84 protein-coding genes, 3 tRNA genes and 1 pseudogene (1 of these 88 cut by a window edge) are annotated in these 97289 nt (G+C 70.6%); 36 read left to right on the top strand and 52 right to left on the bottom strand.

Annotation, left to right across the window (positions count from 1 at the left end; translation table 11 throughout):
- Positions 1 to 45 precede the first annotated feature (45 nt).
- Genes ACN6LD_RS07815 through pdhA (ACN6LD_RS07805) form a run of 3 tightly spaced genes read right to left on the bottom strand, consistent with a single transcriptional unit; the run spans position 46 to position 3764 of the window.
- Positions 46 to 1536, bottom strand: coding sequence for a dihydrolipoamide acetyltransferase family protein (locus ACN6LD_RS07815; RefSeq protein WP_445042765.1), 1491 nt, complete (start codon positions 1534 to 1536; stop codon positions 46 to 48).
- Positions 1537 to 1546: 10 nt separating this feature from the next.
- Positions 1547 to 2539 carry an alpha-ketoacid dehydrogenase subunit beta gene (locus ACN6LD_RS07810; protein WP_057578047.1) on the bottom strand — a complete coding sequence of 331 codons (993 nt, stop codon included), beginning with the start codon at positions 2537 to 2539 and terminating at the stop codon, positions 1547 to 1549.
- A gap of 1 nt (position 2540) precedes the next feature.
- Entirely contained in the window at positions 2541 to 3764 is a 1224-nt protein-coding gene (pdhA, locus tag ACN6LD_RS07805) for a pyruvate dehydrogenase (acetyl-transferring) E1 component subunit alpha (protein WP_319186743.1), read from the bottom strand.
- Positions 3765 to 4323: 559 nt separating this feature from the next.
- Between pdhA (ACN6LD_RS07805) and ACN6LD_RS07800 the strand changes: the two genes are divergently transcribed.
- Positions 4324 to 5370 (top strand): phosphotransferase, encoded by a 1047-nt coding sequence (locus ACN6LD_RS07800; RefSeq protein ID WP_445042764.1) that lies wholly within the window; start codon positions 4324 to 4326, stop codon positions 5368 to 5370.
- Positions 5371 to 5449: 79 nt separating this feature from the next.
- Here ACN6LD_RS07800 and ACN6LD_RS07795 read toward each other — a convergent pair whose 3' ends face one another.
- Positions 5450 to 6976 carry a protein kinase domain-containing protein gene (locus tag ACN6LD_RS07795; protein WP_445042763.1) on the bottom strand — a complete coding sequence of 509 codons (1527 nt, stop codon included), beginning with the start codon at positions 6974 to 6976 and terminating at the stop codon, positions 5450 to 5452.
- 412 nt (positions 6977 to 7388) lie between these two features.
- Here ACN6LD_RS07795 and ACN6LD_RS07790 point away from each other — a divergent pair, with 412 nt between their 5' ends.
- Entirely contained in the window at positions 7389 to 9014 is a 1626-nt protein-coding gene (locus ACN6LD_RS07790; RefSeq protein WP_445042762.1) for a protein kinase domain-containing protein, read from the top strand.
- Positions 9015 to 9106: 92 nt separating this feature from the next.
- Here ACN6LD_RS07790 and ACN6LD_RS07785 read toward each other — a convergent pair whose 3' ends face one another.
- On the bottom strand, positions 9107 to 9652 hold the full coding sequence (locus ACN6LD_RS07785; protein WP_319186746.1) for a bacterial proteasome activator family protein: 546 nt from the start codon (positions 9650 to 9652) through the stop codon (positions 9107 to 9109).
- A gap of 239 nt (positions 9653 to 9891) precedes the next feature.
- On the opposite strand from ACN6LD_RS07785, the gene ACN6LD_RS07780 reads away from it, so the two are divergent.
- A complete protein-coding gene (locus tag ACN6LD_RS07780; protein WP_445042761.1) occupies positions 9892 to 10431 on the top strand; it encodes a hypothetical protein in 540 nt (179 codons plus the stop codon).
- Positions 10432 to 10482: 51 nt separating this feature from the next.
- Here ACN6LD_RS07780 and ACN6LD_RS07775 read toward each other — a convergent pair whose 3' ends face one another.
- Complete coding sequence (locus tag ACN6LD_RS07775) at positions 10483 to 11463, bottom strand: NAD(P)H-quinone oxidoreductase (RefSeq protein WP_319186748.1); 981 nt, start codon at positions 11461 to 11463, stop codon at positions 10483 to 10485.
- A 198-nt stretch (positions 11464 to 11661) separates the two neighbouring features.
- On the opposite strand from ACN6LD_RS07775, the gene ACN6LD_RS07770 reads away from it, so the two are divergent.
- Positions 11662 to 12678, top strand: coding sequence for an ATP-binding cassette domain-containing protein (locus ACN6LD_RS07770; protein WP_445042760.1), 1017 nt, complete (start codon positions 11662 to 11664; stop codon positions 12676 to 12678).
- Positions 12675 to 13523, top strand: coding sequence for an ABC transporter permease (locus tag ACN6LD_RS07765; protein ID WP_319186750.1), 849 nt, complete (start codon positions 12675 to 12677; stop codon positions 13521 to 13523). The genes ACN6LD_RS07770 and ACN6LD_RS07765 overlap by 4 nt, the downstream gene beginning before the upstream one ends.
- 196 nt (positions 13524 to 13719) lie before the next feature.
- Here the strand turns inward: ACN6LD_RS07765 and ACN6LD_RS07760 are convergent.
- Positions 13720 to 14418: pseudogene (locus tag ACN6LD_RS07760) on the bottom strand (potassium channel family protein); the annotation flags it as partial.
- A gap of 120 nt (positions 14419 to 14538) precedes the next feature.
- Here ACN6LD_RS07760 and ACN6LD_RS07755 point away from each other — a divergent pair.
- Entirely contained in the window at positions 14539 to 15669 is a 1131-nt protein-coding gene (locus ACN6LD_RS07755; RefSeq protein ID WP_319186751.1) for a potassium channel family protein, read from the top strand.
- 129 nt (positions 15670 to 15798) lie between these two features.
- Here ACN6LD_RS07755 and ACN6LD_RS07750 read toward each other — a convergent pair whose 3' ends face one another.
- From ACN6LD_RS07750 to pdhA (ACN6LD_RS07730), 5 genes are all read right to left on the bottom strand, one after another.
- Positions 15799 to 17199, bottom strand: coding sequence for a molybdopterin molybdotransferase MoeA (locus ACN6LD_RS07750; RefSeq protein WP_445042759.1), 1401 nt, complete (start codon positions 17197 to 17199; stop codon positions 15799 to 15801).
- Complete coding sequence (locus ACN6LD_RS07745; protein ID WP_445042758.1) at positions 17196 to 18137, bottom strand: NTP transferase domain-containing protein; 942 nt, start codon at positions 18135 to 18137, stop codon at positions 17196 to 17198. Before ACN6LD_RS07745 ends, ACN6LD_RS07750 begins: the two co-directional genes overlap by 4 nt.
- Positions 18138 to 18209: 72 nt before the next feature.
- Entirely contained in the window at positions 18210 to 19655 is a 1446-nt protein-coding gene (locus ACN6LD_RS07740) for a dihydrolipoamide acetyltransferase family protein (protein ID WP_445042757.1), read from the bottom strand.
- Entirely contained in the window at positions 19655 to 20659 is a 1005-nt protein-coding gene (locus tag ACN6LD_RS07735) for an alpha-ketoacid dehydrogenase subunit beta (protein WP_319186755.1), read from the bottom strand. The genes ACN6LD_RS07740 and ACN6LD_RS07735 overlap by 1 nt, the downstream gene beginning before the upstream one ends.
- Positions 20659 to 21792, bottom strand: coding sequence for a pyruvate dehydrogenase (acetyl-transferring) E1 component subunit alpha (gene pdhA, locus ACN6LD_RS07730; RefSeq protein WP_319186756.1), 1134 nt, complete (start codon positions 21790 to 21792; stop codon positions 20659 to 20661). Before pdhA (ACN6LD_RS07730) ends, ACN6LD_RS07735 begins: the two co-directional genes overlap by 1 nt.
- 367 nt (positions 21793 to 22159) lie before the next feature.
- On the opposite strand from pdhA (ACN6LD_RS07730), the gene ACN6LD_RS07725 reads away from it, so the two are divergent.
- The gene (locus tag ACN6LD_RS07725; RefSeq protein ID WP_057578187.1) at positions 22160 to 22615 is read left to right on the top strand and encodes an Lrp/AsnC family transcriptional regulator; all 456 of its coding nucleotides are present in this window, start codon (positions 22160 to 22162) and stop codon (positions 22613 to 22615) included.
- A 3-nt stretch (positions 22616 to 22618) separates the two neighbouring features.
- Here ACN6LD_RS07725 and ACN6LD_RS07720 read toward each other — a convergent pair whose 3' ends face one another.
- A complete protein-coding gene (locus ACN6LD_RS07720; RefSeq protein ID WP_319186757.1) occupies positions 22619 to 23209 on the bottom strand; it encodes a TetR/AcrR family transcriptional regulator in 591 nt (196 codons plus the stop codon).
- Positions 23206 to 24720 (bottom strand): 3-hydroxyacyl-CoA dehydrogenase, encoded by a 1515-nt coding sequence (locus ACN6LD_RS07715; protein ID WP_445042756.1) that lies wholly within the window; start codon positions 24718 to 24720, stop codon positions 23206 to 23208. The genes ACN6LD_RS07720 and ACN6LD_RS07715 overlap by 4 nt, the downstream gene beginning before the upstream one ends.
- 159 nt (positions 24721 to 24879) lie before the next feature.
- On the opposite strand from ACN6LD_RS07715, the gene paaN reads away from it, so the two are divergent.
- Entirely contained in the window at positions 24880 to 26574 is a 1695-nt protein-coding gene (gene paaN, locus ACN6LD_RS07710; protein ID WP_319186759.1) for a phenylacetic acid degradation protein PaaN, read from the top strand.
- A gap of 81 nt (positions 26575 to 26655) precedes the next feature.
- Here paaN and ACN6LD_RS07705 read toward each other — a convergent pair whose 3' ends face one another.
- The 3 genes from ACN6LD_RS07705 to ACN6LD_RS07695 form a co-directional block, all read right to left on the bottom strand.
- On the bottom strand, positions 26656 to 27447 hold the full coding sequence (locus tag ACN6LD_RS07705; RefSeq protein WP_319186760.1) for a TrmH family RNA methyltransferase: 792 nt from the start codon (positions 27445 to 27447) through the stop codon (positions 26656 to 26658).
- Between the two features lie 205 nt (positions 27448 to 27652).
- Positions 27653 to 28927, bottom strand: coding sequence for an HTTM domain-containing protein (locus ACN6LD_RS07700; RefSeq protein WP_445042755.1), 1275 nt, complete (start codon positions 28925 to 28927; stop codon positions 27653 to 27655).
- On the bottom strand, positions 28924 to 29790 hold the full coding sequence (locus tag ACN6LD_RS07695; RefSeq protein ID WP_445042754.1) for a DUF5819 family protein: 867 nt from the start codon (positions 29788 to 29790) through the stop codon (positions 28924 to 28926). The genes ACN6LD_RS07700 and ACN6LD_RS07695 overlap by 4 nt, the downstream gene beginning before the upstream one ends.
- Positions 29791 to 30395: 605 nt before the next feature.
- Between ACN6LD_RS07695 and paaA the strand changes: the two genes are divergently transcribed.
- The 6 genes from paaA (at position 30396) to ACN6LD_RS07665 (ending at position 35380) form a co-directional block, all read left to right on the top strand.
- Positions 30396 to 31424: a 1,2-phenylacetyl-CoA epoxidase subunit PaaA gene (paaA, locus tag ACN6LD_RS07690; RefSeq protein ID WP_445042753.1), complete on the top strand. Its 1029-nt coding sequence runs from the start codon at positions 30396 to 30398 to the stop codon at positions 31422 to 31424.
- Positions 31421 to 31708, top strand: a complete 288-nt coding sequence (gene paaB, locus ACN6LD_RS07685; protein WP_319186762.1) for a 1,2-phenylacetyl-CoA epoxidase subunit PaaB — start codon at positions 31421 to 31423, stop codon at positions 31706 to 31708. Before paaA ends, paaB begins: the two co-directional genes overlap by 4 nt.
- Positions 31705 to 32493, top strand: coding sequence for a 1,2-phenylacetyl-CoA epoxidase subunit PaaC (paaC, locus tag ACN6LD_RS07680; RefSeq protein ID WP_445042752.1), 789 nt, complete (start codon positions 31705 to 31707; stop codon positions 32491 to 32493). Before paaB ends, paaC begins: the two co-directional genes overlap by 4 nt.
- Complete coding sequence (gene paaD, locus ACN6LD_RS07675; protein WP_445042751.1) at positions 32490 to 33029, top strand: 1,2-phenylacetyl-CoA epoxidase subunit PaaD; 540 nt, start codon at positions 32490 to 32492, stop codon at positions 33027 to 33029. The genes paaC and paaD overlap by 4 nt, the downstream gene beginning before the upstream one ends.
- The gene (locus tag ACN6LD_RS07670; RefSeq protein ID WP_319186765.1) at positions 33029 to 34090 is read left to right on the top strand and encodes a 2Fe-2S iron-sulfur cluster-binding protein; all 1062 of its coding nucleotides are present in this window, start codon (positions 33029 to 33031) and stop codon (positions 34088 to 34090) included. The genes paaD and ACN6LD_RS07670 overlap by 1 nt, the downstream gene beginning before the upstream one ends.
- Before the next feature lie 117 nt (positions 34091 to 34207).
- Positions 34208 to 35380: an acyl-CoA dehydrogenase family protein gene (locus ACN6LD_RS07665; protein ID WP_445042750.1), complete on the top strand. Its 1173-nt coding sequence runs from the start codon at positions 34208 to 34210 to the stop codon at positions 35378 to 35380.
- Positions 35381 to 35466: 86 nt separating this feature from the next.
- On the opposite strand, the gene ACN6LD_RS07660 is transcribed toward ACN6LD_RS07665, so the two are convergent.
- The 5 genes from ACN6LD_RS07660 to ACN6LD_RS07640 form a co-directional block, all read right to left on the bottom strand.
- Positions 35467 to 35796 carry a rhodanese-like domain-containing protein gene (locus tag ACN6LD_RS07660; RefSeq protein WP_057578074.1) on the bottom strand — a complete coding sequence of 110 codons (330 nt, stop codon included), beginning with the start codon at positions 35794 to 35796 and terminating at the stop codon, positions 35467 to 35469.
- A gap of 43 nt (positions 35797 to 35839) precedes the next feature.
- Positions 35840 to 36637, bottom strand: a complete 798-nt coding sequence (locus ACN6LD_RS07655; RefSeq protein WP_319186767.1) for a J domain-containing protein — start codon at positions 36635 to 36637, stop codon at positions 35840 to 35842.
- Positions 36638 to 36765: 128 nt separating this feature from the next.
- A complete protein-coding gene (locus ACN6LD_RS07650; protein ID WP_319193529.1) occupies positions 36766 to 37242 on the bottom strand; it encodes a hypothetical protein in 477 nt (158 codons plus the stop codon).
- A gap of 214 nt (positions 37243 to 37456) precedes the next feature.
- On the bottom strand, positions 37457 to 38938 hold the full coding sequence (locus tag ACN6LD_RS07645; protein ID WP_445042749.1) for a DUF2252 domain-containing protein: 1482 nt from the start codon (positions 38936 to 38938) through the stop codon (positions 37457 to 37459).
- A 562-nt stretch (positions 38939 to 39500) separates the two neighbouring features.
- Positions 39501 to 39587, bottom strand: a tRNA-Leu gene (locus ACN6LD_RS07640).
- A 448-nt stretch (positions 39588 to 40035) separates the two neighbouring features.
- Between ACN6LD_RS07640 and ACN6LD_RS07635 the strand changes: the two genes are divergently transcribed.
- The 7 genes from ACN6LD_RS07635 (at position 40036) to ACN6LD_RS07605 (ending at position 48863) form a co-directional block, all read left to right on the top strand.
- The gene (locus ACN6LD_RS07635) at positions 40036 to 40923 is read left to right on the top strand and encodes an FhaA domain-containing protein (RefSeq protein ID WP_445042748.1); all 888 of its coding nucleotides are present in this window, start codon (positions 40036 to 40038) and stop codon (positions 40921 to 40923) included.
- Between the two features lie 10 nt (positions 40924 to 40933).
- A complete protein-coding gene (locus tag ACN6LD_RS07630; RefSeq protein WP_057576678.1) occupies positions 40934 to 41452 on the top strand; it encodes an FHA domain-containing protein FhaB/FipA in 519 nt (172 codons plus the stop codon).
- Positions 41453 to 41592: 140 nt separating this feature from the next.
- Positions 41593 to 43164 carry a Stp1/IreP family PP2C-type Ser/Thr phosphatase gene (locus tag ACN6LD_RS07625; protein ID WP_319193544.1) on the top strand — a complete coding sequence of 524 codons (1572 nt, stop codon included), beginning with the start codon at positions 41593 to 41595 and terminating at the stop codon, positions 43162 to 43164.
- 27 nt (positions 43165 to 43191) lie between these two features.
- Positions 43192 to 44643: an FtsW/RodA/SpoVE family cell cycle protein gene (locus ACN6LD_RS07620; protein ID WP_319193531.1), complete on the top strand. Its 1452-nt coding sequence runs from the start codon at positions 43192 to 43194 to the stop codon at positions 44641 to 44643.
- Positions 44640 to 46109, top strand: coding sequence for a peptidoglycan D,D-transpeptidase FtsI family protein (locus ACN6LD_RS07615; RefSeq protein ID WP_445042747.1), 1470 nt, complete (start codon positions 44640 to 44642; stop codon positions 46107 to 46109). The genes ACN6LD_RS07620 and ACN6LD_RS07615 overlap by 4 nt, the downstream gene beginning before the upstream one ends.
- Before the next feature lie 169 nt (positions 46110 to 46278).
- Positions 46279 to 48276: a Stk1 family PASTA domain-containing Ser/Thr kinase gene (gene pknB / locus ACN6LD_RS07610; protein WP_319193533.1), complete on the top strand. Its 1998-nt coding sequence runs from the start codon at positions 46279 to 46281 to the stop codon at positions 48274 to 48276.
- A gap of 197 nt (positions 48277 to 48473) precedes the next feature.
- Positions 48474 to 48863 carry a hypothetical protein gene (locus ACN6LD_RS07605; protein WP_057576671.1) on the top strand — a complete coding sequence of 130 codons (390 nt, stop codon included), beginning with the start codon at positions 48474 to 48476 and terminating at the stop codon, positions 48861 to 48863.
- Between the two features lie 121 nt (positions 48864 to 48984).
- Here ACN6LD_RS07605 and ACN6LD_RS07600 read toward each other — a convergent pair whose 3' ends face one another.
- From ACN6LD_RS07600 to ACN6LD_RS07575, 6 genes are read right to left on the bottom strand one after another with little or no spacing between them, the layout of a single operon-like run.
- Positions 48985 to 49758, bottom strand: a complete 774-nt coding sequence (locus tag ACN6LD_RS07600; RefSeq protein ID WP_445042746.1) for a class E sortase — start codon at positions 49756 to 49758, stop codon at positions 48985 to 48987.
- Between the two features lie 52 nt (positions 49759 to 49810).
- Positions 49811 to 50884, bottom strand: coding sequence for a class E sortase (locus tag ACN6LD_RS07595; RefSeq protein WP_445042745.1), 1074 nt, complete (start codon positions 50882 to 50884; stop codon positions 49811 to 49813).
- Positions 50881 to 51519 carry an aminodeoxychorismate/anthranilate synthase component II gene (locus tag ACN6LD_RS07590; RefSeq protein ID WP_319193536.1) on the bottom strand — a complete coding sequence of 213 codons (639 nt, stop codon included), beginning with the start codon at positions 51517 to 51519 and terminating at the stop codon, positions 50881 to 50883. The genes ACN6LD_RS07595 and ACN6LD_RS07590 overlap by 4 nt, the downstream gene beginning before the upstream one ends.
- Positions 51516 to 51713, bottom strand: coding sequence for a hypothetical protein (locus tag ACN6LD_RS07585; RefSeq protein ID WP_319193537.1), 198 nt, complete (start codon positions 51711 to 51713; stop codon positions 51516 to 51518). Before ACN6LD_RS07585 ends, ACN6LD_RS07590 begins: the two co-directional genes overlap by 4 nt.
- Positions 51714 to 51729: 16 nt before the next feature.
- The gene (locus tag ACN6LD_RS07580; protein ID WP_319193545.1) at positions 51730 to 52413 is read right to left on the bottom strand and encodes a class E sortase; all 684 of its coding nucleotides are present in this window, start codon (positions 52411 to 52413) and stop codon (positions 51730 to 51732) included.
- Between the two features lie 32 nt (positions 52414 to 52445).
- The gene (locus tag ACN6LD_RS07575) at positions 52446 to 53333 is read right to left on the bottom strand and encodes a DUF881 domain-containing protein (RefSeq protein ID WP_445042744.1); all 888 of its coding nucleotides are present in this window, start codon (positions 53331 to 53333) and stop codon (positions 52446 to 52448) included.
- 140 nt (positions 53334 to 53473) lie between these two features.
- Here ACN6LD_RS07575 and crgA point away from each other — a divergent pair, with 140 nt between their 5' ends.
- A complete protein-coding gene (gene crgA / locus ACN6LD_RS07570) occupies positions 53474 to 53728 on the top strand; it encodes a cell division protein CrgA (protein WP_057576664.1) in 255 nt (84 codons plus the stop codon).
- Between the two features lie 266 nt (positions 53729 to 53994).
- On the opposite strand, the gene ACN6LD_RS07565 is transcribed toward crgA, so the two are convergent.
- Both ACN6LD_RS07565 and ACN6LD_RS07560 read right to left on the bottom strand, forming a co-directional pair.
- Positions 53995 to 54894 (bottom strand): rhomboid family intramembrane serine protease, encoded by a 900-nt coding sequence (locus tag ACN6LD_RS07565; protein WP_445042743.1) that lies wholly within the window; start codon positions 54892 to 54894, stop codon positions 53995 to 53997.
- Between the two features lie 113 nt (positions 54895 to 55007).
- Positions 55008 to 55541 (bottom strand): peptidylprolyl isomerase, encoded by a 534-nt coding sequence (locus tag ACN6LD_RS07560; protein ID WP_319193540.1) that lies wholly within the window; start codon positions 55539 to 55541, stop codon positions 55008 to 55010.
- 420 nt (positions 55542 to 55961) lie between these two features.
- On the opposite strand from ACN6LD_RS07560, the gene ACN6LD_RS07555 reads away from it, so the two are divergent.
- Entirely contained in the window at positions 55962 to 56669 is a 708-nt protein-coding gene (locus tag ACN6LD_RS07555; protein ID WP_445042742.1) for a DUF5324 family protein, read from the top strand.
- Between the two features lie 149 nt (positions 56670 to 56818).
- Here ACN6LD_RS07555 and ACN6LD_RS07550 read toward each other — a convergent pair.
- Positions 56819 to 56891, bottom strand: a tRNA-Ala gene (locus tag ACN6LD_RS07550).
- A gap of 182 nt (positions 56892 to 57073) precedes the next feature.
- Here ACN6LD_RS07550 and ACN6LD_RS07545 point away from each other — a divergent pair.
- Both ACN6LD_RS07545 and ACN6LD_RS07540 read left to right on the top strand, forming a co-directional pair.
- A complete protein-coding gene (locus ACN6LD_RS07545) occupies positions 57074 to 57622 on the top strand; it encodes a helix-turn-helix domain-containing protein (protein WP_319193542.1) in 549 nt (182 codons plus the stop codon).
- 265 nt (positions 57623 to 57887) lie between these two features.
- Complete coding sequence (locus ACN6LD_RS07540; RefSeq protein WP_445042741.1) at positions 57888 to 59558, top strand: serine/threonine-protein kinase; 1671 nt, start codon at positions 57888 to 57890, stop codon at positions 59556 to 59558.
- Here the strand turns inward: ACN6LD_RS07540 and ACN6LD_RS07535 are convergent.
- Positions 59522 to 60934, bottom strand: a complete 1413-nt coding sequence (locus ACN6LD_RS07535) for a hypothetical protein (protein WP_445042740.1) — start codon at positions 60932 to 60934, stop codon at positions 59522 to 59524. The genes ACN6LD_RS07540 and ACN6LD_RS07535 overlap by 37 nt on opposite strands.
- 261 nt (positions 60935 to 61195) lie before the next feature.
- Positions 61196 to 61324, bottom strand: coding sequence for a DLW-39 family protein (locus ACN6LD_RS07530; RefSeq protein ID WP_003999697.1), 129 nt, complete (start codon positions 61322 to 61324; stop codon positions 61196 to 61198).
- A 349-nt stretch (positions 61325 to 61673) separates the two neighbouring features.
- Between ACN6LD_RS07530 and ACN6LD_RS07525 the strand changes: the two genes are divergently transcribed.
- Entirely contained in the window at positions 61674 to 62039 is a 366-nt protein-coding gene (locus tag ACN6LD_RS07525) for a DUF6344 domain-containing protein (protein ID WP_445042739.1), read from the top strand.
- A gap of 529 nt (positions 62040 to 62568) precedes the next feature.
- Here the strand turns inward: ACN6LD_RS07525 and ACN6LD_RS07520 are convergent.
- The 9 genes from ACN6LD_RS07520 to dnaA form a co-directional block, all read right to left on the bottom strand.
- A tRNA-Ile gene (locus ACN6LD_RS07520) sits at positions 62569 to 62645 on the bottom strand.
- Between the two features lie 123 nt (positions 62646 to 62768).
- Complete coding sequence (locus ACN6LD_RS07515; RefSeq protein WP_445042738.1) at positions 62769 to 63614, bottom strand: DUF3566 domain-containing protein; 846 nt, start codon at positions 63612 to 63614, stop codon at positions 62769 to 62771.
- 18 nt (positions 63615 to 63632) lie between these two features.
- Positions 63633 to 66227, bottom strand: coding sequence for a DNA gyrase subunit A (gene gyrA, locus ACN6LD_RS07510; protein ID WP_057576644.1), 2595 nt, complete (start codon positions 66225 to 66227; stop codon positions 63633 to 63635).
- Positions 66228 to 66269: 42 nt separating this feature from the next.
- Positions 66270 to 68330: a DNA topoisomerase (ATP-hydrolyzing) subunit B gene (gyrB, locus tag ACN6LD_RS07505; protein WP_319188080.1), complete on the bottom strand. Its 2061-nt coding sequence runs from the start codon at positions 68328 to 68330 to the stop codon at positions 66270 to 66272.
- A gap of 410 nt (positions 68331 to 68740) precedes the next feature.
- Positions 68741 to 69280 (bottom strand): DUF721 domain-containing protein, encoded by a 540-nt coding sequence (locus ACN6LD_RS07500; RefSeq protein WP_445042737.1) that lies wholly within the window; start codon positions 69278 to 69280, stop codon positions 68741 to 68743.
- On the bottom strand, positions 69277 to 70398 hold the full coding sequence (gene recF, locus ACN6LD_RS07495) for a DNA replication/repair protein RecF (RefSeq protein WP_445042736.1): 1122 nt from the start codon (positions 70396 to 70398) through the stop codon (positions 69277 to 69279). Before recF ends, ACN6LD_RS07500 begins: the two co-directional genes overlap by 4 nt.
- Positions 70399 to 70450: 52 nt before the next feature.
- The gene (gene gnd / locus ACN6LD_RS07490; RefSeq protein ID WP_319188075.1) at positions 70451 to 71326 is read right to left on the bottom strand and encodes a phosphogluconate dehydrogenase (NAD(+)-dependent, decarboxylating); all 876 of its coding nucleotides are present in this window, start codon (positions 71324 to 71326) and stop codon (positions 70451 to 70453) included.
- Between the two features lie 203 nt (positions 71327 to 71529).
- Complete coding sequence (dnaN, locus tag ACN6LD_RS07485) at positions 71530 to 72660, bottom strand: DNA polymerase III subunit beta (protein WP_057576638.1); 1131 nt, start codon at positions 72658 to 72660, stop codon at positions 71530 to 71532.
- A gap of 1104 nt (positions 72661 to 73764) precedes the next feature.
- Positions 73765 to 75768: a chromosomal replication initiator protein DnaA gene (gene dnaA / locus ACN6LD_RS07480; protein ID WP_319188073.1), complete on the bottom strand. Its 2004-nt coding sequence runs from the start codon at positions 75766 to 75768 to the stop codon at positions 73765 to 73767.
- Between the two features lie 376 nt (positions 75769 to 76144).
- On the opposite strand from dnaA, the gene rpmH reads away from it, so the two are divergent.
- The 9 genes from rpmH (at position 76145) to ACN6LD_RS07435 (ending at position 83031) form a co-directional block, all read left to right on the top strand.
- On the top strand, positions 76145 to 76282 hold the full coding sequence (gene rpmH / locus ACN6LD_RS07475; protein ID WP_018846094.1) for a 50S ribosomal protein L34: 138 nt from the start codon (positions 76145 to 76147) through the stop codon (positions 76280 to 76282).
- A gap of 21 nt (positions 76283 to 76303) precedes the next feature.
- Entirely contained in the window at positions 76304 to 76675 is a 372-nt protein-coding gene (rnpA, locus tag ACN6LD_RS07470; RefSeq protein WP_079041073.1) for a ribonuclease P protein component, read from the top strand.
- Positions 76672 to 77025, top strand: coding sequence for a membrane protein insertion efficiency factor YidD (yidD, locus tag ACN6LD_RS07465; RefSeq protein ID WP_306950477.1), 354 nt, complete (start codon positions 76672 to 76674; stop codon positions 77023 to 77025). The genes rnpA and yidD overlap by 4 nt, the downstream gene beginning before the upstream one ends.
- Before the next feature lie 3 nt (positions 77026 to 77028).
- On the top strand, positions 77029 to 78306 hold the full coding sequence (gene yidC, locus ACN6LD_RS07460) for a membrane protein insertase YidC (protein WP_319188070.1): 1278 nt from the start codon (positions 77029 to 77031) through the stop codon (positions 78304 to 78306).
- Positions 78307 to 78320: 14 nt separating this feature from the next.
- Positions 78321 to 78833, top strand: coding sequence for a Jag family protein (locus ACN6LD_RS07455; protein ID WP_319188069.1), 513 nt, complete (start codon positions 78321 to 78323; stop codon positions 78831 to 78833).
- A gap of 118 nt (positions 78834 to 78951) precedes the next feature.
- Positions 78952 to 79668 carry a 16S rRNA (guanine(527)-N(7))-methyltransferase RsmG gene (gene rsmG / locus ACN6LD_RS07450; protein ID WP_306950475.1) on the top strand — a complete coding sequence of 239 codons (717 nt, stop codon included), beginning with the start codon at positions 78952 to 78954 and terminating at the stop codon, positions 79666 to 79668.
- Positions 79669 to 79917: 249 nt separating this feature from the next.
- The gene (locus ACN6LD_RS07445; protein ID WP_319188084.1) at positions 79918 to 80991 is read left to right on the top strand and encodes an AAA family ATPase; all 1074 of its coding nucleotides are present in this window, start codon (positions 79918 to 79920) and stop codon (positions 80989 to 80991) included.
- The gene (locus ACN6LD_RS07440) at positions 80988 to 82085 is read left to right on the top strand and encodes a ParB/RepB/Spo0J family partition protein (RefSeq protein ID WP_319188067.1); all 1098 of its coding nucleotides are present in this window, start codon (positions 80988 to 80990) and stop codon (positions 82083 to 82085) included. The genes ACN6LD_RS07445 and ACN6LD_RS07440 overlap by 4 nt, the downstream gene beginning before the upstream one ends.
- 328 nt (positions 82086 to 82413) lie before the next feature.
- Positions 82414 to 83031, top strand: a complete 618-nt coding sequence (locus ACN6LD_RS07435) for a GNAT family N-acetyltransferase (RefSeq protein WP_319188065.1) — start codon at positions 82414 to 82416, stop codon at positions 83029 to 83031.
- A gap of 126 nt (positions 83032 to 83157) precedes the next feature.
- Here ACN6LD_RS07435 and trxA read toward each other — a convergent pair whose 3' ends face one another.
- From trxA to ACN6LD_RS07400, 7 genes are all read right to left on the bottom strand, one after another.
- Positions 83158 to 83490, bottom strand: coding sequence for a thioredoxin (gene trxA, locus ACN6LD_RS07430; RefSeq protein ID WP_057576621.1), 333 nt, complete (start codon positions 83488 to 83490; stop codon positions 83158 to 83160).
- Between the two features lie 43 nt (positions 83491 to 83533).
- A complete protein-coding gene (trxB, locus tag ACN6LD_RS07425; protein WP_319188063.1) occupies positions 83534 to 84502 on the bottom strand; it encodes a thioredoxin-disulfide reductase in 969 nt (322 codons plus the stop codon).
- Between the two features lie 191 nt (positions 84503 to 84693).
- Complete coding sequence (locus ACN6LD_RS07420; RefSeq protein ID WP_445042735.1) at positions 84694 to 85638, bottom strand: anti-sigma factor family protein; 945 nt, start codon at positions 85636 to 85638, stop codon at positions 84694 to 84696.
- Positions 85635 to 86381 (bottom strand): RNA polymerase sigma factor SigM, encoded by a 747-nt coding sequence (sigM, locus tag ACN6LD_RS07415; RefSeq protein WP_319188059.1) that lies wholly within the window; start codon positions 86379 to 86381, stop codon positions 85635 to 85637. Before sigM ends, ACN6LD_RS07420 begins: the two co-directional genes overlap by 4 nt.
- A 26-nt stretch (positions 86382 to 86407) precedes the next feature.
- The gene (locus ACN6LD_RS07410) at positions 86408 to 88123 is read right to left on the bottom strand and encodes a protein kinase family protein (protein WP_319188058.1); all 1716 of its coding nucleotides are present in this window, start codon (positions 88121 to 88123) and stop codon (positions 86408 to 86410) included.
- A 138-nt stretch (positions 88124 to 88261) separates the two neighbouring features.
- Positions 88262 to 90550 carry a murein biosynthesis integral membrane protein MurJ gene (gene murJ / locus ACN6LD_RS07405; RefSeq protein WP_445042734.1) on the bottom strand — a complete coding sequence of 763 codons (2289 nt, stop codon included), beginning with the start codon at positions 90548 to 90550 and terminating at the stop codon, positions 88262 to 88264.
- A 44-nt stretch (positions 90551 to 90594) separates the two neighbouring features.
- Positions 90595 to 93006: a DUF6049 family protein gene (locus ACN6LD_RS07400; protein WP_445042733.1), complete on the bottom strand. Its 2412-nt coding sequence runs from the start codon at positions 93004 to 93006 to the stop codon at positions 90595 to 90597.
- 268 nt (positions 93007 to 93274) lie between these two features.
- On the opposite strand from ACN6LD_RS07400, the gene ACN6LD_RS07395 reads away from it, so the two are divergent.
- Positions 93275 to 94741, top strand: a complete 1467-nt coding sequence (locus tag ACN6LD_RS07395; RefSeq protein WP_319188053.1) for a CCA tRNA nucleotidyltransferase — start codon at positions 93275 to 93277, stop codon at positions 94739 to 94741.
- Between the two features lie 110 nt (positions 94742 to 94851).
- Here ACN6LD_RS07395 and ACN6LD_RS07390 read toward each other — a convergent pair whose 3' ends face one another.
- From ACN6LD_RS07390 to ACN6LD_RS07380, 3 genes are all read right to left on the bottom strand, one after another.
- Positions 94852 to 95352 (bottom strand): LppU/SCO3897 family protein, encoded by a 501-nt coding sequence (locus ACN6LD_RS07390; RefSeq protein ID WP_445042732.1) that lies wholly within the window; start codon positions 95350 to 95352, stop codon positions 94852 to 94854.
- A 109-nt stretch (positions 95353 to 95461) separates the two neighbouring features.
- Complete coding sequence (locus ACN6LD_RS07385; RefSeq protein ID WP_445042731.1) at positions 95462 to 96739, bottom strand: MFS transporter; 1278 nt, start codon at positions 96737 to 96739, stop codon at positions 95462 to 95464.
- Between the two features lie 94 nt (positions 96740 to 96833).
- Positions 96834 to 97289, bottom strand: the 3' end of a protein-coding gene (locus ACN6LD_RS07380; protein ID WP_445042730.1) for an inositol-3-phosphate synthase. The gene runs 627 nt beyond the window's last position; the window shows 456 of its 1083 coding nt (coding positions 628-1083); its start codon lies beyond the right edge, outside the window — the gene reads right to left on this strand; the stop codon is at positions 96834 to 96836.

Raw genomic sequence — 97289 nt, 5'->3', positions numbered from 1 at the left:
CCCCGGATGTCCGGGGCGCGGCTCCCCGCGCAGAGGCCCTGCCGCTCAGCCCCAGGTGATCAGTCTCTTCGGCTGCTCCAGGATCGCCGCCAGGTCGGCCAGCACCTTGGAGCCCAGCTCGCCGTCGACCAGGCGGTGGTCGAAGCTGAGCGCCAGCGTCGTGACCTGGCGGGGCTTCACCTTGCCCTTGTGGACCCACGGCTGGAGCTTGATCGCGCCGACCGCGAGGATCGCGGACTCGCCGGGGTTCAGGATCGGCGTGCCGGTGTCGATGCCGAAGACGCCGACGTTGGTGATGGTCACCGTGCCGCCCTGCATGGCGGCGGGGGAGGTCTTCCCCTCCCGCGCCGTCGACACCAGGTCGCCCAGCGACTCCGCCAGCTCCGGCAGGGTCTTGGCGTGGGCGTCCTTGATGTTGGGGACCAGCAGCCCCCGCGGCGTGGCGGCCGCGATGCCCAGGTTGACGTAGTGCTTGACCACGATCTCCTGCGCCGCCTCGTCCCACGAGGCGTTGATCTCCGGGTTGCGCCTGATGGCGACCAGCAGAGCCTTGGCGATGAGGAGGAGCGGGTTGACCCTGAGACCCTCAAGGTCCTTGTCCTGCTTGAGCTCCTCCACGAGCTTCAGCGTGCGCGTCACGTCGATCGTCACGAACTCCGTGACGTGCGGCGCGGTGAAGGCCGAGCCGACCATCGCCGCCGCCGTCGCCTTGCGGACGCCCTTGACCGGGACCCGGGTCTCGCGAGCCGTGTCGTACGAGGGCGCGGGAGCCGCCGTCGTCGGCGCGGTGGCGGTGACCGGAGCCTGCGTCTGCGGCGACGCGGGCTCGGCCGCCGGTGCGGCCGGGGCCGCGGGAGCCGTCGGGGCTGCCGCCGCGTGGACGTCCTCGCGGGTGATGACGCCGCCCGGGCCGGACGGGACCACCGTGGCGAGGTCGACGCCCAGATCCTTGGCGAGCTTGCGGACCGGCGGCTTGGCCAGCGGCCGCTCCTTCAGGGCGGGCGCCGTGCCGTGGCCGTTGAGCTCGGCCTGGAGCGTGTCCGGGACCCGTGCGACCGTGATCTCCGGGCCCTTGCGCGGACGGCGCTTGGTGGAGGACGCGGCCACGCCGTACCCGACCAGCACCGGCTGACGGCCCGAGCCGACCGGCTTCGACGCCGGCTGCGCCGCGGGCTGCTTCTCCGGGGCGGCCGGCGTCTGCACGGCGGCCTGCGCGGGCACCTCGGCGACCGGGGGGGCGGCCGGGGCGGCGAGCGCTCCGGCGCCGCCGGCCCCGCCCGCCACGTCGACCGCGATGATCGACATGCCCACGTCGACCGTGGCGCCCTCGGGGAAGCGCAGCTCGCGCACCACCCCGTCGTAGGGGATGGGCAGTTCCACGGCGGCCTTGGCCGTCTCGACCTCGCACACCACCTGCCCGTCCGTCACCGTGTCGCCGGGCTGGACGTACCACTTGAGGATCTCGGCCTCGGTGAGCCCCTCGCCCACGTCGGGCATCTTGAACTCGCGTACGGACGCTTCCGTCATCGTCGTCACGACCCTCTCCTCAGTACGCCAGGGCACGGTCGACGGCGTCGAGCACCCGGTCCAGGCCAGGCAGGTACTCCTCCTCCAGGCGCGCCGGCGGGTACGGGGCGTGATAGCCGCCGACCCGCAGGACCGGCGCCTCCAGGTGGTAGAAGCAGCGCTCCGTGATCCGGGCGGCGATCTCCGCGCCCGATCCGAAGAACACCGGCGCCTCGTGGACCACGACCAGGCGGCGGGTCTTCTCCACCGACGTCTGGATCGAGTCGAAGTCCAGCGGGGAGACCGAGCGCAGGTCCAGGACCTCCAGGTTCTTGCCCTCCTCGGCGGCCGCGGCGGCGACCTCCTGGCAGAGCTTCACCATCGGGCCGTAGGCGACCAGCGTCAGGTCCGTGCCCTCGCGGACGACCTGGGCCTTGTGCAGCGGTCCCGGGATCGCCTCGGTGTTGACCTCGCCCTTGTCCCAGTAGCGCCGCTTCGGCTCGAAGAAGATCACCGGGTCGTCGCTCTGGATGGCCTGCTGCATCATCCAGTACGCGTCGGAGGCGTTGGACGGGGAGACGATCTTCAGGCCCGACACGTGCGCGAAGAGCGCCTCGGGGGACTCCGAGTGGTGCTCGACCGCGCCGATGCCGCCGCCGTAGGGGATGCGGACGACGACCGGCATCTTGACCTTGCCCAGCGAGCGCGCGTGCATCTTCGCGAGCTGGGTGACGATCTGGTCGTAGGCCGGGAAGACGAAGCCGTCGAACTGGATCTCCACGACCGGGCGGTAGCCGCGCAGGGCCATGCCGATCGCGGTGCCGACGATGCCCGACTCGGCGAGCGGGGTGTCGATGACGCGGCTCTCGCCGAAGTCCTTCTGCAGGCCGTCCGTGACGCGGAAGACGCCGCCGAGCTTGCCGACGTCCTCGCCCATGACGAGGACCTTGGGGTCCGTCTCGAGGGCGCGGCGCAGCGACTCGTTGATCGCCTTGGCCAGGGCCAGGTTCTTGGTGCTCACGCTGTCCGCCATGTCAGTTTCCCCCCGTACCCGCGGCGAAGCCGCTGTCGGACTCCGTCGCGAACGACTCCTGGTACGCGGCGAACTGCGCGCGCTCCTCGTCGACGAGCGCATGTCCGTCCGCGTACACGTTCTCGAAGATGGCGAAGTGGTCCGGGTCCGGCATGGCGCGGACCGCTTCGCGCACTCGCCTTCCCAACGCCTCGCTCTCGGCCTCGAGTTCCGCGAAGAATCCCTCGTCCGTGTGGTTTGACGCCTCGAGGTGGCGGCGCAGGCGCAGGATCGGGTCCTTCGCCTCCCAGGACTCGCGCTCCTCGTCGGCCCGGTACTTGGTGGGGTCGTCGGAGGTGGTGTGCGCGCCCATGCGGTACGTGTACGCCTCGACGAGGGTGGGGCCCTCGCCGTTGCGGGCGCGCTCCAGCGCCCACCGGGTGACCGCGAGGCAGGCGAGGACGTCGTTGCCGTCGACGCGGACGCCCGGGAAGCCGTAGCCCTGTGCGCGCTGGTAGAGCGGGACGCGGGTCTGCTTCTCGGTGGGCTCGGAGATCGCCCACTGGTTGTTCTGGCAGAAGAACACGACCGGAGCGTTGTAGACGGCGGAGAAGGTGAAGGACTCCGCCACGTCGCCCTGGCTGGAGGCGCCGTCGCCGAAGTAGGCGATCACCGCGCTGTCCGCGCCGTCCATGGCGACGCCCATCGCGTACCCGGTCGCGTGCAGCGTCTGGGAGCCGATGACGATCGTGTAGAGGTGGAAGTTGTTGCCGTTGGGGTCCCAGCCGCCGTTGTTGACGCCACGGAACATGCCGAGCAGGTTGGTCGGGTCGACGCCCCGGCACCATGCGACGCCGTGCTCGCGGTAGGTGGGGAAGACGTAGTCGTCGTCGCGCAGGGCCCGGCCCGAGCCGATCTGGGCGGCCTCCTGGCCGAGCAGCGAGGCCCACAGACCGAGTTCGCCCTGACGCTGCAGGGAGGTGGCCTCGGCGTCGAAGCGACGGGTGAGCACCATGTCGCGGTACAGGCCGCGGAGGTCTTCGGCGGTGACGCCGGCGACGTACTGGTTGAACTCGGCGTTCTTCGCGTTCTTGACCCGCTTGCCCTCCGGCGTCAGCAGCTGCACGAGCTCGGGCTCGGCGCTCTTCCCGGCGCCGGCGCGGGTGGTGCGCCCGGTGCCGGTGCCGCCGGCCTTGCTTCCGGCGCTGCGTCGCGGCTTGCGCGCGGCAGTGCTCTCCACGGTCACGTGTGCTCCTCCGTCGTTCCGGCCCCCGGGGTTGCCGGGTGGCTGGGGGTCCCCCGGCTCTTTGGGAGCCTGGGGGAGCGGCTCACCTGTTTCCGACACCCGTGCACGGGGTGGGTGCCGCTCGGCCGGAACAGGCGTGACAGGTGCCCCGGCGAGCGCCCTGCAGTCATCACGTTACCCAGTGCTCCACATACTTGTGAAACCCCTCCTGACCTGCGTTTTTGCTTGGATTTCCAAGTAAATCGGCAAAGTCGGGAAGGACCCTGGTCACAGCCTTGCAGGAGGCCGGAGCAACGGCACGTTAACCCGGCCACCCAGGCCACGGGAAGAGTCAGTATGTGAGACCGGGTGGGGTAACGGGCTCCGCCGCGCGCCTCCGGGCGCCTTCGAACACCGTTGGACGCCACCTGCGGGCACCCCGCCGCGATCACCGGCGACCGCCTGTGACACGTGTTGACCTCGGGTGACAGCTCGTGACTGTCTGTGACAACGCCCAGTTCACAGCCTCGCTCCGTGCCCTAGCATCGGGCGCGTGCCGCGCTCCTGTGTACCACCGCCCATGCCCCATGCGCCCCTTTTGAGCGCTCTGCTCCGCCGGTACGCCTGCGGTGCCGCGCTGGCCTGCGAACCCGTTGACGAAGGCCTGCTCAACCGCGGATACCGGCTGCGCACCACCCGCGGCCGCTACTTCCTCAAGCACCATTTCGACCCCGACACCGCCGACCCCGTCTGCGTCGCCCGCCAGCACCGGGTCACCGAGCGGCTGGCCGCCCTCGGCGTCCCGGTCGCTCCCCCGCTGCCCGCCCACGACGGGCGCACGGTCTCCGTCGTCGGCGGCCGCGTCTACGCCCTGCACCCCTGGGTCGAGGGCCGGCACCGCCACGGCGCCCAGCTCACCGCAGGCCAGTGCAGCCGGCTGGGGGCGCTGCTGGGGGTGGTGCACGCCAGCCTGGAGCACGTGATGCGCACGGCGCGCGCGCCGGATCGCACTCCCTGCGCGCAGCGCGCTCCGGCGCGCGGCCCCCAGGTGTCCGCCCAGCCGAGCGCGGACCCCGCCGACACCTTCGTCCTCATCGACGACCTCCTCACGCGCGTGCACCGCCGTCGCCCCGCCGACGCCTTCGACGAGCTCGCCCGCCACCGCCTCCTGGAGCGCCGCACGCTGCTGGAACGGCACGCGGACCGGCGACCTCCGCACACCGGGCCGGTCGGCTGGGTGCACGGGGACTTCCACCCCTTCAACCTGCTCTACCGCGGGGACGCCCCCGCCGCCATCGTCGACTGGGACCGGCTCGGCGTGCAGCCCCGCGCGGAGGAGGCCGTCCGCGCCGCCGCGATCTTCTTCGTCCGGCCCGACGGCACGCTCGACCTGCCGAAGGCGAGGGCGTACGCACGCGCGTACCGGCGCGCGACCGGCGCCGCGCCCTGCGAACTCGCGGCGGCCGTGCACCGCGTCTGGTGGGAGCGCCTCAACGACTTCTGGATGCTGCGCTGGCACTACGAGCGCGGGGACACCCGCGCGGACCCGCAGTTCCCGGCGGCCTCCGCGCTGGCCGTCTGGTGGACAAGGGAGTACGACGCGGTCCGCGGCGCGTTCACCGGGTGACCGGGGACCGGGTGACCAGGGACCGGGTGACCGGGACACCGGCGCCGCCCACGGGCCACCGCCGGCCGTCCCGGGTCGTTCAGTTGCCGAGGCCTGCGCCGCCGAGGGTGGTGGTGCCCTGGTCCGCGCCGCCCGTCGGGTCCGGCGAGGCCGGGGGACTCGGATCGGTCTGCGGATCGGACGGCTTGTCCGACGGCTGGGTGTCCGTCTCGTCGTCGGTCGGTTCGTCGCTGACCGACGGGGACGGCGAGGAGGACGCGGTGCGCGACGGCTTGTACGACGGCGAGTAGTTGTGGTTGTCGTTGGATCCCGTGCCGTCGTCCGTGCTGTCGCCCGTGGACGTGTCGGTCTCCTCGTCGCTCGGCTCCGCGCTCGGGGAGTCGTCCGAAGCGGTCGCCGAGACGGACGGCGACGTGCTGCTCCCGCCGCCGCCGGTGCCGTCCCCCTTGTTGTTCAGCGCGAGCGCGACACCCGCGGCGATGGCGATCACCGCGAAGACGGCGAGGATCCACAGCTTGCCGCGGCCGCTGCCCCTGTTGCCGTGGCCCTCGAAACCGCCGTCGTCACCGCCGCCGTAGCCGGTGGGCAGGATCGGCTGCGGGATCTGCGAGGTGTGGGAGCCGTCCGCGCCGTGCGGCAGCACGGTGGTGCTCGCGAAGCCGCCGGAGGACGCGCCACGGCCGTCGGCGACGCCCACGGGTCCGGTGTTCCAGGTGCCGGTGTGCCCGCCCTGGTCGTACAGCATCTGCAGCCCGTACTGGACGAGGCCGCGCATCTCCTCCGCCGTCTGGAAACGGTCGTCGGGGTCCTTCGCCAGCGAGCGCATGACGAGCCCGTCGAGTTCCGGCGGGCACTCGCCCCCCGAGGTGTGCGACGGCGGCACCGGGATGTCCTGGACGTGCTGGTAGACCACCGACAGCGGCGTCTCACCGGTGAAGGGGGGACGCAGCGCGAGCAGTTCGTAGAGCAGACAGCCCGTCGCGTACAGGTCCGAGCGGTGGTCGACGGCCTTGCCGAGAGCCTGCTCCGGGGAGAGGTACTGCGGCGTGCCCATGACCATGCCGGTCTGCGTCATCGTCGTGGACGCGCCGTGCAGGGCGCGCGCGATGCCGAAGTCCATCACCTTGACCGCGCCGTTGTGCGTGATGATCACGTTCGCCGGCTTGATGTCGCGGTGCACGATGCCGTGCTGGTGCGAGTAGGCGAGCGCCTCGAGCACGCCGGAGGTGATGATCAGGGCCTGCTCGGGCCCGGGCGCCTCGGCGTTGAGGAGGAGGTCGCGGATGGTGCGTCCCTCGACGATCTCCATCACGATGTACGGCACGCTCTGGCCGCCCACGAAGTCCTCGCCGGAGTCGTACACGGCGACGATCGAGTGGTGGTTGAGACCGGCCACCGACTGGGCCTCACGCGTGAAGCGGGCCTTGGACACCGGGTCCTCGGCCAGATCGGCGCGCAGCAGCTTGACCGCGACGGTGCGTCCGAGACGCACGTCCTCGGCTGCGAACACCTCGGCCATGCCGCCCCGGCCGAGTCTGCGGGTCAGCCGGTACCGGCCGTCTCCGACGAGCCCTCCGTTGCCCCAGTTCTCCGGCGCATCTGACATACCGCCGCCAGTCGCCTCGGGGTCGGACGGGCCCTGAGCGCGCTGCTGTGCCATCAGTCCTCGCCGTCGTTTCTGCCCGCGGTGCGCGCGGTGTTGTCACGGTCTCCGTCGGCCACGCTACAGCCTCCGCGCAATCCTCCGGTCCGGGACGATCGCCATGATGACGCGCCGGACGGGCCCGGGATCGGGTCCGGGACGGACGCGTCATGCAACCCCCACCCCGTGCCGGCGTGCAAATCCTGTGTACCTGCCGTACGACTGCTGTAACGCTTCCGCGACGCTTCTTTCTCGTAGGGTCACGGAACGGGCACCGAACTTGACGTGTCGGTGCCCTGCGGCAGACTTGGCCGGGAATAGCACTTTGGATCAACGGCAGTCAACGGGTGCCGAAGGCCTACGGGGGACGCAGAAGATGAGCCACGACGGCGGGCAAGGCCGGTACGCGGGGCGGGCGCTCGCCGCCGGCCGCTATCAGCTGCGCGACCTGCTCGGCGAGGGCGGCATGGCCTCGGTGCACCTCGCCTACGACGCCGTGCTCGACCGGCAGGTCGCGGTCAAGACCCTGCACACCGAGCTGGGCCGCGAGCAGGCCTTCCGCGAGCGGTTCCGCCGCGAGGCCCAGGCCGTGGCCAAGCTCACGCACACCAACATCGTCTCCGTCTTCGACACCGGCGAGGACGAGGTCGAGGGGCTGACGACCCCGTACATCGTCATGGAGTACGTCGAGGGGCGCCCACTCGGCTCGGTGCTCGACGAGGACGTGCGGCAGCAGGGCGCGATGCCCGCCGACAAGGCGCTGAAGATCACCGCCGACGTGCTGGCGGCACTGGAGATCAGCCACGAGATGGGGCTGGTCCACCGCGACATCAAGCCCGGCAACGTGATGATGACCAAGCGCGGCGTGGTCAAGGTGATGGACTTCGGCATCGCGCGCGCGATGCAGTCCGGCGTCACCTCGATGACGCAGACCGGCATGGTGGTCGGCACCCCGCAGTACCTCTCGCCCGAACAGGCCCTGGGCCGCGGCGTGGACGCCCGGTCCGACCTCTACTCGGTCGGCATCATGCTGTTCCAGCTGGTCACCGGCCGGCTGCCGTTCGAGGCGGATTCGCCGCTTGCGATCGCGTACGCGCACGTGCAGGAGGAGCCGGTGGCTCCCTCGTCGATCAATCGGGCGCTGCCGCCGGCCGTCGACGCGCTCGTCGCCCGCGCGCTGAAGAAGAACCCGAACGAGCGTTTTCCGACCGCGGTCGCCATGCGCGACGAGTGCCTGCGCGTCGCCGCGTCCTTCCAGCCGGCCCCGCCGAGCATCGTGCCGGGCGCGCACACGGCGAGCGGCGCGGGCGTCGGCTCCGCGGTGTTCCCGCCGGTCGGCCAGGGCACCCCGGCACCGCAGGGAAACGTCCAGACGCCCTACCAGCCCGCGCCGAACCCGAACCCGTACGGCACGACGCCGTCCCCCTCCTACGGCTACCCGCAGCAGGGCGGCTATCAGACGCCGGCGCCGGCGTACAACCACCAGCAGCCGCCCACCCCGCCCGGGTACCACCTGAGCCCGCAGGCCTCGGCAACGGTGGCCCCGGGCGGCAGCCGCCGGCGGAGCAAGGCCGTGTTCATCTGCTCGGCGGTGGTGGCCGTGGTGGCCGTCGGCGGCCTCATCGGCAGCCTCGCCACGAACGGGGACGGCGACGACGCCAAGGGCGGCGGGACCAGCGCCTCGCCCTCGGCGACCAAGGCTGCGGGCTACCGCGCGCCTGACCCCAGCAAGACGATCGATGCGACGGAGTGCTCCGAGCCCCGGGAGTCGTACAACGACCCCGACAAGATCCAGGTCCCGGACTTCAAGTTCAAGTACATCGGCTCGGTCAAGGAGTGCTTCCAGGCCGCAGGCTGGAACATCAAGATCACGAAAATGGACGAGAACACGTACGGCGACGGGGCGATCATGGACCAGTTCCCCTCCGCCGGCACGGACGTCGACCCGAAGGACATGCCCGAGATCGAGCTGAAGGTGTCCACCGGCAACCCGGCGTCCTGACGCACCGGTCGAGGCAGGAGCACGAGAAGAGGGGCCCGGCGTCCAGGACGCCGGGCCCCTCTTCTCGTGCCGTCGGTTCGGGTGGTCGGGTTCTACAGGTACGGTCCGCCGGTGCGGCCGCCCGCGCGCGGGTCGTCGCCGCCCTCGTGGCCGACGCCCGGCGGCAGGGCGCGGCGCATCTGCTCCAGCTGGGCGCGGGCGGCCATCTGCTGCGCGAAGAGGGTGGTCTGAATGCCGTGGAAGAGGCCCTCGAGCCAGCCGACCAACTGGGCCTGCGCGATGCGCAGCTCCGCGTCGCTCGGGGTCGACTCCTCGTTGAACGGCAGGGAGAGCCGCTCCAGTTCCTCGACCAGTTCCGGCGCCAGGCCGTCCTCCAGCTCCTTCACCGAGCTCGAGTGGATCTCCTTCAGCCGGACCCGGCTCGCCTCGTCCAGAGGAGCCGCGCGCACCTCCTCGAGCAGTTGCTTGATCATGCTGCCGATGCGCATCACCTTCGCGGGCTGCTCGACCTGCTCCGTCACCGGGATCTCACGGGAGTCCTCGTCGGCGTCGATGCCGCCCAGCGCCATGCCGTCCTGGCCGACGACCAGGATCTTCTGGGCGTTCTCCGGCGACCTTTCGTTCCTCGACATCTCCATGCCGCCATTCTCGCGCACGCTCCGCCCCGTCATCGTGCCGCCCCCGCGACAGACGCCCGGAGTTCCCGTTCGGCGGATTCCGGAATGCGGCGCGATTTCACGAATGTGAGGCTTGTCGCGTCCTTTCTTGGCGACTAGGTCTCCTCAGGGCGGCCGGGTACTGGGAGGGGGTCACGGACGTGACTCCATGGCAGCGGACGTCGGGCGCGACGCGTACCGGCGATCGAGGGCGCGCGACGGTGCGCGTACGGAAGCGGACGCGGCGCTCGGCCACGCCGATGCGGACCCCGGCGGCGACGGGGGCGTTGGCCCTGGCGGGTGTGTGCCTGCTGCTGCCGGGCGGCGGTGCGTCGTACGCGGCCGCCCCGGCGCACGCCGTCGCGCCGCAAGCCGCTTCCCCGTCCCAGTCCGCCTCCTCCCGTGAACCGGACCGGGCGGGCAGCCGGGCGGGCGAAGGCCGGCAGCGCCCCGGGCGGGCGGCCGAGGAGGCGGACGACGCCTCCGGTGTGGGCGCGCTGCCCGACGACCCGGACGAGGCGAGCGCCGGCGACGTGGAGGCCGGGGACGGCGACACCGGCGACGACGCCGCGTCCGCGTCGCCGGAAGCCGCCGTTCCCGCGACACCGGCCGCGCCGCGGGACGACGTACGGCAGGCGGCCGCCCAGGGGGAGCGGGCCGACGGTCCCGTGCTGCAGATCCTGCCGCTCGGCAGCGGCCTCGTCCTCATCGGCCTCGGCATCGCCCTCGCTCTCGCGGCCCTGCGCCTGCGGCGCGGATAGCCGCGGCCCTGCGGCGCGGACAGCCGCGGCCGCACGGGCTGCGGGCCGCCCTCAGGGGGCGATCAGCAGAACCTTGCCGACATGGCCGCTCTCCTCGACCACGCGGTGGGCGGCGGCGGCCTCACTCATCGGCAGTTCGCAGTCGACGACGGGGCGCACATGGCCGGCCGCGAGCAGCGGCCACACGTGCTCGCGCACGGCCGCCACGATGGCGGCCTTCTCTCCCCGCGGCCGGGCCCGCAGCGACGTCGCGCTGACGGCGGCCCGCTTCCCGAGGAGCATGCCGATGTTCAGCTCCGCCTTGACGCCGCCCTGCATGCCGATGATCGCGAGCCTGCCGTTGACGGCGAGGGCCTGCACGTTGCGGTCGAGGTACTTCGCGCCCATGTTGTCGAGAATGACATCGGCGCCCGCGCCGTCGGTGGCCTTCTTCAGCTCCGCGACGAAGTCCTGCTCGCGGTAGTTGATCAGGATGTCGGCGCCCAGCCCGGCGCACCGGTCCAGCTTCTCGGCGGTGCCCGCGGTGACGGCGACCTTCGCGCCGAAGGCCTTGGCCAGCTGGATCGCCATCGTGCCGATGCCACTGGACCCGCCGTGCACCAGCAGCGTCTCGCCCGGCCGGAGGTGGGCGATCATGAAGACGTTCGACCAGACGGTGCTGGTGACCTCGGGGAGCGCGGCGGCCTGCCGCAGGCCGACGCCCTGCGGCACGGGCAGCAGCTGGCCGGCCGGCACGGCGACCCGCTGTGCGTATCCGCCGCCCGCGAGCAGCGCGCACACCTCGTCGCCGACGTTCCAGCCGGACACCCCCGGGCCGAGCGCGGCGATCCGGCCGGAGCACTCCAGGCCCGGGTGGCGGGAGGCCCCGGGCGGCGGGTCGTAGAAGCCCTGCCGCTGCAGGATGTCGGCGCGGTTGACGGCGCCGGCCACCACCTCGACCAGGACCTCGCCCTCGCCGGGTACGGGATCGGGGACCTCGTCCCAGACCAGCGCCTCTGGACCACCGGGTTCGGGAATCGTGATCGCATACATGGGGGCGACGCTACTCCTCCCCCGTCCGCCGCCTTCGATCATGGTCCGGCCCCCTCCGACCACGGTCCGGCCCCCTCCGGTCATGATCCGCAGCCGGCGACGGGTGGGCCTCCGGCGAAAACCCACGTGCGATCACCGATGAGTTCCGGCGAAGGTAAAGGTCTTCCCATGCGTAGCCGAGTACGCGGAAGGAACCCCATGAGCGATCACACCGCCGGTCCGGCGATCGAGACCGCGGGCCTGGTGAAGACGTTCGGCGGCACCAGGGCGGTGGACGGCGTCGACCTCACCGTGCCCACCGGCACGGTCTACGGCCTCCTCGGCCCGAACGGCGCCGGCAAGACCACCACCGTCAAGATGCTCGCCACCCTGCTGCGGCCCGACGGCGGTGAGGCCCGGATCTTCGGCCACGACGTCGTCAGGGAGGCAGACGAGGTACGCGGCCGGGTCAGCCTCACCGGCCAGTACGCCTCCGTCGACGAGGACCTCACCGGCACCGAGAACCTGGTGCTCCTGGGGCGGCTCCTCGGCCACGGCAAGAAGGCGGCGCGGGAACGGTCCGGCCAGCTCCTGGCCGCGTTCGGGCTCGCGGAAGCCGCCGCGAAACAGGTCAAGCACTACTCGGGCGGCATGCGGCGCCGCATCGACATCGCCGCCTCCATCCTCAGCACGCCCGACCTGCTCTTCCTCGACGAGCCGACCACGGGGCTCGACCCGCGCAGCCGCAACCAGGTCTGGGACATCGTGCGGGCGGTGGTCGCCCAGGGCACCACCGTGCTGCTGACCACCCAGTATCTCGACGAGGCCGACCAGCTGGCGTCCCGGATCGCCGTCATCGACCGGGGCCGGGTCATCGCCGAGGGGACGAAGGGCGAACTGAAGGCGTCCGTCGGCGCCGGGTCCGTCCATCTGCGGCTGCGCGACGCCGGCCAGCGGACGACGGCCGAGCAGGTGCTGCGGCTGACCCTCGACGCAGACGTCCAGCCCGAGCCGGACCCCGTGGCGCTGACCGCCCGGCTGAACGCCGCCGCGCAGGACGGTGCCGCCGAGCAGGCCGCCCGGGCCCTCGGCGAACTCGCCCGGGCCGGCGTCACCGTCGACAACTTCTCCCTGGGCCAGCCCAGCCTGGACGAGGTGTTCCTCGCCCTCACCGGACACGACACACAGGCCGACACGGGCAGCCGGGCGGCCCGGGAAGGCGAGGAGGCGGCATGAGCACCACGACCACCACGGACGTCCAGGACCTCGCGCCCGTCAGCGCCGAGTCGCTGGCCGCCCTCCTCGTCTTGAAGGAGCGTCCGCCGCGGCCGAGCGCGCTGTCCGCCTCCCTGACCTTCGGCTGGCGGGCGATCCTCAAGATCAAGCACGTCCCGGAGCAGCTCTTCGACGTGACCGCCTTCCCGATCATGATGGTGCTGATGTACACGTACCTCTTCGGGGGCGCCCTGGCCGGCTCCCCGGAGAAGTACATCCAGTTCCTGCTGCCGGGCATCCTGGTGATGTCGGTCGTGATGATCACCATGTACACGGGCGTCTCGGTGAACACCGACATCGAGAAGGGCGTCTTCGACCGCTTCCGGTCGCTGCCGATCTGGCGGCCGTCGACGATGGTCGGCTATCTGCTCGGCGACGCCCTGCGCTACGCGATCGCGTCCGTGGTCATGCTGACCGTGGGCCTCGTGCTCGGCTACCGGCCGGACGGCGGGGTCGCGGGAGTCGTCGCCGGCATCGCCCTGCTGATCGTCTTCTCGTTCGCGTTCTCGTGGATCTGGACGATGTTCGGACTGCTGCTGCGCACCGAGAAGTCGGTGATGGGCGTCAGCATGATGGTGATCTTCCCGCTCACCTTCCTGTCCAACGTGTTCGTCGACCCGCACACCATGCCGGGATGGCTGCAGGCGTTCGTCAACAACAGCCCGGTCACCCATCTCGCCTCGGCGGTGCGCGGCCTGATGGCGGGCGACTGGCCGGGGGCCGAGATCGCCTGGACGCTGGGCTGGGCAGGACTGTTCGTGCTGGTCTTCGGGCCGGTGACGATGCGGCTGTACAACCGCAAGTAGCGCCACCGTTGGGCCGGCTGTGGCTTCGGTGCCGGCGCACCCCGTCGCACCGAAGCCCGCCGCGCCGAAGCCCGTGGCCCCGCTGCTCTGCGGCCCTGCGGTACGGCGGCCCCGCGGTACGGCGGCCCCGCGGTACGGCGGCTCTGCGGCCCTGCGGTACTGGGGCCCATGGCCGAGCACGGCACGCGGGCTCGCCTCAGGCCGGCGGGAGCGGCGGGACGCCCGGCATGCCCGGCGTCCCGAGCGAGGCCCGCCCGGGGCCCGGGCCGATCCGCACGATCGCGACCAGCCGGTCCGTCGGCTCCAGCACCCCGATCGCCGGATCGTCGTAGGCGAGCACCCGGTGGCCGCGGACGACGCTCACCACCAGGTCGGCCGTCTCCCGCGGCCCCCGGCCGACCTCGGCCTTGGTGACGGGCCGTTCCACGAGGTCGAGCCCGTCGCCCTGCCGGATGAGGTCCTCCATGACGCTGCCCGCCGCCGGGCTGAGCACGGACAGACCGAGGAGCCGGCCGGCCGCGCCGGCACTGGTGATGACCTCGTCGGCGCCGGACTGCCGGAGCAGCGGCGCGTTCTCCTCCTCGCGGACCGCCGCCACGATCTTCGCCCCGGGATTGAGCTGCCGGGCCGTCAGCACCACCAGCACCGCCGTGTCGTCGCGCTGGGTCGCGATGACGATCCGCCCCGCCCGTTGCACCTCCGCCCGCCGCAGCACGTCGCTGCGCGTGGCATCGCCGACGACGCCCTCGTAGCCCTCGCTCCGGGCCGCGTCGATCACCTTCGCGCTCGGGTCGATCACCACGACCTGTTCCTTGCGCAGCCCGGAGGTACAGGCCGTCCGGATCGCGGACCGCCCCTTCGTTCCGAAGCCGACGACGACAGTGTGGTCGCGCAAGGGGACCTCCGGGATCATGGACATCTGCGGGCTCATGGACACGTGTTGCAGCATGACGGGCACGGGCCCGCCGGGAACCATGGTGCCCACCGTTCGGATCACCATCACAGGGGGCACGGGTTGAAGGACCACGAACGACCGCCGGCACGTCCGGTCAGGCTGTCCCTCTTCAGGTCCCTCTGGTACCGCTCACGCACCGAGGCCCGGGAGGACGCCGAGGCGGGCCGCTCCATCACGATGCCCGTACGGATCGGTGCGCCCCCGCTGTTGCAGGTGCTGCGCCGCCTCAGCGTCGCTCTGCTGGTGCTCGCGATCACCACACTGATCGTCTACGCCGACCACGACGGCTACAACGACAACTCGGACGGCTCCGTGAGCCTCCTGGACGCCGCCTACTACGCCACCGTCACGCTCTCCACCACCGGCTACGGCGACATCACGCCGGTCAGCGACACGGCCCGGCTCATCAACATCCTCGTCATCACCCCGCTGCGCGTCCTGTTCCTGATCATCCTGGTCGGCACCACCCTCGAAGTGCTCACCGAACGCACCCGGCAGCAGGTCCGCATCCACCGCTGGCGGGTCCGCACCAGCGGTCACATCGTGGTCGTCGGCTACGGCACCAAGGGCCGGCACGCGGTGCAGACGCTGGTCGGGAACGGCATCTCCAAGGACCAGATCGTGATCGTGGACGCACAGCGCAAGTCCGCGCTCGCGGCCGGCGACGACGGACTGGTGTCGGTGACGGGGGACGCCACCCGCTCGGAGACCCTGGTGAAGGCCGAGGTCCAGAACGCCTCCCGGGTGATCGTGGCCCCCCAGCGCGACGACACCGCGGCCCTCGTCACCCTGACCGCGCGCCAGCTGAACCGGCGCGCCACGATCGTCGTCGCCGCCCGCGAGGACGAGAACGTGCCTCTGCTCAAACAGAGCGGCGCGGACACCGTCGTCACCAGCTCCAGCTCCGCCGGACGGCTGCTCGGCGTGTCGCTGGTCAGCCCGACCGTGGCCCAGACGCTGGAGAACCTGATGACCCTCGGCAGCGGCCTGGACCTCATCGAGCGCCCGGTCTCCACGGCGGAGGTGGGAGAGGACCCGCGCTCCTGCGGGGACCTGATCGTGGCCGTCGTCCGGGGCAAGCAGCTCCTGGACTACACCGACCCGCGGCTCGCCCGTCTCCAGTCGGGAGACCGTGTGATCACCGTCAGCCGGGCAGCCCCGGTCTCCGACGAACAGGAAAGTTTCACGTGAAACACCGCGTCGTGAAACACCGCGTCGTGAAGGACCACGTCGTGAAGGAACACTCGTGACAGGACCGCGTCGTGAAAGACCGGGTCGTGAAAGACCGCTTCATGACGGCTTCCTGAAAGACCGCCTGTTTCACGTGAAACAGGCGCCGACCCCGGCCGTCGCCCACGGCAGGTCGAGGAGTTCGGCCTCCTGACCTGCCCGCGCACCGCCCGGTGGCACGACGGCGAGGGCGTCGGCCGCCGCGATGCCGCGCAGCATGGCCGGCCCGTTGTAGTGCAGCGCAACGGCGTGGTCGCCTCGTAGGGACACCGGGACGAGCCGTGTGTCGTACGGATGGCCGTGCACCGTGTCCCGCAACGGCAGTGCGTACGGCTCGGGCGCCGGGCGGGCGGCCAGGGCCCGTAGCAGCGGCTCCGCCAGCGTGAGCAGACCGGAGACGGCCGCGAGGGGGTTGCCGGGCAGACCGACGAGGTGCTGGTCGTCCTTGGTGCGGGCCAGCAGCATGGGGTGGCCGGGACGTACCTTCACTCCGTCGACGAGGAGTTCGGCGTCGATACGGCGCAGGACGGGGTGCACATGGTCGACGGGACCCGCGGCGGTGCCCCCGGTGGTGACGATCAGGTCGGCGCCCGAGCCGGTGACCGCCTTGTGCAGGGCCTTCGCGTCGTCGCCGAGCCTGCGCACGGCGATGACGTCGGCGCCCAGCGCCCGCAGCCACGGGGGCAGCATCGGGCCGAGCGCGTCCCGGATGAGTCCGTCGCGCGGGCGGCCCTCGGCCAGCAGTTCGTCGCCGAGGACGAACACCTCGACCCGGGGCCGGGGGACGGCGGTCAGCGTGTCGTATCCGGCGGCCGCCGCGAGACCGAGCACGGCCGGCGTCACCACCGCTCCGGCGAGCAGCAGCTGGTCCCCGCTGCGGCACTCCTGGCCCCGCGGCCGGATGTCCTGGCCGTGCTGCATCTCGCGGGTGGGGTGCAGCCGGCCGTTGTCGTCAGTGCGCCCGTGCTCGCTGCGCAACACCGCGGTGGTGTCCGGGGGGATGCGGGCTCCGGTGGCGATCCGGACGGCCTCGCCGTCGGCGAGGGGCGCAGGAGCCGCGCTTCCGGCCAGCACACCCTCGTCCCGGACGTGCCAGGGGCCCGGGCCGGCGACCGCCCACCCGTCCATCGCCGAGGTGTCGAACGAGGGCAGGTCGGTGAGGGCGGTCAGCGGAGCTGCGAGGACGAGGCCGAGGGCGTCGCCGAGGGTCACGGAGACGGGGGCGCGGCGGGCTGCGCGGGACCGTGCCGCGCGGGCGGCGATCGTGCGGGCCTCGGGCCAGGGGGTCGCCCGGTGGCGGTGCTCCTGTGCGGCGCTCCGATGACCTGCCTCCGGGGTGCGCGACGGCGAGGCGCCCTCGCTCGCACGCCGTCCGGGACCGTGGGCACCGGTCGGGCGGGCGGGGCTGTTGCCGTCCTTCACGAGGGCGAGCGCCTCCTCGACGTCGAGGTCCTCGGCGTCGAGACCCTGTCCCGTGCCGCCGGGGGTCATCCGGCGTCCGGTCCGGAGCGGGTGGGCTCCGTGCCCGTGGTGTGGCTGCCGGTGGTGTCCGTGCCGGTCGCTCCGGCGGCTCGGTCCTGCTCGGCCTCCGCCTCCTGGGCCCAGCGCAGCGCGAGGGCGGTGGCCTTGCGGGCGGCGTCGGCGACGGCCTCGGGTCCTCCCTCGGCCCGCGCGGCCGCGTAGCCGACCAGGAAGGTGGTCAGCGGGGCTGCGGGCCGGGCCACCCCGTGGGCGGCGTCCCGCGCGAGGTCGAGCAGGGCGCCGGTGTCGACGTCGAGGTCGATGCCGAGTTCGTCCTTGACTGCGGAGATCCATTCGTCCAACACGTGGCCATGCTCCCTGATCCGTGCCCTGGCGGAGGCGATGTCGTCCCAGGTGTCGCAGTCGAACGACGCGACGGGGTCGGGGACGCGGGTGAGTTCGAGTCCGGCGGTCAGCCGACGCAGGGGCAGCCCGGCGAGACCGCCCCGGTCCGCGGTGAGCACCGCCAGTTCGCGGCGCAGCGCCGCCGTACGGTACGCGGCGACGAGCGGCTGGTCGCGGCCTTCGCCGTCGGTGAGCAGCACGCCCTCGCCCGTTCCGGCGCGCAGGGCGGTCAGCAGCCGCCGCACGGTGTCCGCGGTGAGGAACGGCAGATCGGCGGAGAGGACGAGGACGTCGTCCGCCGCGGTGTGCCGCAGACCGGCGTCGAGCGCGGCGACGGGACCCGCCCCGGGCGGGTCCTCGCGCGCCCATCGCACCGGCCGGGCGGTGGGGCGGCGCCCGGCGACGACGACGGTGGCGCGCGCGTCGACGCAGGCTCCGAGCACCCGGTCCAGCAGCGCGCGCCCACCCACCCGCACACCCGGTTTGTCGGCGCCGCCCAGCCTGCGGGCGCCGCCGCCGGCCAGCACGACGGCGTCGTAGACGGCGGACTCGTTCGAGGTCACCCCACGAGTATGCGGTCCGCCCGGGGCAGCCGGTCCCCCTGGATCACGGGAAACCCACGGGCCCGGTCGAGCTCACAGCGTGCGCAGCAGCACCGCCGGCTGCTCCACGCAGTCCGCCACGTGGCGCAGGAAACCGCCGGCCGTGCCTCCGTCGCACACCCGGTGGTCGAAGGTGAGCGAGAGCTGGACGACCTGGCGCACGGCCAGTTCGCCCTCGTGCACCCATGGTTTGGGCACGATGCGGCCGACGCCGAGCATGGCCGCCTCGGGGTGGTTCACGATCGGCGTGGATCCGTCGACGCCGAACACGCCGTAGTTGTTCAGCGTGAAGGTGCCGCCGGTCAGGTCGGCCGGGGTGAGGCGTCCGGCACGGCCGGCCTCCGTGAGCCGGGCGAACTCCGCGGTGAGGCTCTCGGCGTCCCGGGCGTGCGCGTCGCGGACGACCGGGACGACGAGTCCGCGCTCGGTCTGCGCGGCGAATCCGAGGTGGACGTGGTCGAACTGGACGATCTCGCGAGCCGCCGTGTCGACGCTGGCGTTGAGCTCGGGGAACCGGACCAGGGCCGCGGTGCAGATCCGGGCGAGCAGCGCGAGGAGCGAGATCTTCGGTCCGCCGGCCGCGTTCATGGCGGCGCGGGCGCGCATCAGCTCCGTCGCGTCGGCGTCCACCCAGCAGGTGGCGTCGGGGATCTCGCGCCGGCTGCGGGAGAGCTTGTCGGCGACGGCGCCCCGGACGCCCTTGAGGGGGATACGGCGCCCGTCGGCGGTGCCCGGCGCGGGCGTCACGACGGTGTCCGGAAGGGACCGCACGGCCTGGGAGCCGACCGGCGCGGCGGGAGCACGCAGGGCGTTCTCCACATCGGCCCGCAGGATCAGCCCCTGGGGTCCGGAGCCGGTGAGCTGCCGCAGATCCAGGCCGTTCTCCCGCGCGAGACGACGCACCAGCGGAGAGATCACGGGGACGGGGCCGTCGGGCGCCCGGTGCGGGGCGCGGACGGCATCGGCGTCCACCGGAACCGCCACGGGAGCCGGAGCGGCGCCGGACGACAGGGCGTGCGGCACCGCCGCCGGAGCCGTCGCAGCCTCGGAGGGGCCGTGCGTCGTCGCCGGGGCGGCCGCCGGCGTCGGCCGGACCGACCGCACCCGCCTGCGCCGTGCCGGCGCCTCGGACGTGCCGTACCCCACCAGCACGTTGCCCGAGCCCTCGGACGCCCCGGCCGGTCCACCCCGTCCGGGCGGGTCGGCGGGCCCGAGCGCGTCGCCGGAAGCAGGGGCGCCGACCGCGACCGTGATCAGCGGGGCGCCGACGGGCAGTTCCGTGCCCTCCTCGCCGAAGCGGGCCGTGACCACGCCGCCGTAGGGGCAGGGCACCTCGACCATCGCCTTGGCCGTCTCGACCTCGACGACCGGCTGGTCGACGGCGACCACGTCGCCGACCTGGACCAGCCAACGGACGATCTCCGCCTCGGTGAGCCCTTCTCCGAGGTCGGGCAGCTTGAACTCCAGCACCTGTGCCATCAGTTCCCGGCCTCCCACTGCAGCCGCGCCACGGCGTCCAGGATGCGGTCGACGCCGGGCAGGTGGTGGCGCTCCAGCATCGGCGGCGGATACGGCAGATCGAACCCGGCGACGCGCAACACCGGCGCCTCCAGGTGGTGGAAGCAGCGCTCGGTGACGCGGGCCGCGATCTCTCCGCCCGGACCGCCGAACGAGCCCGACTCGTGGACGACGACCGCGCGGCCGGTGCGGCGCACCGACGCGGCGACCGTCTCGTCGTCGAAGGGCACCAGGGACCGCAGGTCGACGACCTCGAGGTCCCACCCCTCGGCCCGCGCCGCCTCGGCGGCCTCGAGACAGACCGGCACCGACGGCCCGTACGTGATCAGGGTCGCGCTGCGGCCCGGGCGCCGCACGACCGCGCGGCCGATCGGCTCGACCGACTGCGGTTCCTGCGGGTTCCAGGAGTCCTTGGACCAGTAAAGGCGCTTGGGTTCGAGGAAGACGACCGGGTCGTCGGAGGCGATGGCGGCGCGCAGCAGACCGTAGGCGTCGGCGACCGTGGCGGGCGTGACGACGTGCAGGCCCGGCGTCGCCATGTAGTACGCCTCGGAGGAGTCGCTGTGGTGCTCCACGCCGCCGATGCCGCCGCCGTAGGGCACGCGGACGGTGATCGGCAGGGGCATCCGGCCGCGGGTGCGGTTGCGCATGCGCGCGACATGGCTGATGAGCTGCTCGAACGCCGGATAGGCGAAGGCGTCGAACTGCATCTCCACGACCGGGCGCAGGCCGTACATGGCCATGCCGACGGCGGTGCCGAGGATGCCGGCCTCGGCGAGCGGGGTGTCCGTGCAGCGGTCCTCGCCGAACTCCTTCGCGAGCCCGTCGGTGACCCGGAACACCCCGCCGAGGGCGCCCACGTCCTCGCCCAGGACGTGCACGGCCGGGTCGGCGGCCATCGCGTCACGGAGCGCGCGCGTGAGGGCCTGCGCCATGGTGGCGGGCTTGAGGGCGACCGTCGTCATCAGTGCGCGCCTTCCTGCTCGGCCTCGAGCTCCGCCCGCAGCAGCTCCTGCTGCTCGCGCAGCTGCGGGGTGGGTTCGGCGTACACGTGGGAGAACAGGTCCATGGGGTCGAGGACCGCGTCCTGGTTCATCCGGGCGCGCAGGTCGGCGGCCATCTCCTCGGCGGCCTCCCGCACGGTGCGCCGGGTGTCCTCGTCGAGCAGCCCGCGCGCGGTCAGTTCGTGCTCCAGCAGCTCGATCGGGTCGTGCTCACGCCAGGTCTCCACCTCGGCGTCGGCGCGGTAGCGGGTCGCGTCGTCGGCGTTGGTGTGCGCGTCGATGCGGTACGTCACCGCCTCCACGAGGGTCGGGCCGCCGCCTTCACGCGCGCGGCGCACGGCGTCGGTCAGCACCTCGTGCACGGCGACCGCGTCGTTGCCGTCGACCAGCCGGCCCGGCATGCCGTATCCGACGGCCTTGTGGGCCAGCGACGGGGCCGCCGTCTGCTTGGCGAGCGGCACGGAGATCGCGAAGCCGTTGTTCTGCACGAAGAAGACGACCGGCGCCTGCCAGACGGCGGCGAAGTTCAGCGCCTCGTGGAAGTCGCCCTCGCTGGTGCCGCCGTCGCCGACCATGGCGAGCGCGACCACGTCGTCGCCCTTGAGGCGGGCGGCGTGCGCGAGGCCCACGGCGTGCGGGAGCTGGGTGGCGAGCGGGGTGCACAACGGCGCGACCCGGTGCTCGTAGGGGTCGTAGCCGGTGTGCCAGTCGCCGCGCAGCAGGGTGAGAGCCTCGACGGGGTCCACGCCGCGCGCGACGACGGCGAGGGTGTCGCGGTAGCTGGGGAAGAGCCAGTCCCGCTCCTGCAGAACGAGCGCGGCGGCGACCTCGCAGGCCTCCTGGCCGGTGCTGGACGGGTAGACGGCGAGTCTGCCCTGCTTGGTGAGGGCGGTGGCCTGGACGTTGTACCGGCGACCGCGCACCAGCTGCGCGTGGAGCCTGCGCAGCAGCTCCGGGTCGGCCTGCGCGGCCGCCTCGGTGCCGAGGACGCGGTACGGCTCCGCGTCGGGCAGCAGCGGCGCGGGGTCGGTACGGGGCTGCCAGGCCGGCGGCGGAGTCGGCCGGTACGCGCCCCGCTGCTCCATGACCGTCATGACGGCACCTCCTCGGAGGAGTGGCTACGGGCGGCGCGTCGGTTGTGATGCGCCTCACCTACCGATTGTTCGGTCGTCGGCACATTTTGGCTACAGGGCCCCTCAGGCTGTGGACAAACGGTTCTGCACAGCCTGAGATGGGTGCAGTACGTCCATACGGGAGAGGCGGGGGGACATGGCGCCTGAACAAATGGCCGAAGGGCCACAGAGCGGTGCCGCGCTTCCGTCGGGCAGTCCCGCGCTTCCGACGGGCGGTTCCGCGTCGGGCGGCCCCCAGCCTTCGGGCGGTTCCGCACCGAGCGGTCCGCAGCCGTCGGGAGGCCCGCCGTCCTCCGGGACCGGCCCTTCGCCGTCGGCCGGCACCCCGCTGCCGCCCCCGCGTCCGCTCGACGCCATCGACCAGGACATCCTGCAGATGCTCCAGGCGGACGGCCGCGCCTCCATACGGTCGGTCGCCGAACGGGTCCACGTCTCCCGGGCCAACGCCTACGCGCGGATCAACCGGCTCATCGAGGACGGCGTCATCCGCGGCTTCGGCGCCCGCGTCGACCACGAGCGGGCGGGACAGGGCACGAGCGCCTACATCACCCTGACGATCGTGCAGAACTCCTGGCGGACCGTGCGCGAGCAGCTTAGACGGCTGCCCGGCGCCTCCCACATCGCTCTCGTCGGGGGCGACTTCGACGTACTGCTCCTGGTGCACACACCCGACAACCGGGCGCTGCGCGAGGTGGTCCTCACCCGTCTCCAGGCGATCCCGGAGGTACTCAGCACGCGCACCCTGCTCGTGTTCGAGGAGGAGGATCTGGAGCCCCAGGGCTGAGCCCTAAGGGGCCGTGCGCAGCCCCTCGAAGACGAGCCGCACCACCGCGTCCGCCACCTCGCTCTCGACCATCCCCCGGCCGCCGGGCCGGTACCACTCGACGATCGAGTTGATCATCCCGAAGACCAGGCGGGTCGCGAGGCGCACCTCCATGTCGCCGCGCACCTCCCCCTCGGCGGCGGCCGCCCTCAGCAGCTCGGCGACCCGGTGGTCGAAGTCCCGGCGCCGATCCAGGGCCCACCGCTCGGTGTCGGTGTTGCCGCGCACCCGCAGCAGCAGCGTCACATAGGGCAGTTCACCGATGAGGACCTCGACCATGCGCCGCACGACGTACTCGAGGCGCTCCGAGGCGTGCCCCGCGCGCGCGTGCTCCTCGTCGAGGATCCCGAACAGTCCGTCCAGCGCCCGGCTGACGGCACGCCGCAGCAGCTCCTCCTTGCCGGCGACGTGGTGGTAGATCGACGACTTGGAGATGCCGGCGGCCCTGGAGAGGTGCTCCATGGAGGTGCCGTCGTAGCCGCGCTCGTTGAAGACCTGGACGGCGACGGAGAGCAGGCTCTCCGGGGTGTACGTGTCGCGCTTGGCGGTGGTCACGAGGCGCCCTCCCGCTTCTCCGTGGCGTAGGAGTGCCGGTAGAGCGCGAGGGACGGCGCGTAACGCCCGGAGGGGTCGCGTTCGTGCAGGTCGTCGAGGAGGGCGCAGGCCCAGGTGCGGCCGAGCCGGCGGCTCCACTCGAACGGGCCGAGGGGGTAGTTCACGCCGAGGCGCATGGCGGTGTCGACGTCCTCCTCGGTGGCGACGCCCTTGGCGACCGCGTCGTGCGCGAGGTCGACGATCCGGGCGACCGTGCGGGCGACGATCATGCCGGGGACGTCCCCGATGACGCTGACGTCCTTGCCGAGCGCCTGGAACAGGCCGACCGCCTCGGACATGGTCTGGGGGGAGGTGTCCTGCGAGGAGGCGAGGGCGACGCGGGTGGCCTTGCGGTAGTCCAGGGCGAGATCGAAGTAGACGACGTCGCGGAACTCCACCGAGGTCTGGCCGTCGGCGAGGGCGAGCTGGCCGCCGCCGGGCAGCACCAGGCGGGTGCCGTGGTCCTCGTCCTCCTCGCGGACCTGGATGCCCGCCTCCCGGATCAGCGCGAGCAGCTCCGACGCGGGGCCCAGGTTGCCCTCGGCCACGACGTAGGCGGGCGGCCGGGCCTTCTCCGCGGTGTGCGGCTCGGCCGGCTCGGCTCCCTCCCGGTAGTCGTACCAGCCCTGGCCGCTCTTGCGGCCGAGGCGGCCCGACTCCACCAGGCGCCGCTGGGCGAGCGAGGGCGTGAAGCGCACGTCCTGGAAGAAGGACTGCCACACGGAGTGCGTGACCGACTCGTTGACGTCCTGTCCGATCAGGTCGGTCAGCTCGAAGGCGCCCATCCGGAAGCCGCCCGACTCACGCAGGATCGCGTCGATGGTGGCCGGGTCGGCGCCCTGCGCCTCGTAGACGGCGAACGCCTCGGCGTAGAAGGGCCGCGCGATGCGGTTGACGATGAAGCCGGGGGTGTCGGCGCAGGCGACCGGCGTCTTGCCCCAGGCGCGGGCGGTCTCGTACGCGCGCGTGGCCGACGTGACGTCGGTGGCGTACCCGGAGACCACCTCGACCAGCGGCAGCAGCGGCGCCGGGTTGAAGAAGTGAAGGCCGACGAAGCGCCCCGGATTGCGCAGGGCGCCGGCGACCGCGGTCACCGACAGGGAGGAGGTGTTGGTGGCGAGCAGGCAGTCCTCGCCGACGACGTCCTCCAGTTGCCGGAACAGATCCTGCTTGGCGTCCAGCCGCTCGACGACGGCCTCCACGACCAGGGAGCAGTCCGCGAGATCGGCGATGCTCTCCGCGGGTCGCAGCCGGGCGCGCGCCTCGTCCCGGTCGGTGGCGGCGAGGCGGTCCTTCTCGACGAGCCGGTCCAGGCGTGCGCCGATCGCGGCGGCCGCCTCACGGGCACGGCCGGGAACGGCGTCGTACAGCCGCACGGGGTGTCCCGCGACCAGGGCGACCTGGGCGATGCCCTGGCCCATGGTGCCTGTGCCGACGACGGCGACGGCGCTGCTGGGGTCGAGTCCTGTCATGTGCGCGATCCTCCCGCACGGGGATTTCCACAGATGCGGCAGGCCCCCTTGTCCCGACCGATCGTTCGGTTACTCTAGCCGTGACTGGCTGTTCCTGCCCAGGTTTCCGCCAGGTCATGAGCTCGACGGAGAGTTCTCAAGACGAGGAGTTGGTCCCGCATGGCCGCCGCCGAACTGACCGCGCACGCTCTGATCGCCCAGCACCGGCCCACCCTCGACCAGGCCCTGGAAGCGATCCGCACGCGCGCGTACTGGTCCCCCCACCCGGAACACCCCAAGGCCTACGGGGAGAACGGCAGCCTCGACGCGGCAGCCGGGAAGGCCGCCTTCGACGCCGTCCTGAACACCCGTCTCGACCTCGGCCAGCCCGGCACCGACGGCTGGGTGGACGGCGAGGTCTCGCCGTACGGCCCCGAACTCGGCGTCTCCTACCCGCACGCGGACGTGGACGCCCTGCTGCCCGCGATGCGCGCCGGACAGCGCGCCTGGCGGGACGCGGGCGCCGAGGTCCGCGCGATGGTCTGCCTGGAGATCCTCAAGCGGATCAGCGACCGCACCCACGAGTTCGCGCACGCCGTCATGCACACGTCCGGCCAGGCCTTCATGATGGCCTTCCAGGCGGGCGGCCCACACGCCCAGGACCGCGGCCTGGAAGCGGTCGCGTACGCCTACGCCGAGCAGGTCCGCACCCCCGGCACGGCCGAGTGGAGCAAGCCCCAGGGCAAGCGCGACCCGCTCGCGATGACCAAGAGCTTCACGCCCGTCCCGCGCGGCGTCGCCCTGCTCATCGGCTGCAACACCTTCCCGACGTGGAACGGCTACCCGGGCCTGTTCGCGTCGCTGGCCACCGGCAACGCGGTTCTGGTCAAGCCCCACCCGCGCGCGGTGCTGCCGCTCGCGCTGACCGTGGGCGTCGCGCGCGAGGTGCTCACCGCGGCCGGCTTCGACCCGAACCTGGTCGCACTGGCCGCCGAGCGCCCCGGCGAGGGCATCGCCAAGACGCTCGCCACCCGCCCCGAGATCCGGATCGTCGACTACACCGGATCGACCGCCTTCGGCGACTGGCTGGAGGCCAACGCCCGCCAGGCGCAGGTCTACACCGAGAAGGCCGGCGTCAACACGGTGCTCGTGGAGTCGACCGCGAACTACAAGGGCATGCTCGCCAACCTGGCGTTCTCGCTGTCCCTGTACAGCGGCCAGATGTGCACCACCCCGCAGAACCTGCTGATCCCCCGCGACGGCATCCGCACCGACGAGGGCCCGAAGTCCTTCGACGAGGTCGTCGCCGACCTCGCCCGCTCGGTCGACGGTCTCCTCGGCGATGACGCGCGCGCGAACGCCCTGCTCGGCGCGATCGTCAACCCCGACGTCAAGGCCCGTCTGGAAGCCGCGGCGGGCCTCGGCGAGGTCGCCCTCGCCTCCCGCGAGGTCGCCAACCCGGAGTTCCCGGACGCGATCGTGCGCACCCCGGTGATCGTCAAGCTGGACGGAGCCAAGCCGGAGGACGAAGCCGCCTACATGAGCGAGTGCTTCGGCCCCGTCTCCTTCGCCGTCGCGGTCGACTCCGCGGCCGAAGCGGTGGCCCTGCTGCGGCGCACCGTGCGGGAGAAGGGCGCGATGACGGTCGGCGCGTACACCACCGACGACGAGGTCGAGCAGGCCGTACAGGAGGTCTGCCTCGACGAAGCGGCCCAGCTCTCCCTGAACCTCACCGGCGGCGTCTACGTCAACCAGACGGCCGCGTTCTCCGACTTCCACGGCTCGGGCGGCAACCCGGCGGCCAACGCGGCCCTCACCGACGGCGCCTTCGTCGCGAACCGCTTCCGCGTCGTCGAGGTCCGCCGGGACGCCTAGGAGACCCGCAGGCCCGGAGGCACTCTGGGCGGCCCCCTGCCAGCACAGGGGGCCGCCCAGGAGCCCGCGACGGAGCCCGCCCTACGGGGCGGAGGCTCCGGAGAGGTGCGGTGCACCCCCTGCGGCGCTCCAGTGGTACAGCGTCATGGCCACACTGGTCGCGAGGTTGTAGCTGGAGACCTGGGGGCGCATCGGCAGGGCGAGAAGACGGTCGGCCCGCGCGCGCAGCTCGGGGGAGAGTCCGCTGCGCTCCGAGCCGAACGCGAGGAGCGCGTCGTCCGGGAGCTCGACGCCGCGGATGTCGTCGCCCTCCGGGTCGAGGGCGAACACCGGGCCGGCCGGCAGTTCGTCGACCGTGAGCCGCTCCACTGCGGTCGCGAAGTGCAGCCCCGCCCCGCCGCGCACGACGGTCGGATGCCACGGGTCGAGGGTGCCGGTGGTGACCACCCCGGTCGCCCCGAATCCGGCCGCGAGCCTGATCACCGCCCCCGCGTTGCCCAGGTTGCGCGGATTGTCCAGAACCACGACCGGGGTGGCACGGGCCGTCTGCCCGAGCCTGTCCAGGTGGGCCTCCCGCGAGGGCCGGACGGCCAGAGCGGCGACCGCGGTGGGATGCGGACGCGGCACCAGGGACGCGTACGTCGCCTCCGTGACCTCCGTCAGGAGCCCGTCCAGCGTCTCGCTCACGTCGGGGGCGAGTTCCCCGGCCAGGGCGAGTGCCGCCGCCCGGTCGACTGCGACCGCCACCGGGACCTCCGCTCCGAAGCGCACGGCGTGCTTGAGGGCATGGAAGCCGTCGAGCAGGACGGCCTCGCCGGCGAGCCGGCGCCACCGGCCGAGCGGGTCGGTACCTGCGGTCACGGGGTCGGTCATGCCGTGAACCCTACGTGGGCGCACCCGGCGCGAAATCTCCCGCCGCACGCGCGCCGGACGCGCCCGGCGCGGACCCCTACGCGGCGCGAGCCAGGCGTGGAACCTGCGCGCGCAAGCCCGGCATGGAGCCGTACGCGCGCGCAAGCCCGGCTGGACGTACGCGCGCACATGCCCGGCATGGGTCCGAGCGTGCCCGGCGTGGGTCCTACGCGCGCGTGCCCGGCGTGGAAGCCGCGGGAGCGGCCTGCTCGGGGGCCGGGCGCTCCGGGTCGTCCGGGTCCACCGGAACCCGCGGCTCGGCCTCCTCCTCCGTCCGGGCGCCGTCGGGGGCCGACTGTCCGCGGTCCGGGAGCAGCGCCTCACGCACGCGTGCCGCCCATCCGCCGACCCGGTGCAGAAACGGCGTCGGCAGGAAGACGGAGTCCGTCGCGATCATCGCCAGCGAGAAGAACGGCAGCCCGAGCAGGACCGCGATCACCGCGTGCTCCGCCATCATCAGCGCCAGCAGCACGTTCTTCAGCCGCCGGTTGAAGAGGGTGAACGGGAAGGCCACCTGCACGATGACCGTCCCGTACGTCGCGAGGAGGACCATCGTGCCGCTGGCGGTGAGCAGATCGGCGAGCGCGGGCCAGGGCGAGAAGTAGTCCAGGTGCAGGGGGTAGTACGCGGCGGTGCCGTCCTGCCAGCGCGAGCCCTGGATCTTGTACCAGCCGGCCGTCGCGTAGATCAGGCAGGCCTCGACCATGATCACGGCGAGGGCCCCGTTGTGCAGGACGTTGCCGATCACGTCGAGCAGGATCCGCGGCTGCGGCGACTTCCTCATGCGTCCGGCGGCCCACCACAGGCCCTGCGCGGCCCACGCCGCCCACAGCAGCGCGGGAATGGTCCACTCACTGTGGAAACGGTCCGCCACGCTCACCGTGACCAGCACCGCCCCGGAAGCGGCCCACAGAACGGGCCCGACCCGGTCGGTGATCCGTTCGCCCCGCGCGCGTGCCTCCTGCTCACGCCGCGCCCGCCGGGCGTCGAGCGACCAGACCTGACCGCAGCGCATGAACATCAGGTAGATCGACATCAGGTGCAGGACGTTGTCGCCGCCGTCGCCCATGAAGACGCTGCGGTTCTGCAGCGAGAGGACGCCGACCATGAACAGCACCGACATCGCGCGGGTGCGCCAGCCCAGCAGCAGCAGCGCGCCGGAGACCAGCGCGAGCGCGTACACGGCCTCGAACCAGGCCTGCCCGTCCGACCACATCAGGACGGTGAACGCACCGTTGCTGTCGATCAGCTGCCGGGCCAGCTCCCAGTCCCACGGACTGTCGGGGCCGTACAGCTCCTGGCGGTGCGGGATCTCCCGCAACAGGAACAGCAGCCAGGTGCCGCTGAAGCCGATCCGTACCAGAGCGCTCTGGTACGGACCCAGCGCCGACTCGGTGAGACGGGCGATGGCGGCGGACACCGAAAGGGAGAAGCGGTTCACCTCGAGCCTCCCTCGGTCGCGCCGTCCGGCACGGACCACCAGGACAGCACGCGGTACACCGGGCTCGTCGACACCTTGTCGGAGCTCCACTTCGCCGGGGGCACATTGGTGGTCCGCGAGCGGACCTGGACCCGCTCCAGGACTTCGCCCCCGCGGATCGCGCCGCGCTCGAGACGCATCACCACGATCCGGCGCAGATACGTCTCGGCGAGGGCGCCGCGCAGGCCGACGGGCCGGGCGGAGCCGTCGTGCGTGGCGGTGAAGAAGTCCCAGGCACGGCGCAGCTCGTTCTGCTGGGTGTGGCTCGGCACCAGGTTGCCGTCGATGTCGCGGCCGTCCTGCGCCGACAGGTCGTACCAGCCGGTGGTCCGCGACCCGCCGTCCGCGCCGCTGACCTGGGCGCGGACCTGGACGGCGATGTTCTGCTGCAGCGGGTTCGGCGCGAACAGCTTCCAGTTCTGTTCGAACTCCGGGTAGATCCAGTCGTCGATGGCCTTGCCGTGCGCCTTGGTGACGGTGTTCGACGGCGCGACGTGCAGGAACACCATCCCGACGTGCACGCACACGGCTACCGCGACGACGGCCAGCGCCAGCGCGGCGCCGACCTGGTAACGCGGCGAAAGGGCGGCCACACCGGTACGGGGCGGGAGGTGACGGGACGCTGTCGCGGAAGCGGGGTCGGATCCGGAGTCCGGACCAGGGTCGTCATCAGGGCCTTCGGCGCCCGGGCCGGGGCCGAAGGCGGGGCCGGAATCCGGGCGGGAAGCCGAGTCGGTGTCCGGGCCGGGCGCAGAGTCGTCATCCGGGCCGGCGTCGGCGTCGAGGCGGAGGGCCGGCTCGCCGGCTGCTTTCGCACTCCGCACGGGCGCGGGGCCACCGAGTTCGCCGCGCGGCGCGGGCAGGGCGCCTTCGAACGGCGACGACTCCGCCTCCGGCTCGCCTGACGAGCCTGCCCCGCCCGAGGCGTCCGCGGCGCTCGCGGGTTGCCCGCCCGAGGGGTTCTTGCCCGAGGGGTTCTTGCCCGACGCATGCGCCCCGCCCGAGGAATCAGGCCCGGCCGACAGGTCCGCGCCCTCCGACAGGGTCGGCTCCTGCGACGTGTCCCGCCCCTTTGACGAGGTCGGCCCGCCTGACGTGTCCGCCCGCCGCGGAGCGCCTGAGCCTCCGTCGTACCCGTCCATTCCGCCCCGTTCCCCGATACCGGTCCTCTTCGCGCGCTGCGTCGCGCAATCGCGAACGGTACTCAGCCTCACCCGTCCGGCCCAGCCCTCCCCCGCGATGCCCGGGCCCCGGCCGGGGGCGGGGTGGATCGTCCGCGGAGAACTCCCGCAGGTTATCCACAGCGGTTGACACCATACGACGGCCGTCCCACCATGGAATCGCACGGACCGAACGATCGGTCGGGAGAAGGCTCGGGCAGAGCCGAGGCCAAGGCACGGAGCCGAGGCCCGAGGTCAAGGGGGACCGCATGGCGACAGCAGCCGCCCACCACACGGCCCGCACGGAGGAAGACGCTCCGCGGCACGACGGCGGGCCGGCCGACGAGGCGGCTCACGAGGCGTACGAACGCCTCTTCGACGCCACCGTGGCCGCGGACGAACGCATCGAGCCGCGCGACTGGATGCCCGACGCCTACCGGGCGACGCTGGTACGCCAGATCGCCCAGCACGCCCACTCCGAGATCATCGGCATGCAGCCGGAGGCCAACTGGATCACCCGCGCCCCCTCCCTGCGCCGCAAGGCCATCCTCATGGCCAAGGTCCAGGACGAAGCGGGCCACGGGCTCTACCTCTACAGCGCCGCCGAAACCCTCGGCGCCAGCCGCGACGACCTCCTCGACAAACTGCACACCGGTCGCCAGAAGTACTCCTCGATCTTCAACTACCCCACGCTGACCTGGGCGGACGTCGGCGCCATCGGCTGGCTGGTGGACGGCGCGGCGATCACCAACCAGGTCCCCCTGTGCCGCTGCTCCTACGGCCCGTACGCGCGCGCGATGGTCCGCGTGTGCAAGGAGGAGTCGTTCCACCAGCGCCAGGGGTACGAACTGCTGCTCGCCCTCAGCCAGGGCACCGAGGCACAGCACGCGATGGCGCAGGACGCCGTCGACCGCTGGTGGTGGCCGTCGCTCATGATGTTCGGCCCGCCCGACGACGAGTCCGCGCACTCCGCGCAGTCGATGGCCTGGAAGATCAAGCGTCACTCCAACGACGAACTGCGCCGACGCTTCGTCGACATCTGCGTCCCCCAGGCCGAGTCGCTCGGTCTCACCCTCCCGGACCCGGACCTGAAGTGGAACGAGGAGCGCGGGCACTACGACTTCGGCCCCATCGACTGGACCGAGTTCAAGGAAGTCCTCAAGGGCAACGGCCCCTGCAACGAGCAGCGCATCACCCAACGCAGGCGCGCCCATGACGAAGGCGCATGGGTACGGGAGGCGGCCGCGGCCCACGCGGCCAAACGCCTTCCCCTTACGACGGAAGCGGAGCAGGCATGACCCACACCGACTGGCCCCTGTGGGAGGTCTTCGTGCGCTCCCGGCGCGGCCTCTCCCACACCCACGCCGGCAGCCTGCACGCGCCGGACGCCGAGTTCGCCCTGCGCAACGCACGCGACCTGTACACCCGGCGCGGGGAAGGCGTCTCGATCTGGGTCGTGCCGTCCGCGGCGATCACCGCGTCCTCGCCCGACGAGAAGGACCCGTTCTTCGAACCGGCCGCCGACAAGCCGTACCGGCACCCGACGTTCTACGAGATCCCGGAGGGGGTGAAGCACCTGTGACCACGTCAGCGACCACGACCACGCACGCCCACAGCGACACCCATGCCCACAACGCCGCTGCCGACACCGCTGCCGACGGCACGCGGACCGCCGCCCTCGCCCTCGGGGACGACGCCCTGGTGCTCTCCCACCGCCTGGGGGAGTGGATGGGCCACGCACCCGTGCTGGAGGAGGAGGTCGCCCTCGCCAACATCGCGCTCGACCTGCTCGGACAGGCCAGGATCCTGCTGTCGATGGCCGGCGACGAGGACGAACTTGCGTACCTGCGCGAGGAACGCGCCTTCCGCAACGTCCAGTTGGTCGAACAGCCCAACGGCGACTTCGCGCACACCATCGCCCGCCAGCTGTACTTCTCCACCTACCAGCACCTGCTGTACGCACAACTGGCAGCCGGAACCGGCCCGTTCACCGGGCTCGCGGCGAAAGCCGTCAAGGAGGTCGCCTACCACCGCGACCACGCCGAACAGTGGACCCTGCGCCTCGGCGACGGCACCGACGTCAGCCACGAACGGATGCAGCGTGCGTGCACGGCGCTGTGGCGGTTCACCGGAGAGATGTTCCACCCCGTGAACGGCCTCGAGCTCGACCGGGCAGACCTCGAGTCGGCCTGGCTGGAGTCGGTGCGGGAGGTACTGGGGCGGGCCGGCCTGACGGTCCCGGAGGGCCCGCGCACCGGCGCCTGGAGCGCCGGGGCCGGCCGCGAGGGCCTGCACACCGAGCCCTTCGGGCCGATGCTCGCCGAGATGCAGCACCTGCACCGCAGCCACCCGGGGGCGTCGTGGTGACGACGACCACCGCGCTGGAGGCGGAACTCCTCGAGATCGCCGGCTCGGTCCCCGACCCCGAGCTCCCGGTGCTCACCCTCCAGGAGCTGGGCGTCGTCCGTGCCGTCCACCTGCACGGCACGGACACCGTCGAGGTCGAACTGACCCCCACGTACACCGGCTGCCCGGCCGTCGAGGCCATGTCCTCGGACATCGAGCGCACGCTGCACGAGCACGGCATGCGCGAAGTGACGGTGCGCACCGTCCTCACGCCTGCCTGGTCGACCGACGACATCACCGCCGAAGGACGTCGCAAGCTACGGGAGTTCGGCATCGCACCGCCCCGCACCGTGCGCGGGCCGGGACCCGTACCGCTGGCACTCGGGCCGACCCGAGCCCTCCGCGCCGCCGAAGCCTCCGAACCGGACCCCGTCCAGTGCCCCCACTGCGGCTCCGCCGACACCGAACTGCTCAGCCGGTTCTCCTCCACCGCGTGCAAGGCGCTGCGCCGCTGCCTGTCCTGCCGCGAACCCTTCGACCACTTCAAGGAGTTGTGATGGCGCGCTTCCACCGGCTCCCCGTGGCCGCGGTGGACCGGCTGACCGACGACTCCGTCGCCCTCACACTCTCCGTCCCGGAGGAGCTGCGCGAGGAGTACCGGCACGCGCCCGGCCAGCACCTCGCACTGCGACGCCTGGCCGAGGGAGCCGAGATCCGGCGGACGTACTCGATCTGCTCGCCCGCGCCCGACGCCTCCGGCGAGGGGCCGAGCACACTCCGCGTGGGCGTGCGGCTGGTCGAGGGAGGGGCGTTCTCCACCTACGCACTGAAAGAGATCGACATCGGGGACGAACTCGAGGTGATGACGCCGGCCGGGCGGTTCACCCTCGCCCCGGCCCCCGGCCTCTACGCCGCGGTCGTCGGCGGCAGCGGCATCACACCGGTCCTGTCGATCGTCTCCACCCTGCTGGCCCGCGAGCCCCGCGCCCGGTTCTGTCTCATCCGCAGCGACCGCACGGCCGCGTCGACGATGTTCCTGGAGGAGGTCGCCGACCTGAAGGACCGGTACCCGGAGCGGCTGCACCTCGTCACCGTGCTCTCCCGCGAGGAACAGCAGGCAGGTCTGCCCTCCGGACGACTGGACCAGGACCGGCTGACCGCCCTGCTGCCGGCCCTGCTGCCGGTCACGGACGTGGCCGGATGGTTCCTGTGCGGCCCGCACGGACTGGTGCAGGGCGCCGAACGGGCACTGAGAGAGCTCGGGGTCGGCCGCACCCGGATCCACGAGGAGATCTTCCACGTGGACGGCGCGGCGCCCACGGCTCCCCGGACCGCGCCCGCCCACGCCACGGTGACCGCCCGGCTCGACGGCCGGGGCGGCAGCTGGCCGGTGCGGGACGGGGAGTCGGTCCTGGAGACCGTGCTGCGCAACCGCCCCGACGCGCCCTACGCGTGCAAGGGCGGAGTGTGCGGGACCTGCCGGGCCTTCCTCGTCGGCGGCGAGGTGCGCATGGACCGCAACTTCGCACTGGAGCCCGAGGAGACGGAGGCCGGCTATGTGCTGGCGTGCCAGTCCCACCCGGTGACCGAGGCGGTGGAGGTGGACTTCGACCGCTGAGCCGTCAGACCTCTCGGACCCCGACTGCTGTTCCCTTCTCCTAGAACCTGTTCTATCTTGACGCTCCGTCAGATCTGCCAGCCCTGTCAGATCGGCCGACCGTCGGGAGGACCGGCTGTGGACTTCACCTTCACCGAGGAGCAGCAGGCCGCGGCCGAGGCGGCCCGCGGAGTCTTTGCCGGAGTGGCGCCCGACGGCGTGCCGAGCCCCGCGCTCACCCAGGGCGCCGCCGTCGCCGACGACCTCGACCGCGACCTGTGGACCAAGCTCGCCGCGGCCGACCTGCTGAGCCTGCTGCTCGACGAGACGTCCGGCGGGGCGGGCCTGGACGCGGTCGCCCTGTGCCTGGTGCTCCGCGAGGCGGGCAAGGTGCTCGCCCGGGTACCCCTGCTGGAGACCAGCGCGGCCGCCGCGACCGTACAGGCCTACGGCAGACCGGAGTTGAGGTCCGCCCTGCTCGCCGGCGCCGGCCGGGGCGAGATCGTGCTGACCGTCGCCGCGAGCGGCCGCACCGGCCACGACGCCGCCGAACTCGCGGTCACCGCCCGGCGGGACGACCCGAGCGGCGCGCCCGCGAACGACGCCGGCAGCGACGGAACCTGGGTGCTGGACGGGGTGCAGACGGCCGTGCCCTGGGCCTACGAGGCCGACCACATCCTCGTACCGGCACACACCGCCGACGACCGCAGCGTCCTCGCCGTGGTCGCCCGCGGACAGGAAGGCGTCGAACTCGCCCCACAGATCTCCACCACCGGCGAGCGGCTCGCAGAACTACGGCTGGAGTCCGCGCGGATCCCGGCCCGCGACGTCATCACCGCCGACGGCGCCTGGGACTGGCTGCGAGCGCTGCTGGCCACCGGCACCTGCGCGCTGGCCCTCGGCCTCGGCGACCGCGTCCTGGCCATGACCAGCGACTACGCCGGCAAGCGCGAGCAGTTCGGACACCCGATCGCCAGCTTCCAAGCGGTCGCCGTCCAGACCGCCGACCGCTACATCGACCTCCGCGCGATGGAGGTCACCCTGTGGCAGGCCGCCTGGCGGATCGCCTCGGGAACAGCCGGCGCGCTCCCCGCCTCCGGAGACGTCGCCCTCGCCAAGATCTGGGCCTCGGAGGGCGTACGCCGGATCGTGCAGACCGCCCAGCACCTGCACGGGGGCTTCGGCGCCGACGTCGACTACCCCCTGCACCGCTACCACGCCTGGGCCAAACACCTGGAACTCTCCCTCGGCCCAGCCGCGGCCCACGAGGAGGCCCTGGGCGACCTCCTGGCCGCCCACCCCCTCGCCTGACCGCACGACGCGACCCGACCGCCGGGCCAGAGAGAAAGTACGCACGGCACGACGAGAGCTCCGACCAGCTACCAGCTACCAGCCGGCTACAGGACGAAGCCCTGCTTGCCCTCGTCCGTGACCACCGGACGCCCCACAGCCGCCCACACCTGCATGCCGCCGTCCACGTTCACCGCGTCGATGCCCTGCTGCACGAGATACATGGTCACCTGCGCCGAACGACCGCCGGAACGACAGATGACGTGCACCCGCCCATCCTGCGGGGCGGCTTCGGTCAGCTCGCCGTAACGGGCCACGAACTCGCTGATGGGAATGTGCAACGCCCCCTCAGCGTGACCCGCCTGCCACTCGTCGACCTCCCGGACGTCCACCAGGAAGTCATCGTCCTTGAGGTCCCCGACCTCGACCGTGGGCACACCAGCTCCGAAACTCATGCCCCGACGCTACCCGCAACGGGATCTAACCGACCAGCTCGGCCAGCTCGTCCTCACGTGCGGCGACATCGGCGAGCAGCTTCTCGGCGATCTCGTCCAGAAGGGTGTCCGGGTCGTCCGGGGCCATCCGCAGCATCGAGCCGATCGCGCTGTCCTCCAGCTCCCTGGCCACCAGCGTCAGCATCTCCTTGCGCCGGGCCAGCCACTCGAGACGCTCGTAGAGCTCCTCGCTGGGACTCGGGCTGCGCTCCGCGGGCGCCGGGCCGGCCGCCCACTCCTCCGCCAGCTCACGCAACAGCATCTCGTCGCCACGGGCGTACGCCGCGTTCACGCGGGTGATGAACTCCTCACGCCGGGCCCGCTCCGCATCCTCCTGCGCCAGATCCGGGTGCGCCTTGCGAGCCAGCTCGCGGTACAGCTTGCGGGCCTCCTCGCTGGGCCGCACCCGCTCCGGGGGCGTGACCGACCGGTCCGTCAGCATCGCCTCGGCCTCCGGGAACAGCCCCTCCCCGTCCATCCAGCCGTGGAACAGCTCCTCGACCCCCGGCATCGGAAGCACCCGGGCACGCGCCTCCGCGGCCTTGCGCAGATCCTCGGGATCGCCGGTACGGGCGGCACGGGCCTCGGCGATCTGCGCGTCCAACTCGTCGAGCCGGGCGTACATCGGACCGAGTTTCTGGTGGTGGAGCCGCGAGAAGTTCTCGACCTCGACGCGGAAGGTCTCCACCGCGATCTCGAACTCGATCAACGCCTGCTCGGCGGCCCTCACGGCCTGCTCCAGCCGCGCCTCGGGCCGGGGCTGCTCAGCTTCGGGGGTCGTCACCCGACCAGCCTAGGCCAAGCCCCACGAACCGTCGGCGCACACCGACCACGGGAAGACCCGCCGTTTGCTTCCGGGGGGGTCCCTCCCCCCCTCCCTCCCCCTCCCCCCTCCCCTCCTCCCCCGTCCCCCTACCCCCGCTCCCGTCCCTCCGGGCAGTCCACCGTCACCCACTCCGCTTGCAGGTCCCGGCAGACCACGACCAGGGTCCCTGGGCGGCAGGCGATTTCGTGGGTGCAGCCGTCGGGGTGGGGGAGTATCTCGTCGAGGATCACGTCGCCGAGGTCGTCGAGGGCGCAGACGTCCAGGACGTCGGCCTGGAACCGGGAGACGCCGGTGTAGCGGACCACCAGATCCTCGTCGTGCTTCCAGCAGTTGTGCGCGAAGTGGATCTCGATGCCGTCGTCGCCTCGCCGTCGGGCCACGCCGGGCTTGAGGTCCTTCACACACCGCTTGCCCGTGAAGGCGTAGTGGTCCGGGTCGGTGGCGAACGCGCGGGCGCCGGGTGGCAGCCGCTCCGCAAGGACGGGAAGCCGCTCCAGGTAGGGCCCGGGGTCTATGACGCCGGTGACGTCCCCGACCTGCCCGTCCAGCTCGACGTACTTCACTGCACCCTCCTCACTCGGCCCTCACTCGGCGCGTCCCTGGGAGTCTCTCGGAGCCCCTCCTGGGAGTCCCTGGGGGTGCTTCACGAGGCGCCCTGGAAGCCCCCGAAGCAACCCCGGGACACCTTCACCAGGACCTGCCCCACACCGACGCGCTCCACCCCCACTCCGCTCACTCCACACCCTGCTCACTCCACCCCCACCGGACCGTGTCGTCTCACACTCCCGTCTCGGCCGGGATGCGTCCCGCCCGTACCGCCGCGACGAGGTCCGTGTGGTCCGCCTCGGTGCGGTCGGCGTAGGCGACGGCGAACGCGGCGATCGCCTCGTCGAGCTCCTCGTTCTTGCCGCAGTAGCCGGCGACGACGCGCGGGTCGGCGCTGTGCGAGTGGGCGCGGGCCAGCAGCGCGCCGGTCATCCGGCCGTAGTCGTCGATCTGGTCGGCGGCGAGGGCTGCCGGGTCCACGCTCCCTTTGCGGTTGCGGAACTGCCGTACCTGGAAGGGGCGTTCGTCGACGGTCGTCCAGCCCAGCAGGACATCGCTGACGACCTGCATACGCTTCTGGCCGATCACCACCCGGCGGCCCTCGTGGTCCGCCTCCGGCGTCTCGAAGCCGGCGGTCCGCAAGTGCGGGACGAGCGCCGAGGCGCGGGCCTCCTTCACCTGAAGGACCAGGGGCTCGCCGCGATGATCGAGCAGCAGCACCACGTAGGACCTCGTTCCCACGCTGCCTGTGCCCACGATGCGGAAGGCCACGTCGTGGATCGCGTGGCGGGCGAGGAGAGGATGACGGTCCTCGGTCAGGGTGGCCAGGTAGTGCTCCAGGGACGCGGCCACCGCCGCGGCCTCGGCGTCCGGGACGCGGCGCAGCACCGGTGCCGCGTCGACGAAGCGCCGGCCGCCGTCCTCCGTCGCCTCGGTCGACTTGGCCGCGAACCGCCCGCTGGTGTTGGCCCGCGCCTTCTCCGACACTCGTTCCAGGGTGCCCAGCAGATCGTGGGCGTCGGCGTGGGAGACGAGCTCTTCGTCGGCGATGGCGTTCCAGGCGTCCAGCACGGGCAGCTTGGCCAGCAGCCGCATGGTGCGGCGGTAGGAACCGGCCGCGCCGTGGGCCGCCCGGCGGCAGGTGTCCTCGTCCGCGCCGGCCTCGCGGCCCGCCAGCACGAGGGAGGCGGCGAGACGCTTGAGGTCCCACTCCCAGGGGCCGTCGACGGTCTCGTCGAAGTCGTTCAGGTCGATGACGAGTCCGCCTCGCGCGTCGCCGTACAGGCCGAAGTTGGCGGCGTGGGCGTCACCGCAGATCTGGGCGCGGATGCCGGTCATCGGGGTGCGGGCCAGGTCGTACGCCATGAGTCCCGCGGAGCCTCGCAGGAACGCGAACGGCGTGGCCGCCATCCGGCCGACCCGTATGGGCGTCAGCTCGGGAATGCGGCCTCGGTTGGACTCCTCGACCGCGGCCACCGCGTCCGGCCTGGCGGCGTCCAGGTCGAGCTCGGCATGCGCCGACCGCGACACCCTGCTGCGCAGGGCCCGGCCGGTCTCCTTGGGGCTTTCCCCCACGCCGGGCCGTGGGTCGGACGACGAGTCACCAGGACGCTCGGCGAACCCGCGCACCCGGGGAATCCTGCGCACTCCGACCGTTTCGCCCGCCCCGGTCGAACCGCTCGTTCCGGTCTCTGCACCACCGGTCCCGGTCATCACGACCGCCTCCCCCGCACACGTACGCTCAGCGGCTCTGTGACGAGCACGGCGAGCTGAACATCAACTTGTGCAGACCGTACAGCCGCTGGCTGAAAGCCGTCAGACCTTGTGGACAACTTCAGGATTGTGGACAACCGCCTCGCGACGGACACCGAGGGCACCCGGCGACAACCGGCATGTTTCACGTGAAACACTCTCCGCCCTTAGACACCCCCGCGCCCGCGCCCGCGAGGAGACCTTCCCGCCCTACGGGGGATCATCAACGGGCCGAGGGGGATCTGAGGTGATCCGAGGAAAACTGAGGGGACCCGCGGGGCCGGCACCCCGAGGGGACCCGCGGGGCCGGCACCCGAGGGGACCGTGGGGCTGCCGCCCCACTCCCCGCCCGTCGACCCCTGAGACGTTCATCACACACGGTGAGCGATCACTGACTCGCTCCGCAGCCTGCGGCCCGACCGTGAGAGCCACCTGGCCGGAACCCATCCGACCGGAGACCGGAACCCATCCGACCGGAGAAACGCGAAAGCCCCGCAGGTCTGAGACCTGCGGGGCTTTCGACTGGTGCGCGAGGGGGGAGTTGAACCCCCACGCCCTTGCGGGCACTGGAACCTGAATCCAGCGCGTCTGCCTATTCCGCCACCCGCGCATTGGGTGTGTCTTCGGGTTTGTGGGCTTTTCGGCCTGTCGCCTTCCGACATGCAGAACATTAGCACGCGCGCCAGGGTGCGTTCACATCCCTTCCGGGCGGGCAGGGAGCAGGTGGGAGGCCGTCGGACGACCCCGTGCGTCCCCGTACGTCTCCGCAAGGACTGGTTCACGTATCAACCTCGTACCTATGGCGGCCGTCTCCCCAGGAGCCGGACGAGGAGCACAGCCAGGTGCGGGACACTGGTCCCGGGCCGCCTCTACGATCCTGGGCAGACGCAAGCGTGTGCAGCAGGTGCGCGAGCGGGCCGTCGACACCGGTCGACGGGGCCGACAGGGGGAACCAGCCGATTCACCGGCGCGTGGATACGATCAGTAAGCAGTACAGGTAAGCAGCACCAGGCAAGCAGCACGGCACGGGACAGCAGCCACGACGGAGGAGGTGCCCCATGGGAGTTCTGAAGAAGTTCGAGCAGCGTCTCGAGGGTCTGGTCAACGGCACCTTCGCCAAGGTCTTCAAGTCCGAGGTCCAGCCCGTCGAGATCGCGGGTGCGCTCCAGCGCGAGTGCGACAACAACGCCACGATCTGGAACCGCGACCGCACCGTCGTCCCCAACGACTTCATCGTGGAGCTGAGCACGCCGGACTACGAGCGCCTCAGCCCCTACTCCGGCCAGCTCGGCGACGAGCTGGCCGGCATGGTGCGCGACTACGCCAAGCAGCAGCGCTACACCTTCATGGGGCCGATCAAGGTCAACCTGGAGAAGGCGGACGACCTCGACACGGGTCTGTACCGGGTGCGCAGCCGTACGCTCGCCTCGTCCAGCAGCCAGACGCCGGACCACCCGGCCGCCGACGGCCGGCAGCGCCCGGCCGGACCGGGCGGCGCCGCCTATCCCGGCGCCGGCGCGGCTTCCGCTCCGCCGATGCCGTCCGCACCGCCGCCCGGCGCCCCTGGCGCCCGTCCCGGGGGCTACGGCTACCCGCCCGCCGCGGGCGCACAGCGTCCCGGCGCGGCAGGCGGCGGCCTGGCCGGGGCTCCGCAGCCCGGGTCACGCACCCGCCACTGGATCGAGATCAACGGCGCACGCCACCAGATCTCCCGCGCGACGCTCGTGCTGGGTCGCAGCACCGAGGCCGACGTGCGGATCGACGACCCCGGCGTCTCCCGTCGGCACTGCGAGATCCGGACCGGTTCGCCCTCGACGATCCAGGATCTCGGCTCCACCAACGGCATCGTGGTGGACGGGCAGCACACCACCCGCGCTACGCTCCGCGACGGCTCGCGGATCGTCGTGGGCAGCACCACCATCATTTACCGGCAAGCCGAAGGGTGAAGCGGGGGCAATGTCAGAGCTGACCCTCACGGTCATGCGGCTGGGTTTCCTGGCCGTACTGTGGCTGTTCGTGATCGTGGCCGTGCAGGTCATCCGCAGCGACCTGTTCGGTACGCGTGTCACCCAGCGCGGTTCGCGCCGGGAAGCCGGGCGGGCGCAACAGCAGGCCCAGCGCCAGCAGGCGCCGCCTCAGCAGCGCCAGCAGCCCGCCGCCGCGGGCCGCACGCGCCGCAACGCACCGACGAAGCTGGTCGTGTCCGAGGGCATCCTCACCGGCACGACCGTCGCGCTCCAGGGCCAGACCATCACGCTGGGCCGGGCGCACGACAGCACCATCGTGCTGGACGACGACTACGCCTCCAGCCGCCATGCCAGGATCTATCCGGACCGCGACGGCCAGTGGATCGTCGAGGACCTGGGCTCCACCAACGGCACGTACCTCGACCGATCGCGGCTGACGACTCCCACACCGATCCCGCTGGGCGCGCCGATCCGTATCGGCAAGACCGTCATCGAGCTTCGGAAGTAGTGCTGCATCATGAGTGAGCGCGAGCGGAGCGAGCACACGGCGGCGGCCGGCACTCAGGGCCCCGGTGTGCTCCCGACCGGAGGGTGGGCAGTGTGGCTCGACACGACCGGCTGTACCCGGAGCCGACGGGCGAGGTGCGCATGAGTCTGTCACTGCGTTTCGCCGCCGGATCGCACAAGGGCATGATCCGGGAGGGCAACGAGGACTCCGGTTACGCCGGTCCGCGCCTGCTCGCCATCGCCGACGGCATGGGCGGCGCCGCCGCCGGTGAGGTCGCCTCCTCGGAGGCCATCTCCACCATCGTCGCCCTCGACGACGACGTGCCCGGTTCCGACGTCCTGACCTCGCTCGGCACGGCCGTCCAGCGGGCCAACGACCAGCTGCGCTCGCTGGTCGAGGAGGACCCCCAGCTCGAGGGCATGGGCACCACGCTCACCGCGCTGCTGTGGACCGGGCAGCGTCTCGGTCTCGTCCACGTCGGCGACTCGCGCGCGTATCTGCTGCGGGACGGCGTGCTGACGCAGATCACGCAGGACCACACCTGGGTGCAGCGTCTGGTCGACGAGGGCCGCATCACCGAGGAAGAGGCCACCACCCACCCCCAGCGGTCGCTGCTGATGCGGGCGCTGGGCAGCGGTGAGCACGTGGAGCCGGACCTGTCGATCCGCGAGGTGCGGGCCGGCGACCGCTATCTGATCTGCTCCGACGGCCTGTCCGGCGTGGTGTCGCACCAGACGCTCGAGGACACTCTCGCCAGCTACCAGGGTCCGCAGGAGACCGTGCAGGAGCTGATCCAGCTCGCGCTGCGCGGCGGGGGCCCCGACAACATCACGGTGATCGTCGCCGACGTCCTCGACCTGGACACCGGGGACACGCTCGCCGGGCAGCTGTCCGACACCCCGGTCGTGGTCGGCGCGGTCGCCGAGAACCAGCTCCAGCTGCACGACAACGGCATCATGCAGACCCCGGCAGGCCGCGCCTCGGGGCTCGGCCGCAGGCAGCAGGGCCACGGCGGGGGCGGCCAGTTCGGTCCGCCCGGCTCCGGCGGCGACATCACGGGCTTCATCCCCACCGACGGCTTCGCCGACTACACCGACGACGACTTCGTCAAGCCGCGCAAGGGCCGCCGGTGGCTGAAGAGATCCTTCTACGGGGTGCTCGCGCTCGCCGTCATCGGCGGCGGCCTGTACGGCGGCTACCGCTGGACGCAGACGCAGTACTACGTCGGCACCAGCGGCGAGCACGTCGCCCTGTACCGGGGCATCAGCCAGGACCTGGCGTGGGTGTCGTTGTCGAAGGTGGAGAAGGAACACCCCGAGATCGAACTCAAGTACCTCCCGCAGTACCAGCAGAAGCTGGTCGAGGCGACGATCGCCGAGGGCAGTCTGCCGAACGCCCAGAAGAAGATCGACGAGCTGGCCGTCCAGGCTTCCGCGTGCAGGAAGCAGGCGGGTGGCACCGCCGCGGGCGCCACCGGTTCGCAGACCTCGTCGAAGACCGGTTCCAAGACCGGCTCGAAGACCGGTTCGAAGACCGCTGAGGGGCAGGGCGGCGCCACCACGGGAACCACGTCCGTCTCCCTCACGTCCAAGGCATCGCCGAGCCCCTCGGCAACCGCGTCCCCGTCCGTACCCGCGACCCCCACTCCCACCCCCGGCCCGAGCCTTTCGGAGGAGGAGCAGAAGGTCGTCTCGCGGTGCGGTGAGCAGTAGGCAAGCCGTGAGAGGCCCCGTCACACGATGAGCAGTACTACCAACTCGCCGACGCACCACACGTCCACGATCGGCTCGATCGGCACACCGAGCCGGCGCAACACCGAGCTCGCGCTGCTGGTGTTCGCCGTGGTCATCCCGGTGTTCGCCTATGCCAACGTGGGCCTGGCGATCAACGAGCAGGTGCCGTCCGGGCTGCTGAGCTACGGGCTCGGGCTCGGTCTGCTGGCCGGCGTCGCGCATCTCGTGGTCCGCAAGTTCGCGCCGTACGCCGACCCGCTGCTCCTGCCGCTGGCGACGCTGCTGAACGGCATCGGTCTGGTCGTCATCTGGCGTCTGGACCAGTCGAAGCGGCTGCAGCAGAGCAAGGCTTTCGTCGAGGCCGCACCGCGCCAGCTGCTGTACTCCGCGATGGGCGTCGCCCTCCTGGTGGTCGTGCTGGTCTTCCTCAAGGACCACCGCGTCCTGCAGCGCTACACCTACATCTCCATGGCCGGCGCGCTGCTCCTGCTGGTCCTGCCGCTCGTACCGGGTCTCGGCGCGGACATCTACGGTGCCAAGATCTGGATCAGCATCCCCGGACTCGGCACGGTCCAGCCCGGCGAGTTCGCGAAAATCGCCCTCGCGGTGTTCTTCGCCGGCTATCTCATGGTCAAGAGAGACGCCCTCGCACTTGCCAGCCGGCGCTTCATGGGCCTGTACCTGCCGCGCGGCCGTGACCTCGGTCCGATCATCGTCGTCTGGATGATCTCGATTCTCATCCTCGTCTTCGAGACCGACCTCGGTACCTCGCTGCTGTTCTTCGGAATGTTCATCATCATGCTGTACGTCGCCACCGAGCGGACCAGCTGGATCGTCTTCGGTCTGCTGATGTCGGCGGTCGGCGCCGTGGGTGTGGCGAGCTTCGAGCCGCACATCCAAACGCGTGTGCAGGCCTGGCTGGACCCGATGCACGAGTACCTGCTCAGCCGCGCCGGCACCAAGGACGGCATCATCCACTCCGAGCAGGCGATGCAGGCCCTGTGGGCCTTCGGCTCCGGCGGCACCCTTGGCACGGGCCTCGGCCAGGGCAACTCCGACCTCATCGGCTTCGCCGCCAACTCCGACTTCATCCTCGCCACCTTCGGCGAGGAGCTGGGCCTGGCCGGAGTCATGGCGATCCTGCTGCTCTACGGTCTGATCGTGGAGCGCGGAGTGCGTACCGCCCTCGCCGCTCGCGACCCGTTCGGCAAACTGCTCGCCATCGGCCTTTCCGGTGCCTTCGCCCTCCAGGTCTTCGTCGTGGCCGGCGGTGTCATGGGTCTCATCCCGCTGACCGGTATGACGCTGCCGTTCGTCGCGTACGGCGGTTCCTCCGTCATCGCCAACTGGGCGCTGATCGGCATCCTGGTGCGCATCAGCGACACCGCACGCCGACCGGCCCCCGCCCCCGCCTCCAGCCCCGACGCCGAGATGACCCAGGTGGTTCGCCCGTCATGAACAAGCCCCTGCGCCGGATCGCGATCTTCTGCGGCTTCCTGGTCCTCGCCCTGCTCCTCCGCGACAACTATCTCCAGTACCTGAAGGCGAGCAGCCTGGCGGACGACGACGAGAACCGCCGCGTCAACATCACGCGGTACGCCACCCCGCGCGGCGACATCATCGTCGGCGGCAAGGCCATCACGGGCTCGGTGGAGAACAAGAACGGCGACTTCAAGTACAAGCGCACCTGGACCAACGGCCCGATGTGGGCGCCGGTCACCGGCTACTCCTCGCAGGCCTTCGGCGCCAACCAGCTGGAGAAGCTGGAGGACGGCATCCTCAGCGGCAACGACGACCGGCTGTTCTTCCGCAACACCCTGGACATGTTCACGGGCAAGGAGAAGGAGGGCGGCAGCGTCGTCACCACCCTCAACGCGGCCGCACAGAAGGCCGCCTACGAGGGCCTGGGCGACAAGAAGGGCGCGGTCGCCGCGATCGAGCCGTCCACGGGCAAGATCCTGGCGCTGGTCTCCACCCCGTCGTACGACCCCTCGAAGTTCGCCGGGTCCTCGGACAAGGACGCCGAGGAGTGGAGCAAGGTCCAGAAGAAGAACAACCGCGACGACCCGATGCTCAACCGCGCGCTGCGTGAGACCTACCCGCCCGGTTCCACGTTCAAGGTGGTCACGGCCGCCGCGGCGCTGGAGAACGGCGAGGTCGCGGGCATCGACGACAAGACCGACACCCCGGACCCGTTCCCGCTGCCGCAGTCCTCGAACAAGCTCACCAACGAGCACGGCGAGTGCAAGAACGCGAACCTGCGGTACGCGCTCATGGTGTCCTGCAACACCGTCTTCGCGAAGATGGCCGACAACGTCGGCAACGAGAAGATGATCGAGCAGGCGACCAAGTTCGGCTTCAACGAGGCCGAACTGGACACCCCGGTGCGCGCCGCCGAGTCGATCTACCCCAAGGACAATCCCCCGCAGAACGCGCTGGACGGCATCGGCCAGGGCTCCAACCGGGCCACCCCGCTGCAGATGGCCATGGTCGCCTCGGCGGTCGCCAACGACGGCAAGCTGATGAAGCCGTACATGGTGGACCAGATCTGGGCGAAGCTGGACCCGCTGGAGACCACGGAGCCCCAGCAGCTGTCCCAGGCCGTCTCGGCGAAGACCGCGCAGGCCCTGCAGCAGATGATGGAGACCGTCGTCGAGAACCCGCAGGGCACCGGCGGCAAGGCCAAGATCGACGGCGTCAAGGTCGGCGGCAAGACCGGCACCGCCCAGCACGGCCTCAACAACAGTGAGAAGCCGTACGCCTGGTTCATCTCGTACGCCAAGCTGTCCGACGGCAGTGCGCCGGTCGCGGTCGCCGTCGTCGTCGAGGACGGCGCGGCCAACCGCGGCGACATCACCGGCGGCGGTCTCGCCGGCCCGATCGCGAGGGACGTGATGAAGGCAGTCATCGGCAACAAGAAGTGACCCCCATCACGTCGCCTACACATCGGTGCACGTTGCGATACCGGTCTCGTATCGGGTGACGGGCTTGGCCAGGTCACACAGCTCCGTCCGGGTACGGTATGCCCGGACGGCAGCCTCCGTCCGCACATGTGTGCCGGGCGGGACCGACGGAGAGGGCTGGTAGGTAGCTATGGAAGAGCCGCGTCGCCTCGGCGGCCGGTACGAGCTGGGCCACGTGCTCGGCCGTGGTGGCATGGCCGAGGTCTACCTCGCGCATGACACCCGCCTCGGCCGCACCGTGGCGGTGAAGACGCTGCGCGCGGACCTCGCGCGCGACCCTTCCTTCCAGGCCCGGTTCCGCCGGGAGGCCCAGTCTGCCGCCTCGCTCAACCACCCCGCGATCGTGGCGGTGTACGACACGGGCGAGGACTACATCGGCGAAGTGTCCATCCCGTACATCGTCATGGAGTACGTCGACGGCTCCACGCTCCGCGAGCTGCTGCACTCCGGCCGCAAGCTGCTGCCGGAGCGGACGCTGGAGATGACCATCGGCATCCTCCAGGCCCTGGAGTACTCGCACAGAGCCGGCATCGTCCACCGTGACATCAAGCCCGCGAACGTCATGCTGACGCGCAACGGCCAGGTCAAGGTCATGGACTTCGGCATCGCCCGCGCCATGGGCGACTCGGGCATGACGATGACGCAGACGTCGGCGGTCATCGGCACGGCGCAGTACCTCTCGCCGGAGCAGGCCAAGGGCGAGCAGGTCGACGCCCGCTCCGACCTGTACTCCACCGGCTGTCTGCTCTACGAGCTGCTGACGGTGCGGCCGCCGTTCGTCGGGGACTCCCCGGTCGCGGTGGCCTACCAGCACGTCCGGGAGGAGCCGCAGCCGCCGAGCGTCTTCGACCCCGAGATCACCCCCGAGATGGACGCGATCGTCCTGCGGGCGCTGGTCAAGGACCCGAACTACCGCTACCAGTCCGCCGACGAGATGCGCCTGGACATCGAGGCCTGCCTCGACGGCCAGCCGGTCGCCGCCACGGCGGCCATGGGCTCGGTCGGCTACGGCGGGTACGGCGACGACCACGCGACGACGGCGATGCGCTCGGCGGACGCCGGCGCCACGTCGATGCTGCCGCCCATGAACCCGGACGACGGCGGCTACGGCTACGACGACCGGCCGGACCGGCGCCGCCAGAAGAAGTCGAACACCTCGACGATCCTGCTCGTCGTGGCCGCCGTGCTGGTACTGGTGGGCGCGGTCCTGATCGGCAAGTGGGTGGTCAGCGACGGCGCCTCGGACAAGCCGTTCCCGGTCCCGAACTTCGTCGGCCAACCCCTGGCCAGCGCCAAGACGATGGCCGACAACGTGGAACTGAAGGTGGAGAACACCGAAGCCGCCTGCGAGAACCAGCCCAAGGGCAGCATCTGCACGCAGGACCCGGCGGTCGGCAAGAACGTCAACAAGGGCGACACCGTCAAGCTCGTCGTCTCCACCGGCGCGCCGAAGGTGGTCGTCCCGACCGTCCTCGGCAAGAGCGTGGACGAGGCGAAGAAGATCCTGGAGAGCGACCAGTACCAGTTCAACGTCGAGACGAAGGAAGAGGTGTCCACCGAGGAGGCGGGCACCGTCACGGGCCAGGACCCCAGGCTGGGCACGCAGGTGGAGAAGGGCGCCACCATCACCCTCACCATCGCCAAGGCCGAGGAGAAGTCCACCGTCCCGGACGTCTCCAACAAGAGCTGTGACGAGGCCAAGGCCCAGATGGACCAGAACGGCCTCAAGGGCGACTGCGTCGAGGTCGACACCCAGGACCAGAACCAGGTCGGCAAGGTCATCCAGACCGTGCCGTCGATCGGCTCCCAGGCCGACAAGGGTTCCAAGATCCAGATCCAGATCGGCAAGAGCACCCAGACGCAGGTGCCGGGCAACCTCCAGGGCATGTCCCTGAAGGACGCCAAGAAGGCGCTGCGGGACGCGGGCCTGAACGTCGGCAACATCGCCGGTTCACAGGACGACGACGCCCAGGTCATCAACTCCGACCCGGCCCCCGGCAGCACGGTCAACAAGGGGCAGACGGTCAACCTGGTCGCCTTCAAGAACGGCAACAACAACGGCGACAACAACGGCGGCGGCGGCTTCTTCGGCGGCGTCACCGGAACCTCGGCCCGCACGGAGGACTGACGGTCACTGCAGGCGACAAGGTGCCGGTCCCCGCGCGAGCGGGGCCGGCACCTTTTTCCGTGCGCCGGTGATCGCAAAGCACTAGCATGTTCATGTAAAGAGCGCGCCGCATGTGAGGCCATGACCACGACTCACGGGCCTGCACGGCGAGTTCACACATGCCGCAAGGGGGAAGATTGTTGAAGAGGACAGCCCAAATGCTCGGGGTGGCCGCGACTGCCCTGCTCGTGACAACCCTGGCCACGAGCCCCGCCCAGGCGAACGCCTTCAGCCCGGGCTGCACCACGACGGGCGCGGACGGCTTCGCCTACGTCCCCAGCTTCAAGGGTGCGACGAGCACGCTCAAGCTGGAATGGCACATCACGGACACACTGGCGGACGGCCACCACGCGCGGATCCGTTTCCTGTCCAAGCAGCACGACGGGACGATCCACTACTGGCCGTGGCACAAGGCCGCGGGCGGCAAGGGAGACCACCAGTACGCCGCCACCACGGCAACGGACAGCTCCGGCATCTTCGACATCGGGGCCGAGGTGGCCCGCTTCGAAGGCGACACCAAGCTGAACTCCTGCGTCGACTGGGGGTGACGGACAGCGGCTGCTGCTGCCCGAAGCCGCCGCACACGTGAAAGGGCCCGAAGCCGCGCGGAGCACGCGCGGCTTCGGGCCTTCGTCGTGCCGGGCGGCGGATCGCCGTCGAGGAGGACTGTCAGCCCAATTCCTTCGGCGGGGTGCGGTCCGCGTCGACGTTCTCGACCCGTACCAGCTCCCCCCACACCACGTACCGGTACCGGGACGTGTACACCGGCGTGCAGGTCGTCAGGGTGATGTAGTGGCCCGCCTTGGTCTTCCCCGACTCCTTCGGGACCTGGGCGAGGACCTGCACGTCGTACTTCGAGGTTTCGTCGAGGATGTCGTACACCTTGTAGACGTACCACTTGTCCTTCGTCTCGAAGACGATCGGGTCGCCCTTCTCCAGCTTGTCGATGTTGTGGAACTTCGCGCCGTGGCCGTCGCGGTGGGCGGCGAGGGTGAAGTTGCCCTTCCTGCCCGTCATCGGCAGCGTCGCCTTGCTCGGGTCCGTGTAGTAGCCGGCGACGCCTTCGTTGAGGATCTTCGACGAGGTGCCCTTCGCCACCAGCACCTCCCCGTTCCTCATCGCGGGAACGTGCAGGAAGCCGATGCCGTCCTTGGTGTCCAGCGCCCCCGGTCCGGTGGACTCCTGTGCCCAGGTGTCGCGCACCCGGTCGCCCTGCCGGTCCGCGTGCCGGTCGGCGACGACGTTGGTCCACCACAGGGAGTAGACGACGAACAGGCCGAGCACCAGGCCGACCGTGATGAGGAGCTCCCCGAAGACACTGACGGCCAGGGCGACGCGTCCGCCTCTGCGCCGCGGCGCCGGCCCGGACGCGTCCACGCGCGTGTGCTGTTCGTGCTCGGTGTCGCCATGCTCGGTGTCGCCGGTGGTCGCTGCCACGTTCATCTGCCCCTACTCGCTGCACACCTACGGACCGCACGCCTACAGGACCGCACGCCTATTCGACGAGCGCATCCGGCTTGCCCTTGCTGCGCGGCCGTTCCTCGACCATCTTGCCCCAGACGATCAAGCGGTACTTGCTGGTGAACTCCGGCGTGCAGGTGGTGAGGGTGATGTACCGGCCGGGCCCGGTGAGTCCGGAGCCCGGCGGCACCGGATTCAGGACGCTCGTGTTGCTCGGCGCGGTCACCGGCAGCGTCGACGTCATCTTGTAGACGAAGTACTCGTTCTGCGTCTCGACGACGATGGCGTCGCCCGCCTGCAGCCTGTTGATGTACCGGAACGGCTCGCCGTGCGTGTTGCGGTGGCCCGCGAGCCCGAAGTTCCCGGTCTTGGCTTCAGGCATCGCCGTCGCCAGCGGAGCCTCGCCGTAGTGCCCGACCATGCCCTTGTCGAGGACCTTCTTGTTGCTGACGCCCTCGGCGATCGGCACCACCACGTCCAGCTTGGGGATGTGCAGGATGGCGAAGCCCTGCCCCGGCGAGAACGCGCCGGGAGCACGCTTGCCGCTGGCCCAGTCGTCCTGGAGGCTGCTCGCCTCCCGGTCCGCCTGCGCGTGGGCCCGCACGTTCGTCCACCACAACTGGTAGGTCACGAACAGCAGCATCAGCACGCCCGTGGTGATGAACACCTCGCCGATGGCCCGGCTGGCGACCACCGCTGGGCTCGGCTTGCGCGCCCGTTCCCTGCGGCGCGCCTCGACGCGCGACAGCGGCCGCCCGTCCTGCGAGGGCCGCTCGCTCTGCGAGGGCGCGTCCGCCCCGTTGTACGACTCGGACGCCTCACCCGGCGCGCCATGACGCCCACGGCGCCCCTTGGCGGCCTTCCTGCGGGCCGCTCGGCCGCCCGCAGGGGTTCCGGGGGCCGGAGTGCCGGCCGGGGCCCCAGGGGCGGGTACGGGCCCGCGGCCGAACGCGGCCGACGGGGGTATCCGCAGCGCCACCGTCTCCTCGTCGGCGGGCGGCCGGTATGCCTGCTCCGCGTAGGGGTCGCCGCCGTACGGATCACCGCCGAAGGACTCGTACGACGCGGCGCCGTACGAGTCCTCGCGCTCGGGCCGCAACGCGGTCACGCCGTGGCCCTGCCCACCACCGGGGCGAGCCCCGCCGACCTCGCCACCGCGCCCTCGTCGCCGCACTCCACCAGCCAGTTGGCGAGCATCCGGTGCCCGTGCTCGGTCAGCACCGACTCCGGATGGAACTGCACGCCCTCGACGGGCAGTTCCCGGTGACGCAGACCCATGATGATGCCGTCGTGGGTGCGGGCGGTGACCTCGAGCTCGGCGGGCACAGTTCGCGGCTCGGCGGCGAGCGAGTGGTAGCGGGTCGCGGTGAACGGCGACGGCAGACCGGCGAAGACACCCCTGCCCTCGTGCTCCACCGGCGAGGTCTTGCCGTGCAGCAGCTCCGGGGCGCGGTCCACGACCCCGCCGTACGCCACCTGCATCGACTGCATGCCCAGGCAGACGCCGAAGACGGGGACGCCGGTGTCCGCACAGTGGCGGACCATCTCGACGCAGACGCCCGCCTCCTCGGGCGTGCCGGGCCCGGGGGACAGCAGGACGCCGTCGAAGCCGTCCTGGGCGTGGGCCGTGGAGACCTCGTCGTTGCGCAGGACCTCGCACTCGGCGCCCAGCTGGTACAGGTACTGGACCAGGTTGAAGACGAAGCTGTCGTAGTTGTCGACGACGAGAATGCGCGCGCTCACTGGTTGTCCACCGTCACATCGTTGAAGGGAAGCAGCGGTTCGGCCCACGGAAAGACGTACTGGAAGAGCGCGTACACCACGGCCATCACCAGCACGATCGAGATCAGCGCCTTCAGCCACGCGTTTCCCGGCAGATGCCGCCAGATCCAGCCGTACATGCCGTCCCTTCCGTCGCACCACGGCACCTGACTCACGCCGTACACCACCAGACTAACGGCGCAGAGCCTTCGGTTCGCCTGCCTCCACGGGCTGTGTGGAGTCCAGGTGCGCCCAGACGATCAGCCGGTGACTGTGGCCCCATTCGGGATCGCACGTGGTCAACGTCAGATACCGGCCCGGACGCGTGTACCCCGACTTACGTGGCACAGCGTCGATCACCTCGACGTCCGAGGGCACTGTTTTGTAGGGCCCTTTGTCGATCCGATACGTGAACCAGGTCGTCCCGTCCGTGAGCACCACGGCGTCACCCCGTCTGAGCTCGGGAAAGTCCTTGAACGGGTCACCGTAGGTACGGCGGTGGCCGGCGACGGAGAAGTTCCCGGTCTGTCCGAGCCGGGCCGTCCCCGCGTAGTGGCCCAGCCCTTTCTCGAGGGTCCCGGTCGACGTGCCCTCGAGCACCGGCTTGTTCCACGTGAAACCAAGACGCGGGATGTACATCACCGCGAAGGGCCGGCCGCCGCGGTAGGACGGCTGCGGGGCGGCGCCGGTGGGGCTCGCGCTCGGGGCGGGCCCCGCGGACTGCCGGTCCCACTGCTCGTGCAGGGCGTCGATCTGGTCGTCCATGGCCCGGTCGGCCCGCACTCCGGTCCAGAACAGCACATAGACCACGAAGAGGACGATGAGGGCGCCCACGGTGACGCACAGCTCGCTGAACGTCCTGACGATCACCCGCACCGACACAGGCGCCCCCCGGGGCCGCTGCTCCGCTACTTCACAGGCTTGGCGTAGTGCAGATCCACTGTGCCCGAGTAGCCCGGCAGAGTCACCGTCCCGTCCTCGGTGACTTTCCAGCCGAGGCCGTAGACGTTCACATAGACCATGTAGTTCTGGATCGCCGGGGATTCGGCGAGCGCCTGCTGCATCTTCTCCGGGTCCCCCACCGCCTGGATCTTGTACGGCGGGGAGTAGACGCGGCCCTGGAGGATCAGGGTGTTGCCGACGCAGCGGACGGCGCTGGTGGAGATCAGCCGCTGGTCCATGACCTTGATGCCCTGGGCGCCGCCCTGCCAGAGCGCGTTCACCACGGCCTGGAGGTCCTGCTGGTGGATGACCAGGTAGTCCGGCTGCGGCTCCGGGTAACCGGGGAGCTTCGCGGTGGCGTTCGGCGGGGCGTCGTTGAGCGTGACGGTGACCGCCCGGCCCTTGAGTCTCTGCGTGCCGGCGCTCTTCTCCAGTCCGGCGAGCTTGTCGTCCTGGGCCTGCGTGCTGCCGTCGTCGGCCTCGGCCAGCGATTCGACGTCGTCGCGCAGGGCGCCGTTGGTCTCGTCCAGCTCGCCGTTCTTCTGGCTGCGCTCCTGGATGAGGTCGGACAGCTTCAGCAGGGAGGCGTCCGTGCGGATGTTGGTGCCCTTGGCGGTGGTGAAGCTGGTGAAGAAGAGAAGGCCTGCGAGGGCGAAGACGCCCATCGTGAGCAGCCGCACCGGCCGGAAGCCGCCGAAGCCGCCCCTGCGGCCGGGGGAGGGAGTGGGCGGCGTGGGCGGAGTGGGCGGAGCGGCCGCTTCCGGGGCCGCCGGGGACTTCGATGGAGAATCGTGTCCGGGATCGGGCGCGGAACCCGTTGATCCCGTCCGGGGGGAGTCGGCAGAATTGCTCAACGTACCCTTATCTCCTTCAGCGCCGTAGAAGCACTACGCTAACGGACGCCCGGGGGAGCCCAGCAGCCCCCTAGTACGCAGCCCCCGAGCCCGACCCAGCACCTGCGCGGCCACGCAGCGCATCGACAGGAGAGACCCTCGTGCCGAAGTCACGTATCCGCAAGAAGGCCGACTACACGCCGCCTCCGGCGAAGCAGGCGACCGCGATCAAGCTGAACAGTCGCGCCTGGGTCGCACCGGTGATGCTCGCCATGTTCATCATCGGGCTCGCCTGGATCGTGGTCTTCTACGTCACCGACGGCACGCTGCCCATCGACCAGCTGAACAACTGGAACATCGTGGTCGGCTTCGGGTTCATCGCGGCCGGTTTCGGCGTCTCCACGCAGTGGAAGTGAGGGGCGCCCCAAGGCCCCGACCAGCTCTGCCCATGGCTCTCCACAGAGTTATCCACAGCAGTTTCCACACTTGGGGAAAGAACGACGATCTGTGGATAACCTCTCGGAGGTTGACGCCGGTGTGACGTAACTACCGGCTGTCACTTTCACTCGAAAGGCTGTTCGCCCCCTGCCTGACCTGCGGAAACTCGGGTCGACGACAGGGGGCGCAGCTGTACCCGCACTTTGTGCACAAGATTCGCCACAGACTGTGGACAACAGCGCGCTCAGGTGAGCTGGGCGGTCCTCAGGAGGGTGACGACGACGACCACGCCCAGCATCAACGCGCACGTCCCGAACTGGACGAGGGCGCGACGCTCGCGCGGCGCGTAGACCATGGCGGCGCCGACGACGAGGCCGGCGACCAGGCCGCCGACGTGCGCCTGCCAGGAGATGCCGCTCCAGCCGAACGTGATGACCAGGTTGATCACCAGCAGGGCGATCACCGGGCGCATGTCGTACCGCTGGCGCCGCACCAGCACCGCGAGCGCGCCGAAGAGCCCGAAGACGGCGCCGGAAGCGCCGAGCGAGGCCTGGTTGGGCGCGGCCAGCAGATAGGTCAGCGCGCTGCCGGCGAGCCCCGACACCATGTACAGGGCGAGGTAGCGGGCCCGGCCCAGGGCCGCTTCGAGCGGGCCGCCGATCCACCAGAGGCTGAGCATGTTGGACAGGATGTGGATGTAGCTGCCGTGCAGGAACATCGCGGTCAGCATCCGGTACCACTGGCCTTCGGCCACGCCTTGGAGCTCGCCGAACCCGAGGGCCGGCATGAAAGCGCGCCCGATCAGGTCGAACCGGTCGGTGAAACTGTCGCCGACGGCCTGCTGGACCAGGAACACCGCCAGGTTGAGGCCGATGAGGATCTTCGTGACCAGGTGCTGGTCGGCGGCCACCGCGCCGCCCGCGAGCGTGCGGGGCTGCGAGGCGCTCGGGGCGTGACCCGTGCCGGACCCCTCCCGGACGCAGTGGGGGCACTGGAAGCCGACGGAGGCGCTGACCATGCACTCCGGGCAGATCGGACGCTCGCAGCGGGTGCAGCGCACGCCGGTCTCCCGGTCGGGGTGCCGGTAGCAGACGGGCAGGCCGCTGTGCGCGTCGTCCTGCCGGCTGCCGGACGCCTGGTCCATGTGGGCTCCCAGTGGGTGGTCTGAAGTCGTCGGAGCAGGTGGAGGAACCGCCCTGCTCATCCTTACGGACCAGCAGGGCGTTTGGTTCCCGAAGGCCCACCGCGCATCCGGACTCAGGTCGTGCGGCGCTCCACGACGACCGAGTCGATGACGATGTCCTTCAGCGGACGCTCGGTGCGCGGGTTGGTCTGGACCGTCGCGATGGCGTCGACGACCTTCTGGCCGGCGGCGTCCGTGACCTCGCCGAAGATGGTGTGCTTGCGGGTCAGCCAGGCCGTCGGGGAGACGGTGATGAAGAACTGCGAGCCGTTGGTGCCCGGGCCGGAGTTGGCCATGGCCAGCAGGTAGGGCCGGTCGAACCGCAGTTCCGGGTGGAACTCGTCCGCGAACTGGTAGCCGGGGTCACCGGTGCCGTTGCCGAGCGGGTCGCCGCCCTGGATCATGAATCCGCTGATCACCCGGTGGAAGACGGTGCCGTCGTACAGCCTGGCCGACGACCTCACGCCCGTCTTGGGGTTGACCCACTCGCGCTCGCCGGTGGCGAGCTCCACGAAGTTCTTGACCGTCTTGGGGGCATGGTCCGGGAAGAGCCGGATCTCGATGTCGCCGACGTTGGTCTTCAGGGTGGCGTACAGGTGCTCGGCCACGATCTTGATCTGCCTTCCGTCGTCTTCCTGTGACCCCCCGATCCTCGCACGGTCAGGGCCGGCGAAAGCCGAACCGCCGGCCCCGGGTCCTCCCGGGACCGTCCTGGTCCTCACGGTGCCCGGGACGGTCCATCGGGGTCCGTTCGGGTCCGTCCGGGTCCGCAACCGACGCTTCCGTACGGAAAACGCCTCCGAGTCCTCCGGGACGGGAGCGAGCGGGGCCGATCCGTGGCATCGTCGGTTTTGTCGTTCTGTCGAACCTCTGTCGCCATTGCCTCGACTGTGTCCTGAATACGTCCGCTATCGCACGTGATCAGCACCCGTATGCCCGCCCGCACATGCCGGGACCGCACTCGGCAGGCATGATCCGTAAAAGGGTGGAAAGTCGAAATACCGTACGCCACCGAGGAGGAGGAACCCGTGACCCGCATCGACAGCGTGCGCGCCGCGACCGGCTCGGCGAAGGGAAGCGTGCTGCACGCCGCGGAAGTGGTGGCGCCCTACGCCGATACGGCCAAGGAACGGGCCGCGCTCTACGCGCATGAGGCCCGTGTACGGCTCGCGCCCAAGGTGTCGCTGGCCGCAGAACAGGCCCGCGTGCAGTACGGCGCCCACGTCGCCCCGCGCCTGGAGCAGGCCCTGACGCACGTCCCGCCGAAGGTCGACCTGGCCGCGCACGAAGCGGCCGTCCGCACCCGCCTTGCCGCCCGGCAGGCGGCCGACTATTCCCGGCCGAAGATCGAACAGGCGGTGGCCGCGGCCGGCCCCGTGAAGGACGAAGCGGCCGCCCGCGGCACCGCCGCGCTGGCCGCCCTGCGCGGTCAGGTGACGCCGAAGGAGATCGAGAAGCTGGTGCGCAAGCACCGGCGGCGCGCCAAGGCGGGCAAGCTCGCCAAGGCGCTGGCCGTGCTGGCCGCCGTCGCCGGCGGCGCGTACGCGGCCTATCGCTGGTGGGACAAGCAGGCCAACCCGGACTGGCTCGTCGAGCCGCCGGCGGCCACGGAGGTGCCTGCCTCGGGCACCACCCTGACCTCGGTGGACGGCAGTGTCGATCCGGCCGTTCTCGACCCCGAGGTCCAGGCCAAGCAGGCCGAGGAGGAAGCCGCTGACCGCGACGACCGCAGCTGAGCGGACCGCCGTCCGGTAACCGGGCGCGGACGCCGCCCGACCACCGGGTGGTGGCCGGCCGGCGTCCGCGCCCGGCTCCGACACCGCGCCCCCGTACGACGAAAGACCCCTCCCACCTGCGTCACCGCAGGTGGGAGGGGTCTTTGTTGTGGAGCCTAGGGGAGTCGAACCCCTGACATCTGCCATGCAAAGACAGCGCTCTACCAACTGAGCTAAGGCCCCGGAAAGTGACGTCCGACCGGATCGAGCTCGTCCCGGCGGGCGCCGCAGACCAGAGTACCGGGTCACGGGGGGTATCTCGCAAAAAGATTGGGGGTCCCCGCGGATGACCACTCTCCGTAAGATGCTCGGACGTGGTTCGCTACAGCGAACCGCGGTTTCTGGGGAAGCGATGGGGAGACGCAATGGACGCCGCACAGCAGGAAGCGACCGCGAGAGCGCGGGAACTGCAGCGGAACTGGTACGGGGAGCCGCTGGGGGCGCTCTTCCGTAAGCTCATCGACGATCTTGGTCTCAACCAGGCTCGTCTCGCGGGGGTGTTGGGACTGTCGGCGCCGATGCTGTCGCAGCTGATGAGCGGTCAGCGGGCGAAGATCGGCAATCCGGCCGTGGTGCAGCGGGTGCAGCTGCTCCAGGAGTTGGCCGCACAGGTCGCGGACGGCAGCGTCAGCGCCGCCGAGGCGACCGAGCGCATGGACGAGATCAAACGGTCGCAGGGGGGATCGGTGCTCAGCAACGCCACACAGTCGACGACCAGTTCGGGAGCGCCCACGGTGAAGCGGGTGGTCCGCGAGATCCAGTCGCTGCTGCGCTCGGTGGCCGCCGCCGGCGACATCATCGACGCCGCCGACACACTCGCCACGAGCCACCCCGAACTGGCGGAGTTTCTCCGGGTGTACGGGGCCGGCCGCACCTCCGACGCAGTGACGCACTACCAGTCCCACCAGAGCTGAGCGCGGACCCCGGTAGCCGAAGGGGGTTCGGCAGCCGGGAGGTCGGCAGCTCGCGGGGGCGGCAGCCGGCACTGAAGGTCAGCACCGGGAAGCACCGGGAACGGCACCACGTGACGGGGGACACGCGGGGCACGGGGGACACGGGGCATACGCGGGGACGAACGGGGCTCGTGAAGTCCACGGGGGACACGGGGGTCGTATCGCCCGCCACGGGGGTAGCAAGGGGGAGAACCCGTAGGGGCGGGGGGAGGAGCGACGCACAGCCATGGGTGAGGTCTTCGCCGCACGGTACGAACTGGCCGACCCGATCGGCCGCGGAGGGGTCGGCGCGGTCTGGCGCGCCTGGGACCACCGCCGCCGCCGTTACGTCGCCGCCAAGGTGCTCCAGCAGAGCGACGCGCACGCGCTGCTGCGCTTCGTACGCGAACAGGCGCTGCGGATCGACCATCCTCATGTGCTCGCGCCGGCCAGCTGGGCGGCCGACGACGACAAGGTGCTGTTCACCATGGATCTGGTGGCCGGCGGTTCGCTGGCCCACCTCGTCGGCGACTACGGTCCGCTGCCGCCGGTGTTCGTGTGCACGCTGCTCGACCAGCTCCTCTCCGGGCTCGCCGCCGTTCACGCGGAAGGCGTCGTGCACCGCGACATCAAGCCCGCCAACATTCTGCTGGAGGCCACCGGGACGGGTCGGCCTCGCCTCAGACTCTCCGACTTCGGCATCGCGATGCGGCTGGGCGAGCCCCGGCTGACCGACACCGACCTGGTGGTGGGGACGCCGGGTTACCTCGCACCCGAGCAGATGCTGGGCGCCGACCCCGACTTCCCGGCCGACCTGTTCGCGGTCGGACTGGTCGCGCTGTACCTGCTCGAGGGGGCCAAGCCGGACGCCAAGGCCCTGGTCGAATACTTCGCGGACCACGGAACGCCGGGCGCGCCCAAGAACGTCCCCGACCCCCTGTGGCAGGTCGTGGCCACCCTGCTGCAGCCGGACCCGCAGGCGCGCTTCCGTACGGCCACGGGGGCGCGCAAGGCCCTCGCGGCGGCCGCCGAACTCCTTCCGGAGCCGGGACCGGACGACGAGCTGATCGAGATCTTCGACCAACTCGGGCCGCTGCCCAAGGGGTTCGGACCCGACGGTCCCGCGCCCCGGTCCGGTGACTCGACCACCCGTCCCGGGAACCCCGCGTCCCGTCCCGCCGGACCACCGGATCCCGCCCGGTCGAACGCCACGTCCGTGCCGTCGCGGCCGCCCACCCCGCCCGCTCAGGCGCCGCCCCGGCCCGCCGCCCCGCCGTCCGGCCCCGCGCACCTTCCCGGTCCTTCGCACGCTCCTGGTCCTTCGCCCGCTCCCGGTCCCGCTGCCGCGGCCGTGCCGGCTCCCGAGCCCACCCCGACCCCCTCGCCGGCTCCCTCGTACTCCCCGTCGATGTCGGACACCGGCAGCTTCCCGCTGCCGCCTCCGCAGCCGACGACCGGCTCGTTCCCCTCCCCGCCTGCGTCCGATCAGGCCTCCGATCAGGCCTCCGGGCAGTCCCCCGCGCCCCGTCCTCCCGGGCACACGCCACCGCCCCTCTCCCCCGCCTCGGCGTACCACCAGCCCCCGTACCAGCCCCCGCGTCAGCCCGCGTACGAGACCACGTTCGCCCTGCCCACTCGTGAGCCGCGGGCCGACACCTCCTCGACCGTCTCGTACACCGCACAGGACTCCCGGCCCCTGCAGCACCCACAACACGTGCATCACGTACAGCACCCACAACACGTGCAACACGTGCAGCACGCACCTGCGGCGCAGGCGGCTTCGTCGCAGACCGGGCGCCGGGGGCATCGCGCCGCCCGCCGGGGACGACCCGGGCCGCCGGTGCAGGTCGCGGTGCCCCTGCTGCTGCTCGCGCTGGCCTGTTACGCGGTGGGGTTCTGGGCGCTGGCCCGCGTCTGAGCCGCGGCCCGGCGCCGCGCGGTCAGGGTCCAGACCCCGAGCACCGTGAGCAGCAGACTGCCGGCGCCGATGCCGCCGACCGCCACCGCCTTCATCGCCGGATCGCCGCCCGGCGTCCCGCTGCGCGACGCGTCGACGGTGCTCGTTCTTCCGGCCGCCTCCGGCTCCGGGTCCGGGGCGCCGACGTCGAAGACCCCGCGCGGCGCCGACCGCGCCGCGTACCCCGGGCCGTCCTGTGTCCGGCCACCGACCCGGACCCGCAGGGTCAGCCCGTAGGGGCCGTCCCCGAACCGGTCGCCCACCTGGGCCGCGAGGTGCACCACCAGGTAGTACGCGCCGGCGAACCGCAGGGACTTGGTGGAGGTGGTGGAGGCGAAGCGGTTGGCGTACCCGACCGGCGGGAGCGGGGGCAGGGCCGTCGACTTCTGGGTGCCGCCGTACCCCTCGGCGGTGCCTTTGACCTCGGCTCGCACCGGGTTGTAGAGCGTCATGTCCAGGGCGTCGACCACATAGCCCGAGTCCTTGTCGGCGCTTCCCAGGTCGACCGCGGCGGACACCTGGCGGCCCCAGTCCACGGGCACCTTGTAGAAGAGGGTCTGGCCGGGGACGATCTCGTCGCGCCAGACGCCCTGCCGCACGGCGGTGGCCCGGGTGAAGCCGGCTCCGCCCCGAACGGCCACCGGCTCGCCGACGGGTGGCGTGGGCGTCGCGGAGTCCCACGCCTCGGGCACGCGTGTGGCGGCCGTCTTCCGCAGGGCGGGCTCGGAGACGGGGGCCAGCTCCAGCTCCCAGGGCACGGCGGCGGGAGCCGTCTCCTCGCCGCCGGCGCCCGCGCCGATGCCGCCGCCATCGCTGCCGCGACCGCTGCCGCTGTCAGGGTGGACGCCGGTGCGCGCCACGACCACGTAGTACGTCCCGGCCTTCTGGCACAGCCCCTTGCCGGGAAGGAGCTCGCGCGCACCCCACGCGGTGATCGGCTGAGGGCTCTTGGACGCCCCGACGGTCGCGGTGTCGCGGGAGCAGGACGCGCCGTCGGCGTTCTGCACGGAGACGCTGATGCCGTCGCCGACGGTCAGGACGGTGTCCGCGTGGGGCACGGCCGTGACGGCGACGTACGCGTTGGACGTGCCGTCGAGTTCGAGGCGGTAGTAGGCCTTCTCCTGGCCCTCGAGGGAGCTGCGGTAGGTCGCGCCGGGTTCCAGGCCCACGGCGCCGGTGGTGCCCGTGGCCGCGGGGGCGGAACGGACGTCGTCCGCGAAGGCGTAGGCCGGGGCGTCCGGCGCCCTGGGCGCGTCCGGCGTGGCCGTCGCAGCCCTCGCGGTCGTCGCAGCCGGTCCGGGAAGCGCCGCCGGGGCCGCGCACAGAACCGCTCCCACGGTGGCGGTCCGCACGACGGCCCGCCACCGGGCCGTCCCGGCACTTCCACGCCCCGCACGCCGGGTCATCAACGCCGCCCCCTCCCCTTGGACCGAACGTGGGCCATCCTGCCCGGCACGCGCGCGTGGCACCCGTGCATTGCCTACGGGCGTCCGAAAAGCCCGTCTTCGGCAGCCCGTATCCGCAGTCCTGGGGTTCCGCAACACAAGACCCCGACCGCGAGCTGCGGCCGGGGTCTGCTCAGTCTTCGGTATCGGTACTCAGGAACCCGTGGGCACGGAGTCGGTCGCCTCCGTCCACAGATCCTGCTCGGCGCGGTCCGCCTGGATCTGGCGGTACACGAGGAGCCCGCCGATGGCGGCCAGTGCGACCAGGAGAAGCTTCTTCACCGCGCTACCTCGTCTTTCCTTGGCGTAGGGGATCTCTGGCGCCCGACTATACACACCGGCCGAGACCGATCGGTGACCTGCGTCCGCCCCTCAACTCCCGCCTTCGGCAGCCCAGTAGAAGCGGATCGAACCACTCCGATCGGAGGGTGATCACATCTCCACAGGGGGTCACTTTCGCCCGTGCTCGTTCCTATAGATCGCCTTTCCTGCCTCTTTCTCCGCTCTTGCACCCATCCGAGTGGTGTTCATCGGAACAACGCCACGCCGCGAGCGTCGGTCCACCACTTCGCGGCCTCCATACACATCATGAGGAAAGTACGCAAATCGCCCAACCTGAAAGTGAGGGGCCATGACCGACAACCGCGTCATGAAGCTGTGGACCGCCATCGTCACCGCCTTCCTCGCGCTGTGCACGGCGCTCGGACTCATCACGACGACCGCCGCGACGGCCGCGGCCCTGACCGAGCCGTCACGCAGCGCGGAGAGCTTCGGCTCCGCACAGGAGCCGGCCCGGCTGACGGCGTCGTCGTCACACTGGCTCTGGTCCCAGGCCCGCTCCCTGCCCCCCACGATGAAACAGCGCATCCGCGCCGAGGCGCACGGCAAGTCCCCCAGCTGCCGCCACCACGGCCTGCCGGACACGGAAGCAGCCGATCACACGACGTCCTGCACCCCCGAGGACCCCGCCGCGCCGGCCGCCCCCCAGCAGAACTGAGCCCCCCGCCACACCCCGACGTGACGGCGAACTTGCGTACAGCCCGCACGAGCAGGCCCGGCAGCTCCCCAGGAGCCACCGGGCCTTCGCCGTGCCCCCACCCATTTCCCGCCCTTCCCCGCCCTGCACGCCCTCACCGCCCTGCGCGCCGTCCCTGCGCCCGATCCCTGCGCGCCGAACCGACCGCGCCCGGCAGCGGCCGCGCCCTTGACGGCGCGCTCAGCGGCAGGCGCACCCTGCGCTCGCCGGGGCGTCCTGCGCTGCGGCCTGCCCGGTGCAGCAACCGGCACCCGCGCCGTCGGAGTCGGCGCTCTTGCCGAGCGTGTCGTCGTCGGCCTTGACCACGTAGACCGGCTGAGGCGAGGGAATCCGCCGCCGCCCCACAGGCGCCTGACACGCCCGTTCCGGAAGGACACCCCGCCATGGCAATCCGACAGGACGCCAGTCCGTGCTGTTCGTCTGCGTCCACAACGTCGGACGCTCCCCATGCCGAAGACCCCCGACCATGATCGGTCGGGGGTCTTCGTGCTGGTGGGGCTAACAGGATTTGAACCTGTGGCCTCATCCTTATCAGGGATGCGCTCTAACCAACTGAGCTATAGCCCCGCCGCGCTCTGCGGAGTGTGTCCCGCGCGCTGACTCCTGAAGATTAGCGCACGACGCGGGCAGTCCCAAAATCGATACTCACGGGGCCTCGGCCGGGGTGCGGGACCGTGCTGACGAGCGAGGTCACTCGTCCTCTGCGAGGGTCAGCTCGACGCCTCCGACGAAGCCCGCGGAGAGGTTGTAGATGAACGCGCCGAGCGTCGCGAGGGCCGTCGCGAGGACGACGTCGATGACCGCGATGATCGACGTGAACATCAGGACGTGGGGGAGCGACAGGAACGACTGCAGGTCGAAGCCGTTCGACTCGTTCGAGCCGGTCGCCTCCGAGATGGTGCCGCCTACCGTCGAGAACACGCCCATGGCATCCATGACCATCCACAGCATGGCCGCCGCGACGATCGTGCAGATGCCCAGCGCGATGGAGAGCAGGAAGCTCACCTTCATCACCGACCACGGGTCGGCCTTCGCCACGCGCAGCCGCGCCTTGCGCACGCGGGGCGTGGTGCGGGCGCCCGTCCGGGGCCGGCGTACGGCGTCGGCCGCCGGAGGCGCCTGGGTGGGATAGGCCTGCGGCGGGTGGTAGGGCCCGGAGGGCTGCTGCGCCTGCCGCTCGCCGGGAAGCGGCGACGCCTCCTGCTTGCTCTGCGCGCCTCGGGTGTCCGTCACGGTTCCCCCCTGAGTCCCCTGAGGGCTCTTGGATCCTGCCTGAGAGGTCTGGACGGCCTGCGCGCCGGAGGATCCCGGGGATCCCTTGGGCGGCCGCGGGCCGGTGGAGGGCGAGGGGGAGTCGGCGGCGGGGGCCTTGATGGCCTTCAGCTGGGTGGTGTGGGTGTCGGCCGCACGCCCCTCGGCGCCCCCCGCGCCCCGCGCGTCGGTCGTCCGCGCGTCCCCCGCCGACGCGGCGGAGCCACGGCCGCCGCCGTTCTTGCCCGTGCCGGCAGACGTACCGGCGCCCGTGGCTCCGCTCACGATGACTCTCTCCTCGTGCTACTCGGCCGAGGGCGACTCACCCTCGTCCGTGCCGGCGGTCGTGGCCGCCTCGGCGGTGTCGTCCACGGCGATCCCGCCGTCGACCTCTTCCGCCTCGCGCCCCGCCTCGGCGTTACGGGCGATGCCGACGACGGCATCGCGCTTGCCCAGGTTGATCAGTTGAACGCCCATGGTGTCACGGCCGGTCTCCCTGATCTCGTTGACTCGCGTACGAATCACACCGCCGCCCAGCGTGATGGCGAGGATCTCGTCGGTCTCCTCGACCACCAGCGCGCCGACGAGGGAGCCACGGTCCTCGACGATCTTGGCGGCCTTGATGCCGAGGCCGCCGCGACCCTGGACGCGGTACTCGTCGACGGCGGTCCGCTTCGCGTACCCGCCGTCTGTGGCAGTGAACACGAACGTACCGGGTCGAACAACATTCATCGAGAGGAGCTGGTCTCCCTCGCGGAAGCTCATGCCCTTGACACCCGAGGTGGCACGGCCCATGGGCCGCAGACTTTCGTCCGTGGCCGTGAACCTGATCGACTGTGCCTTCTTGCTGATCAGAAGCAGGTCGTCATCCGCCGAGACCAGTTCGGCTCCGATCAGTTCGTCGTCGGAACCGTCCTCCGTCTCACGGAGATTGATCGCGATGACGCCACCGGAGCGCGGCGAATCGTAATCCTTCAGAGGCGTCTTCTTCACCAAGCCGCCCTTGGTGGCCAGGATCAGATAGGGCGCCACCTCGTAGGTACGGATCGCGAGGATCTCGGCGATCGCCTCGTCCGGCTGGAAGGCCAGCAGGTTCGCGACGTGCTGACCGCGCGCGTCCCGCCCGGCGTCCGGCAGTTCGTACGCCTTCGCCCGGTAGACGCGGCCCTTGTTGGTGAAGAACAGCAGCCAGTGGTGCGTGGTGGAGACGAAGAAGTGGTCGACGATGTCGTCTTCCTTGAGCTTCGCTCCCCGCACGCCCTTGCCGCCGCGCTTCTGCGCCCGGTAGTCGTCCGTCTTCGTGCGCTTGACGTAACCGCCGCGCGTGACGGTGACGACGATGTCCTCCTCGGCGATCAGGTCCTCGATGGACATGTCGCCGTCGTAGGGCACCAGCATCGTCTTGCGGTCGTCGCCGTACTTCTCGACGATCGCCGCGAGTTCGGCGCTGACGATGCCGCGCTGACGGACCGGCGAGGCGAGGATCGCGTTGTACTCGGTGATCTTCGCCTGGAGTTCGTCGTGCTCCTGGATGATCTTCTGACGCTCCAGGGCGGCCAGTCGGCGCAGCTGCATCTCGAGGATGGCGTTGGCCTGGATCTCGTCGATCTCCAGGAGCTCCATCAGGCCCGTGCGCGCGATGTCGACGGTGTCGCTGCGCCGGATCAGCGCGATGACCTCGTCGATGGCGTCCAGGGCCTTCAGCAGGCCGCGCAGGATGTGCGCCCGCTCCTCTGCCTTGCGCAGCCGGAACTTCGTCCGGCGGACGACGACCTCGATCTGGTGCGCCACCCAGTGGCGGATGAACGCGTCCAGGGACAGCGTGCGCGGGACGCCGTCGACGAGCGCCAGCATGTTCGCGCCGAAGTTGGTCTGCAGGTCGGTGTGCTTGTACAGGTTGTTCAGCACGACCTTGGCGACCGCGTCCCGCTTGAGCACGATGACCAGGCGCTGGCCCGTGCGCGAGGACGTCTCGTCGCGGACGTCCGCGATGCCGCCGATCTTGCCGTCCTTGACCAGGTCGGCGATCTTCTGCGCGAGGTTGTCCGGGTTGACCTGGTAGGGCAGCTCCGTGACCACCAGGCACTGGCGGTTCTGGATCTCCTCGACCTCGACGACCGCCCGCATGGTGATGGAGCCGCGGCCCGTGCGGTACGCCTCCTCGATGCCCTTGCGGCCCACGACGAGCGCGCCGGTCGGGAAGTCGGGGCCCTTGATGCGCTCCATCAGCGCGTCCAGGAGCTCCTCGTGCGAGGCCTCCGGGTTCTCCAGGTACCACTGGGCGCCGGAGGCGACCTCGCGCAGGTTGTGCGAGGGGATGTTGGTCGCCATGCCGACCGCGATGCCGGCCGAGCCGTTGATCAGCAGGTTCGGGAAACGGGCCGGCAGGACGGTCGGCTCCTGGGAGCGGCCGTCGTAGTTGTCCGTGAAGTCGACGGTCTCCTCGTCGATGTCGCGGACCATCTCCATCGACAGCGGCGCCATCTTGCACTCGGTGTACCGCATGGCCGCTGCCGGGTCGTTGCCCGGAGAGCCGAAGTTGCCGTTGGAGTCCACCAGCGGCATGCGCATCGACCACGGCTGCGCGAGGCGCACCAGCGCGTCGTAGATCGAACTGTCGCCGTGCGGGTGGTAGTTGCCCATGACGTCGCCGACCACGCGGGCGCACTTGTAGAAGCCGCGCTCGGGCCGGTAGCCGCCGTCGTACATGGCGTACAGGACGCGGCGGTGGACGGGCTTGAGGCCGTCGCGGACGTCCGGCAGCGCACGCGAGACGATGACGGACATCGCGTAGTCGAGGTACGAGCGCTGCATCTCCGTCTCGAGCCCGACGGGCTCGATGCGCATGACGATGTCGCCGCCCTCTTCAGGGCTGACGGGGGTGTTCTCGTCGGTCATTGCTGGGGGGAATCCTTTCTGACGCGGTCAGCTGAGACCGACTCAGATGTCGAGGAAGCGGACGTCCTTGGCGTTGCGCTGGATGAAGGCGCGGCGCGCCTCGACGTCCTCGCCCATGAGGACCGAGAACAGGTCGTCGGCCTGGGCGGCGTCGTCGAGGGTGACCTGGCCGAGGACGCGGTGCTCCTGGTCCATCGTCGTGATGCGCAGCTCCTCGGCGTTCATCTCGCCGAGGCCCTTGAAGCGCTGGATGGAGTCCTCGCGCACCCGCTTGCCGCGCTGACGGCCCATCTCGATCAGTGCGTCGCGTTCGCGGTCGGAGTACGCGTACTCGATGTCGTCCCGGCCCCACTTGATCTTGTACAGCGGGGGACGGGAGAGGTACACGTGCCCGGCCTCGACCAGCGGCCGCATGAAGCGGAACAGGAAGGTCAGCAGCAGGGTGCTGATGTGCTGGCCGTCGACGTCGGCGTCCGCCATCAGGATGATCTTGTGATAGCGGAGCTTCTCGATGTCGAAGTCCTCGTGGACCCCGGTGCCGAAGGCGGAGATCAGCGCCTGGATCTCCTGGTTCTGCAGGATCTTGTCGATCCGCGCCTTCTCGACGTTGAGGATCTTGCCGCGGATCGGGAGGATCGCCTGGTACTGCGGGTTGCGGCCGGACTTGGCCGAGCCGCCGGCCGAGTCGCCCTCGACGATGAAGATCTCGCACTTGGTGGGGTCGTTCGACTGGCAGTCGGACAGCTTGCCCGGCAGGGACGCCGACTCCAACAGGCCCTTGCGGCGCGTCAGGTCGCGCGCCTTGCGGGCCGCCACGCGCGCGGTGGCCGCCTGGATGCCCTTGCGGACGATGTCCGCCGCCTCGACCGGGTTGCGGTCCAGCCAGTCGTTCAAGTGCTCGTAGACCGCCTTCTGGACGAAGGTCTTGGCCTCCGTGTTGCCCAGCTTGGTCTTGGTCTGGCCCTCGAACTGGGGCTCGCTCAGCTTGACCGAGATGATCGCCGTCAGACCCTCGCGGATGTCGTCGCCCGTGAGGTTGTCGTCCTTCTCGCGCAGCAGCTTCTTGTCGCGCGCGTACTTGTTGACCAGGTTGGTCAGCGCCGCGCGGAAGCCCTCCTCGTGCGTACCGCCCTCATGCGTGTGGATGATGTTCGCGAAGGAGTACACGCCCTCGCTGTAACCGCTGTTCCACTGCATGGCGACCTCGAGGGACAGGCTCTTCTCCTTGTCCTCCGCCTCCAGGTCGATGATCGTCGGGTGAACCGCCTCGCCCTTGCGGGAGTTGAGGTACTTCACGAAGTCGACGATGCCGCCCTCGTAGTGGTACGTGACGGTCTTGACCTCGTCCTTCTCGTCCGCACCCGCCTCGTCCGCCCCGGCGGTGGCCTTCGCCGACTCGCGCTCGTCGGTGAGCTTGATCGTCAAGCCCTTGTTGAGGAACGCCATCTCCTGGAAGCGCCGCGACAGCGTCTCGAAGGAGTACTCGGTCGTCTCGAAGATGTCGGCGTCGGCCCAGAAGGTGACCGACGTGCCGGTGTCCTCGATGGCCTCGTGCTTGGCCAGCGGCGCCGTGGGGACGCCCATCTTGTAGTCCTGCGTCCAGCGGTGGCCGTCGGTGCGGACCTCGACGGCGACCTTGCTGGACAGGGCGTTGACGACGGAGACGCCGACGCCGTGCAGACCGCCGGAGACCGCGTAGCCGCCGCCGCCGAACTTGCCGCCCGCGTGCAGCACGGTCAGCACGACCTCGAGGGCCGGCTTGCCCTCGGAGGCCACGATGCCCACCGGGATGCCTCGGCCGTTGTCGGTGACCCGCACCCCGCCGTCGGCGAGGATCGTCACGTCGATGGTGTCCGCGTGGCCGGCCAGGGCCTCGTCGACCGAGTTGTCGACGACCTCGTACACCAGGTGGTGCAGACCGCGCTCGCCGGTCGAGCCGATGTACATACCGGGTCGCTTGCGGACCGCGTCCAGACCCTCGAGGACGGTGATGGCGCTGGCGTCGTACGAGGCGGTGACCTCGTGGCTCGAGGTGCTCGCCTCGCTGTTCACGCCGGCGTCGGTGGACGGGATGTTCTCGTTGGGGTTGCCGGAATCGGCCACGAAGCGCCCTTTCTGGCACAGCACTAGCCAGGCTCTGGGGACCCCTCCGGAGAGGGTTGCCGGAGCGGCTGCGGCATGTTGCGTTGGTCAGCCTTGATCAGCGTTGCTCGACTTCTCCCGGGCGGTCCCCACGTTCGGGGCGGGATTGGCTTCCAGTCTACCGGTAGCACTGACACTGATGGGGGTTTGCCGGTACCTGAGTCCGCATGTGCCGCCCTCAACCGGCGTCTTCCGGGTCCCGATATACGGAAGGGGGCTCCAAGAGGCTCACAGCGGCACTCAGCGCTTTCGGGTGTCAACCCCTGGCTACTTGGGAGTCAGGTCGCCGCGCGCACCCGCGCGCGGGTGCGCGAAACGAAGGCCGGGCGGCCCCGTCGGGACCGCCCGGCCTTGCGAAGACGTGATGCACCTCACCCGTAGGTGTCGCCCGGGCCGGTGCTTCCGGGGGCCCTCAGGGGCCCGTAGCGGCGCACGGGGCCGCCCGGACCCAGCACCTTGATCAACCGCACCGCGCCGTGCCCCAGATCCTCGTTGAGCCGCGCGACCAGCGTCGGGGCGAGCAGCCGAAGGTTCGTCGCCCAGGCCGTCGAGTCACAGCGCACGATCAGCGTCCGCTCCTCGTCGTCGTACCTCTCGGGCACACAGTGCTTCGCCACGTCCTCGCCGACGATCTGCGGCCAGCGGCCCATCACGCCGCCCACCGCGGCCGGAGCCTCCCAGCCGCGCTCGTTGAGCAGCCGGTTGATCGCGGCGCCCAGAGCCATCGGGTCGCGGCCGTCCGCGCGCGCCCCGGAGCGCAGCCCGGCCCCGCGCCGGACCTGCTTCTTCTGCTGCGCCGCGTCCCCGCGCGCGCGTGCCTGCTCCCGCGCCGCTCTGAGCGCCACGCGCGCGAGGTCGACGCCGGACGGTTCGGGCACCCGCTTCGGGTCGGACCCGTCGGCGGCGCTCATACGCGCTCCACCGTCCCCTCGGACACCGTGTACCGCGCCCCAGAGAGCACCTGGGGCACGTCGTCGTCGACCGCGGCCGTCACCAGCACCTGCTCGCCGGGCGCGACCAGCTCCGCAAGCCGCTCCCGCCTGCGGGCGTCCAGCTCGGCGAAGACGTCGTCCAGGACGAGGACCGGCTCGTTGCCCTCCGCCCGCAGCAGGTCGTACGAGGCCAGCCGCAGCGCCAGCGCGTACGACCAGGACTCGCCGTGCGAGGCGTATCCCTTGGCGGGCAGCTGTCCGAGCTTGAGCAGAAGATCGTCCCGGTGCGGCCCGACGAGGGTGACGCCCCGCTCGATCTCCTGCTTGCGGGCCTCCGCGAGGGCGGCCGTCAGCTGCTCGTAGAGGTCGTCACGCGTGTGCGCCTCACCCGGCGCCGACGGCTTGTACTCCAGGGCCACAGGTCCGCCGCCCGGCGCCAGCTGCTCGTACGCCTTGTCGGCGAGCGGCTGGAGTGCGGCGACCAGGTCGAGGCGCCGGGCGAGCAGCTCGGCGCCCACGCGCGCGAGGTGCTGGTCCCACACGTCGAGCGTCGACAGGTCCATGGAACGTCCGCCGTGCCGGCGCGCGAGCGCGGCCGACTTCAGCAGCGTGTTGCGCTGTTTGAGCACCCGTTCGTAGTCCGAGCGCACGCCCGCCATCCGCGGGGAGCGCGCGGTGATCAGCTCGTCGAGGAAGCGGCGCCGCTCGCCGGGGTCGCCCTTCACCAGCGCGAGATCCTCCGGCGCGAACAGCACGGTCCGTACGATCCCCAGCACGTCACGGGGTCTGACCTGCGACGACCTGTTGATGCGGGCCCGGTTGGCCTTGCCCGGGTTCAGCTCCAGCTCGATCAGCTGCTGCCGCTCGCCCTGTCTGACCTGCGCCCGGACGATCGCGCGGTCGGCGCCCATGCGGACCAGCGGCGCGTCGGAGGAGACCCGGTGGCTGCCGAGGGTGGCGAGGTAGCCGACGGCCTCGACGAGGTTCGTCTTGCCCTGCCCGTTGGGGCCCACGAAAGCGGTGACGCCCGGATCGAGCGGAACTTCGACCCGGGCGTACGAGCGGAAGTCGGCCAGCGACAGATGCGTGACGTGCATGGTCGTTCGCCGACCTCCCCCAGGGTTGTGGATCGCGGGGCGACCCTGTGGATTACTTCTTCTCGACGGCGTGGCCGCCGAACTGGTTGCGCAGCGCGGCGATCATCTTCATCTGCGGCGAGTCGTCCTGCCGGGAGGCGAACCGCGCGAACAGCGAGGCCGTGATCGCGGGCAGCGGCACGGCGTTGTCGATGGCCGCCTCGACCGTCCACCGGCCCTCGCCGGAGTCCTGGGCGAAGCCGCGCAGCTTGTCGAGGTGCTCGTCCTCGTCGAGGGCGTTGACGGCCAGGTCGAGCAGCCAGGAGCGGATGACCGTGCCCTCCTGCCAGGAACGGAAGACCTCACGCACGTCCGTGACCGAGTCGACCTTCTCCAGCAGCTCCCAGCCCTCGGCGTAGGCCTGCATCATGGCGTACTCGATGCCGTTGTGGACCATCTTGGCGAAGTGGCCGGCGCCGACCTTGCCGGCGTGCACCGCGCCGAAGTCGCCCTCGGGCTTGAGCGCGTCGAAGACCGGCTGCACCTTGGCGACGTTCTCCGCATCGCCGCCGTACATCAGCGCGTAGCCGTTCTCCAGGCCCCAGACGCCCCCGGAGACCCCGCAGTCGACGAACCCGATGCCCTTGGCGGCGAGCTCCTCGGCGTGCTTCTCGTCGTCCGTCCAGCGGGAGTTGCCGCCGTCCACCACGACGTCGCCGGGCTCCAGCAGCTCGGCGAGCTCGTCGACGGTCGACTGGGTGGCGGCGCCTGCCGGAACCATCACCCAGACCACCCGCGGGCCGTTGAGCTTGCCCACCAGCTCTTCGAGGCTGTGGACGTCGGCGAGGTCCGGGTTGCGGTCGAATCCGACGACGGTGTGGCCGGCGCGGCGGATCCGCTCGCGCATGTTGCCGCCCATCTTGCCGAGGCCGACGAGACCGAGCTCCATCAGTTGTTCCTTAGGTCGCTGTGTGGCGTGTGGGGCACCTCGTGCCCCGGTCCGAGCCTAAACCCGGACCCTCACGCACACCTGTGGGCATACGCGCTCAGACGTACCACCCATCTCGCCGCTCACCTGCGGCTTCGTCCACAGTCCGTGGACTGTTCGGCCACAGCCTGTGGACGACCTCGGACGACCCGGCCGCCGACCGCTCAGCCGCTCAGCCGCACCGGCATGATCAGGTACTTGTAGGCGTCGTCCGCCTCCGCGTCCAGCGCGGGCTTGCCGCTGAGCAGCGCCGGCTTGGTGGACGTCGTGAACGACAGCTGGGCGACCGGCGAGTCGATGGCGCTCAGGCCGTCCAGCAGGAAGGTCGGGTTGAAGGCGATCGAGATGTCGTCGCCCTCGAGCTGGGCGTCGACCCGCTCCACAGCCTGTGCGTCGTCGCTGGAACCGGCCTCCAGGATGAGCACGCCCTGCTCGAAGCTGAGCCGCACCGGGGTATTGCGCTCCGCGACCAGCGCCACGCGCTTGACGGCCTCCACGAACGGGGCGGTCTCGATCACGGCGACGGAGTTGAACTCGGTCGGGAACAGCGTGCGGTACTTCGGGAGGTCGCCCTCCAGCAGGCGCGTCGTGGTGCGCCGGCCCGCGCCCTCGAAGCCGATCAGGCCCTCGCCCGAACCGCCGCCCGAGAGGGCCAGGGTGACGCTGTCGCCGCTCGTGAGGGCCTTGGCGGTGTCCAGGAGCGTCTTGGCGGGCACCAGGGCGACCGCGGACGCCTCGGGGTTCTCCGGCTTCCACAGGAACTCGCGGACGGCGAAGCGGTAGCGGTCGGTCGAGGCCAGCGTGACGGTGTCGCCCTCGATCTCGATGCGCACGCCGGTCAGCACCGGCAGCGTGTCGTCGCGCCCGGCGGCGATGGCGACCTGGGCGGCCGCGGAGGCGAAGACCTCGCCGGGGACCGTGCCCGTCGCGTTCGGCATCTGCGGCAGCGACGGGTACTCCTCCACCGGCAGCGTGTGCAGGGTGAACCGCGAGGAACCGCAGACCACCGTCGCCCGTACACCGTCTGTGGAGATCTCCACCGGGCGGTTGGGCAGGGCGCGGCAGATGTCGGCGAGGAGCCGGCCGGAGACGAGGACCGTGCCCTCCTCCTCGGTCTCGGCGTCCACCGAGACCCGGGCGGAGACCTCGTAGTCGAAGCTGGACAGGCTCAGCTGGCCGTCCTCCGCCTTCAGCAGCAGGCCGGCGAGGACCGGCGCCGGCGGGCGGGCCGGGAGGCTGCGCGCCGCCCAGGCCACGGCCTCCGCGAGTACGTCGCGTTCCACCCGGATCTTCACTCTTGCCGCCTCCTGCTGTTGCCGGCGCTTCTCGCCCTGCCTGGCTTTCGTCGCTGTCTCGGTGTGGTCGGCCCCGGTGCGGGGCAGGACCACCGGGACCAGTCTGACGCACCGCACTGACAGTAGGTGCCCCTCGGGGTCAAGTCGTGACGAGGGGCAGCCGGGCGCCGAAGAGCGAGTTGTGCACAGGACCCCCTTCTAAACGGATTTCTCGCTCTCTCTAGTCGGGAGTAGTAGTAGGGGCTGTGGATACAGTGGATAACTGCGTTTTCGCAGCTCAGGGGCGATATTTTGTCCACCGACCCTGTGGGTGGAGCCGGTGGACAACCGGGGCCTTCTGTGGAGAACAGAAAGTTCTGCACACACCGTGCACAGGACGGGGCGAGTTCTCCCCAGGTCCGTCCCCAGGTTCGGCGCCGTTTCCCACAGGGCGCTCCGGCACCTTCGTGTGACGCCTTTCACTCGACCCGGTGAGAACGCGCGGCGGGTTGCCGAACAGTGGACAGACGTGTGGAGAAGCCGAAGATCGCTGGGGACAACCGGCCGCAGCCTGTGGGCAGTCGGTGGACAACTCCGTGCACAGGCTGTGGATCATTTCTCTGTCCACAGCCTGTGGACAACCTTTGTCCACGAATCCACAACCAGGTGACCTGGTGAGATCCTCCCGCACCCCGTTCGCCTGTGGACACAGTCTGAACAACTTCCCGGTCCCCAGGGTGTGGACGGGAGAAAGTCGCCGAATCTGTGGAGAGAGGCCGTAACCCGGGCCTGTATTCGAACAGCAGGTGAGCGGTGTACGGCCGGCGTGCGACGGGCGGATGTGCCGTGAGGGACCGCGGGCGACCCGCGGGCGCCCTACGAAGGGGCTGCGGGCGCCCCACGAAGGGGCTGCGGGCGCCCCACGAAGGGGCTGCGGACGGCCGTCATGTGGGCCTCTGGGGTGCGGCGGACGGTCCCCGAGCGGGCCTCGGAGGGACGGCCCGGCGTTTCCGCGCGACCCGCGGAACGACGAGAAGCGCCCCCGGAAGCTTCTCCAGGGGCGCACTCGGCGAGCAGGCGACGCGGCTCTCCCGGCGCGAGCACTCGATGGTGCTCTGCGCCGTGTCAGCCGTTCTTGATGCGGTTCGTCAGCTCGGTCACCTGGTTGTAGATGGAGCGCCGCTCGGCCATCAGATTGCGGATCTTGCGGTCCGCGTGCATCACGGTCGTGTGGTCGCGGCCGCCGAACAACGCGCCGATCTTCGGCAGCGACAGATCCGTCAGTTCGCGGCACAGGTACATGGCGATCTGCCGGGCCGTGACCAGCGCGCGCCCGCGCGAGGTGCCGCAGAGGTCCTCGATGGTGAGGCCGAAGTAGTCCGCCGTCGCGCCCATGATGGCCGTGGAGGTGATCTCGGGGGCGGAGTCCTCGCCGCCGGGGATCAGGTCCTTGAGGACGATCTCCGTCAGGCCCAGGTCCACCGGCTGCCGGTTGAGCGACGCGAACGCCGTCACCCGGATCAGCGCGCCCTCCAGTTCGCGGATGTTGCGGGAGATCCGCGAGGCGATGAACTCCAGCACCTCCGGCGGGGCGTTCAGCTGCTCCTGCACCGCCTTCTTGCGCAGGATCGCGATACGCGTCTCCAGCTCCGGAGGCTGGACGTCGGTGGTCAGACCCCACTCGAAGCGGTTGCGCAACCGGTCCTCGAGGGTCACCAGCTGCCGGGGCGGCCGGTCGCTGGAGAGCACGATCTGCTTGTTGGCGTTGTGGAGCGTGTTGAAGGTGTGGAAGAACTCCTCCTGCGTCGACTCCTTGTCCGCGAGGAACTGGATGTCGTCGACGAGCAGGATGTCCATCTCGCGGTACCGCTTGCGGAAGCTGTCGCCCTTGCCGTCGCGGATGGAGTTGATGAACTCGTTGGTGAACTCCTCCGAGCTCACGTACCGCACGCGCGTGCCCGGGTAGAGGCTCCGCGCGTAGTGCCCGATGGCGTGCAGCAGGTGAGTCTTGCCGAGGCCCGACTCCCCGTAGATGAACAAGGGGTTGTAGGCCTTCGCGGGTGCCTCGGCGACAGCGACGGCGGCCGCGTGCGCGAACCGGTTGGAGGCGCCGATGACGAACGTGTCGAAGAGGTACTTCGGGTTCAGCCGCGCGGTCGGCTCGCCGGGACCGGCCGTCGCGGGCGAGTGCGAGGACGAGCCCCCGGACCCGCCGGCGCCGCCCTGGCCGGGGCCGGCCGGGCCGCCGCGGTGCGGGTGCCCGGGACCGGCAGGGGGCTCGGACAGCTCGCGCCGGCCGGGATCGCGCTGGTCGTAGTCGGAACGTGACGGCTCGTAATCCGCGCGCTTGCGGTCGTACGGCGGACGGTCCACAGGCTGGGGACGGTAGTCCTGGGACGGGGGGCCGTAGGAGTCCTGCGAGGGCGAGCCGTACGGGTCCTGGGCCGGGGGCCCGCCGTAGGAGTCGTGGGACGAGGGCGACGCGTAGGGGTCGCGCTCCGGGAAGCCGAGACGCTGCTGCTGCCAGCCGTACTCGTCCTGCTGCGGCCGCGGCCAGGCGCCCGGCTCGGGGCGCTGGTACTCCGACGGGTAGGCGGGGCGCGCGGTGGGCAGCTGGTCCGGGCGGGAGCCGGGCTGCTGGTCGGGGCGCGTGCCGGGCAGCTGGTCGCCGGGACCCGAGGGCAGCTGGTCGGCGCGGTGCCGGCCGTAGCCCTCGTAACGGCCTTCGTACGCGGACTGGTTCCCGGACTCGTACCGGCCGTCCTGGCCGTCGTAGGGCCCGGCGGGAAGTTCCGGCTCGTCGTAGCGCGCGTGCTGTTGCACGGGCGGAGCCGGCGGGGACGCGGGCTCGCCGACCGAGTCGTCGACGGTGATCGCGATGCGGATCGGGCGGCCGCACTCGCGGCTCAGCGTCTCACTGACGATCGGCGCGAGACGGCCTTCCAGAACGGTCTTGGCGAACTCGTTCGGCACGGCAAGCAGCGCCGTGTCGGCCACCAGCGCGAGCGGCTGGCAGCGGCGGATCCAGCGTTCGTCCTTCACCTCGACGCCCTGGGCGCGTCCCTCCCCGAGGAGCTGCTCCAGTACTCGTGGCCACACTGCGGCAAGATCGGCAGGCACGTCAGCCACAGGGCACGCTCTCTCGTGGGTCCCACGAACGTGTGAGTGTGGGACGGTCGGGATTCATATGGGGCGGGGCAGGGACAACGGAACGAATCGGAGTTCAGCCACGGTAGTCAGGCCGACGGGTACGGTTCAAGTTGTTGTCCCCAGGCTGTGGACAGTGTCTCCCTGTGACCGCCGGTTTGACCGGATGGCGTAGCCGCGCGTACCGTAACCAGGTCGAGTTGTCGATGGCTGCTGCCGCCTGCCTCCGATGGGCACAGATCGCGTCAGGTGATCGGGAAGCGGTGCACTCGGGCGTTGACCGCGAGCTACCTCGTGGGCGCACGGTGACAGCCAGGACGGCACCCCGCCACCACCGATTGATTTCTGGAGCCCCCGAGTGAGCAAGCGCACCTTCCAGCCGAACAACCGTCGTCGTGCCAAGACCCACGGCTTCCGCCTGCGGATGCGCACCCGTGCCGGTCGCGCGATTCTCGCGAACCGCCGCAGCAAGGGTCGCGCGAACCTGTCCGCCTGAGCCTGATCAGGTCATGACGTCGTGCTGCCTACCGAGCATCGGCTGAGGCGGCGCGAGGACTTCGCGACCGCGGTACGACGAGGTCGTCGGGCCGGCCGCCCGACCCTCGTGGTCCATTTTCGAAGCGGTGCCACGGACCCGCACGCGCCTGGGGAGAGCGCTCCCCCGACGCGTGCGGGTTTCGTCGTGAGCAAGGCTGTGGGCGGTGCTGTCGTGCGCAACAAGGTCAAGCGCAGACTGCGTCACCTGATGCGCGAGAGAGTCACCCGGTTTCCCCCCGGTAGCCTGGTAGTCGTACGGGCGTTGCCCGGGGCGGGCGACGCCGACCACGCACAGCTGGCCCAAGACCTGGATGCCGCCCTTGTACGGCTACTGGGAGGGGGCGCGCGATGAAGTACCCGCTGCTGGCTCTGATCAAGCTCTACCAGTGGACGATCAGTCCGCTGCTCGGGCCGGTGTGCAAGTACTACCCGTCGTGCTCCCACTACGGCTACACGGCCATCGACCGACACGGTGCGATCAAGGGAACGGCTCTCACCGCCTGGCGCATCCTGCGGTGCAACCCGTGGTCGCTCGGCGGCGTGGACCATGTTCCGCCGCGCAAGCGCCCGCGGTGGCACGAAATGTTGCGTGACGCCTGGCGTGCACGCAGGGGCGGGACCTCCGCCGCCGAAACGGCCACAGAAGGCCCGACTGCTTCGAGCCCGGCCGCAGAGACACCGTCCCATGCCCAAGGAGCATGATTAGTGGACACGATTGCCAGCCTCTTCAGCTTCATCACGACACCTGTCTCCTGGGTCATCGTCCAGTTCCACAAGGTGTACGGGTCGATTTTCGGCCCTGACACCGGGTGGGCCTGGGGCCTGTCGATCGTGTCTCTGGTGATCCTGATCCGTATCTGCCTGATCCCGCTCTTTGTGAAGCAGATCAAGTCGACGCGGGCCATGCAGACGCTCCAGCCCGAGATGAAGAAGATCCAGGAGCGCTACAAGAACGACAAGGCGCGTCAGTCCGAAGAGATGATGAAGCTGTACAAGGAGACGGGCACCAACCCGCTCTCCTCGTGCCTTCCCATCCTGGCGCAGTCCCCGTTCTTCTTCGCCCTGTACCACGTGCTCAACGGCATCGCGACGGGCGACAAGATCGGCGTCATCAACGAGCAGCTGCTGGAGAGCGCCCGTAAGGCGCACATCTTCGGCGCTCCGCTGGCGGCGAAGTTCACCGACGGCGCGGCGAAGGTGGAGTCGCTCGGCGCCTCGTTGACCGACGTCCGCGTGGTCACCGCGATCATGATCGTCATGATGTCGGCCTCGCAGTTCTTCACTCAGCGCCAGCTGATGACGAAGAACGTCGACACCTCGGTGAAGACGCCGTTCATGCAGCAGCAGAAGATGCTGATGTACGTCTTCCCGGTCATGTTCGCCGTCTTCGGCATCAACTTCCCCGTCGGTGTCCTCGTCTACTGGCTGACCACCAACGTGTGGACCATGGGCCAGCAGATGTACGTGATCCGCAACAACCCGACGCCGGGTTCCAAGGCTCAGGCCGCGTACCTGGAGCGCCTGTACAAGCACGTCACGCAGCACGGCAAGACCCGCAGCCGCAGCGAGAAGGCCATCGTCAAGGCCATCGTGGCCAAGGGCCGCGACCGCAACGACGCCGAGCGCAAGTTCATCAACGGTCTGACCAAGGTGGGCTTCGCCGCCCAGGCCGACGGCACCGTGGTCAAGAGCGAGGCCCAGGCTGCCGCGCAGGCCGAGGACAGTGCGCAGACGAGTGCGGCCGCCAAGCGTCAGCAGCCCAAGCGGCAGTCGAAGTCCCAGCGCCAGTCCACGGCCCCCAAGGCGGCCGGTGAGACCACCTCGCTGAGCAAGTCCGACGAGCCGGAGGACACCAAGCCCTCCCAGGCCGCCGGCGACGCCAAGCAGGCCACGCCCAAACCCGGCAGCGCCGGCCGCAGCAAGGCCCAGTCCGGGCAGCGCAAGGGCGGCCCGCAGCGACCCAAGTCCCCGTCCAAGAAGTAGAAGGAGCCCATCCCGTGACGGAAGGCACCACCTCCGCCGCCGCCGAGGGTACTGACACCCTGAGCCGCCTGGAGCAGGAGGGCGAGATCGCGGCGGACTACCTCGAGGGTCTGCTGGACATCGCCGATCTCGACGGCGACATCGACATGGACGTCGAGGCCGACCGCGCTTCTGTGTCGATCATCAGCGACGCGGGCACCCGTGACCTGCAGAAGCTGGTCGGCCGCGACGGCGAGGTGCTGGAGGCCCTGCAGGAGCTGACGCGCCTGGCGGTGCACCGGGAGACCGGCGACCGCAGTCGGCTGATGCTGGACATCGCGGGCTACCGCGCCAACAAGCGCGCCGAGCTCTCCGAGCTGGGCGCCAAGGCGGCCGCCGACGCGAAGAACAACGGCGAGCCGGTGAGGCTGAAGCCGATGACGCCCTTCGAGCGCAAGGTCGTTCACGACGCGGTCAAGGCCGCCGGACTGCGCAGCGAGTCCGAGGGCGAGGAGCCGCAGCGCTTCGTCGTCGTGCTGCCCAACTGATTCGGTACGTACATCACCCCGGCCCCGTCTGTTGTGCAGACGGGGCCGGTCTTTGTCAGCCTGGTAGTTCTGGTGGTCGGCGCTCGAAGCGCTGATGCGGTACGGAAGGACGGTCCCCGTGACGGAGGCAGCGGAGCTCCCCTCTGCGCCCGATGTGGCACGCGAGGTATTCGGCGATCGCTTCGATGATGCGGTCCGATACGCCGAGCTGCTGGCTGAGGCAGGTGTGCAGCGCGGGCTCATCGGCCCGCGCGAGGTGCCTCGCCTGTGGGAGAGGCACCTGTTGAACTGCGCGGTGCTCTCCGAGGTCGTGCCGGAAGGTGTGACGGTGTGCGACGTGGGCTCGGGTGCCGGGCTGCCCGGCATCCCCCTGGCGCTCGTGAGGGAGGATCTGAAGATCACCTTGCTCGAGCCACTGCTGCGCCGCACCAACTTTCTCACCGAGGTCGTCGAACTTCTGGGGCTGGACCATGTGACGGTCGCCCGTGGCCGCGCCGAGGAGGTCATGGGCTCGATGCCACCGGTCCACGTGGTGACCGCCCGGGCTGTGGCACCCCTGGACCGGCTCGCCACCTGGGGCATCCCCCTGCTGCGGCCCTACGGTGAGATGCTCGCCCTCAAGGGCGACACCGCCGAGGAGGAGCTGAAGAGCGCGGCCACCGCTCTGAGCAAGCTGGGCGCGGTGGGCACCTCCATCCTGCAGGTCGGTGAAGGGGTCGTCGATCCGCTGTCCACGGTGGTGCGGGTCGAGGTCGGGGAGAGCCCGGGCGGCGTGCGGTTCGCGGCCAAGCGGGCCAAGGCCGCGCGGACCGGCCGGACCCGGCGACGCCGCTGAGGCCTACTCCACACAAGCTGCCCATCCCCCTCGTCGCGGAGTGTCGCAACGGTCCGGCCGCAGGCGCTGTGCATCGTGTTTCACGTGAAACGTCGCTCACTGCTCCACGGCATCATCAGTCGCGGCCGCGCCGCAGCCGAACCCCGTGACCGCAAGCCTCTCGGTTCACTCGATGAGGTGCGCGAGTTGCCCACAGAGGCGGATTTCTCCACAGAAGACCAGGCCTCACTGGTTCACGACCCCGAAGACATGGGAGGCTCTGTTCATTGCGAGCCTGAAGTCGAGGAGAGTGAAGCCTTGCGGTCCGACGCCAACATCGCGGGACCGATGACCGATCCGGTCCCCGGTCCCCGTGCCGAGTCGTTCGGGGAGGATGTTTCACGTGAAACACCGCCTCCGATGGATGACACCCCGATCGGTCGTGCTGCCCAACTCGCGGTGGAGGCTCTGGGCCGCGCCGGCGAGGGTCTGCCACGCCCCGAGCAGACCCGTGTGATCGTCGTCGCCAACCAGAAGGGCGGTGTGGGCAAGACGACGACGACCGTCAACCTTGCCGCGTCGCTGGCGCTGCACGGCGGTCGTGTCCTGGTGGTCGACCTCGACCCGCAAGGCAACGCGTCCACGGCGCTGGGGATCGATCACCACGCCGAGGTCCCGTCCATCTACGACGTGCTGGTGGACAGCCGCCCGCTGGCGGAGGTTGTCCAGCCCGTCCCCGATGTAGAAGGCCTCTTCTGCGCCCCGGCCACGATCGACCTGGCCGGCGCGGAGATCGAACTGGTCTCCCTGGTGGCCCGTGAAAGCCGACTGCAGAGAGCGATCCAGGCGTACGAGCAGCCGTTGGACTACATCCTCATCGACTGTCCGCCCTCCCTCGGCCTGCTGACGGTCAACGCGCTCGTTGCCGGTGCCGAGGTCCTGATCCCGATCCAGTGCGAGTACTACGCGCTGGAGGGACTGGGACAGTTGCTGCGCAACGTCGACCTGGTGCGGGGGCACCTCAACCCCACCCTGCATGTGTCGACCATTCTGCTCACCATGTACGACGGCCGGACGCGCCTTGCGTCACAGGTCGCCGAAGAGGTGCGCACCCACTTCGGTGAGGAGGTGCTGCGGACGAGCATTCCCCGCTCGGTCCGCATCTCCGAAGCACCGAGCTACGGGCAGACGGTGCTGACCTACGATCCCGGATCGAGCGGCGCCCTCTCCTATCTTGAGGCAGCACGAGAGCTCGCGCTGAAGGGCGTAGGGGTCAGCTATGACGCCACGCACGCCCATATCGGCGCTCAGAACAACCCGAACATGGTGGAGGGCGTCCAGTGAGTGAGCGACGGAGGGGGTTGGGCCGTGGTCTTGGTGCGCTGATCCCCGCTGCCCCGACGGAGAAGACGCCGGCTCAAGCCGCGGTCGGCGGAGGGTCCACCTCCCCCGCAGCGGTGCCGGTGCTGACGACCGACCGGGGGGTGGCCGCGGCGAAGGTGGCCACGCTGCCGGCTGTTTCACGTGAAACAGAAGAATCGTCCGCGAGCAGCGTCCTCGAGACACCTGCGCCGCCCGTCGGCGCATACTTCGCCGAGATCCCCCTCGACCACATCACGCCGAACCCGCGCCAGCCGCGTGAGGTCTTCGACGAGGATGCCCTGCATGAGCTCATCACCTCCATCCAGGAGGTCGGACTCCTCCAGCCGGTCGTGGTGCGTCAGCTCGGCCCCGGGCGCTACGAGCTCATCATGGGCGAGCGACGCTGGCGGGCCTGCCGCGAGGCCGGCCTGGAGGCCATCCCGGCGATCGTGCGCGCCACGGACGACGAGAAGCTGCTTCTGGACGCCCTCCTGGAGAACCTCCACCGGGCTCAGCTGAATCCCTTGGAAGAGGCGGCCGCCTACGACCAGCTGCTCAAGGACTTCAACTGCACGCATGACCAGCTGGCAGACCGCATCGGGCGGTCCCGTCCGCAGGTCTCCAACACGCTGCGCCTTCTGAAGCTCTCGCCGGCGGTTCAGCGTCGGGTCGCGGCCGGCGTGCTCTCCGCGGGTCACGCTCGGGCGCTGCTCTCGGTAGATGACTCGGAGGAGCAGGACCGGCTGGCCCACCGCATCGTTGCCGAGGGGCTCTCGGTGCGAGCGGTCGAGGAGATCGTGACCCTGATGGGCTCGCGTCCGCAGACGGCTCAGCGAGCCAAGGGGCCGCGGGCCGGCGGCCGGCTGTCGCCGGCGCTGACCAACCTCGCCACTCGCCTCTCGGACCGTTTCGAGACGCGGGTGAAGGTCGATCTGGGACAGAAGAAGGGCAAGATCACGGTCGAGTTCGCCTCTATGGAGGACCTCGAGCGCATCCTCGGAACGCTTGCTCCTGGAGAGGGGCCCGTGCTGCCGAAGGGCGTCATGGACGACGGCGCGGAGGGGACGGAAGACTGAGCGGCGTCTCGGCCCGGGCAGTATGGGGCTGAGGAGCCGGTGAGCGAGCCGTGTCCGGTTGTCTACCGGAACACGGCTCGCTCTTTGCTTGCGGGCAGTGTTGATGGTCTCGCATGGTGGATACGATGCGGAGAGGTTGTGGCGCATCCACCTGGCAGTACCTCGGAGCGGGAGGCGAGGGCATGCGAACGATGAGCCGGACGGGACTGGTGAGCGCAGGACTGGGACTGGGGGCCGTCGGCGGATTCGTCGGCAGTCTGCTCAGGGAACGGGGCGCTCTGACAGCCGCTCGCGAAACCGCGGGCGAAGGAAGCGAGGAACAGCCTTCATGGGGCGTCGGCTCGTACCGCTCACGCTGGACAACCTTCAGGACCTTCCCAGACGCTGTCGCTCGTGTGTCTTCTGGGAACTGGATCCCGTCAGGGGTGAGGCCGCGGTAAAGGCGGGGACATCCGCCCTGGAAAAGGAGTCCTGGATCTCCGCCGTCCTGTTGGACTGGGGATCCTGCGGCAGGGTCGTCTATGTGGACGACATCCCGGTGGGGTTCGTTCTCTACGCGCCACCCGCCTACGTGCCCCGCTCGACGGCTTTTCCCACGAGCCCCGTGTCGCCGGACGCTGTGCAGCTGATGACGGCGTTCATCATGCCGGGATACCAGGGGCAGGGCCTCGGCCGTGTGATGGTCCAGACGGTCGCCAAGGATCTGCTCCACCGGGGCTTCAAGGCGATCGAGGCGTTCGGCGACGCCCACTGGTCCGGGCCGGCCTGTGTGCTGCCTGCCGATCATCTGCTGGCGGTGGGCTTCAAGACGATGCGCTCGCACCCCGCGCATCCCCGCTTGAGGCTGGAGCTGCGGACGACGCTGTCCTGGAAGGAAGACGTGGAGATGGCTCTCGACCGGCTGCTGGGGGCCGTCCAGAAGGAGCCCGCGTTGCGGCCTCTGTAGCGCGCCGTCGCGGGCCGGGCGTCATCGGCGGGCTGATGTTTCACGTGAAACGTGTGTGGGCCGACCCCTCAGGGCCGGCCCACACACGTTTCACGTGTCGCTGCGCTGTGTCTCACCCGCAGAGCGTCACTCGGAGATGAAGGTCTCCAGGTCGCGTACGAGCGCGGCCTTCGGCTTGGCGCCGACGATCGTCTTGGCGACCTCGCCGCCCTGGTACACATTCAGGGTCGGGATCGACATGACACCGTACTTGGCAGCCGTGGCCGGGTTCTCGTCGATGTTGAGCTTGACGATCTCGATCTTCTCGCCGTGCTCGGCGGCGATCGCCTCGAGAGAGGGAGCGATCTGGCGGCACGGACCGCACCACTCGGCCCAGAAGTCCACCAGGACGGGCTTGTCGCTCTTGAGGACGACCTCTTCGAAGTCGGCGTCGGTCACATTCTTCAGGGTGCCGGCCACAGGGGGCTCCTTATTTCTCTGTGCGGTGGGGCGGGGCGGGGGGTCAGACAGCGGTCTTCTCGGGCTCGGCCTGCTCCTCGTCCGCGAGCGCGGCGAGGTAGCGCTCAGCGTCGAGGGCCGAGGAACAGCCGGTGCCGGCTGCGGTGATCGCCTGGCGGTAGGTGTGGTCCACGACGTCGCCGGCGGCGAAGACACCGGTGAGGTTGGTGCGGGTGGACGGCGCGGCGACCTTCAGGTAGCCCTCCTCGTCGAGGTCGAGCTGTCCCTTGAAGAGCTCCGTGCGCGGGTCGTGGCCGATGGCGATGAACAGACCGGTCACCGCCAGGTCCGACAGCTCGCCGGTCTTGAGGTTGCGAAGCTTCAGCCCGGCCAGCTTCGGGTCACCGTGGATCTCCGCGACCTCGCTGTCCCAGATGAACTTGATCTTCGGGTCGGCGAACGCACGCTCCTGCATCGCCTTGGAGGCGCGCAGCGTGTCACGGCGGTGGACGATCGTCACGGACTTGGCGAACCGAGAGAGGAACGTGGCCTCCTCCATCGCGGTGTCACCGCCGCCGATCACGGCGATGTCCTGGTCCTTGAAGAAGAAGCCGTCACAGGTGGCACACCAGGAGACACCGCGGCCGGACAGGGCGTCCTCGTTCGGCAGGCCCAGCTTGCGGTGCTGGGATCCGGTGGTCACGATGACGGCCTTGGCGCGGTGGATCGTGCCGGCGGTGTCCGTGACGGTCTTGATCTCACCGGTGAGGTCCACGGAGACGATGTCGTCGGGGATCAGCTCGGCACCGAAGCGCTCGGCCTGGGCGCGCATGTTGTCCATGAGCTCGGGGCCCATGATGCCGTCCTGGAAGCCGGGAAAGTTCTCGACCTCGGTGGTGTTCATCAGAGCACCGCCCGCGGTGACGGCGCCTTCGAACACCAGCGGCTTCAGCGACGCGCGCGCGGTGTACAGCGCGGCGGTGTAGCCGGCCGGACCGGAGCCGATGATGATCACGTTACGGACGTCGCTCACGGCTGGATTCCTCGTCTCTGGGGACTGCATCGGTCGAGCGGTGGGAGCCACTTGGACTCTCACCCCACCCAACGGATCCTAAGGGGCGCGCATTCCCGGTGTGTCCGGGCACACGGAGGGATGAGACCGCAGGGAACGCCGACGGAGAGACGCTGCAGGACAGCGGGTGTCGGTGACGGGGGAAATCCGCGTCAGTGACGGGGGTAAGAGGTCGTCAGGAGAACGTCGGCCGGACTTGCCGACGGGTGCGTCACACAGGCCTTGTCCACGATGTAGGCGTCGACCCGTGCGCTGTCCGATGGGTCGGGGAGCACGACGAGCAGAGCTGCCGTCCCTTGGTATGTGCCCTCTTCGGTGGCGAGAGCCGTGTCGTTGCGTCCGATCCCCTGCTGGACGCACGACGGAACCGTGGGCTGTCGCAGGACCCGGGGCGATCCGTTGCCGGTCTCGCTGCCGGTCTCTCCCAGGATGCCCTTGCTCTGCGGGGTGCGGGAGACTCCGGCCTTGGCCAGGAGAGCGGCGACCTGGCCCTCGAGCTTGCTCGAGGAGAAGGTGTCCGGCACGGCGGTCTGATGCGCCGAGACGCCTGGGCTCCCGCCGTCCGTGAGGGACGACACCAGGACGGAGCCGAGTCCCAGCGCGGCCGCGGCGAAGACCGCGCCGAGGACGGCTGCCTGGCGGCGACCGAGCCGCTTGCGGTTCTTGCGGTCCCTGTGGCCCTCCTGGCCCTTGTGGAGCTTTCGGCCCGGCCCCGTGGTTGCGCTGCGGGCATGTCCCGAGGGGCGGCCGGACGCCGCCGCTGTTTCACGTGAAACACCGGCCGCTTCCGTGTCGGCGGTGACGGAGGCGGACGCCTCGTCGGCACCGTCGCCGGGGGGTGCGGCGCTCAGCAGGGCCTCGGCGGCGAGGGCGGCGTCGATACGGCGGGCGACGTCGTCCGGCATCCGCGGCGGTTCGGGCAGAGCGCCGAGGAGGCCCTGGATCTCCTCCAGCGAAGCGTGGACGTCCGCGCAGAGGGCGCAGGAGTCCAGGTGCCGGCGGACCGCGGAGCTTCGGGCGGGATCGAGAAGGCCCTCGGTGAGGTCGGAGATCTCTGTGACATCCGGGTGCCCGGTCGTGTCCGTCGTCGATGTCACGCCCGCCCACCTCCGCCCTTCACAGCAGCTGAATCGCCCGTACCGGCGCTGTCCGGATCCTCGACGTGAGGTTCCGCTGCCGGTGGGACGGATGCTCCCTGCGCCCGGTTCCGTCCTGGACCGCTTTCTCTTCTGCCGGCCTCGGGATTCTTGTCGGCGTCACCGCCGCCCGGCCTCAGATGGGTGAGCAGGGGCAGGAGTCTCGCTCGGCCACGGGCGCAGCGGCTCTTGACCGTCCCGGTCGGCACGTCGAGCACGCGGGCGGCCTCGGCGACGGGGTAGCCCTGCATGTCCACGAGGACCAGTGCGGCCCGCTGATCGGGCGGGAGGGTGCCGAGCGCCTCGATGAGCTGGCGGTGCAGGTCGTTGCGTTCCGCGGGGGCGGACGCGGACTCGTGCGGCTCCAGCAACTGCTCGAGCCGCTCGGCGTCGTCGACCGGCGAGGTCTTGCGGGAAGCGGCTTTGCGGGCCCGGTCCAGACAGGCGTTGACCGTGATGCGGTGCAGCCAGGTCGTGACGGCGGACTGGCCGCGGAAGGTGTGGGCGGCCCGGTAGGCGGACACGAGGGCGTCCTGGACGGCGTCAGCGGCTTCCTCGCGGTCTCCCAGCGTACGCAGGGCCACCGCCCAGAGGCGGTCACGATGACGCCGCACAAGCTCACCGAAGGCGTCGGGATCACCCTCGACGTGGCGGGCGAGGAGGTCCATGTCGCTCATCGCGTCATGTGCGGCGCTGTCCGCCATGGGCCTCTTCCCCCTCCGCTGAGACGTCAGCCCGTGAACTTCACGTCGGTGATGGCCTGCTTGTAGCCGGCGCCGGTCCACTGGTCGCCGGCGTTGTTGGGCGCGGCGGTGATCCATACGAGAACGTACCGCGTCTTCACCGCCGTCTTGGCGGGAATCTTCAGTTCCCGACCGGACGTCCGGGCTTCGGCGATCTTCTTCATGGACGACAGCGGGGCCGACGACGAGAGCGAGTCGGCCGCGTACAGGCCCGCGGCGGTGTAGTCGCCGGTGTAGAGAAGCCCTATGGAGACTGCCGAGACGTCCTTCTCCGAGCCGAGGTCGTAGACGATGCCGACCCCCTTCTTGTACGGCGCGAGCACGGGCCCCTCTTCGAAGGAGCGCGACCGCCAGTACGTCGAACTGTCGCCGTCGTAGGTGAGCTTCGCGTCGTTGGCGTGCTGCGGGGTGCCGTCCGGGTAGTACTCGGCGGCGTCGTGGATCTTGAGTACCGTGACCGGCTTGGGCGCCGTGCTGTTCTTGTCGCCCTCGTCCGTCGTCTGTGTCTGGTTGGTGTCGTCGGGCTTGCTCTGGTCCATCAGGGCGTCCGCGAGCTGCCAGCTGCCGAGTCCGAGCGCGGCAATGAGGAGGGCGGAGACCGCCCACTTCAGGGCCTTGCCGGTGCGGCTCTGCAGCGGAGGCGGCGGCACCGGCACACGCTGTGTGGCGCCCGGATGCGGCGCGGGGCGGCCGTAGGTGCCCTGTTGGTACGTCGTGCGCTGGTACTCCGGCGGTGCGGTGAACGCCGGCTCCGGCGGGCGGATGCGGGGCATCTCGCCGATCGCCTTCACCAGCTCCTCCGGCGTCGTGCAGGCGGCCTCGTGCCGGGAGGCGGTCGCGCCGTCGTTGACGAGCGCGCGCATGGACAGCTCCGACAGCCCGCGGTGGACGCCGGCGCGCACCTGGTCGGGGGCGATCAGCCCGACGTCCTTGGGCAGGCCGGACAGCCCGTAGGCGTCGTTCTCGTAGGGCCAGCGCTGGGTGAGCGCCGCGTAGAGCAGGGCGCCGATCGCCTCGGTGTCGGTGCGCTGCGGAGTGTCGGTGGCGACGCCGCGCAGGGCGGCGTTCACGGCGAGGCCGCGGATGCGCCACTGCCCCGAGGAGGTGCGCAGCACGGCGTTGGGGTTCAGCCGCAGATGCGACAGGCCTTCGCGGTGTGCCGCGGCCATCGCGGAGGCGATCTGACTGACCATCTGGTAGGCGTCGTGCGGCTCCAGTGGACCGGCCGCGAGCAGCGCGGTCAGTTCGGTGGCGTCGGGCAGCCACTCGTGGACCACGTAGACGAGGTCGTTCTCCTCGACGGCGTCCAGCACCTGGACGAAGCGCGGATCGCCGAGCAGGGCTGAGGAGCGGGCCGCGGCCAGCACCGAACGGGCCCGTGAGTGGTCCGCGGGCAGGATGTGGACGCCCACGGCCCGGCGGAGTTTCTCGTCGACCGCACGCCAACTGCTGAAACCGTCCAGACGGGTGACGCACTCTTCGAGGCGGTAGCGTCTGGCGAGCTTGTGACCGCTGTGCAGTTCCGGCGGTGAGGCCTTTCCGGGATGTTCCGTCCCGCCGCTCCCCTGTGCCTCGTCGCTGTCCGTGTCCTGCTCCCGGTTCTTGACCACCCCGTCGGCCGTGGACTGGTCCGCTTGTGCGGTCAGCGGCTCGTCACCGCTGTTGTCTGCCACGTCGACGGCAGCTGTGCTCCGTTCCGCCACCGTCGTTCCTGCCTCCCCATCCATTGCGCGCCGTCCGACCCCGTGCGCGCCGTCCGACGCCGAACCCAATTGTGCCCACAGTCCGCCGCTATGCACGACACGCGGCGGCGGGCGATGGTTGTGCGACTACCCCTTGTCTCAACGACCCAGGCGTCCGCGCACCATACCGACGAGAGAGTTGAGCTCCTCGATGCGCATGCGGCGGGCGGCGACGAAGAAGACGCCGAGCAGCAGCGCCCCGCCGGCCAGCAGCGCGGCGAACGAGCCCAGGACGCCCTGACCGAGGCTGTGGCCGATGGCGTAGCAGGCCGCGCCGCTGATCAGGGCCGCCGGTACGGAGGCGATGCACAGCCGGGCGTACGTGCGCAGGACGTGGGAGCCGTCGAGGTCCCCGCCCAGCCGCTTGCGCAGCCGGTTCCAGGCGACGCCGACGCCGATCGCGTACGCCAGGCCGTAGGAGGCGGCCATGCCGACCACCGCCCAGCGGGCGGGGAGGACGAAGTAGCAGACCGCCGAGGCACTCGCGTTGACCGCGGCCACGATGACCGTGTTGTAGAACGGGGTGCGGGTGTCCTCGTAGGCGTAGAAGGCGCGCAGGACGACGTACTGCACGGAGTAGGGGATCAGACCGACGCCGAAGGCCATCAGCATGAACCCCATGTTCGTGGCCTCGCCGGTGCCCGAGGAGCCGAAGATCAGCGTGCACATCGGGATGCCGAGCGCGAGGAAGCCGAAGGCGATCGGCACGATCGCGACCGCGGTGGTGCGAAGGCCCTGCGAGATGTCGTCGCGGACGGCGCCGCCGTCGCCCTCGGCGGCCGAGCGGGAGATGCGGGGCAGCAGCGCGGCCATCAGCGAGACGGTGATGATGGCCTGCGGCAGTCCCCAGATGAGCTGGGCGTTTGCATAGGCCGCGAAGCCGGTGCCGTCGACCGGCGAGTCCTTGCCCGCCGACGTGGACAGCTGGGTGACGACGAGTGCGCCGGCCTGGTTGGCCAGGACGAACAGGACGGTCCACTTGGCGAGGGTCGCCGCCTTGCCGAGGCCGTGGCCCTTCCAGTCGAAGCGCAGCCGCAGCCGGAACCCGGTCTCGCGCAGGTACGGGATCATCGCGAGGGCCTGCACGACCAGGCCGAGCAGGACGCCGACGCCGAGCAGCCGCTCGGCCTCCGGCGGGATGGTGGTGACCTTCATGCCCGAGTCGGCGGAGGTGCCGTAGACCCAGATGAACATGCCCAGCGTCACGATGATGACGATGTTGTTGAGGACCGGCGTCCACATCATCGCGCCGAACTTCCCGCGCGCGTTGAGGATCTGACCCATCACCACGTGCACGCCCATGAAGAAGATCGAGGGCAGGAAGTAGCGGACGAAGGTGACGCCTACCTCGTTGGCCGCCGGGTCGCTGGCCACCGAGTCGGACAGCAGACGGATCAGCACGGGCGCGGCGGCGATCGCGGCGACGGTGAGCACGCCGAGCGCCACCATGACCAGCGTGAGCAGGCGGTTGGCGAAGGCCTCGCCGCCGTCCTCGTCCTCCTTCATCGCGCGCACGAGCTGCGGCACGAAGACGGAGTTGAGGCCGCCGCCGACGGTCAGGATGTAGATCATCGTCGGCAGCTGGTAGGCGACCTGGAAGGTGTCGCCGAGGAGGCCGACCCCGAGCGCCGAGACGATCAGCGCGGAACGGACGAAGCCGGTGAGGCGGGAGACCATCGTGCCCGCCGCCATGACGGCGCTGGACTTCAGCAGGCCCGCGGCGCGTCCGCCCTTCTTCGGGGCGGCCGCAGCGTCGGGCACGGGAGCGGCGTCGGGCGTGGCGGTGAGGTTCATCGTCTGGTCCACCGCGGGCGACGGGGACGCCGGGGCCTGGTAGCGGGCAGCCGCGGTCGGGCCGCCGGGAGCCTGTGCCGGGCCCGGCACAGCCGGGGGCTCCGCCGAGCCGGCCTGCTGCGGGTGGCCGCTCTGCTGCTGGTCCCGGAAGAGATGGGCGAAGGCGTCGGGCTGGTGCTGCTGCTCGCCGGAGTGCGTCACCAGGTCGTCGACGCCGACGAACTGGGTGGTGCGCGGGTCGTCGCCGTAGGGCAGGTACTGGGTGGGGCCGTCAGGCTCGGGCGCCGGGGTCTGGGCCCACATACGCGGGTCGGGGGCGTACGGGGACTGTGGAGGCGTGCCGTACAGCGGCTGCGGCGGCTGGTGGGCGCCCGGGGGCGGCGGAGGGTGCGCGGCACGGTCGTAGAGCGCCTCGGCGACCGGGTCCTGCGCGGTGAGGTCCTGGGACCGGTAGGGATCCTGGTCGTAGGCGTCCTGGAGGTACATGTCCGCGGGGTGCTGCGGCGGCACCTGCCCGTTCTCGGGCGGCATGCCCTCGGGAGGGCCCGAGCCGCCCGCGGCCTGGCCGCGGTCACCCTCGTACGGCGCGTTCATGGTTACCCCACCTCATCGTCCCGGGCCCACCGGCCACGACATCCTCAACGGTCCACTCTCTCACCCGTGCCGGACGGGTCCGCGCTTTCCGCTGCGGTGTCCGGTGTCCCGTCACTCGGCTGCTGCGGGTCGTCCGCACCGGTCGGGGCGCCGGACTCCTCCCCGGCGTGCCCCACGGAATCCCCGGGGTTCTCCGGCCCGGCGCCGGGCTCGCCCGACCCGTCGGAACCGGCTTCCGGGTCGGCCTCACCGGCTTCCCGGGCCTCGTCCGGCTCCTCGGCCCGCCGGGCCGCGGCGCGCTTGCGCTGGGTGTACATGCGGAAGCCCGCCAGCACGAGGAGCAGGACGCCGCCGCCGATGACCAGCATCACCGTGGCCGTGATCTCGGTGACCTTCACCTCGAAGGCGACCGCCTTGCCGTACTTCTGTCCGTCCTCGGTGTACAGCTGCGCGATCACCCGTGTCTGACCGTTGACGTTGGCCGACGTGGTGAACTTCACCGTCGACGTGTGCCCGCCGGAGATGGTGACGCGCTGCTCGCTGTAGTCGTAGCCGCCGATCTCCAGGCGGGTCGGGTTGGTCGACGTGAGCCGCAGAATCAGGTGGTCGACGCCCTGGACCAGGTTGTTCTGCACGGTCACCGGGATGGTGGCGCTGCGCCCGGAGAGCTTCGTGTCCGACTTGTCGATCAGCTTGACCTGACCGGTGAGCGTGTCGAGGTACGCCCGCACGCTCTGCCGGAACGCGCTCGCGGCGGTACTGCGGCCTCGCCAGGACGTGGACATCTCGCGGTTTATGGCCCGCCCGAAGGGGGTCACCACGCGGGCTTCCCGGGCGAGAATCACCTTGAAGTTGTCGAGTTCTTCCTGGGTCTCGGCCATCTGCTCGAAGGCCGACCGGGGGAGCTGCTGCTTGCGCAGCGCGGAGGGGTACGCCTTTTTCGGCGGGACCGTGGTGCTGGCGCGCGGATCGGGCTTGGTCTTGGCGGTCGCCGTGAGCTGCTGGGCCTGCGACCAGGTGGCGGACTGGAGCGTCGTGAGGGCCTGCGCCAGCGCCCTGGCCTGGGCGGCGGTCTGCAGGCGCTGCGGGGCGACGAGGATGCTGCGCTGCTTGTCCGTCTGCAGGTTCAGCTCGAGGCTCTGGGCGAGGAACTGCTGCACGGCGAGCGTGGTCGCGGAGGCCCTCGTCAGATCGCCCTGGAACACCGTCGACAGCCGTGCGTCCGCCACCACCGCCGTGATGCCGCCGCCGATCGGCCGGGCCGCGGACGGCGTGTACGAGAGGTCGCCGTCCGTCAGGCTGTCGCTGCGCGCGATCACCTTGTCGGCGCCGGCGGAGGTGGCGACCTTCACGATCGAGGGGTCGACGGCGCCTTCCACCGGCCAGGCGTAGTCGGTGCTCGGGGTCACGTGGAGCACTGTCTCCACCGTGGTGGCTGCGACGTCGGTGGCGGCCTTGAGCTGGTTCAGCGAGCCGGTGACGCCGGTGCCGTTGTGCGCGAGCGAGGCCAGGTCCGGGTCCGCGAAGGGCAGCGCCACGACTTCCCTGCCGGTCACCGCGCTCTGCAGATCGGCGAGCCACTGCTTCGCGACCGCCTGCCGGGTGCCGGCCGTGGTGGTGTCGCCCTCGCCGCGGATCCGGTAGCTGCCGGTCATGGCGTCGACGGACGCCAGCAGGTCCGGGTCGATCACCCAAGTGACGTCGAGGTCCCTGCCGAGGCTCAGGAGCTGGTCGAGGCGGCCGCCGGGAGCGATCTCCCGGGCCAGGTCGTCGTTGAGGAAAACCGGCGTCTGCTGGGCGTTCGAGCCGGTCTCCGCCGTCATGTGGACGCTGGACGTCAGCGGCCACAGCACAGTCGTCCGGGTGCGGGTGTCCGCGGTGTCGGGCTGCCACGGCAGGAAGGTCCGCTGGACGCCCAGCACCTGCTCCCACTGCCTGGCCGACGTCTCCCCGGACAGGGTGACGCTCAGCGGGTAGACGCCGTCCTTGTCGAGGTCGAGCTTGTCGACCGGGACGGCGATGGTGAAGTGCTCGGCGACGCCCGGCGCGAGCTCGGCGAACCCGGCGACGTACTTGCCGCCCACTTCGGTGCCCTCGGCGGGGAGGGCGTCCGCGTGGTCGGCGGCACTGTCGATCGCCGAGCGGGTGGTGAGCGGCGAGCCCACGCTCAGGCCCACGTGGGCGTCGGTGACCGCCTGCTTGCCGTTGTTGGTGACCGTGCCGGAGACGGTCACCGTGTCCCCGTCGCCGGGAGCGGCGGGGGTGAGCGAGTCGACGGCGACAGCCACGGTTCCCGCGTCCGAGGAGTCCTTGGCGGCGGACTGGCCGGCGGCCTGCGCGGGCAGCTGAAGGAGACCGGCCAGCAGGGGCGCCCCGGCGAGCAGTGCGCCGGTGCGCCGCAGCCACCGGCGGGCAGGTGAGGGATGCATCCCCGGGAAGTCTGCCGCCTCGGCCACGCGTTCGCCCGTCCCTCGTCGTCGTCAGTGGTCGTCGGAATGTGCGTCCACGCATGGTAACGATGCGCGCTGAGGGGAAGTGCCGCGGAGTCCGCCACAAGATCGTGAAAGAACGGTGGGCGGTCCGCTGTGTGCCGGTATGCAGTCGGACGTTCTAGTAGCCGCTTATGGGCATCAAATACCGAGGTTGCACCCTTACCCCAGGGTACGTCCGGCCGCACCGAAACAGGGCGGCCTCGGCCCGCCGGGCCACGTACCCTCTTCTGTTGTGCCGAACGCCAACGAAGACAACCTCAGCGCCCTGAGCCAGGTGCAGCACCGTGCGGTGAGCGAACTCCTGCGGGTCGCCCCTGTCGCCGACGACCTCGCCCGCCGTTTCCAGGAGGCCGGGTTCTCCCTCGCCCTGGTCGGCGGCTCGGTCCGGGACGCTTTGCTCGACCGGCTCGGCAACGATCTGGACTTCACGACGGACGCCCGGCCCGAGGACATCCTGAAGATCGTGCGTCCCTGGGCGGACTCCGTGTGGGAGGTCGGGATCGCCTTCGGCACCGTGGGGCTTCAGAAGGAGGCCCGCGTCGAAGGCGTCGACCGGTGCTTCCAGATCGAGGTCACCACCTACCGTTCGGAGGCGTACGACCGCACCTCGCGCAAGCCCGAGGTGTCGTACGGGGACTCCATCGAGCAGGACCTAGTCCGGCGCGACTTCACCGTGAACGCCATGGCCGTGGCGCTGCCCGAGAAGGAGTTCATCGACCCGCACGGCGGACTCGGCGACCTCGCGGCGCGGGTTCTGCGCACTCCGGGCACGCCGGAGGATTCCTTCTCGGACGACCCGCTGCGCATGATGCGCGCCGCCCGTTTCGCCGCCCAGCTGGACTTCGAGGTCGCCGCCGAGGTCGTCACGGCGATGACGGAGATGGCCGGCCGTATCGAGATCGTCTCGGCCGAGCGGGTACGGGACGAGCTGAACAAGCTGATCCTCTCCGCGCACCCGCGCAAGGGGCTGGCCCTGCTGGCCGACACAGGCATCGCCGGTCATGTGCTGCCCGAGCTGCCCGCTCTGCGGTTGGAGAGCGACGAGCACCACCGGCACAAGGACGTCTACGAGCACACGTTGATCGTCCTCGAGCAGGCGATCGACCTGGAGGAGGACGGCCCTGACCTCGTGCTGAGGCTCGCGGCGCTGCTGCATGACATCGGCAAGCCGCGCACCCGCCGATTCGAGAAGGACGGCCGCGTCTCGTTCCATCACCACGAGGTGGTCGGAGCGAAGATGACGAAGAAGCGCATGACGGCCCTGAAGTACTCCAACGAGCTGGTGAAGGACGTCTCACGGCTGGTCGAACTCCACCTGCGCTTCCACGGGTACGGCATGGGCGAGTGGACGGACTCCGCGGTGCGCCGCTATGTCCGGGACGCCGGACCGCTCCTGGAGCGCCTCCACAAGCTGACCCGCTCGGACTGCACCACGCGGAACAAGCGCAAGGCGGTATCGCTCTCGAGGGCGTACGACGGGCTGGAGGAGCGCATCGCCCAGCTGAAGGAGAAGGAGCAACTGGACGCGATCCGCCCCGACCTCGACGGCAACCAGATCATGGAGATCCTGGGCGTCGGCCCTGGCCCCGCCATCGGTAACGCGTACAAGCATCTGCTCGAGCTGCGCCTGGAGCACGGGCCGATGGAACACGACGCCGCGGTGACCGCCCTCAAGCAGTGGTGGGCCGAGCAGGGCTGAGATCGCGACGCGGGCCATGTTTCACGTGAAACATGACCCAGGGTGGCCTGGCCGCCCCACATGCGAAGGGGCGGTGTTTCACGTGAAACACCGCCCCTTCGCGCACTGCCTTACTTCTTCGCGTAGTCCTTCAGGCAGAGCAGGAAGTTGCTGCCGTCGCCGGTCTCGGTGTACGAGTACTGGAAGTCCTTGGCCTCGGCCTTGCACTTGCTGTCCGCCGTGAGCTCCGTGAACGAGCCCTTGACCTTCGCGAGCACGATGTACTGCGCCTGCGAGGAGTCGCACTTGACGACCTCGAGGTCGGGGTCGTTGTCGTTGCTGTTGCCCCGGTGCATGCAGTCGCCGACCGCTGCCGTCTTGGCGTCGTCCTGGCTCGATATGTAGGCGAAGATGGCCGCGCCGATGACCGCGACCACGATGACGATGTTCTTGATCAGCTTGAAGCTGACCTTGCGGCGCGGCGGCTCGGGAGGAACGGCGCCGAAGGGAGCAGTACCCGGCTGGGGGTAGCCGCCCTGCGGCGGGTAGGGCGCCTGGCCCTGGGGCTGGCCGTAGGGCTGCTGGCCCTGCTGCGCAAACGGGTTCTGGCCCTGGGGCGGCGGAGTCGACACTTGGGGGTCCCCCTAGAAACATAGGTGTGGCGCGAAATCACTCGCGAAGTAAGACGCACGTAAGTTACCGGGCCCCACTGACAACGCCGTACCTGAGGGGGAGTCTGTGTCATTGATGTGACACACGGCGACGTACAAAGCGGGCCATAGCGCAAGCATTTGCTCCGTAGATAACGGAGATCGTGACCACCAGCGCGGCGGAACGGCCGTCAGGCGGCAGCATCAGGGCGGAGATTGCGGCTGCGCCGACGAACGCGACGTTGAACAGAACGTCGTAGAAAGAGAAGATCCGGCCGCGGAAGCCGTCCTCCACACGGGACTGGACGACGGTGTCGGTGGCGATCTTCGCGCCTTGGGTTGCCAGCCCCAGAGCGAACGCGGCGACGAACGCGGCGGTGCGGGCGAAGGGGAGCATCAACAGGGGCTCCAGGACCATGGCCGCCGCGGAACAGACGACGATCCAGCGGAGTGGGCCCAGCCGTCCCACCGCCGCGGGCGTCACCACCGCCGCGACGAAGAAGCCGGCTCCGGAGACGCCCACCGCGACCCCCAGCAGGGCCAGTCCGTCGTCCGGGTCGGACGACCATGCGTACCGGCACAGCATCAGCACCATGACGGTCAGCGCGCCGTAGCAGAACCGCATCAAGGAGATCGAGACGAGCGCCCATGCGGCCTCTCTGCGCCGCGGCTCGGACAGATGACGCACGCCGGCCGAGAAGCCGCGGGCGGTGCCCCTGAGCGCAGCCGCCAGCCGGGGCCGGGCCTGCGCACGATCGGGCCCGAGCAGATCCGCCGCTATGGACAGGGACATGAGCGCAGCGCACAGATACAGCGCGCACGCCAGGAGCACCACCGCCGCATCGGAGTCCGCGACCACCAGTCGGACGACGAAGGCGAGACCACCGCCCGAGACCGCGGCCAGCGTCCCGGCCGTCGGCGAAAGGGAGTTGGCCGTCACCAGGCGCTCGCCGTCGACCACGCGCGGAAGGGCCGCGGACAGTCCGGCGAGGACGAAGCGGTTGACCGCGGTGACGCACAGCGCGGAGGCGTAGAAGAGCCAGTCGGGCACCTGGCCGACCATCAGGGCGGCCGTCGCGGACGCCAGCAGGGCGCGCAGCAGGTTGCCGTGGAGGAAGACCTGCCGGCGGCGCCAGCGGTCCAGGAGGACGCCGGCGAAGGGGCCGACCAGTGAATAGGGCAGAAGCAGGACCGCCATGGCGGAGGCGATCGCGGTGGCCGACGCCTGTTTCTCCGGGGAGAACACGACGTAGGTGGCGAGGGCGACCTGGTAGACGCCGTCCGCGCACTGGGAGAGCAGCCGCACGGCGAGCAGGCGACGGAAGTTCCCGAAGCGCAGCAGGACGCGCAGATCACGGACGACGGCCATGGGCACAGCTTCACACAAGGGAAGGGTCCCCGGGTCGGATGACCCGGGGACCCTTCTCAGCCCTGGCAGGAGCGAATTTCCGTGCGGGGTCGGGCTAGCGCTCGACCTCGCCACGGATGAACTTCTCGACGTTGGCGTAGGCCTCGTCGTCGAAGTACTGGACCGGCGGGGACTTCATGAAGTAGCTCGACGCCGACAGGATCGGGCCACCGATGCCGCGGTCCTTCGCGATCTTCGCGGCGCGCAGGGCGTCGATGATGACACCCGCGGAGTTCGGGGAGTCCCACACCTCGAGCTTGTACTCGAGGTTCAAGGGGACATCGCCGAAGGCACGGCCCTCGAGGCGGACGTACGCCCACTTGCGGTCGTCCAGCCAGGCCACGTAGTCCGAGGGGCCGATGTGGACGTTCTTCTCGCCCAGCTCGCGGTCGGGGATCTGCGAGGTGACGGCCTGCGTCTTCGAGATCTTCTTGGACTCGAGGCGGTCGCGCTCCAGCATGTTCTTGAAGTCCATGTTGCCGCCGACGTTGAGCTGCATGGTGCGCTCGAG

The sequence above is a fragment of the Streptomyces sp. SAS_272 genome (genome assembly GCF_052543235.1).
This window is presented reverse-complemented; position numbering and strand designations above follow the sequence as displayed.

Coding starts and splice junctions, on each gene's coding strand:
- ACN6LD_RS07620 (WP_319193531.1), top strand. CDS start 43,192: ATGAGCAGTACTACCAACTCGCCGACGCACCACACGTCCACGATCGGC.
- pknB (WP_319193533.1), top strand. CDS start 46,279: ATGGAAGAGCCGCGTCGCCTCGGCGGCCGGTACGAGCTGGGCCACGTG.
- ACN6LD_RS07630 (WP_057576678.1), top strand. CDS start 40,934: ATGTCAGAGCTGACCCTCACGGTCATGCGGCTGGGTTTCCTGGCCGTA.
- ACN6LD_RS07775 (WP_319186748.1), bottom strand. CDS start 11,463: ATGTATGCGATCACGATTCCCGAACCCGGTGGTCCAGAGGCGCTGGTC.
- ACN6LD_RS07445 (WP_319188084.1), top strand. CDS start 79,918: ATGGGAGGCTCTGTTCATTGCGAGCCTGAAGTCGAGGAGAGTGAAGCC.
- ACN6LD_RS07810 (WP_057578047.1), bottom strand. CDS start 2,539: ATGGCGGACAGCGTGAGCACCAAGAACCTGGCCCTGGCCAAGGCGATC.
- ACN6LD_RS07735 (WP_319186755.1), bottom strand. CDS start 20,659: ATGACGACGGTCGCCCTCAAGCCCGCCACCATGGCGCAGGCCCTCACG.
- yidD (WP_306950477.1), top strand. CDS start 76,672: ATGAAGTACCCGCTGCTGGCTCTGATCAAGCTCTACCAGTGGACGATC.
- ACN6LD_RS07525 (WP_445042739.1), top strand. CDS start 61,674: ATGACCGACAACCGCGTCATGAAGCTGTGGACCGCCATCGTCACCGCC.
- ACN6LD_RS07385 (WP_445042731.1), bottom strand. CDS start 96,739: ATGGCCGTCGTCCGTGATCTGCGCGTCCTGCTGCGCTTCGGGAACTTC.
- ACN6LD_RS07435 (WP_319188065.1), top strand. CDS start 82,414: ATGGGGCGTCGGCTCGTACCGCTCACGCTGGACAACCTTCAGGACCTT.
- ACN6LD_RS07790 (WP_445042762.1), top strand. CDS start 7,389: ATGAGCCACGACGGCGGGCAAGGCCGGTACGCGGGGCGGGCGCTCGCC.
- ACN6LD_RS07715 (WP_445042756.1), bottom strand. CDS start 24,720: ATGACAGGACTCGACCCCAGCAGCGCCGTCGCCGTCGTCGGCACAGGC.
- gyrA (WP_057576644.1), bottom strand. CDS start 66,227: ATGACCGACGAGAACACCCCCGTCAGCCCTGAAGAGGGCGGCGACATC.
- paaA (WP_445042753.1), top strand. CDS start 30,396: ATGGCGACAGCAGCCGCCCACCACACGGCCCGCACGGAGGAAGACGCT.
- ACN6LD_RS07625 (WP_319193544.1), top strand. CDS start 41,593: ATGAGTCTGTCACTGCGTTTCGCCGCCGGATCGCACAAGGGCATGATC.
- ACN6LD_RS07540 (WP_445042741.1), top strand. CDS start 57,888: ATGGGTGAGGTCTTCGCCGCACGGTACGAACTGGCCGACCCGATCGGC.
- ACN6LD_RS07670 (WP_319186765.1), top strand. CDS start 33,029: ATGGCGCGCTTCCACCGGCTCCCCGTGGCCGCGGTGGACCGGCTGACC.
- pdhA (WP_319186756.1), bottom strand. CDS start 21,792: ATGACGGTCATGGAGCAGCGGGGCGCGTACCGGCCGACTCCGCCGCCG.
- ACN6LD_RS07615 (WP_445042747.1), top strand. CDS start 44,640: ATGAACAAGCCCCTGCGCCGGATCGCGATCTTCTGCGGCTTCCTGGTC.
- ACN6LD_RS07785 (WP_319186746.1), bottom strand. CDS start 9,652: ATGGAGATGTCGAGGAACGAAAGGTCGCCGGAGAACGCCCAGAAGATC.
- ACN6LD_RS07600 (WP_445042746.1), bottom strand. CDS start 49,758: ATGAACGTGGCAGCGACCACCGGCGACACCGAGCATGGCGACACCGAG.
- ACN6LD_RS07545 (WP_319193542.1), top strand. CDS start 57,074: ATGGACGCCGCACAGCAGGAAGCGACCGCGAGAGCGCGGGAACTGCAG.
- gnd (WP_319188075.1), bottom strand. CDS start 71,326: ATGGAGCTCGGTCTCGTCGGCCTCGGCAAGATGGGCGGCAACATGCGC.
- murJ (WP_445042734.1), bottom strand. CDS start 90,550: ATGAACGCGCCGTACGAGGGTGACCGCGGCCAGGCCGCGGGCGGCTCG.
- ACN6LD_RS07705 (WP_319186760.1), bottom strand. CDS start 27,447: ATGACCGACCCCGTGACCGCAGGTACCGACCCGCTCGGCCGGTGGCGC.
- ACN6LD_RS07800 (WP_445042764.1), top strand. CDS start 4,324: ATGCCCCATGCGCCCCTTTTGAGCGCTCTGCTCCGCCGGTACGCCTGC.
- ACN6LD_RS07635 (WP_445042748.1), top strand. CDS start 40,036: ATGGGAGTTCTGAAGAAGTTCGAGCAGCGTCTCGAGGGTCTGGTCAAC.
- paaB (WP_319186762.1), top strand. CDS start 31,421: ATGACCCACACCGACTGGCCCCTGTGGGAGGTCTTCGTGCGCTCCCGG.
- ACN6LD_RS07645 (WP_445042749.1), bottom strand. CDS start 38,938: ATGACCGGGACCGGTGGTGCAGAGACCGGAACGAGCGGTTCGACCGGG.
- ACN6LD_RS07565 (WP_445042743.1), bottom strand. CDS start 54,894: ATGGACCAGGCGTCCGGCAGCCGGCAGGACGACGCGCACAGCGGCCTG.
- ACN6LD_RS07750 (WP_445042759.1), bottom strand. CDS start 17,199: ATGACCCCCGGCGGCACGGGACAGGGTCTCGACGCCGAGGACCTCGAC.
- paaN (WP_319186759.1), top strand. CDS start 24,880: ATGGCCGCCGCCGAACTGACCGCGCACGCTCTGATCGCCCAGCACCGG.
- ACN6LD_RS07605 (WP_057576671.1), top strand. CDS start 48,474: ATGCTCGGGGTGGCCGCGACTGCCCTGCTCGTGACAACCCTGGCCACG.
- ACN6LD_RS07770 (WP_445042760.1), top strand. CDS start 11,662: ATGAGCGATCACACCGCCGGTCCGGCGATCGAGACCGCGGGCCTGGTG.
- ACN6LD_RS07740 (WP_445042757.1), bottom strand. CDS start 19,655: ATGGCACAGGTGCTGGAGTTCAAGCTGCCCGACCTCGGAGAAGGGCTC.
- ACN6LD_RS07500 (WP_445042737.1), bottom strand. CDS start 69,280: ATGAGCGCCGCCGACGGGTCCGACCCGAAGCGGGTGCCCGAACCGTCC.
- sigM (WP_319188059.1), bottom strand. CDS start 86,381: ATGGCGGACAGCGCCGCACATGACGCGATGAGCGACATGGACCTCCTC.
- recF (WP_445042736.1), bottom strand. CDS start 70,398: ATGCACGTCACGCATCTGTCGCTGGCCGACTTCCGCTCGTACGCCCGG.
- ACN6LD_RS07795 (WP_445042763.1), bottom strand. CDS start 6,976: ATGTCAGATGCGCCGGAGAACTGGGGCAACGGAGGGCTCGTCGGAGAC.
- ACN6LD_RS07765 (WP_319186750.1), top strand. CDS start 12,675: ATGAGCACCACGACCACCACGGACGTCCAGGACCTCGCGCCCGTCAGC.